This is a genomic window from Arcicella sp. BE140 (assembly GCF_031456255.1).
Lineage (GTDB): Bacteria > Bacteroidota > Bacteroidia > Cytophagales > Spirosomataceae > Arcicella > Arcicella aquatica.
In genome coordinates, this window is the sequence record NZ_JAVDUE010000021.1 from 1 (window position 1) to 115,343 (window position 115,343).

A 115,343-nucleotide genomic window follows, 5' to 3' on the forward strand; every position below is an offset into this window, starting at 1 on the left:
AATTCTATTAATCATTTCTACCAATATCTCAAAGAACTCTTTAACCTAAAAACCTACTTCCGATTTTTAAATCTCGCTAGTAATTATCTTCCTAATTACTCTAACTCTTTCCCTTTCCTTAGCCCGTTGGCGTCGTTTGGGAGTGCAAAGATGTAGGATTAATTCTAAACCACCAAACATCAATGCAAACTTTTTTTTAAACTTTTATGAAATAATCCATAACCACCACCATAATACCACTGAAAACCAAGATGTTATTAACAATAAAAAAATGGAAACTTTTTTGAAAAAAAATGCTCAAACTTCAATCTACGTTAAAATTTATATAAAAAGCGGTCAATCATTTTTAAAATGACTGACCGCTTTTAGTGATTTTAGCAAGATTTATATCCAATTTATCCCAAGAAAGGGTACTTATAGTCTGTTGGCGATACAAATGTTTCTTTAATCGTTCTAGGCGAAACCCATCTCAATAGGTTTAGCATCGAACCCGCTTTATCATTAGTACCTGATGCTCTAGCCCCACCGAATGGTTGTTGTCCAACCACTGCTCCTGTTGGCTTATCATTGATATAGAAATTACCTGCTGCATTTACTAGCTTTTTATTCGCAATCTCTAAAGCATAACGATCTTGAGCAAAGATGGCTCCCGTTAAAGCATAATCAGAAGTGGTGTTTACGATATCCAACGTCTCTTCATACTTTTCTGCGTCATATACATAGATAGTAAGTACCGGCCCGAAGATTTCTTCTGACATCGTAGTGTAGTGAGGGTCCTCTGTCAAGATAATCGTTGGCTCAATAAAATACCCTTTCGATTTATCATAATTTCCGCCTGCTATTATTTTGGCTTTGTCCGAAGCTTTTGCATTATCTATATATCCCGCGATTTTATCAAAAGCCTTTTCATCAATCACGGCGTTCACGAAATTTGAAAAGTCTTCTACACCTCCTACTTTTATTTCTGCTAAGTCTGTTTGAATATATTCCCACGTTTGTTCCCAAAGCGTATTGGGAATATAAGCACGGGAAGCCGCAGAACATTTCTGTCCTTGGTATTCAAATGCTCCACGCACCAAGCCTACTGCTAGGGCTTTGGCATCAGCTGATTTGTGTGCTACTACAAAATCTTTCCCTCCTGTTTCTCCTACGATTCTTGGGTACGACTTATACTTATGGATATTTTCTCCGATTGTTTTCCAAATATGTTGAAATACCTTAGTACTTCCTGTAAAATGTACTCCCGCAAATTGTGGATGCTTGAATACGATATCACCTGTTAGTGGTCCATCTGTATAAATAAGGTTTATTACGCCATCTGGTAATCCTGCTTCTTTCAATACTTTCATTAATACATTCGCAGAATAGATTTGCTGTGGTGATGGTTTCCATACTACAACATTTCCCATTAAGGCTGCCGACGCAGGAAGGTTACCTGCAATAGCTGTAAAGTTGAATGGTGTTACGGCAAATACAAATCCTTCTAAGGGACGGTATTCTAATTTGTTCCAAACGTTTTCAGAAGAGATAGGTTGTTCAGCATATATCTGTGTAGCGAAATGTACATTGAAACGTAGGAAGTCTATCCATTCGCAAGCTGCATCAATTTCTGCTTGATAGGCATTTTTTGATTGCCCTAACATCGTTGAAGCATTTAACTCATTACGATATTTAGTAGCCGAAAGGTCTGCTGCTTTCAAGAAAACAGCCATTCTATTTTCCCAAGGTAAACTTGCCCATGCTTCTCTGGCTGACAATGCTGAGTCTATGGCTTGATTTACGTGGCTAGCATCACCTTCGTGATAATATCCTAAAATATGCTGATGGTCGTGTGGGGAAGTCAAAGCCTGTTTATTGCCTGTTCTTATTTCTTCAGAACCTATATACATGGGTACGTCTACTACTGTACCACGCATTTCAGTAAGCTTGGCAATAAGTGTTTCTCGCTCCTTGGTGTTAGGAGCATATGAGTTGATTGGCTCATTTTTGGGCGTTGGTACGCTAAAAAATCCTGTTGACATTTGATGAAGTTTTTGGTTTGATGCAAAATTAAGGAATTTTTTTGGGACTGGAAGACTTTAGGACTGAAGGACTTGAGATTGTAGAGTGAAAGACTTGTGTATAAAAAATAATTGAAAAGTTAAAGTATTTCAGAAAAGAACATACTCTATTTTATTTTACATTCTTTACACAATTTCTTACCTTCTTTAATCCTTTTTTCTTCAGGTCTAAATATCCTCTAATCCTAAAGTCTTCTAGTATCTGAAAAAAAGCAACTTTCGGGTTGAGGATGTTCTTTTATCAATCGACATTTGTAGCGTTAATTTAAGAAGAACATGACAACAGATACATATCATTATGAACGTATTGCTAAAGCGATTGAGTTCATTACCGACAATATTACTGCACAACCTTCCTTAGAAGAAGTGGCCGAAAAAGTAAATCTTTCTCCTTTTCATTTTCAAAGAATTTTTACTGAATGGGCAGGCGTTAGTCCGAAGAAGTTTTTACAGTTTTTAACAGCCGACTATTTAAAAGCTAAAATCAAGGACACTGCCACTTTGATAGAAGCAGCAGAGATAGCAGGGCTGTCGAGCCAAAGCAGAGTGTATGATTTGTTTACAGGTATTGAAGCTGTTACTCCCCAAGAATTCAAAAGTGGTGGAAAAGGTTTGCACATTGATTATGCTTATCATGATACTCCTTTCGGAGAATGCTTTATGGCCGTTACCGAAAGAGGAATTTGTGGAATGGCTTTTACCAATGAGATTTCTAAAGATGAAGATTTAGCGACCTTCAAACAAAAATGGCATTTTGCTACTATCGAAGAGAACCCTTCTGTCACCGAACAATATGTACAACGCATTTTTACACCACATCTTAGCTCGCTAGACAAACTACATCTATTAGTACAAGGTACCAATTTTCAATTAAAAGTCTGGGAAGCTTTATTGACAATTCCACAAGGTTCATTAACGACTTATCAACAAATAGCAGATAGTATCGGACATAACAAGGCCGTTAGAGCAGTCGGTACGGCAGTAGGAAATAATCCTATCGCCTACTTAATACCTTGTCATAGAGTAATTAGAAAAGAAGGAAAGTTAGGAGAATATCATTGGGGGACTATTCGGAAGAAAGCTATCGTTGGATGGGAAGCCTCTAAAATTGAGTGAATGAGGAGCGGTCCGCCGCCGCGGTTGTGATTTAGTGAATTATTACTAAACACCAAAATATTTAATTACTCATTCACTAACTCACACATTCACAATTTTACATTGAACATGAATATCAACTCACTTAACTGGCAAAGTATTAAACAAGATTTGGATGAACAGGGATATGCTGTTATTCGGGCAGTGATTCCTCGGGATGTTTCTGACGAATTGATAGCTTCATATTCGCAATCCAATTTATATAGAAGTACTATTGTAATGAAACGTTATAATTTTGGAAAAGGCGAATACAAGTACTTTTCGTATCCTCTACCCGAAAGCATTGCTTATTTAAGGAATGACCTCTACACTCCTTTGTCTAAAATAGCAAACGAATGGAATTTAAAATTAGGTATCAATCTTACCTATCCCGAAAAGCATGAAGATTTTATTGAAGCTTGTCAGCAACAAAATCAATACAGACCAACACCTCTGATTTTGAAATATGAAACAGGTGACTTTAATACCCTCCACCAAGATTTATATGGAGAGTTGTATTTTCCTTTTCAGGCAGTATTGTTTTTATCTCAACCTCAGGAAGATTATACTGGCGGAGAATTTGTATTGATTGAACAAAAACCGAGGTTACAATCTCAGGCAATTGTATTACAACCGAACCGTGGCGACATGGTAATTTTTACTACCAACTTTCGAGCAGCCAAAGGAACAAGGGGCTACTATCGTTCACCCATGAAACATGGGGTTAGTAAACTCCATAGTGGAAATCGTTATACAGTCGGGATTATTTTTCATGATGCCAAATGATAAGACATCAAGATATACTAGACGAAAAAGGAACAAACCGTTTATTACTGTCTTTAATCAAAGACAAGCAAATTACAGTGGGTGCTAATAAGTCATTAAAGATTTATGGAAAGCTCAATTGTAAATCTGGCAAAAGAATGAAAACCCAAAACCGAGTCTTCTTTAAAGATATTCAAGAAGCTGTAGTTTTGGGTTTTCGTCCTTGTGGACATTGTATGAGGTTGGAGTATTTGGAATGGAAAAACCATTAGTCATAAAAAGTTAAAGCCTCCTTTAAGTCTATAAATTTTCAGGTTCGGGGTTTCCTAAACCTTTAGGATTTAATCCATACTTATTATTTCCATATTGACTAGTTTTAAACAACAACCAAAGATCACAAAAAGGCATAAATAGAAACCACCACGCTTTCCCTAAATCCTGACTTCTCTTCGCACTTTGCGCAAGTTTAAACCAAATCAAGAAAATCCATACTATCCTTAATATTAATCTAAAGATATTTTCTTCGCCTATAAAGACATCTATTATTCCAAAAGATATAAAAAGTGTAAAATATATAAAAAGAGAGATTGCATATTCTTTTCTTCTGATACGACCTTCAAATGAAAAAGGGTTTTGAAACATTATTGTGTGTAGTTTACGGATTTATTAAATGGGTTATTTATGAACTTATTACTTTTTTATTATTTCTATAGAAAAGGTTCTTCAAAAGTCAATGCTTATTTATTTCATAACTCATTGAACAATAGCTAGAATAAATATTCATTTGGCTTTATCAAAGGCTAATTTTAGGGCTAGACTACTCAAAATACCTGCCATAAGCCATTTTTGAATTTTAATCCAAGTGGGTCTACTACCAAACCAAAATGCTATTTTGGATGCAAACATGACAATCATGAAATTCACTGTGAAACTGACGGTCATTTGGGTAAATCCTAATTGAAAATTCTGTAATAATACATTGCCATATTCAGGTTTAATAAACTGTGGAAAGAACGACATATAGAAAACAGCAATTTTAGGGTTGAGTACATTGGTGAGAAATCCCATCTGAAAAAGTTTGAAATTGCTATCGTCTTCCAAAGCCGTTGTTTCAAAAAATGATTTACTTCCTGGCTTGATGGCATTCCAAGCTAAATACAATAAGTAGCCAACACCTAGCCATTTGAGAAAGGAATAAGCAAAAGGTACAGCCATCAAAATAGCCGTAAGTCCGAAAGAGACCATGATGACATGGAATAGAAAACCAACAATGACTCCTGCTAGTGAAATCATTCCTGCTTGTTTGCCTTGTGAGATAGAACGTGATATTAGGTATATCATGTTGGGGCCAGGCGTGATGACCAACCCAAAAGCGGCAATAATAAAAACGAGTAAGTCTGAAAGTGGTATCATATTATTCCGTAAAACGAGATTCCATCTCGTAATTTTTGTAACTTAATTTTAACGAGATGGAATCTCGTTTTACTGTTTTAGAATGCTAGATATGGTAAAAGCTTGTTGATTGTTTGTTCATCCAAAAGCTTTATATTCTCTAAATCTTTTCGGCTCGAAAAATTTCCGTGCTGTTGGCGATATGCAATAATGGCTTTAGCAATATAAGGACGTAAATAAGGATGTTTGAATTCTTCTAGGGTCACCTCATTAATTTTGATTTTCCTGAGTTGAGGATTTCTGACTGTCCCATATTTCAATAGTTCGTCAACTGAAATAGAATCTAATCCCCAAATATTGCGTACTTGCTCTATTGAATAAAAGCCCCCAAGCTTCTCCCGTTCTTGAATAATCCTGATAGCTCGCTTAGAAGCAATTCCTTTTAATTTCTTTAAGTCATTGGTATCAGCTCTGTTTAAATCAAAACTCACTGGCTTGAAATTATCCTTAGTAACATTTGCTGTTGGCAAATTCTTTTCTGTTACCAACTCAACTTTTATACTATTGACATTTGGTTGAAGTACTGACGAATTTGTTAAAACGATATAAGGTTCTAGCTTTTCATAAAGGGCTATCGGGAAGCTATAGATTTTCTTCAAATCCTCTTTTTTCCTAAATTTTCCACCCTTATTTCGATAATTGACTATTCGTTCGGCTAACCATGGAGCTATCCCTAGCTTTTGTAAGTCTTCGGTATTGGATAAGTTAGGGTCAAATTTGAATAATGTAATGGTTCTAGCCTCTTCTTTAAAGGCATTTTCTTTAGCATATTTATCGGAAAAATTATTTTCATGCTCTGTAGGATGCTCAGAACGTTCTTTGATTTCAATTTTTGCCATTAACGCTTCAATCTTCTTCGGATTCACTGAATCATTAATAACTTGTTTTTCAGGAAGATAATCAAAAATAAAAGTAAAAATGATGAGCAAAAAGATTAAAAAAATAAGCAAAACAAAGCCTTTTATTTCTGTTTGATTAAAAGCGAAAAAATCACGTAGATAAGCTTGTAGTTTTTTATACATGGGTGTTAGGTATTAAAATGAATATGATGTTAAACAACAGAAATTAAAATGTTTATTCTGTAATTCAGGCTTTTGAACTAATTTTGTATTGTTTTACCGCTATAAGCTTTAGGCTGTAAGCAGTAAGCCATTTTTAATAGTCAATCCTTAAAAGTGAATCAGACTTTTGATGATACTAATTTACAAGATTTCTTGCCACGAAGGTTTTGAAATTGAAGGTTTTATCTGTTCCAAATAATTATGATACTTTACAGCACAAATCATCAAAGTGATGATGTTTCTTTGGAAGAAGCAGTATTTAGAGGTCTCCCTCCAGACAATGGCTTATATATGCCCCATGTTATTCCGACTTTACCCTCTTCTTTTTTTGATAAAATAGAAACACTATCAATTTCAGAAATTGCCTTTGAAGTAACGAAGACATTATTGGGCGACGATATTCCTGAGGATGATATTAAAATGATTGTTGAAAGAGCTATCGATTTTGATGCACCTTTGGTTAATCTTGAAAAAGATACTTATGTATTAGAGTTGTTTCATGGACCATCTATGGCATTCAAAGATTTTGGGGCAAGGTTCATGGCATCGTTAATGTCTTACTTTTTACAAAAGTCTCATAAAGATATTCACATTCTTGTGGCAACATCTGGCGATACTGGCGGAGCTGTGGCACAGGGATTTTATAAAACGCCTGGTATTAAAGTAACCATTTTATATCCAACTGGCAAAGTCTCGGATATTCAAGAAAAGCAATTAACAACCCTTGGAGAGAACGTAACGGCTTTGGAAGTAGATGGCACTTTTGATGATTGTCAGGCTTTGGTGAAAGCTGCATTCTTAGACAAAGAACTGTCTTCAACCATCAATTTAGCTTCTGCCAATTCTATCAACATTAGTCGATTGATTCCTCAATCGTTTTATTATTTCAATGCTTACGCACAATTGAAAAAAGCAGGCAATACAAAACCTGTTGTTTTTTGTGTACCAAGTGGAAATTTTGGAAACTTATCAGCAGGATTAATTGCCCAGAAAATGGGCTTGCCTGTAAAAATGTTTGTGGCAGCAACCAATGTAAATAACATTGTTCCGAGCTATTTGGCTACTGGCAATTATGAGCCAAAGCCATCTCAAGAAACTATTTCAAATGCAATGGATGTGGGTAATCCATCAAATTTTGTAAGAATGCGTTTATTAGCGGGCGATGCTTACGAAGAGGTTGTTAAACATATTGTGGGAGATTCAAGCGATGATGAGCAAACCAAAGTTGCCATGAAGGAAGTTTTTGAAAGAACCAATTATGTAATGTGTCCGCATACTGCCGTGGCATATTTAGGGTTGAAATCCTATACAGATACGCTATCGGAAGAAGTTGCAGGAGTGTTGCTTTCTACTGCTCATTATGCTAAATTTTTAGATGTGGTAGAAGATGCTCTAGGCACTTCTGTAGAAATTCCTGAAAGATTATCAGCATTGTTATCTAAAGAAAAAGTAGCGATACCGATGACTAAAGATTTTGCAAGCTTTAAGCAATACTTACTTTCTTTATAGTCGAGAGAGTATATGTTAAAATTATCGATTGTTTATATCAAAAAATAATATTCCCTTACGAAAGACCTTACTTTTCTTGTCTTGAAACAAGAAAAGTAACAAAAGAAAATCAAGAATTCCTAATCGCAGCGGCGAACCGCCTCGCTTCGCTCAAACAGTAGGAATTCGGTATTCATCAATCATAAAAAAGCGGTCGAAAAAAAATAATTTCGACCGCTTTTTTTATGATTTTATAATTCGAGATGAGTAATATTTCTATTCAATACTAACTCATGTACAATATCAATTATATATTCCTTCAATCAACTCTTTATAATTATTATGAATAATTTTTCTTTTTAGCTTCAATGTTGGTGTTAATTCTCCCGACTCAATGGTAAATAATTTAGGTAATAATTCTACCTTTTTTACTTGTTCATATTGAGCAACACTCTTCATCAAATCTTTTACTACCTCATCTATTTTCTCTTTTACCTTATCATTCTTAATCATCTGAGTAGCATCTTTACATTCTACACCGTTTCTAATACACCATTCTTTCAAGGCATTGAATTCAGGTACAACCAAAGCTGACGGGAATTTTTGTCCCTCTCCTACCACGATTGCTTGTTCAATCAATACTGATTCTTTCAATTTATTTTCGATTACCTGTGGTGCTACATATTTACCGCCAGACGTTTTGAAGATTTCCTTTTTCCTATCTGTTATTTTCAAATAACGTCCTTCAAAAAGCTCTCCTATATCTCCTGTATGAAACCATCCATCCGCATCTATCGCTTCGGCAGTAGCATCAGGTCTTTTGTAGTAGCCTTTCATGATAGACGGTCCTTTTACACAAATCTCTCCGTCTTCAGCAATTTTCAACTCCACATTTGGTAATACTGTACCTACGCAACCCACCCTAAAATCAGATAAAATACTTGATGAAACTACAGGTGAAGTTTCAGTCAATCCATAGCCTTCAGCAATCGGAATTTCAGCAGCCCAAAATACCCTTGATAAACGAGGTTGCAAAGCTGCCGAGCCAGAAGCAATGATTTTAATATTGCCTCCTAAGGCCTCTTTCCACTTACTAAATATTAATTTTCTCGCAATTTTCAACTGTGTATTATACCAAAAACCCATATCCTTCATTGGGTCGTATTTTAATCCTAAGTTCAATGCCCAAAAGAAAAGCTGTTTCTTAATACCTGATAATTCGTAACCCTTCGCTACAATCTTATCATATACTTTTTCTAGCAATCTCGGAACAGTGGCGAAAACTTGAGGTTTAACATCTTTTAAATTATCAGCAATGGTATCCATACTTTCAGCATAATATACCGAAACGCCATAATACATATACACATATACATCGGTACGCTCATAGATGTGGCAAAGCGGAAGAAAGCTAAGGGCTTTGTCATTAGATGATAATTCTAAATGCTTTCCAATCACCAATCCATCAATGTTCGAAATGATGTTATCATGTGTCAGCATTACTCCTTTGGGCTTGCCAGTAGTTCCCGAAGTATAAATCAATGTCAATAAATCGTCTGGATGAACAGCTGATTTATAAGGTTCTATTTGAGCGAAATCCTCATTCTCTGATAACTTTAATAATTCTGACCAGTGTTTTGAATCCTTGTAATGATCAAATGTATAGATGCCTTCTATGCCTTCCAACACGCTGGTAGCTTCAAGTACTTTTGCTAGCAGGGTTCTGTCGGAAACAAAAATCAATTTCACTTCTGCATCCGTAAATATATAACGATAATCTTCAATGGTGATGGTTGGGTACATCGGCACCAATACAGCACCTAATTGCTGAACTCCTAACTCAATAAAATTCCATTCTGGTCTGTTATTAGAAATCAGCGCAATTTTATCGTCTTTTTTAACCCCTAATTTAATTAAGCCAATGCTTACTTGATTAACGATTTTTATTACTTCGGTAGCACTATATTTTTTCCATTCGCCTTTTACTTTGCTAGCGAAGGTGTCTTCTTTATTTACTGCTTGTACACAATTAGGTAGTAAATCAAATACTCTGGTAATGTTAGGATTGCTCTTCATGACTATCTTAGTTTATTCGATGCCTCTTCAAAATAAAATACAAATTAAACCCTATATTTTACAATAGCGTTAAACAAAGATAACAAGTTTACATAAATGAAAATAGTATGCAAGCATAATTATTTTGTATTTTTTGAGTATTTTAAACAAAGAATTTAACAGGGAATTATTAATAGCTATTTTTTCCTAAAATTTACTTTTATCCACATTCTATCCTATTCATTAACAATTTGGATAATTTCTTTTCTACCATCTGAATATAAATAGGTTAATTCTATTTCACTTATTTCATTATCCTTCAAGATATAGTATCCGTCATCTGTTGTACCATCATTTAAAAATTTGCCTTCAAATCGCTCTCCGTTTTGAAAATAATAAATCCCGTTCCCTTCACGTTTGCCTGCTCGATATTCTCCCTCATACATTTTATTTCCGTTTGGATAATACTGTATTCCATAACCATCTCTTTTACCATTTTTCCACATTCCTTTATAACTACCCTGTGTTTTGTGGACAAATAGCCCTTCTCCATCTTTGCAATTACCCGTCACACAACCTGTTTTCTTGAAGGAAGCTTCATTGGCACTAAGTAACTTATTTTCAACAACTTCTATATTTTCAATTTTTCTATCAATATCCGAATGAACATTTGTTTGGTCATTTTTTGATACTCTCGATACCTCCACCAACTTATCGCTATCAGCTTCTAGCCATCCTTTTTTGATGGCCTCTAATCTTTGCGACTTGGGCGGATGTGTAGAAGTTACTAACTCTTCTTGAAAATGCTGAATAGCTTGTTGTGACTGTTCTAAAGTAGCACCCATTTGGTGTAACCAAAAACCTGAAAAATAATCAGCCTCTAATTCTTTTTCAGGACGACTTCCTTCTCCGTCTATGGTATGGAAATTGGCATGATGCCCAATCTCATGTGCTAAGATAGAAATCGCCGCCCAGTCAGTTTGAGCTGTCCGTTCTACTCTCCCCAAAAAGTCACGGTCATAAATAATATAGGGTTGTCCTTCAATGATAGTCGCAAAACAATTATCAGTATTTGAACATTGCATTACTTTAAACTTGCTATGAATTTGTCCCATTTTTTTGGCAAATTTTCCGATTACTTCTGCGGCATGGCTTTCAGAAATGTATCCCATAGTCTGTGGACAAATGTCTTGAGGTAATACTTTCTTACCAAAATAATTACAAGCAAAAACGATTTTTGGTTGTTGAGCGGACAACTCACTGCAAAAAGCAAGACTAATAATGAAGACTAAAGAGAAGAGTTTTTTCATGGCTATTTTACTTGATTGTGAATAATTAGAGGATAGACACAAAAAATAAAAAAGCAGGCCACTTTGATTAAAATGGTCTTAGCAAATTTTATTTAAAGCAATCAAGTAGAGTTTCAAACCATACAATCATATTTAGCGGTTTATCCACAAAAAAAGCCTGTAAGTGGATAAGCTTACAGGCCTGATAGTAATACGTTTAGGTAATTAATTTATTGTATCTCCCCTCAAATTTCTAAATCTTTTTCTAGCATCTGCCCCATAAATACTGCCAGGATACTTTATCAACAATTCTTGGTATAATTTCATCGCCTTTGTGGATTGGTTCAATACATCCTGATATGTTTTCGCTAATAGATACAAGGCATCATCGCCTTTTATATCATGTGGAAAATTCTGGATGACGTATTCCAAATCTTTTATTCCTTTATCCACATTCCCTTGCTTTAAATAGATATTTGCTCTTAGAAAAACCAAATCATCCATAATAGGATTTCCACGATATACCCTTTCCATTTCCCCTAATTTAGCGATAGCCTCCTCATTACGATGTTGAAAAAGGAGGAGTTCAACAGTAGAATAATCTTTTAAGGCAGCTTCTGTACTATCAAAACCTGTGTTTTCTTGAATCAGTAAACTCAGCTCCATCGCATCATTAGCAATTTCGCGCGTAGTCGCTTGTTTTAAAATATCCAATACTTCTTTGGCTAACTCAAAGTCTCCTCTGAAATACGCCAATTTTGCATTTCTTAATTTAGCATCATACCCAATCGGACTATCTTTCTCTGATTTTTCCACTTGTGAATATAATAACGTGGCTTCCCAAGGTTCAGATTTCAACAAGTATATATCTCCTAAATCTAATTTACACTTATCCACAAAAAACTGATCATTGTTGGCAAGTTTGATGGCTTTTTCTAAAACAGCAATGGCAGTATCTTTTTCGTTTAAGTAAAAAGCATACAAAAGCCCTTTGCTTCTTAGGGCTTCCAATGTTCTTTGATTTGTTCCCAATTCATCCAGCATCTTAGTGTATTCGCCAATGAGCAATCTAATGTCCGATTGATTGATCGGATAAGTGGTTTTGAGTACTTCTTCTTTGGCATTAATCAACATTCTTCTCCACAATGGGTAGTTCTGATGTCTAGGATATTCTTTAATCAAGTATTCAAAGATTTTACCTGAGTTGACATAGTCTTTATTTTGATGCGCCATAAAGCCTAAGTCTGTCACTTGAATACCTTCTTTTTTATAGCGTTTATCCAATGCCCTAGCCTGAACAAAAGCTTTATAAAAGTCCTTTTTCTGAATCAAATGCCAAATCAAAATATCGGTATAATAAGACGTCTGTGGATATTGTTGAACTTTTGCGTAGAGTATTTTCTCTAATTCTTCTATTTCTTTGTCTTCCTTCAACTCATCCTGAAGGATTGACTGTACCATTTCTTGATTATCAGTCACTAAACCAAACTTTAGGTACTCTTCTATCATTTGCGTTACTTTCCCTTCCATACGGAACAAATTTGCTAGCTGAACAGCGTATTTATCTTCCGTCTTTGTAAAAGCCCTCGATACCTCAATTGTTTGTATAGCTAAGTCTGTTTGATGTTGCATGGCAAAGTAATTCACTAAATCTATCATTTCATCATCACTCGCCTTTACTTTATCAATCGCCAAATCATAGTTTTTTTTAGCCTCGTCTTTCTTGTCAGTTGACTGATAAAGTCTTCCTAAGTCAACTAAATATTTAGCTTGGTTGGCATCTGCATTTTTGATTTGTTTCTTAACAAACTTTTCAGCTTCGTCCCATTCTTTCAACTTCACCAAAGTTTCCAAGTATGGTTTATAAATATCTTTTACAGTCTCTTTGTTCTTAGCCAATTTTTGAAAAATCGTTTTCGCCTTTTCATATTCTCCCGATTTCAGGTATTCAATTCCCAACTGAGCATCTTGACTGAAAACATCAAAAGACCCCATGATAAAAATGGCGAAGCAAAGAGCCTTCAAAAAAGTTTTCAACAACATCTTATATTTAATCATAATAATTTTTATTTAATTTTTTATAAAAAAGAAAACTATTACTTCTATTATACTGTGGATATGTGGATGAGTATTGTGAAACATTATTTTCACAGATAATTGTTAATATCGTTTTTTTTATCAACATAAAAAACGTACTTATCAACACATAACTAATTGATTTACAATATCATTAATTTTAATCCACATATTTGTGTATAACTTTTAACTTTTTCTCAACATTATTCACAATGAGTTTTTATGTTGTTAACTTGTCATAAAAATATGGATTAAATAGATAGTTTTCCACGTTTCCAAATGTCCATTTTTTGTTTCCACAATACCTCTATTTCTATCCACAAAAATAAGGGGTATAAAACCCCTACTTTTCCACTTTTTTGAAAGGCTATTTGCCCTATTTCACAACTTATCCACAGAAGGTTGACCATTTTTTGATATTTAGTCAATTGTAAAGTCATTTCCAGATAGAACGAAATTTTGTTTCAATTTAATCTTATTCGGATTATAGATTATTTTTTCTGGTAGTGTATTGGTCTGCCAGTCGCCTTCATCCCAACGAGAATTCTGATTTTCATCCACAATCAATCTTACATAATAAATACCCGCTTTAAGAAAGGCAAATTCGTATTTCAATATGTTGTCCACTTTTTGAACTATCTCATTTCGTTCATTCAATAATTGAATAATAAAATGCTTTTTGTTGGGGTTCTTAACTTCGCCTTCGATGATACCATAATTCTCAGGATCTCTGATTGGATGAAAACTTTCAATGTTTGAAGTAGTATCATTTTCGAGGGAAATGAATGTTCCTTTTGGGATACGGACTCTTACAAATTCCTTTGGTTTTTTATCATTTTTCTGAATATGCAATTTTGTTTTTCCTTGGCTCCATGTAATGTCTTTTTCTGTAATAGGTATCCTAATAAGGGTATCATTCATGATTTCAATTTTACTAATATCATATTGAATAATAGGTTTTGAAAAGTTGATAGTATAACCCACTTCTTTTAAATCTATATCCTCATTATTAGTAGGCGCTATTTTCGTACTAAACTCCTCCTTCACACTTTCATCTTTTTTACCTTTTACCCTAAATTTGATTTTTTGGTCATGTGTAAATACCCTATCTAATGAATCCGTAACTGATACTTTTACTTTTACAGTATCGGTAGAATTGTTAATAGTATTATATATTCTAAGGTTTTTACTGTCAATTTGTTGATAAGCCAACGTATCTTTTCTTCCTAAAAAGTCAATTTTTACATTTTTTATCCCTTTACTATATTCTATATAATAGTAGTTTGCAGTATTTCTGGTTTTAGCTACTTTGTTTGGACTTTTATCCATCTTAGCCATATTGATTTCTAGGTTCGATAAATTACTTTTTAAGTCGATAGTATCTTTTACAAAACCCATCAATTCTTTGGCTTCTTCATATAGTAAATTATTATTGGCATCGGCAATGGCATAAATTCTGTATTTTCCCGAAGCCACATTTTCAATTTTGAAAACTCCCGAGCTATCTGTCTTTGTAAAGTAATAAGGTTTTTCTTTTTTAGGATTCAATGTATCCGAATAGGTATATAAACCAACAGTCATATCTAAAACAGGTTTATTGATTTGTGGATTAAATACTTTACCGCTTACAATCAATGAATCAATAATTTTTCCAGTACTGAAAACCAATCTTATATTTTTAGCAATGTTCCTTTCAGTAATATCCTTTATGGCATTTCTGAAATTTAAACTATAAGTAGTATTTTGTTTGAAGGGTTTATCGAAAGTGAGTCTTACACCTTTAGGCAAAGGTTTGGTTTGATAAGCCCCTTCAATATTTGGCGTAATCAATAATTGCTGTTGGATATTATCCACCGTTACATATTCATTAAATTCTAATTGAATCAATTTTCCTGAAAAATTGGTAGCTTGATTATTCGGAAATGTTTTAACAATAACGGGAGCTAATGTATCTTTTTTGCCACCAGTCGGTGCTACGATTTGTGCACAGCTAAAGAGGATTTCGATGAGTATAAAACTAAGAAAACTTATCAAGACTAAATTCTTCACTTTCATGTTAATATGTTGAAAACTTTGTGGATAAAATAAATGACATTGGCTTAAATTCTGGAAAACTCCTATTACTTAACCCAAAATTGCTTAAAAAAATTGGTTTATAGAAATGTTGACCATTTTACAAAAAGAAACCCTCAGTGTTTGTTAAACTCTGAGGGTTGTGGAAAAGTGTCTGAAAAATGTTAATTCTTCTTAAATATGTAAATTAAGCTTGAATAATTGTGTTGATTACTCTCTGCTTTGATATTAGACTTCAAACCATCTACAAAGGCTTTGAAATAGTTGATTCTCCCCGTTTGATACTTAGTACTCAACATCGAAACATAGAAGGAATCAAACTTCATAGGGAGGGTTTCTTCCAAACGGAAGTTATGTTGTTCAAAAAGTTGCTTTATTGTTTTCTGTGAGAAATGATACAAATGTCTTGGAACATCATAGGCTGCCCATTTATTGCCATAAATAGCGGCATCTTCTGATTCATGATTAGGAACAGCTATAATGAGCGAACCATCCACAGCGAGTCTTTCATAGAGCCAATCAATCGTTTCATTTAATTGATGCACATGTTCTAATACATGCCATAAAGAAATGATGTTAAATTGCTCATCTTGGAATGAACTCAACACATCCGTCTTAATAGTAGATTGATTAATTTGTTCTGCAATTGCCCTTGCGTCATCGTCTGGCTCAATACCAAATACTTTCCAACCATTTTCTTTGCATACATTCAAGAACATCCCTGTTCCACAGCCAACATCTAACAACTTGCCTTTTGCAGGATACAGTTTATTAACTAATTCTAATTTACCTTTTAGTGTATATTTCCTAACAGAATGATAAATTTTAGCGATAAGTCCTTTAGAAGTATTAGTATGCGAAATATAAGATTCAGCTTTATAATATGCTCCTATTTTATCTATCTCGGGACGTGGATTAGTAAATTTAAAACCACAAGTATTACAATTGACGATTTCGAATGTTTCTTGGCTTACCGTGTAATCTTTAACAGTAAGGTAATTACTAAATGAACTTTGTTTACAGATTGGGCAAGTGCTTATTTTTTCCATGGTTGTTAATTTTCACAAAGGTACAAAAAAGACTTGTAAGGTTTTGGTTTGCGATAACCATTGCTTACAAGTCTTTTGTATTTATTATTATCACTATTTATCTGTCCATATAAAGCATCAGTACAGAAACATCAGAAGGCGATACACCGCTAATTCTTGAAGCTTGACCAATAGTGGCAGGTCTTATCCTTGCTAGTTTTTGGCGACCTTCATTTGAAATAGCCTTTAAGTTAGCATAATCAAAAGTTGCTGGAATCTTAAGGTTTTCAAATTTCAATAGTTTATTAACCATTACTTGCTCTTTTTCAATGTAGCTTTCATATTTCACATTGATTTCTGCTTGTTCCAAAATTTCATCTTTAAAATTAGCCAAATAAGTTGCTACTTCTGGAGATAATGTTTTTAACTTTTGAACATCAATATCAGGACGTTTCAATAAATTAATGATTGGCGTTCCTTCTCTTAACAATGCCGTACCAATTGTTTCCAAAACAGGATTTACTTCTTCAGGTTTTACTTTCAATGATTTCAAACCATTAATTAATACTGCCGTTTGTTCTTTCTTGTTATTAACGTTATTCAATCTTTCTTCTGAAGCTAACCCAATTGAATGTCCCCTCTCTGTTAAGCGAATATCAGCATTGTCCTGTCTAAGCAATGTTCTGTATTCTGCTCTTGACGTAAACATTCTATATGGCTCTTCTGTACCCTTATTAATTAAATCGTCAATTAAAACCCCAATATAAGCCTCTGAACGAGATAAAGTAAACTCTGGTAAGTCTTGGGCTTTTTGGTGGGCATTTATCCCTGCCATTAATCCCTGACACGCTGCTTCTTCATATCCAGTTGTTCCATTAATCTGTCCTGCAAAGAATAAATGCTGAATCAACTTAGTTTCTAATGTTTGCTTCAATTGTGTAGGCGGAAAGAAATCATATTCTATCGCATAGCCCGGACGGAACATTCTTACGTTTTCAAACCCAGGAATCTTTTTCAATGCTTCGTACTGCACATCTTCGGGTAATGATGTTGAAAAACCATTCACATAAACTTCCACAGTATTCCAGCCTTCTGGTTCTACAAAGATTTGATGTCTGTCTTTATCAGCAAAACGATTGATTTTATCTTCCACCGAAGGACAGTATCTTGGCCCTAATCCTTTTATTCTACCCGCAAACATCGGAGATTTTTCAAAACCTGTTTTTAATACATCATGTACTTCTTGATTGGTATAAGTAATCCAACAGCTTCTCTGCTCAGTTAAAGAAGGAGTATCTAAATAAGAAAACTTACTTGGATTTTCATCTCCTTTTTGTTCTTCCATTTTAGTATAATCCAAACTTCTACCATCTACTCTTGGTGGCGTACCTGTTTTCATTCTACCTGCCTCGAAGCCTAATTGTACCAATTGTTCAGTAATACCCGTTGCTTTTCCTTCGGCTGTTCTACCGCCACCAAAGTTTTTTTCGCCTATATGAATCAATCCATTCAAGAATGTTCCATTGGTTAATACAACAGATTTAGCTTTAAACTCAATGCCTAATTGTGTTTTTACACCTACTACTTTATTATCTTCAACCAATAGTCCTGAAACCATTTCCTGCCAAAAATCCACATTAGTGTTTCTTTCCAAAGCCAAACGCCATTCTTCAGCAAACCTCATTCTATCCGATTGGCATCTAGGCGACCACATCGCTGGGCCTTTGGAACGATTTAGCATCCTAAATTGAATCATTGTTTTATCAGAAATAATTCCTGACATTCCACCTAAAGCATCCACTTCACGCACAATTTGTCCTTTAGCCACACCACCCATGGCTGGATTACAAGACATTTGAGCTATGGTATTCATATTCATCGTAATGAGTAATACCTTCGAGCCCATCGTTGCTGCTGCGTGAGCGGCTTCACAACCAGCATGACCAGCTCCTACTACGATAACATCATATTCTTTGTACATATTATTAATTGATATTTGAATCTACTATTACACTTATTTTTATCTTCTTGTTTTATTTTCTCTAAGAATGGCAAATAGTATGCTGTTTATGATAATTAATATAACCTCTTATTTTTGTTACTAAGGGCTTAGGAGACCAAATATTAAATCCTCTTTTTCATAAGCCTGTGAAACATATCTAATGCTTACTTATTTCCTCATCCTATACCATTTTATAGCTATAATCAATCTTATATTATCTCGAATATCCTTTTTGTTATTTGATAATGATTATTTAGAGCATACACCCTCAGACCCATTTCTCCTTAATATCCTAACGACACCTTGTTTAAGTAATACTATAGCTTTGTATATTTTTATCTATAAAGAAAAACTTTAGCCATCTTAATGATTATTTAAAACTAAATAAGTGTGATTCTGAAGGTTTTTAACAGGACGTAAAAAACACATATTTTTTACAAGTGTTCCACGTGGAGTGTTTGAATAAAATGTAAAATTTCAACTATTGAAAATTGAAATATATTTGCTTTCAATCTCTCTCATTTGTGCTTCGTCTTCGTCGGAATGATCATCATAACCACAAAGATGTAAAAGTCCGTGAACTAGCACACGCTTAAATTCATCAAGAAACTCGGTTTTTAATTCTTGAGAATTCTCTTTTACCCTTTCAATACTTACAAAAATATCACCCTCAATCATTTCTTCTTCTTCAGAATTATCAAAGGTAATGATGTCAGTATAGGTATCATGGTCTAAATACTCAACATTGATTTTATGAAGATACTCATCCGAACAAAATATATAGTTGAGGTCTCCTACCTTAAAGCCCTCTAATTCAGCCACTTTTTTTAACCAAGCTTTTAACTGATTTTTCTGGCTAAATTTAAAATCAATATCCTCGTTGAAAAAAACAATCATTGTCTAATAACATTATTAAGTTTGAAATAATTCGTTCACAAAGATACAATATAAAATTCAGCTTGTGAATATCAGCTACTTAGAGAGCAAGAAGGAAATCTAGAGAATGACAGAGATAAAGCACTAGAAGAAAAAAGAAACGGGTCTCAGATAAAATCCAAGACCCGTTTACACTAATTAATTTGTTTGAAGTAATTATCAACTTGTTGTTTATAATACTGATTCAAGTTGGGTGGTACAGTACGCAACAACTCTGTTTGCTTTTGTTTATCTTTAACGTATTGTTGAAACTGTGGAGGAACCTTTCTTGCTAAATCTTGTCGAGCAGACTCTGCTTTGCGTTTTTGCTCCTCTTCTTGTTCTTGCATGGCTTTCTCTGATTCAAGCAAACGAGTTAATAATTCTTGTTGACGTTTCATCAAATTTGGATTCAAGCGTTTATTTACCAAGTCTGTTTCGCTTTCTTCCATTTTCTTCATCATCTCTTTTATTTCATTTCCCAAGCCTTTGCCTTTATCAGTTCCTTTGTTATTATCCAAAAACTCTTGAAGCATCTTTCTGATTTGAGCTTGTTCTCTGGCCATTTTAGCTAATTGTTCCGAAACGCCCCCTTGCCCTTTCTCACCTTTTTGCATGGTCTGTTGCATTTGCTGGTTCAATTCCTTTTGGCTTTCACTTAGGCTTTTGCCTTTCCCTTTGCTTTTTGTTTTCCCTTTCCCCGCACTCTGCATCATCATTTGCTGATTTTGCTGCATTTGTTTCAATACATCAGAAAGCAATAAAGCAAGGTTATTCATGGATGTCATCGCAAATTGTTGTTTCGATGTGGTCATCGGTAACTTTCTATCTTTGATAAGTTTTGAAGCTTCAGCCATAAAACCTTTCATATTACTCATCTCACGTGTTACGAAAGATTCAATTTGTAAGACCCTTTTTGATAAAGCATATAAACTATCTTCAATCACTTTTGCATCATCCTGTATCTTTATTTGCTCTTGCGAAAGTTTTATGAATCTAGGATCTGAAGGATTCATACCTCTAAAGTCTTTCATCAACTTTTCTTGGTTCAATGAAATCTTCACAAGATTTTCAAGAATATCACGAAGGTCATCCATATTCTCTTCGTTTTGTTTCATCTCCTGTTCTTGTTTTTCCTTGGCTAATTGCTGAGCCAAATTCTTCATTTGTTTGGCCGCTTGCTTTTGTTTTTGAGAAGCACCCTTGTTATCACCCTTCTCAGATTTTTCTTCTGCTTCTTTTTGATCTTGAGAAATATCTTCTTGCTGTTCTTTACCCATGTCCATAGGTTCAGCATTTTTCATTTCTTTATTAATCTTTTCAGCTTCCTTCAAATCTTTCTTTACCTCTTCAAAAGCCTTGCTCAGTTTTTCTTGTTCTTTTTTATTGGCATCAGCTTCCTTTTGCTTATCAGCATCAGTTTTATTATTCTTATCTAAGGCTTCGTTTTTCTCAGCAAGTTTTTCTTGTTGATTAGCTTGGTCTTCTAAATCCTTGATACTCTTATCCAACTTTTGTTCTAATTGTAATTTCTTAAATAACTCCTGCATACGTTCCAATTCTTTTTCCATGTTACGCTCTTTGTTTTTGAGCTTATCCATTTGTTCAAGCATTTTATTATCATCAGGATTTTGTTCAAGCATTTTTTTCAATTCTTCATATAACTTCTGAGTTTCAGGGTCCATCAAATCATTCATCATTTTCTGGAGCGCTTCCATTTTCTGTTGATTTTCTGGCTTCTGTTCATTGAATCGCTGTTGCTTATCATTCAAATCTTTATTGGCGTCTTGCAGATTTTTGATTTCATTCATCAACTCGGCTTTCTTTTTAATCAATTCTTCCGCCAATTTCTTGTCTTGATAATCTAACTCCTTTTTGTTTTTCAAACGATTTTCCAAAGCAGCAATTTCTTTACGCAGTTTCTGTGCTTTCTCGAAAGTCTTTTCTAATTGGGCTTGCGTTTTATCAACAGAGTTTTCAATTTGATTATCGATAGCTTGCTTGTCAGGAATGGCATAATTCATGACTTGTGAACGAGTAGACTTAGCACCATTTACACCATCGTTATCCCAAACCTGCACATAATATTCTACCCTGTCCGAAGGATTCAGTTTTAAACTATCCAAATTCCATTGTTTATAAAAACTTTGAATCGCTTGATTAGGATTTACTGGCAAACCCAAACTAGCATAATTTTGTTGATTGTTCTGCCCATTCCTGAGTACTTTATAAAAAATAGCCAAGCGGCTGATTCCATAATCATCGGCAATATTTCCACCTAAAACGATTAAATTATAAAGCGTAGAATCTTTGTATTGCTCTAAACTTAATTGCGGATATTTATCAGGAATAACATTTAAATAAAAGCTGATGCCTTCAGCATTAGAAGCATATTTATTTTTCAAAAACACTTTATAAGTACCAGAAGCTTTTACTTTTTTATTAAAGTCAAAACCGCCACCTAATAGTTTTTTGTCAGCATGGTAAGTGTTTTTATCCCCTTCAAAAACCATCGAAATAGAATCGGTATTGGTAACATTAAAATCCCATTCGATAGCCGTACCTTCTGGAACAGTGAGGTTGCCAACATTTTTAAAAGATTCATCAGGTTTATTCAAATAAGCAGGATAGTTTACATTCACATCAAAAAATGCCAAACTTGGTTTGTTGACCATTTCTACTTCATATTGACCAGATTTGAAACCAGCAGCCTCAAACTGGAAATCGAAACTATTTTGAATTTTAGAAAAAGTGTAGGTATAATGACGCTTATCTGTCGTTTCCATTTTTAGCTTTCTGTCGTTATAAACTACATACACGGCGTCGGGAATCGTATTGCCTTGTAAGCTAAGATTCAGGGTAAAATCTTCATTTTTAAAAGCCTGTAGATTGCTGTTTTCAAGCAGGAAATTAAAAGGAGCTTCTTCTTGGTATTCGTTTTTGAAGTTGACAATCCTTTCAGTACTTTTTGAGAAAAATGAAGGATATAGCATCAAGATACCTACTATTAGAATAGCAGGAAAGGCCGCAAACTTCACGTATTTTTTATTATCGTTTATCTTGATAGCATCCGTAAATTTCACAATGCCCAATTGCTGTGACTTCTGTTTGATAGAAGCAATCAACAATTCATTTTGTTCTTTATCAATGTTTCGGGTAAGCTGTAGGGTATTAATTAGCTTGTCGCCAACCTCTGGGAAATACTTTCCAATTTGGTCGGCAGCTTGCTCATTCGAAAGCGGTTTCTGTTTTCCGTATAAAAACACCAAGGGTTTAATCACCCAAAAAATACACGAAATCAAGAAGGCCAATAAGAAAGAAAAGAATAAAATAGTGCGGAAAGTAGTGCCGAAATGACCGAAATATTCAAGGACGTTAAAAACCAAAAAAGCGGACAAGATAACTGCCGCTGAAAAAATACTGCCTTTGATAAGTCGATTGAGATAATACTTTTGCTTGTATTCTTCAATCCGCATAAGTAAGGTTGCGATGGGTGAAGTAGTCATATTGTTAAGGTTTAATCCTGAAGATTCTCATGAAATATTTAATACCTAACGAAAAAGAAGTAATGAAATGTAGAATTAGGGTAAATTAATTAATAATAAAAAAGCGAATCAAACATTGGGATACTCTCTTGCTTGATTCGCCTATCTATTAAATAGCGATTTCTAATAACACTGGACAATGGTCTGAATGCTTTGCTTCTGGTAAAATAGCCGAACGAATCAAGCGGTCTGTCATGCTTTCAGTGGCACAATGATAATCAATACGCCATCCCAAATTCTTGCCCCTTGCTCCTGCTCTATAGCTCCACCAAGTATAGTGATGTGGCTCTTTATTAAAATGTCTAAAAGTATCTATAAATCCATTATCCAAAAATTTAGTAACCCATGCCCTTTCTTCAGGCAAAAAACCTGAACTGTTTGCATTAGATTTAGGATTGTGAATATCAATCGGATGATGACAAATATTATAGTCGCCAGAAATAATAAGGTTGGGAATTGACTTTTTAAGGTCATCAGTATAACCATAAAAATCATCCAGCCATTTCATTTTAAAACCCTGACGTTCGTCGCCACTAGTACCCGAAGGCATATAAACAGACATCAATGAAAACGTGTCGAAATCAGTACGAAGTACTCTTCCTTCTCGGTCATAGTCTGGCAAACCACAACCAAAATCAATGTTGTTTGGTTTGAACTTAGTAAGGATAGCTACCCCACTATACCCTTTTTTTTCGGCTGGAAACCAATAGACATGATAGCCCAAGTCTTCAAAAACAAGTTTATCAATTTGGTGTTCTTCAGCTTTGATTTCTTGCAAGCAAATCATGTCTGGATTGCTTGCCTTCAACCAATCGATAAACCCTTTGTTCATGGCGGCACGAATGCCATTGACATTATAAGTGATGATTTTCATACAAAAACTTCCCTTTCAAAATATTCTATAACTTGAGCTTTCAACAATTTTTCTTGTTCGATTACATTTACAAAAGGCAAAGGCTGAATCAATTTCCAATGCGGCCAACCGTCTTGATCAGTACCTTCTAATTCATAAATACCGCTATAGCTAAGTACCTTACAAATAGCAATGTGCATTAAGTCTTGCTTTTGTTCTTTGGTAAAAAACTGATGTCCTTTCCCTAATTCTTGAACGCCAATCAGAAAAAGCACCGCATTTAAATCAGCAGGTTTTTTCCCAAGCGCTTGTTCTAATTTATCTAATAAGATATCCCATTGCTGGGCCAGATTCTCTATTTCCATATTTTTTATTTAGCTGTAAGCTTTTATTTAATTGTGAGTTAGTGAATTGTGAATGAGTGATTTTTGTAGAAACATACCTTCATCTTCATAAAATATTCAACATTCACAACTCTTCACTCAGCACTCAAAACTCTCTACTCCGCACTCCGAAGTTCTTCCCAATACTCAACTGCTCTACGCAAATGTGGAATAACAATTGTTCCACCGATTAAGGTAGCCACAGAAAAAATCTCTTGCATTTCCGCATCAGTCACGCCTAGCTCAAAACATTTTCCGAGGTGATATTTGATACAGTCATCACAACGCAAAACCATCGAACACGACAATCCCATCATCTCTTTTGTCTTTTCAGATAAAGCACCCTCAGCGTAAGTATTGGTATCCAGATTGAAAATTCTTTTGATTACTTTATTATCAGAAGACAAGATTTTATCGTTCATCTTGCTTCTATACTCATTAAATTCTGCGACTAAACTCATGATTATTGTTTGATTGATGTTAAATTGTATGCAAAATACAAAGAAAAAATTGTAATCAGTTTCTAACCTTAACAACATTGCTTAAATCATGTTCAACGCATTTATAGACTTAATTTTTCCTAGAATTTGTTCAGCTTGTTTAGAGCCCCTCCAACTGAACGAAGCTGTAATTTGTACACATTGTAGATTCGATATACCGAAGACGAATTTGCACCTTGAAAACCATAATGTATTGATGCAGAAATTTTTGGGCAAAGTTGAGCTAAAACACGTTATGAGCTATTTAAAATTTATAAAGGGTGGCAAAGTTCAACGCTTGATGCATGAGCTAAAATATAAGGGTAATCAAGAAGTAGGCGAAATGCTAGGAAGATGGTACGGAGCGGAACTGAGAGAAAATGGTTTTGAAGAAGCTTTTGATTTGATTATTCCAGTGCCATTGCATAAAAAAAGGTTAATTAGCAGGGGGTATAATCAGTCAGATTGTTTTGCGAAAGGATTATCCGAAAGCCTAAATATTGAATGGCGAGATGATATTTTAGTAAGAGCAACTAACACAACCTCGCAAGTAACCAAATCAAGATTAGAGCGATACCAAAATATGGACAACGTATTTGCTGTTAAACATCAGGAATATTTAAAAGGAAAAAAAGTAGTAGTAGTTGACGATACCTTAACAACAGGTGCAACCCTTGAATCATGCGTTTTAAGCCTGCAAGAATTCGATATAAAGGACATTTCCATACTCACCCTAGCAATGGCATAAAAAAAGGCGACAGAATCAAATTCTGCCGCCCTCCTAATGGGTAAAAATATTATTTGTTAGAGCCCGCTCTAATCATGGCACATCTAAAACCAATCGTTGACGTAGAAGAATCTTGATCAATAAATCTACGTGTTCCCGGTGCTAACCAATAAGCTACATCTGCCCATGAACCACCTTTGTAAACTCTTGATTTATTGTCTACTAACGAGTTGTTATTTTTTCTATCGTAATTTTTAGCCACATCTAGATAATCATTTCTACGGATTGGGTTCAAATCGTTGAAATCTTCATAAGATAACGGACGGTATAAGTCATATACCCACTCGTTTACGTTACCAGCCATTTGGTATAAACCAAAATCGTTTGGTGGATAAGTATAAACTTCAGTAGTAATGATAGCACCATCGTTTGATTTACCAGCGATACCTGCGTAGTCACCACGTCCACGTTTGAAGTTGGCTAACATAGAACCTTTTTTCTTACCTTGTGAAGCACGCATGTTTGGCCCATCCCAAGGATAAATTCTTTGGTTAGTTTGGTTCTCATCTTCATACTGCGTACCAATCATTGCCTTAGCAGCATATTCCCATTCTGCTTCAGTTGGAAGACGATAAGCAGGTAATACTTTTCCAGATTCAATCGCTAAACGCTGACCTGCTGTAAAAACAGGAGTAGTTCTGCTTTCTGCACCTTTTTTACCTTTTTTCTTCTTCTGACTTTTCATCGCGATGTCGTTGTTAACGGCAGCGGTTCTCCAAGTACAATAATCAGAAGCTTGTACCCATGATACACCCACTACTGGATACATACGGAAGCCAGGATAACGTAAATATTGTTCTACATAAGAGTCGTTAAAAGCTAATTCATCTTTCCAAACCAATGTATCAGGCAATGCTGATTCATAGAATTCTTGAGAAGAGTCTTTCATGACCGAATTCAAATATTCAAGATAGTGAACGTTTCCAATTTCTGTTTCATCCATGTAAAATGACTGTACAGAAACGGTTCTTTCTAAGTTATCTCTTGAATTGACAACATCCTCTTCTAAAGCCCCCATCGTAAAACGTCCGCCTTCTACAAATACTAAGTTCGGACCTGTTGGTTGACCTTTGAAGGATTTATCAATCTGAAAACCTCCTTTTTTGTTATAAGCAATACCAGTAGCAGTACTTTTCTTGCCTATTTTTACACTCGTTGACTTCTTTGATTTACAAGAACTTGCCAATGCAAGGCTTGCTACAAGAATTGTCATTAATTTGAGAGACAACTTCATCTGTTAATTAATTTGATTGTCGTGATAAGAATAATTTTAAAACTAGTAATGTCCTGAGTTAGGAAAGATGCAATTTACAGAAAAGACTACAAATTTAAGCTAAACAGTCTAAATTCTGCGGGTTTTATATTCAAAGAATATTAATTCTTATGATTACAAATGGAATATTACGAATAAAAAGCCACATATAATGAATATTAAACTTTATTATTTAGCAATTTCTTTTAAAATCCATTTAAATTCTTCGATAGACGTAACCTTATCGAAATACAACATCAGCTTACCTTTTACTTCTTTCAATGAACACTTTCTTGAATGTTGTTTAACATATTCAAGAACCTTGCCGAAAACTGCTGATTTATAATACTTTTCATTCTCAGAGGGAACGAAATAACATTTCAAATTATTACTTTTCAATAATATTTTTTCCATTCCTAATGATTCGGCAATCCATCGCACACGCACAATTTCAATTAAGTCAGACATTTGTGGAGGAATAGGCCCAAAACGGTCGGTAATCATGGCTTCAAATTTCAATAATTCCTCCTCATCTTTCATATCGTCCAGTTGCGTGTACAACGAAAGTCTTTCAGAAATACTTGATACATATTTTTCAGGAATCAATACTTGCATATCTGTTTCTATCTGACAATCAATCTTTAATTTTTCGGCCGTTTCAACTAAATCTTTTTCAAACAAAGCCCTAAATTCAGTCTCTTTTAACTCCTGAACGGCTTCATCTAAAATCTTGTGATAGAGTTCATACCCTAAATCATTGACAAAACCACTTTGTTCTGCTCCTAATAAATTGCCTGCCCCACGAATATCTAAATCACGCATGGCTACTTTAAAACCATCACCCAAATCAGAGAATTCTTCTAAAGCACTTAATCTTTTACGAGCCTCAGAGGTAAGTAATGAAAGAGCAGGAGTTAATAAATAACAGAAGGCTTTTTTATTAGAACGCCCCACACGCCCACGCATTTGGTGGAGGTCGGATAAGCCAAAATGGTTAGCGTGATTGATAAGAATCGTATTAGCATTTGGAATATCAAGACCAGCTTCGATAATGTTGGTCGAAACCAATACGTCATAATGCCCTTCGATAAAATTCATCATGGCTTTTTCCAATTTATCACCCTCCATTTGTCCGTGAGCAACGCCCACTTTGGCATCAGGAACCATGCGTAAAATCAGGTTGGCGATAGATTCCAACTCTCCTACTCGGTTATGCACGAAATATACTTGTCCTCCTCTTTTTAGCTCGTAACTTACGGCATCACGAATCAGGGTTTCACTAAATATTTGTAATTCAGTCGTAACTGGCTGACGGTTTGGCGGAGGTGTGGCAATGATAGATAAATCCCTCGCACCCATCAATGAAAAATGTAGTGTTCTCGGAATAGGGGTTGCCGTAAGCGTCAGGGCATCAATATTTACCCTCATTTCTTTCAAACGGTCTTTTACTTTTACACCAAACTTTTGCTCTTCATCGATAATCATCAAGCCCAAATTCTTGAAAACCACGTCTTTATTCACAATTCTGTGCGTACCAATCAGAATATCTGTTTCACCAGAAGCTACTCTTTTCAAAGTTTCTTTGATTTGTTTATCCGACTTAAAACGATTGATGTATTCTACTCTACACGGAAATTTTTCCAGACGGTCACGGAAAGTTCTAAAGTGTTGCATTGCCAAAACCGTAGTAGGTACTAAAATAGCGACTTGTTTTGAATCAGCGACCGCTTTAAAGGCTGCCCGAATAGCCACTTCCGTTTTACCAAAGCCCACATCGCCACATACTAGCCTGTCCATCGGGTGTGGTTTTTCCATATCGGCTTTTACATCAGCCGTCGATTTTGCTTGGTCTGGGGTATCTTCGTACAGGAAAGACGATTCCAGTTCTACCTGCATAAAAGTATCTTTAGAAAAAGCAAAACCAGGCGCCATTCTACGCTTGGCATAGAGCGAAATCAATTCCTTGGCAATGTCTTTTACTTGCTTCTTTACTTTCGACTTACGGTTTTCCCACTCTGGCGAGCCCAATTTCGACATAATCGGTGGTCCCCCTTCTTTGCCCGAATACTTCGCAATTTTATGGAGAGAATGTATCGAAACCATCAATACATCGTTGTCTTTATAGATTAATCGGATGGCTTCTTGTTCAGAATCGCCTACCATTACCCTATCTAAACCCGCAAAGCGACCAATACCATAGTCGACGTGCGTAACAAAATCGCCAACTTGTAAAGAGCGTAATTCTTTGAGGGTCAGTGCTTTTGATTTTGAATACTTGCTTTTTTCTCTGAAACGATGAAAACGGTCGAAAATCTGATGGTCGGTATAGCAAACAATTTTAGCTTGCTGGTCGATAAAACCTTCTCTCAAAGAAATATTCATTGCCTGAAAACGAACATTTCTATCAATTTCATCAAAAATAGTCGCTAGTCGTTCAAGCTGTTTAGGCGAGTCGGCAGTAATGATATTGGTATAATGAAAAGCTTGATTTTCACGAAGATTATCAGCTAATCTTTTGAAATCTTTGTTGAAGGTTGGCTGTACTTTTGCCTGATACTGAATTTTTTCATGAGCAGATTTAAAATAAAATCTTTTTCCAAATTCAATCGTACCAAATTCTTTAATCAGATTCAGGAAACTTCTGCGAGTTTCGAATAATTGACTGGGCTCTGAAATAACCTTGATACCACCACTTTTGGCAATAATTTCTTGGAAATTAACCTCAACTTTTTCAAAAGACTTTTCGATAATTTCAAGCGTCAACTCCACATCTTTGAACCAAAGACGCGTATTATCGGGTAAGAAATTAAAGAAAGGCTCACGGGTTTCTTGAATCAGTCGATTCTGTACATCAGGAATTATATTGATGCGAGAAATAGATTCGACAGAAAGCTGAGACTCAGGGTCGAAAGTTCTGATACTTTCTACTTCGTCGCCAAACAAATCAATTCTATAAGGCAAATCGTTGGCATAACTAAAAACATCTACGATACCTCCTCGAATAGAATATTGCCCCGCTTCGTAAACAAAATCGGTTTTCTCGAAATCATAACTAGCCAATACTTCTCCTAAAAAAGCAGTATCTAATTTCTCAGATACATTGATAGTAAAAGTATTTTTAGTAAGCGAACGTTTGTTGATAACTTTTTCAGAGAGGGCTTCTGGATAACTAACAATCAATACACCTTCGGTATTATTGTTGAGTTTGTTCAATACTTCAGCACGCATCAATACATTGGCGTTATCCACCTCCTCGTATTGATAAGCCTTTTTGTAAGACATCGGAAAAGCCAGTACTCGGTCTTCACCCACTAAATTTTGTAAATCGTTGATAAAGTAAGCCGCTTCTTCACGGTCGGAAAGCACAAACAGGTGAGATTGCTTTTCGTTGAGTAAATGCAAAGCAGATGCCACTACGGCATCCAAACTACCAATAAAGCCCTTTATTTGAATATGAGGGTAGTCTTTAGGTACTTTAATTTGTTCAGCAATCATCTGCACAAAGCCATCTTCACGATACAGGGTAAGGAAATCTTTTACGAGCATATTCTTATCTTCAATAACAACAATAGCCACGAACCGCCCGATTGGTGAAAATCTGAGCAATTCGTGGCGAAAAATTCGGTACAAATTTAACCTTAAAATCAGCGAATTAGTTTTAAAAAAGCTTTATTTTAAGATTAAGAAAATGAAATTATCGTTTTCGTTCTATTTCTTTATTCATTTCTTCGATGTCTACACTCCTATCACTGAAATCATCTAAAAGATATTTAGTGAAGTGGTCAGCCATTTTCCAGAAGAAATATTCCGTCATATCTCCAAAACCATGGCGTTGAGTAGGCAACGTAAGCATCTCAAAACGCTTGTTGGCTTTTATCAAAGCATTTACCACACGAATAGTATTAGCAGGGTGCACATTATTATCAATTTCTCCGTGAATTAATAACAATTTACCTTTCAAATTCTTAGCAATCTCAGGGTTTTTTTCGATGCTATAAACAAAACTCGTATCATTTTTTTCAGAAATAATTTCCTTTACACCATGGTGTTTTTCAGACCACCAACGGTTGTAAATACTATTGTCATGGTTCCCTGCATTACTAACAGCCGCTTTAAAAAAGTCTGGATAGACCAACATCGCAGCAGTACTCATAAAACCACCTCCACTATGTCCATGAATACCAACTTTGTTGATGTCGATAAACGAAAACCTGTCGGTTAACTGTTCAATCGCCGCTTTTTTATCTGCTAAACCATAGTCTCTTAGGTTGCCATAACCATAATTATGGTACCATTTGCTACGAGCAGGATTACCCCCACGGTTCCCCACCGTAATGACAATAAAACCTAATTGAGCCAAGCGGTCTATCCTATCCATGCCCTTACTGAAAGACTTATTAACGCTTTCTGTTTGTGGACCAGGATAAACATATTCTATGATTGGGTATTTCTTAGTGCTATCAAAATCATAAGGCTTGTACATTACGCCGTAAAGGTCAGTGATACCATCATCAGCTTTTACTTTAAATGTTTGTGGGAATTTATAACCTGCTGATAGTAAAGATGATAAGTCAGTAGTTTCTAAATCCAAGAGCTTTTTACCATCTGTGTTGTATAAAACCGCTTTAGGCGTAGTATTCACCCTTGAAAAATTATCAACAAAATATAGCTGATTATCATTGATGCTAGAAGCATGGTCAAAATTTCCTTCGTTCAGCAATTTCAAGCCTGTTCCATCAAAATTTACACGGTAAGTGTGTAAATAATAAGGGTCTTCGTTGCTTTCGCGGTTATTGGCAGTGAAATACAGCACTCGTTTTTTCTCGTCAATACCTATGATTTCTTCGGTATGAAAAGCCCCCGATGTTATTTGATTCTTCAATTTTCCTGTTTCATCATACAAGTAAAAATGTCCCCATCCGTCTCTTTCACTCCAATGAATCAATTCTTTTCCACCATTCACCAAACCAAGCTTGCGAGTTTCCAAATAAGTATTCATTCGCTCTTCTATAATGGGCTTTACAGTGTTCGTCGTTACGTCTGCTACCATTACATCAATGCTTTTTAAATCTCTGCTGGCACGAGTCAGATAGAATTTATCTTTCGTCCCCAACCATACATTAGCACGATAATCATCATCTCGAGTATTGGCAAGGGGGGGAGTATTCCAAATACTAATGCTTTGGTCTTTGAATAAATCGGCATTCAATTCTAATTGACTTTTACTGGCAACATCGAAGAGAATGATATTTTCTATCGGGCTATCTTTCTCACCAGGCAACCAATACTTATAAGTTTCTAGCGTCGGTCGTGGGTCTGCCACACTGTTGATTACCCATATATCTTTTACTTTTCTGTTATCAGTACGAGTCATCACAAATTTCTTGCTATCAGGACTCCAAAAGATAGAAGCGGGCTTGCGTTTGTTTTTATTTTTCTCTTTGTCAACATTGGTTTCATTGTCACCAAAAGATAGAGATTCACGATGGTACCCAAAGTTTTCTACACCATCTTTTGTCAATTGAATTTCAACGATGGTACTATCTTCTTCGTTTTTGAGGGCTTTCTCATAATTGAGTTTATCCATCAAATACAAGTTCTGTTTTTTACCGAAAATGATGGTATTGCCATCTGGAGAGATACTTGCCCATACTGGTTTTTTCTTAGGCTTTTTGAAATCACTTAACTCTACTAATTCGGTTGTGTTAAGGTTATATTCAAAGTAAAATACCTTTTTCACTTTTGGTTTTTCCTTGACAACTTTAGCATCTTTCTTAGCGGTTGAATCTTTCTTTTCAACTAAGTCTTGCGTACTTTTTACTTCAAACTGAATCCAGTTTTCATCACGGACAAAACGCATACTATCCAGTCCCAAGTGTTGTGCATCAAAAGGGTCTTTTACAATTTTAGTGATGGCAGCCGCCAGTTTTTCATTATCAAAAAGAAGTTTCTTTTCAGCCTTTAGCGGGTCGACGATATACCATTTTTTGCCTTCGGTAGTTTCATAAACATACCAAAAGCGGTCTGATTTTTTTAGCCAGTGTGGATCAACGCTGGTCGAGAAAATCATTTTGTTTAATTTTTTAGCAGAAAACTTAGCCGCTAATGCATAGTTTGCTTTTACTGTTGAGTGTTGAGCATAACTCGAAACAGACGCTACCAACAGTAGCATCAAAATAAAGGAGAGCTTTCGCATAATGATTTTTAAATTGTTTAATGAAGTATTTCCTCAAAGATAAAAATCTATCGTCAAAATCAGGAAGGTTTTAGCTATAATTGAGCTTATCAATAGGTTATTGATAAGTATTTGTAGATAATAAAGTTTTTGAAAGTGTATTTGTTGACCAATTTTATTTGATTTACTAAGTTTTAAGACTAATATGGTAAGGAAGAGAATAATGAGAATATAAAATGTTCTTAAAAATTATAGTTTCTAAGAACTGAAATGGTTGGAATATTACTACCTTGTCAAACATTTCTATAAGAAATATTGAGATAAATAAAGAGAAGAAATAAACTTAAATCTACGAACATGGAACTCATAACTCGCTTTTGGTACCTACAAAAGAAATCCCAAAATATCGTTCTAATAATTATATATGTTCCATTAAATATGATTAGTCTTTTTAATTACTATAAAACAGTAATGTCAGGGATTGAGGTTAGCTTTTCACTAGAATATATGTGGTTTGGACTGCTAATCTATTTACCTATTACGTTAATTGTGCTTTTTTTAGGACCATATGCTTACTTACAAAAACAAAATAGAGAAAAGAAAGACATGTCAAATACACTGTAAATGAAATATATAAGACTTATAACCCGGTTTTGGCTCTTACAGAGAAAATCTAATAATCTATTTAATTTGCTCTTTTTTTTCCCATTAATTACTGTAGGTGTTTATAATTACTATAAAATAGTAATGGCAGGAGTTAAGGCGAGTTTTTCACTAGAATATATATCGTTTGGATTATTTTTCTATTTGCCTATTACGTTCGTTATTCTTTTTTTTCCTCCATATGCATATTTACAAAAACAAAATAGAGAAAAGAAAGACATGTTAAATACACTTAAATGAAATATATAAGACTTATAACCCAGTTTTGGTATCTACAGAAGAAATCCAAAAACCTAACTCTCTTATTTGTTTTTTTTCCATTAAATAATGCAATGCTTTTTATTTATTATAAAGTTGCAATGGTTGGCAGTGAGCTAGTACCATTATTAGGTTTTTGGCTACTTATGTATATTCCTATGATTTTCATGATAGTTTTCCTTCGACCAATAGCTTACTTACAAAAACAAAATAGAGAAAAAAAGACGTGTAATTAACCATCAAACGTTGACCAAAATAATAGTTTTTTGAAAAATAAGAAACAAAAAATCCTCAGTAATTTATCTACTGAGGATTTTTGTATTTAATCTCTTTTACTATTCTTCTTCTCTTGCTTAGCCGCTCTTTTTTCTTTAAGTGTTTTAGCAGGCTCTTTTTTTACTTCCTTTATGGCTCCTTTATCCTTTGACATAGTTTTATGTGTTTTAGTTAAATAAAATTAGTTTAAAATCAATAATAATCTTGTGTGTAATACTTTTTGTTTTTATAAACAGATAAAAAGAATCAGCGAATAAAATCAGCGGCAATAAGGTGGATTTTTTTTACCCGCAGATTTTTGGAGATAAATATCGCAGATAGAAAAGAATCCTATCAATAAAATTTTATAGCCTAATGCTTACAGCCTATCGCCTAAACCATAAAATCAATTCTTCAAAATTTCAAATTCTACCCTTCTGTTAATAGCTTGGTTTTCAGGGGTATCATTCGCTACTTTTGGTCTGTTTTTACCATACCCTTTTGCCGAAATTCTTTCAGCAGGTACGCCTTGTGTCAATAAATAATTACGCACCACATCGGCACGTTCTTGTGAAAGTCTATTGTTTACTTCATCCGAACCTACATTATCCGTATGTCCACTTACCTCTGAAATCAGCTTAGTATTCGTTTTAAAGAAATTGGCTATTCTATTCAACTCTGGGTACGATTCTGGTTTTAAATTAGCCTTACCAAATTCAAAGAAAATATTATTCATTTCAACTTTAGTACCAGCTTCAATAGGCTTTACAGTCATATCTTTGCCTTCTACTTCAAGGTATTTTCCCGTAATTTTACTTAAATCAATGTTCTGGGAAGTGCCAATATAGCCATCAATTTTAGTACTGATACCATAATTCTTTCCATAAGGTAATACTACTTTGTAAATACCAGTTATAGGGTCAGGCGTAGCAATCCCTAATTCTTTACCTGTGCTTAAATCTTCATAAATGATTTGCGCATTTTGTGGAATTTTACCTGTTTTACCATCAATTACTTTTCCAGAAACCAAAACAACGGCATCTGATTTGGTAGGAGCTGGCTGAACAGGTCTTCTATCTTGCGATTTCCTCGTTGGATTTCCCCCGATTGGTGTACTTTCACTCGGCTTAGGTTCTATAGGTTTGTTAATTTCTAATTTTAACCTGAAAATATCCTTTTTCCCTAAAGAATTATTACCCGAAACAAAATATGCATAATCGCCAGCAGCCGAAATCGTGTAATAAGCATCGTATTGTTCCGTATTAATAGGCTCACCAATATTGATAGCTTCTGTCCAATGAATCCAACTATCATCCTTTCTTTGGGCTACCCAAATATCATTACTGCCCTTTCCTCCTGCTCTATTGCTCGAAAAATAAAGCGTTTTACCATCAGGAGCTAAAAAAGGCGTAGTCTCGGTGAAATTAGTATTGATTTCATCTCCTAAATTCATTACCTCTGACCACGAACCATCGTTTTCTAGAAAAGAAGCATAAATATCATCTTCATCAGAGTTTTTCTTTTCCGAAAAAGCCATCAATAGCACCTTTCCATCATTTGAAAGAAAGCCGTATTCATTTTTACCTTTACTGAGGCGTTCATATTTAGGAATAATTACCTTTTTAGGAATTTCCCAACCATTGGTAGATTTCTTAGCAATAGAAAAGCCCCGTGTTTCATATTGTCCATTCACATAAGCCCCCTTTAATAAAATAGTTTGTCCGTCGGGCGAGATACTCAGAATAGAATTATATTGATCACGGTTTAAGCTTTCAGGCATCCTTCTAGCAGTTGACCATGCCCCCATTACATTTTCAGAAAACCAGATGTCTTGTGAACCCGCAATTTGGTCTGTACCTGCTACACCATATTTATTTTGTGGATGATTTTTTCTGCCGAAATACAAAATCCTTCCATCTGGAGCAATCACAGGATTTAATTCAGAGTATTCAGAATTAACAGCACTCCCCAAACTTTCAGGCTTGTTTTGAGCCTTAGATTCGGGTATACATGGCAAAACAATAAGGGAAAAAATAAGAAATGTAATATTTTTCATAGCTTGTGTGGCGCAATCTTCATTTACTTTTGAACGAAAAATAGCCTAAAACATTGTTTTAGGCACGTTCTATCCGTTTGCCAATGATTTCGCCTTCGGTAGCATCATTACGCATTTTTTCTAATAAAGATTCAATATTATCGTCGATAATCAAGAAGTTAAGATTAACGGCTCTTACAAAACCTTCAGAAACCATCTTGTTTATCATCATAATCAAATCGTCATAAAAGCCATTAGTATTAAGCAACCCTACTGGCATACGATGAAGCCCAATTTGTCGCCAAGTAAGAATTTCAAATAATTCATCCAATGTGCCCCATCCTCCAGGTAAAGCGACAACGCCATCTGCTTTTTCAGCCATCAATTGTTTACGAACATGCATTGATTCTACCACGATACACTCGGTTAAACCTGTATGTTGTACTTCCCAAGCTTCCATAAAAGAAGGAATGATTCCGATAGCCTCTCCGCCATTGTCAAGTACAGCATCAGCCACAGTACCCATTAAGCCAGCTTTGCCTCCTCCATAAACTAATCGTAAATCTTGCTTAGCTAGTGTTTCTCCTACCTCTTGTGCAGTTTTATTATAAATTTCATTGTTGCCATACGAAGAACCACAATAAATTAAAATGTTTTTCATGTGAATTATGTAGCTAAAAAACTAAAAGCTCCTAGCAATTGAATAAGTTAAAATGTAAATCTCAGATTTGTTCAAAGATAAAAAAACTGTGAGAATAACCGCAATTATATAACCATTAAAAAACGCTGATGAAGATTCAGAATATGGAAATAAATAGATGTGCTAGATTATTATAAAATAAAATAGCTTTCAGAAAACTAAAACCATAGCAAAATTGTAGAATTTGATTACTTTTGATGCATAAAAATCTGTAGACTACTAGGAAAACAAAAGTATCAATTGAACCGCCCAAATTCATTGATAAAAGAGGAAATGACGTGTCAGTTCCTTTATTAAAATTTACTTTACAATATTAAGCAACCGCCTTTTTCATTAAAATCCCTTTATCGAAATATTGCTTTTATTAAAAAAAGAATAGACCGAAGGCTATGCCATTGTTGGCAATAGTTTGAGATTACTATGACAAATAATATTTGATGGGAAAGTACCTATCAATAATACACCCAAACTTTGATAAATAACGGCCCTTTTAATTATCTAAAGATGAAAAACAGAGAATCAAACATTGAGCTATTGCGGATAGTGTTAATGATTATGATTATTACTCACCATATTATTGTTCATGGTTTTGGCCTTGAAAATATGGTGAATGATTTCTTTCACCATGATAAAAACAAACTCTATTTTGGACTATTCATCAATAGTTTTGTCATTGTTGGCGTAAATACATTCGTATTTATATCCGGATATTATGGAGTGAAATTTAAATTAAAAGTACTTGTCTCTATTTTGTTTCAGGCACTTTTTTATTCATTGATCATTTCTCTATTATTTGCAGTTTTTAATCATTCGATGTTTGATTGGGAAGACTTAGTTAGGTCTATTTTTCCGATTTCTGGTAATGTTTGGTGGTATTTAGGCGTATATTTAGCCCTCTACTTTATTTCTCCATTTCTCAACAAAGGTGTTGATGGCATTGAAAATAAACAACTTATGTTTTTATTATTGGGGTTATTATACCTAGACTGTTTCGCGGGTTTTATATTCAAAACAGTGTCTGGCGATGGATTTACAATTTTTCATTTTATTACAATTTACATCCTTGCCAGATTTCTGAGAAAGATAAACATTATCATCAAAAAACCCATTCGCTTCTTTCTAGTCTCGGCACTTGTACTTTTTTGTGGTACACTATTTTTTGTCGATATTCATAAGTTTGCTTTTGTTTGGCGCCTATTCTCCTATAACAATCCATTATTGATATTTGCAGCGATAATGCTTTTCTTTACTTTTAAAAATATTAAAGTCCAAAGCAATTTTATCAACCTGATTTCAAGCGCAGTTTTTGGAATTTACCTGATACACGAACACCCCCTGATTAGGAAAGAGATAGCTCATTTCATTAGTCAGGTCAGAGGCAAAGAATCTCTTTCACTTTTGATGCTATATATCGTTTGTACTATCGCTACTATTTTTACGATAGGTTCACTCATAGAATTGTCAAGAAAAGCTATTTTTACCAAAATAGAAGATAAGTTCAGTTTAACGTGGCAAAAAAACAGCGTGATTGTGGATGTAAAAAAGCAATGTTATTCATTTATCAATCGCTTAAAAATAACTAAACCTACCACTTGACGATTAAGGACAAAACCCTGTTATACTATTACAACAAATCTTTTAAAGCCTTTTTTACATAGATAAACTTGTATTGAAAATTGGTTTCAGAGGATACTCTTTGATTGAGGACATAGTTTCCACCTAATACCACATCAGCTAATTCGCCAAAAACTATTTTCAAAGCCCATGCAGGAACATTTGGCATAAAAAATGGCTTTTTCAGTATCTCAGCAGAGGTTTTAGTTAATTCAAAATTAGTAACAGGATTAGGAGCAACGGCATTATAAGCACCATTCATGGTATCATCTAGAAGAGATTTTATATAAAGCTCGCATAAATCATCAATATGAATCCAAGATTGATATTGTTTGCCAGTTCCCAAAGCTGCCCCAATGCCAAAACGGATAGGCCCCAGAATTTTTGCTAAAACCCCGCCTTTAGTACTTAATACAATTCCCGTTCTAAGTTTTACCGTTTTGATACCTAATTTTGATACATTATCGGCCATCGCTTCCCATAAGATGCAACATTCAGCTACAAAATCGTCACCCACAGGAGATTCTTCTGTAATGTGTTTCGTACCAGTATCAGCACCATAAAAACCAATGCCCGAGGAGGAAGTAAAAGCTTTGATTTTATGTGGAATGTTTTTTAAATGGGTAATAATCAATCTTAAAGACTCCGTTCTGCTATCAATGATTTCCTTTTTTCGTGCATCAGTCCATCTACTATCTGCTATGCCCGCACCTGCTAAGTGAATTAGATAATCGGCTTCTAACAAAGCCTTTGTGTCTAATATGCCTTTATCAATATCCCAATGATATATTTTTATCTTGCCTGTTTCATCTGTAGGTTTTCGGCTAAGGTGAGAAACCGTGAAACCTTTAGACAATAATATTTGGCTAAGACGTGTGCCAACTAAACCCGAGCCACCAGTGATGAGTACATTCATAATTGTATCAAGATTTGAGAAAATAGGAAAAAAGCCTTTGTTAAACATAACATGAAAAGCTTCAATAGGTTATCAAGAAGAACAATTTTTTAAACAATATACCAAAAATTATCTATCTTCGATTTTACAAGTATTGATTATTTGAATGAATATATCGAATTTAACGCTTAGGAAAATACTTATTGATAAACCATAAACAATGAATGAACATATAAAAAAACTACTTCCGATGATTGATGTCTTCGGTTTTTTTGAACGAGATCCCTTTGGCAATTCGATGTTTTTAAAACGCATTATTATGATTGTGTTGGGGTGGGTAACTTACTCTCGTATCAGAGGCATCAATAAAACCAACATTAGCGGAACAGAATATTTGGAGGGACTTCCAACAGAAGGTGTGCTTTTTTTATCGAATCATCAAACCTATTTTATGGATGTAATTTGCCTCTATCATATTTTCTTTAGTGTAAAATGGGGGTTCAGAAATTCAGTCAATTTTCCTGTTTATTTATTAGCACCACGGTCGAAGGTATTTTATGTAGCAGCTTCTGAAACGATGAAAGATGGTGGCTTGATACCAAGGGTTTTTTCGCAGGCAGGTGCTATTTTGGTAAATCGCTCTTGGAGAGAAAAGGGCAAGGATGTTAAAAAAGAAGTAGATACTTCGGCAGAAGATAAAGTAGGTAAAGGTTTATCGTATGGTTGGGTGGTAAGTTTTCCACAAGGAACGACTACCCCCTATGCTCCGCTAAGAAAAGGAACGGCTCATTTGATTAAAACCCATAACCCGATTGTTGTACCCGTTGTAATTAATGGCTTTCGTAGAGCGTTTGATAAAAAAGGGTTACGGTTTAAAAAAAGCAATACTACGCTATCTGTTACCTTTAAAGAGCCTATACGTTTTGATGCAGAAATGCCTGTAGAAGAAATGATGGATATTTTAAGAGATAAAATAGAACAGAAAATCCCTGTGGATAAATTAGTTTGGCGTAGAGAAGAACCCCAAGCATAAAAGTATGTTGAATAAAACACGAGGCATCGTAATAAATTATATTCGTTACCGAGAAACTTCTGTAATCGTGAATATTTTTACAGAAGAATTTGGGATACAAACGTATATTGAAAATGGTGTTAGAAGTGCCAAATCCAAAAACAAAATAGCACTTTTTCAACCCCTCACTTTATTAGATTTGGTGATTTATCAGAAAGGAAAAAATACAGCAGCCAATAAACAAATTCATCGGATAGCAGAGATTAAGTGTAGCACGCCTTTTCATACCTTACCTTACGATATTTATAAATCATCAATAGCGCTTTTTATTACCGAAATTCTTGGAAAATCATTAAAAGAGGAAACAGGGAATCATTTTTTGTTTGAATTTCTCCATAATTCTATCCTATGGCTAGATGAAGTAGAAGAACATTTTGAGAACTTTCATTTGCAATTTTTATTGCAATTAGGTACGTATTTGGGTTTTTCACCTGAGAATGCGCATGAAATATCCAATGAATTAAGGATTCATAATTTGCCTGTCCTTAATCAAACACTCGAAAATCAATTAGATGTTTTATTGAATACACCCTATCACCAATCTCCTAAAATAGACCGCCATTCAAGGAATCAGTTATTAGAATCCATTATCTTATTTTACAGACTTCATGTGGATACTTTAGGAGAAATAAAGTCTTTAACGGTTTTGAAGGAAGTGATGAGGTAAGGGGAAAAATATTGAGTTTAATCTCTAAATGGCATTTTTCTATCTTGGCGACTTAATTCAAAACTTTCCATAAAGCTGTCAAAATTATCAATAGTTTTGCCTCCCTTTTCAAGAACACTCTGATGATGAGCAATTTCTGTTTCACTTAATTTAAGATACTGTTTAAGAATCTCTTTGTTCAATTCTGTTTTTGGCATGAATATAAATTATTTAAAAATAATTACATCTTTGTTTTTTGAAGCATAGCCTTCTTCTACTAAGATGGCGCCAACATAAGAAGCAATAGCAGTTTTAGTAATATTATTAATTAACCATTCTCCTAAACTACCTGAAGGAGTCGATGTCCTGCTTGTACCAATACAAACTGTTTTACCAAGGAATGTATTCAGAAGCATTTGATATTGCTCATTAGAAACGAAAGCAATGTTTTTTGAACCAAAATTAATCTTTGTTCCATTTTCTACAGAACCATCATATTCAAAGGTGCTTTTTCCACCCCAAGTTGGTAATCTTTTTGTAGCCTTATTAAACTTAAGGTGATTTGCTTGTGAAACATCATATCCAATCATAAATAAAGCTGATTCAAATGCTCTTAATTGTTCTCTTGAGTCAATTTTGCTAAATTTTGATTCTGTTTTGTCCAAAATTTCCTTTAATAACCAATTGGCTCTGATATTATTTTCAGTATGTTTTTTATTTTGAGTTAGTAGAGGAAAGGTATATAAGTTATTGCTTGGGTTCCTCTTGTTATCTATTCCATAAACATCTCCTTTTGCATTTCCAAAAGCGAATAATAATTCTGATGGAATAATACTTAAACCTTTTTCTTCGCAAAACATTCTTACCAAAAGTCCTAAAGCCGCACCTACACGTCCATCATATATTACAAAATCATTCACTAGCAAAGAATATATTTTTGTGAAACCAGCAGTCATTATTATATCTTCATAATAGCTACCTTTTGTATCAAATATATTAGGATTTAGCTTATCGGTACAGTTTTTCAAATATGAAGAAATATCTGCTCCTAATGCCTCTACTTTTTGTTTATTTCCATGCATTACTCCACCCCAGTCTAATATGGCAATACAGTATTTTTGACATAATTCGGAATCATTATTATCTACACTTTTTCTCAACCCATCACCTAACTCTTCCAACAAGACTTTACAATCTTCAAAGGTTTTTCCTGTAAATCTAATCTGTCTAATTGGGTGATAACAAGTGAAGCCCCATTTGTAGTTTTCAAAAGCAGAATAAATAGAATTACATTCCCAAACAGAACCTTTGGGGCGTTTCATCATGTAAGAATGTATAAAGCTATCATCTCCATCTAATTTAGGTGCAATCCATTTGATGAAAGCTTGAACAGGTTCTTTACTTAGGAATTCAATCTTATTCATTTTGTAGTATTTTGGTTATACTTTATTGCTAAATCTTCCGCTTCAATTCAAAATGTTTACCTAAATATAATCGTCTTACTTGTTCGTCATCTGCAAGTTCTTGAGGGGTGCCCGCTTTTAATATTTTTCCTTCAAAAAGTAAATATGCACGGTCGGTGATAGATAGCGTTTCATCAACGTTGTGGTCGGTAATCAAAATACCGATATTTCTATATTTTAACTTAGCTACAATCCCTTGAATTTCCTCTACCGCAATAGGGTCAACCCCAGCGAATGGTTCATCTAACAAAATGAATTTCGGGTCAACTGCCAAGGCACGAGCAATTTCTGTACGACGACGTTCGCCACCTGAAAGTACTTGCCCCAAATTTTTACGAACATGTGTCAACGAAAACTCTTCCAAAAGCTGTTCTGTTTTTTCACGTTGCTCATGTTTAGAAAGCTTAGTCATTTCTAGTACGGCCAAAATGTTTTCTTCCACCGAAAGCGTTCTGAAAACAGAAGCCTCTTGTGCCAAATAGCCAATACCTAGCCTAGCACGTTTGTACATGGGTAGATTGGTTACTTCTAAATCGTCCAGAAACACTTTACCTGAATTTGGCTTTACCAAGCCCGTAGCCATGTAAAAAGAGGTAGTTTTGCCTGCACCATTAGGGCCTAGCAGTCCCACGATTTCACCTTGTGCTACTTGGTAACTAACATTATCATTTACGACACGCTGTCCGTACTTTTTAACTAAATTTTCTGTTCTTAAAATCATGATTTGAATCAGAAGGATAATCCTCCTATTAATTTTAATATTTTAGGCTAGCACATCAGCAATCTAAACTTTAATATCCTTCAACATCAACTGAAAAGACTTTCTGCCTTGCCATTCATTAATTTCAATGGTATAACAAATAGAAAAAGGCTTGCCTTCGTGTAAATGATTAAAATAATCCTCCACCATTCCGAATCCTACGCAAGTATAAGCGGGGGAGCCTTCTTGAAAAACATTTATTTTCAAATGCTTCTCTTTCATTTTAATGGGCTGTCCATGTAAGTAAACATTTTCTGAAACAAAAACGGGTGTCATATTTTGTGGACCAAAGGGCGACATCTGACACATGATTCTGTGAAATTTATCTGAAATTTCTATCAAAGGCAATTTCAAATCAATATCAATCATAGGCGAAAGCTGTTCAGGTAATATTTTTCGATTGACAACTTCTTCAAATTTACGCCTAAAATTTTCTATCTCAGAGATTTCCAACGTTAAACCTGCCGCAAAAGTATGTCCTCCAAATTGAATTAAATGCTCTGCACATTCTTCGATAGCATCATACACATCAAAACCTGGTACAGAACGAGCCGAACCCGCAGCATGACCATGTGACTCTGTAAGAATGATAGTGGGACGATGATATTTTTCAATACATCTGCTCGCTACAATACCGATAACGCCTTTATGCCAATCATTTTTGAATAATACGGTACTTTTAGCACTCTTCAATCCAGCATTGTCTTCAATAATAGCCAACGCTTCGGCGGTAATATCTGTATCAAAACCTTTTCTATCTGTATTATGTTTGGCGATGATATTGGCAAAATTGGTGGCTTCTTCTTCGTCGTCAGTCAATAATAAATTAACGGCATCATAAGCGTGCTTTATTCTTCCTGCAGCATTAATTCTTGGCCCTAGTCCAAAAACCACTTTGGTAATATCCATTTTCCCTGCCAAACTTGCCGATTGCATCAATGCCTTTAATCCAGTTCTTGGATTTGAATTCAATTGTTGCAAACCATAATAAGCCATAATTCTATTTTCGCCTGTAATAGGTACAATATCACAAGCAATAGAAGTAACCACAAGGTCTAGATAAGGTAATAACAATGTTTCTGAAATACCGTGCGTTTTACAATAAGCCTGTAATAACTTAAAACCGACGCCACAGCCTGTTAATTCTTTGTAAGGATAAGGGCAATCTGCTCTTTTAGGGTCGAGAATCGCCACTGCTGGAGGCAAGTCATTATCATCGGGACGGTGATGGTCGCAAACGATAAAATCAACGCCATGCTCTTTGGCCCAAGTAATTTTCTCTTTTGATTTAATACCACAGTCTAAACTAATAATCAGCCCAAAGCCTTCGTTAGCAGCTTTTTCAACACCTGCCTGCGAAACCCCGTAGCCTTCAGCATAGCGGTCGGGGATATAAAATTCTAAAGGACAGTCAGACGCATTTTGATAAACGTGGTTTTTCAAGAAACCATAAAAAGTAGCTACCGAAGTAGTGCCGTCTACATCGTAGTCACCATAAATCATTATTTTTTCGCCAGATGCAATCGCTTTTGTCAACCGTTCAACGGCAACGTCCATATCCTTCATCAAAAATGGGTCGTGCAGATTAGAAAGGTCTGGTCGGAAAAATGCCTTAGCTTCATCAAAGGTATTAATTCCTCGCTGAGCCAAGAGCGTAGCAATTTCTGTTGAAACATTGATTGCCTCAGCTACTTGTTTGATTTTATCAGTGGGTGGAATGGGTTTATAAATCCAACGTTTTTCTGTCATGACGCAAAAATACAAAGACCTGCAAGGTTTCGGAAGCCTTGCAGGTCTAATCTATGTAATTTAAGAAAAATTAAGCCTAAAGAACGTTTTTATACGCCTTCTGCTACTACTTCTTTTACTTCTGGAACCATACGGGTTAATAAATTTTCAATACCTTGTTTCAAAGTCATCGTTGATGATGGACAGCCAGAGCATGAGCCTTGCAATAATACTTTAACAGTTCCTTCATTGAAAGAGTGAAAATTGATAGCACCGCCATCAGACTCTACCGCTGGACGAACATATTGGTCTAACACAGCTTTGATTTTAACTACCGTTTCAGAATCTTCCTCTCCTCCTATCACATCATTTGCAGCAATTGTCGACTTTGTGAAAACTTCTTTTTTCTCTTCAAAGAACCCTTTCAAAAATTGTTTCAAGCCGAATAATTCATCTTCCCATTTTGTCTCTTCATCTTTCGTAACTGTGATGAAATTAGATGAAATGAATACTCGTTTGACAAAATCAAAGCCAAATAAAGCTACAGCCAAGGGCGACTCTTTGCCTTCTGCTACTGCATCTGATGGCGTTGCGAAATCGAACGATAAGCCTTCAGGAGCTACAATAAAGTTTAAAACAAACTTCATTGAATTTGGGTTTGGGGTTGATTCTGTATAGATTAATATCTGTTGTTTTAACATGAGTTCTATTTAATTTGTATCTTGATTGGGGTCTAATATCAATACGATTCGTTAATCATAACACTAACAAGCTATTAGTGAACAGTTAAAATGTAAAATTAGTTTTAAGAAATGTATAAATGTTAGAACAGCCTAAAAAAAATAACATTTTATGAGGCTATTGCTTAAAAAATTGCTAAATACTTACTGAAATATACTTATTTTCTTCTACGCTGGTTATTGGCAAGTGTCTGTTAATGAGTTACTTTATCTGATTATACCCTAAAAAGCTCTCTTGCCGAACATGATACTTTATGCCCTGATAATAAGTCAATTAGCTACTTATCCACACCAAAAGTAGATTTTTTGTTGGCATTCCCTGCATTTATCACGAACTTAGAGGGACAATTAGGGTAATCACCGTTGTTAAAAGAATAACCTAAAATACGTTTACAGAAAATGTTAGATATCATCCAACTGCTTCCTGATTCGATAGCGAATCAGATTGCCGCCGGCGAAGTCGTACAACGACCAGCTTCTGTGGTGAAAGAGCTTTTGGAAAACTCCATAGATGCCCAATCCACCAGCATTCAATTAATCGTTAGAGAAGCAGGAAAAACCTTAGTGCAAGTGATTGATAATGGCTTAGGTATGTCAGAAACCGATGCCAGAATGTGTTTTGAGCGACATGCTACTTCCAAAATTCGTTCCTCAGAAGACCTTTTCAAAATCAGAACAATGGGATTTCGTGGCGAAGCCATGGCATCTATTGCCGCTGTAGCACAAGTTGAAATGCGTACCCGTAGAGCAACAGATGAACTAGGCGTTTTGATAAAAATAGATGCCTCAGATTTAAAAGCACAAGAGGCAGTTTCTACTTCAGAAGGGACGAGTATTCAAGTTAAAAACTTGTTTTTTAATGTACCTGCCCGCAGAAACTTCTTGAAGTCAAATCCTGTAGAGATGCGTCATATCATCGACGAATTTCAACGAATAGCTTTAGCCAATCCTGAAATTTCTTTTACATTACATCACAACGATACCGAAGTATATAATTTACCAGCAGGAAAACTAAGCCGAAGAATTGTAGATTTATTCGGGAAGGGCTATCGTGAACAATTGGCTTCTTGCGAAGAGGAAACCTCTTTCGTAAGTGTCAGAGGGTATGTTGGTAAGCCAGAGTATGCTAAAAAAACACGTGGAGAGCAGTTCTTTTTTGCTAATAACCGTTTTATTAAAAATAGCTATCTGAATCATGCTGTGATGAGTTCCTTTGAAGGCTTGATTCCCGAAGGTTCGCATCCATTTTATGTACTTTTCATTGAAATAGATCCGATTCATATTGATATAAACGTTCATCCGACTAAAACCGAAATTAAGTTTGATGATGAACGTACAGTATATGCTATCGTACAAGCTGCTGTTCGGAAATCGATGAGCCAGCATAATTTAATGCCCTCTTTAGACTTTGAAACAGACGTAAACTTTACCAATAATATTTTCCAGTTCACTGGCTCGCCTTTTGAAAAGACGAAGGAGGTTTCGACAGTAAATGGGTTTAGCAGACCCGAAGCGCCTTTTAGAGAGCGAACAAATCTGACAAATTGGAATAAATTATACGAAGGACTCAACCGTCAGCTAGATGATTTTGAGAAAAAAGAACCATCGATAGAACAAACCCAAGCAGACTTTGGCATTCCTAGCGAGGCTACTTCCTTTTTATTGAAAAGTAAAGCAAACGATATTGGAAGTGACCGCCCTCAACGAGCGTCGCAAGATTCAGAGGCTACTACCTTCCAAATCCATAATCGCTATATTATTTCTCAGGTAAAATCTGGGATGTTGTTAATAGACCAACGTGCTGCCTATGAAAGAATTTTGTATGAAAAATTCTCTCAACATTTACGCAAAAATGGCGGTGCATCACAGCAATTGTTGTTTCCGACAAAAGTAAAATTGACCACAGCAGATTTCCATTTGTTGTTGGAGATTCAAGATGAAATCAGAAACTTAGGTTTTGTCTTGAGCGTAGTAGAACACGATTCTTTTATGGTAAACGGCATTCCTGCCGACTCGCCCGAAGAAAACGAGCAGGAAATGATAGAAGGTATTTTAGAGCAATTCAAACAAAATGAATCTGAACTACACCTTGATAAAGCAGAAAACTTGGCTAGAGCAATGGCAAAACGCTCGGCTGGTCGCTTTGGGAATCATTCCTTGACGATTTTAGAGATGAATACCTTAGTAGAACAACTTTTTGCTTCTTCAAATCCAAGCTATACGCCAAGTGGCGAATTAACGATGAAGATTGTTTCTTTATCAGAAATGGCAAGTTTATTCTTGCGTTAATCATCAATTTTAAAAAGACTTATTACAGAAATTAATAATGAAAACGAATCGAATAGCATTACTCCTATTGGCAATTTTTGTTTTTTCAGGGGTTGCAGTTTATTTTAAATCTTGTCAAGAAAAAAGTACTTCAGAAAGCATTCCTGAGGAAGAAATAACCCTTAATCCTGCTCCCGATTTTAATGCAGACTCTGCTTACGCTTTTGTTGAAAAGCAAGTAGCATTTGGCCCAAGAGTAAACAACACCAAAGCCCACGACGAATGTGCCGCTTGGTTGGTTGCCAAATTAAAACAATTTGGTTGCGAAGTAACTACTCAAAATTTTGTAGCAACTACTTTCGATGGTAAAAAACTAAACTCTCAGAACATTATTGGATCGATTAATCCAACTGCCACAAAAAGAGTTTTACTGACTGCTCACTGGGATGCTCGTTCTATCGCTGATAAAGACTCTATCAATAAAAATAAAGCCATAGATGGTGCTAACGACGGAGGAAGTGGCGTAGGCATATTGTTAGAATTAGCCAGAAATATTCAGCAAGCCAAAACAAAACCAAATGTAGGAATTGATATTATCTTTTTTGATACTGAAGACGTAGGCGAGCCAGAGGATTATAAAGGCGAACACGGACAAAATTCTTGGTGCTTAGGTTCGCAATATTGGGCAAGTCATAAGCATAAAGATAATTATACGGCTTACTACGGAATCAATTTAGATATGGTAGGTGCCAAAGGCGCAGTTTTCCCACACGAGGGTACTTCTATGCAATATGCACCAATGGTAGTACGCAATGTTTGGGACATTGCTAGCAGATTAGGCTATTCTACCTTATTTATTGATGCAGATGGTGGAGGTTTGGTGGACGACCACGTCCCAGTAAACGACGTAGCCAAAATTCAAATGATTGATATTATAGAGTTGCGCCCGAACGACCCTAAAACATTTGGCGCTTATCACCATACTCACCAAGACAATATGTCGGTTATTGATAAAAATACTTTAAAGGCAGTGGGACAAACCGTTTTGACTGTTTTATATCAGGAGTAGCTGTAGGCTTTGAGCAATGAGCGGTGAGCTTTGAGCAATGAGATGTGTCGTGCTTGCTTAAAGCATAATGCTTATCGCTCACTGCTCATTGCTCAAAGCTTACAGCTTTTTCACACATTATTTAAACCTCTCAGGATACTTTGTTACTTTTGTGAAAAATATAACAAAAGATATTCTTACTATCCATATAATTTTGGATTCATTTAGCAATTTCAATCAACATCCAATGGAACAAACAGAAGTTTTAAAATATGTTCATCTTAATGATGTTCATGTAGCGCTTGGTGCAAAAATGGTACCTTTTGCGGGGTATTCGATGCCAGTTTTATATTCAAACCTTATTCAAGAACACATTGGAGTACGTACTTCGGTAGGTGTTTTTGATGTATCGCACATGGGCGAGTTTGTTGTAAAAGGTGAGCGAGCAACCGAGTTTTTACAATATGTTACTTCTAATGATGTTTCGGTATTGATTGATGGAAAAGTGCAGTATTCATGTTTGCCAAATGATAAAGGAGGAATTGTAGATGACCTTTTGGTATATCGTTGGAACGAAAACGAATATTATTTAGTAGTAAATGCTTCAAACATCGAAAAAGATTGGAATTGGCTACAACAGAACAATACATTCGGTGTAGAAATGGAAAATATTTCAGACCGATTGAGTCTCTTTGCTGTTCAAGGGCCTAAAGCCATTGATACATTGAAAAAATTGACAGATTTAGATTTGGAGTCGATGGAGTATTATTCTTTTAAAGCGGGAACAGTAGCTGGTATTGACGACGTATTGATTTCTTCAACAGGTTATACGGGTGCAGGTGGTTTTGAAGTATACGTTTGGAACAAAGATGCGGAGGCTATGTGGAAAGCTATTTTTGAAGCAGGAGCCGAATTTAATATCATGCCTGTGGGCTTAGGTGCAAGAGATACCTTGCGTACAGAAATGGGTTACTGTTTATACGGAAACGATATTGATGATAGTACTTCTCCGATTGAGGCAGGCCTAGGATGGATCACTAAATTCAATAAAGAGTTTATCAATTCTGAATTTCATAAAAAAATTAAAGAGAACGGCCCAACACGTAAATTAGTAGGCTTTGAAATGATAGATAGAGGGATTCCTCGCCAACATTATGAAATCATGGATGCCGCAGGCAATATTATTGGTGAAGTAACTTCAGGAACACAGTCGCCAACCTTAAGCAAAGGTATTGGCATGGGCTATATTACTAAGGAATATACCAAAGTAGGGTCTGAAATATATATCAATATCCGTAATAAATATTTAAAGGCAGTAGTGACCAAAATGCCTTTCTTAAAGTAATTAGTCTGTATTAGATTCTTTTGAAATTATGCAAAAAATTGACGTTTGTATCAGTCCCGAGTTATTACATTTATATAATATCGAAAATTCAATAGTTGTTGTAGTAGATATTTTTAGAGCGACTTCGTGCATGACAACTGCTTTTGCCAATGGTGTAGAAGCAATTATTCCAGTATCGAGTATTGATGAATGTATTAGTTATCAACAAAAAGGATACTTAGCCGCTGCTGAACGTGATGGAAAAACGCCTGAAGGGTTTGATTTTGATAACTCACCTTTCAGCTACATGACTGAAAAAGTAAATGGTGCAACCATCTGTGTTACTACTACTAACGGTACGTTGGCTATCACAAAATCTAAGTCGGCTGTAAAAGTAATGGTTGGGTCTTTCTTGAATTTAGGGGCATTAGCCAATTATTTAAAAGACCAACAATACGATATTTTGGTATTATGTGCAGGATGGAAAGGGAAACCAAACTTGGAAGATACACTTTTTGCAGGAGCTTTAGTAGAACGTTTACAAGAAGAATTTATGGTAGAAGATGATTCTGCGTTGATGGCGTTACGTCAATACGAATTATCAAAAAATGATTTATTATCATTCGTTGCGTCGTCTTCTCACGTAAAAAGATTACAGCGTTTGGGTATTCAAAAAGATATTGCTTATTGTTTACAACATGACTTATACGATGTTTTACCCGTAATGCGTGGCAATACATTAGTAAAAATGTAGCACGAGTTTTCAACTCGTGACCAACGAATATTAATTTGGTGGAGGTAATTTAAATACCTCTACCAAATTAATATCTTACCCTAACAATTCTCACCATCTATATCACAAACATCTCCCGAAATCGCCGCTACTTGTTTTTCTTCAGCTAGTTTTTCAAAGATTTCTTTAAAAACCGCTGAAGGCTGTGCACCCGAAACAGCATATTTTTTATCAAAAATAAAGAAAGGGACACCCGATATACCTTGTTGGCGGAAATAGTGCATTTCTTCTTTTACTTCATCAGATGCTTCATCTGAATTAAGAATACCCAACGTTTTTTCAGCAGACCAACCGAATGGAGCCATCACTGCTACTACAGCACTTTGCTCGGTTAAATCTACTCTATCCACAAAATATGCCTTCATCAAAGCTTCTTTTACTTCAGCTTGAATCCCTTCATGCAAAGAAACCGTAAGTATTCTATGAAAAGCAAAAGTATTGATAGCCTTTGGAAGATTTTCGAAGTCAAAATCTAAATCAACTGATGAGGCCGCCTGTTCAACCTGATGAAATTTTTGTGCATAATTAGGGCCAAAGCGGTTTTCCATATGTGTACTAAAAGGTATTCCTTCCGTAGGCACACTAGGATCTAGTTGAAAAGGATGGTAGATAACTTGCAGATTACAAGAACTTTGTGTATCTTCAATAGCTTTTTCTAACCTTCGCTTACCGATATAACACCAAGGACATACGATGTCCGAAACAACATCTACACGAATTATTGGTTTTGTATTCATTTTTTAAAAATTATAATTCCTTACTTATCAAACAAAGACCTATAAAATTTGATTTAATCTTTTAAATCAAAACTTTTATAACTGCTGATTAAATCACCACTAGAGAGACTATTCTTAAATTTTTACGTACTTATTATTAGAACGGCTTTTTGCCTTTGAAAATTCATTTTTGTTTTTAGATTCCAGAAAATCAACTAAAAATCAAATAGTTATAAGTTTCAAGTTTTAAATTAATGTTTACGTTATGAAAAAAATCTATCTTTTCGCAGTAGTCGCACTCCTTGCTTTAGTGTCTTGTAATCGTAACAGTTTTCAAATTGGTTCTGCTTGTCATAGAGAAATCGAAGATGAGGTATTCAAGCCAAACTATCAGTCATTCACAACGGTTGAAAAACAGTTTACCATGATTGATACAACCTATAAATTTCAAGCAGTGATTGATGAAATAGGCAATCAGATGAAGCTAAGGGGTTATGCTGACTCTAAAGAGCAACCCAATTTGATTGTATTCTATGCACTATTTCCAAGTGATGTAAACCTTTCGGTACTCCAACGTTCTTTTAGAGGACTAGGTAAGGAAAGCATGAATGAAGAACTAAGAAGAGTAAAACTCAGAAAGGGTACGCTCCTCTTACAGTTTGTCGAAAACGACAGTAATCGTCCAATCTGGATGGGCTATGCGGCAGGTATAGCAGCGCCAGAAACACATGCTATTGATGAAAAGGCATTGAGAATAGCTACTCGTCAGATTTTCGATAATTACAGAATATTTGCCAAAGATTATATTGCAGGTAAACCTGTCACAACACAGGTAATGGCTTTAAAATAATGATAAAAGAACATAAAGGTTTAATAAGTAAGCATTGTTATGATGTCCTCGTGTTGAGGAAATAATTGTAACAATGCTTTTCTATCTTTCATTTCAAAATCTGCAAAGTCAAAACCCGGAGCAACCGTACAGCCTACTAAGCAATAAGTATTTTCTTCAACGGGCTTTGAGCCAAACCATTTTCCAGCAGGAACCACTGCTTGGAATACCTCGCCCTTATCAGGATTATTCCCTAATCGAATTATTTCCAAAGTACCGTTATCATCCAACACATAAATATTCAACGCACAACCTGTATAAAAATGCCACATTTCGTCAGACGCAATTCGATGAAGCGCTGATATATGATGACTCTCTAACAAAAAATAAATACCCGTCGAAAAACTTCTATCTCCCTTAAATCGTGTTGGAAGAGCCGTTTGAGGAATATTTTCACTCGCCCGATACGTTTCTGCAAAGTATCCACCTTCTGGATGAGCATTCATTTGATAGTTTTCAATCCAATATTGGGCGTTTTTAGTCGATGACATCCTTGAAAAATCTTTCGTCAAAAGTGAATGGTTCTATGTGTTTAATCTTAATATCAAAAAAATTTGGGTGCAAAGGATTGATAAGGTAATTATATTCTTGTGCAACAATCGCAGAGGGTACCCCCAAAGCAATCGATTGCTCAGTATGAAACCATTCATCTGTATAAGAAGCTAATATGCCTGCTTCAAATATTCTAGCCCAATCGTTGGGTAAACTTGTTGCATCCAGCAACGTAATTTCGTTATCTGGCACTTCTAAGGTGATGATAGCGTACTCGTCTTGTGGGTAATATTCACCTAAATGTACTAATACCTCTAATAAAGCGAGAGACCTGTGTGAAGCGGTATAGAGCACCGATGTGCCTCTCCTATTCCAGCGCTGTCCTTTTAAACTTGCTCCGAAACCCGATAAATCGCGGGCTCTTATAAGTTTACTAATTCTAAAAACTTCCATGTTAAATGTGTTAGGGCGTAGTTAAGTAACAGTTTTTAGTTGTGAGTGATGAGTTGTGAGCTATCCACCGATGTGGATTAAAATATGTTGAATACACCACTTTATTTCACACATTAACGTCGTTTATTTTACATAGACTACTTAAACATGGTTTTTATGAAAACAAACCATGTTCAATATATATTAATTCTCTTTCAATGATTTCATAGCCTAATGAAGTATCTAATAATTCAGTAGGACGTTTTCCTCCTAAAGCAGGCACATGAGAGTGCATCCAGCCATTAAATCTTTCAAGACTTCCAAAAGTTTCTTGACCAAGCTCGTACAATTTTGCCAAACGTATCAATTTCGCAGAGGCATCTTTGTCCAAGCGTTGGTCTTCTCTGTAGCGTTGAATAGTTCTTTCTGAAATATTTAAGATGTCAGCCATCTCTTTATTTGAAAAAGAAATTTGTTTAGCCAAACTGTCTAACGCTTGTTTAGGTAAACCCTCTTTCGCAATTTCAATCAGGTCGAAATCATGTCTAATTTCACGATTGATGATTGTTTGCCCGCCTAGCAATACAATCAAAGTTGATATAGGTAAAATATTTTGTTTTTTCATGGATGCTATTATTGTAAATATGTCGTAAATATAACGACATTTGTCGTAAATAATACTATTGATGGCATATTATTTTTGAGTAAGAGCGTTAAACGATAAATTTTTTAAAATATTTTAAGAATTTTTAACAAAATGCAACATTCCTAAATTGTTCTGTGTCATTAGTTTGAATTTAAGTTATTGGTTGTCAATAGATGAAAACTGCTTAACTTGAAGGTTAGAAGTTTGAACACTATGAATCCTCAACCTTTAGCACTGGAACAAACACATTACATAGACAAACATTTGCCACTCGTGGAGGCTTGCCGTAGGGGTGATCGCAAGGCTCAGTACGAGATTTATAGGCTTTATGCAAAGGCTATGTTCAATGTTGCTGTCCGAATAGTAAATCATGTTGGCGAAGCAGAGGACGTCCTGCAAGATGCCTTTTTAGATGCTTTTCAGAAAATCCATGATTTTCGACAAACAAGTACTTTTGGCGCTTGGTTGAAACAGATTGTAATTAATCGGGCTTTAAACCATTTGCGTAATAGAAAAGTCCAATTGATTGATATTGAAGAAGCAGTAGAAATTCCTGATACGGAAACGTACGACGAAGAAGGAATAGAACTTAATATTCAAAGAGTACAGAATGCCATTCAACAGTTGCCTGATGGTTTCAGAACAGTACTTTGTTTGTATTTATTAGAAGGCTATGACCACGAAGAAATCGCAGAGATTTTGGGCGTGGCAGAGTCAACTTCGCGAACACAATACATCAGAGCCAAAAAACGATTGTTGGAAATTTTAAAACAATAAAGACCTTTTCTTTTGTATTAAGAGAGAGGAGGCTTACAGCGTTATGAAAAAGACAAAAATAGAAAGATTCATTCGTGATAACCGTGAAAACTTTGATCAGTTTGAAATCCCTGTAGGTTTATGGGATAAAATAGACAAAGGCTTGGGGAATTTAGATGCCTTTCCGGGAGAAACACCTTTTGTTGAAAAGAAAAAAATCATTGTTTTCAAACAAAAATATTGGGCATTGGCAGCAGGCCTTGCCATATTAATAGGTTGTTATTTTATACATGACCTTGGTTTCAAATCAGAAAATACAGATAAGATTATTGCTACAGTAAGCCCCGAATACGGCGATAAAATGGTTAAGTATGCAAGTTTGATTGAAACAAAGCGAGAGGAAATCAGGCAAATTGAGGCTCACGACCCAGTACTTTACAAAGAGTTTGCCACAGAAATTGAGAAGCTAAACAAAGACTATCAGAACCTGAAAGCAGAATTACCCCAGACGCCTAATCAGGAAGAGCTAGTTCAAGCGATGATTCAAAATTTACAAGTACAATTAGATATTTTAAACAGGCAATTATCCATTATTCAGAAAATTAAAGATTATCAGAATAATCCGATGAAAAGCATTTGAGGTAAACAGTTTAATCGAAGAATGTCATGAAAAAAGTATTAAATATAGTAGCATTGTGTGTTTTAATAATCAACAGCACCTTTGCACAACAAGTAAGCGTTTATGTACATGATTCTGTAGAAGTAAAAGAATATCAGAGCCATGTAAGGGCTAGTATTGCCACAACTAGAAGCAATACGGCAAGAACATTAAATAGCGTTGCGGTAATAGGTAGAGCTAGCGAAATGCCACCTATGCCTCCTACACCACCAACACCAGGGGCAATCACTTATAATTCAGAGTATGGTCAGGCAACTATTCAGGAAACGGCAGCTGTAGAAAAGAAAAAAGTAATTAGTAAATCTTATCCTGTGGATGCTAAAAACTTTTTGAATATTAGCAACCAACACGGAGAAGTAAAAGTAGAGCTTTGGAATAAAAATGAAATCAAAGTAGATATAACTATCACAGGTTACGGTAATACAGAAGCACAAGCCCAAACATTTATTGATAACGTAGAAATCATTGAAAGAAAAGAAGGAGACAAAATAGCCTTTAAAACAATGATTGATACCGATGAGAGAACCAATGGTAACGGCAACTGGAGTTGGGCAAATAGCTTAACAAATACTTTTAACTGGAGCAGTAGCAACGGTAAAAAAGTAAATGAAAAACGAGGCGTAGAGATTAACTATATGATTTACATGCCAAAGTCTAATTCATTGACGGTTTCAAATAAATATGGCAAAACGATTATTCCTCAGTTTTCAGCTCCCTTGAAGATTACGTCTAATTATGGAAGCTTTGTTTCTGATAGATTGACAGGCGGAGAGAAAGATATTTTTGTGCAATATGGCTCAGGAAATATCAAACAAATGGATGATGGCGATTTGCACATTGCTTATTCAAAACTAAATATCGAAAAGGCAGACAACCTAAAATTGACTAACAATTATGGTTCGATGATTTTAGATGACATTAATAATCTGGATGGAACAATTCAGTATTCAAGTGGAAAAATTGGTAAAATTAACCAAACTGGAAAGTTATCAATCAGTTATTCAGATGGCGTTCAGTTAGCAGAATTATCGAAGACCTTGAAGACGCTAGACATTCGTTCAAATTATACAGCGGTAAAATTACCAGTAACGGGCGATTGTAATGCTGATTTTGAAGTAACGACTACGTATGCCAACTTTAGATATCCAGAAGGCAAATGTACGCTAACAGTAAATCCTGATGATAATAAAGAAGTTGACGACCGTACGATGGGATGGAAATCTACCAAGGTTTATAAAGGAAAGATAGGTAAAGGCTCAGCCACCAAGATTACCATCAAGACCAATTATGCAGGAGTGAAATTCACAGAAAAATAAATAAAAAGCCTAACGTAAATATTCAATGCGTTAGGCTTTTTTTACTTCAAAATACTTAATATCTACAACTAGCTTTTCCAATAATTCTCTTGTTCTTTCAGGACGAGCATCGGTAATAAATACTTGGTTAAATGTTCCATCAGTCATCATATTAATCAACTGTTGGATTCTTTTGTCGTCAAGCTTATCAAAAATATCATCTAAGAGTAAAATTGGTGCGAAACCCTTCGCAATACTCAACATTTCAAATTGAGCCAGTTTAAGTGCAATCACAAAAGATTTTTGTTGTCCCTGCGAGCCAAATTTACGCAAGGTAAAGCCATTGATTTCAAAAATGAAATCATCCTTATGGCTTCCAAGTGTTGTTCTCTGTGCAGCCAAATCTCGGTGTCTATTTCTTCGAAATAAGGCAACAAAGTCATCATTGCCTACCTCCGACTCATAAATCATTTCTACGCTCTCTCTGGCATCAGATAATACCTCATAATGCTTTTTAAAAATAGGTAGGAAATTCTCCGTAAAAACGATACGAGCCTGATATATTTTGAGAGAGACTTCCACCAAAGGGTCTGTATAAATATCTAACAGTAAATCATCCACATAATGGCGTTCGGCAAACTGTTTGAGTAAAGAGTTCCGTTGTAATAACAGGCGATTGTATTGCAATAGATTTTCAAGGTACTCTGCATCCAATTGCGCCATCACTCCGTCGAAGAATTTTCTTCTTTCCTCACTCCCATCCCGAATTACATCCGTATCATTAGGAGACAGCAACACCACTGGGAATTTTCCGATATGTTCTGATAGCTTTTCGTATGCTTTTTTGTCATGCAAAACAGCCTTCTTTTGTCCCTTTTGTAAAGCAACAGTAATGAGTGTATTTTTTTCACTTTCGAAATTGCCCTCAATCATCATAAAATCAGCGTCATGATTGATACTAAGGGTATCTTGATTAGAGATAGAACTTTTAGTTAAAGCCAAAAAGTAAATAGCGTCTAATAAATTAGTTTTGCCAATACCATTTTCGCCAACAATACAATTTACCCGAGGCGAAAACTCGAAAGTATTGTAGTCGTAGCTTTTGAAATTGGTCAAACTAAGTTTTTGTAAATACATGAAAAGAAAATAAAAAGGGATTGAATTGGAAATTGTGGATAAAATTTGACAAAACATGTATTTAAGCATCAATGAATAATACAAAATACTTTGTGTGTTCTTTGTTTTGTACTAATTTCGTAGTGCAAATTAAAGACTGTTTGATGGGATTGCAAATCACAGGCAGTTTAGCATCGGATTTACCTCCGAATAAGCAGTGTCAAGGTGAAGCTTACACTTTCACTTATTCACAAATCACTCATTCATAATTGTAGAAAATGGCAAATAAAGCTGAAAACAAAGTAAAATACTCGAAGGAGACCTATATGTACTGGTACGAGTCAATGGTACTTCAACGCAAATTTGAAGAACGTGCTGGTCAGTTGTATGGACAACAAAAAATCAAAGGTTTTTGTCACCTTTACATCGGACAAGAAGCTTGTTCATCAGGAGCAAGATCTGCATTGAAAGACGGCGACAAGTATATCACAGCATATCGTGACCACGGTATTCCTTTAGCTTTAGGTTCAGACCCTAATACTATCATGGCTGAGTTGTTCGGAAAAGCTACTGGTATCTCTAAAGGAAAAGGTGGTTCGATGCACATTTTTGATAAATCAGTTGGCTTTGTGGGTGGACATGGTATTGTGGGTGCACAAATTCCATTAGGAGCAGGTTTGGCTTTTGCTGAAAAATATAACAAAACTGGAAACTTAGCAATTTGTTATTTCGGAGATGGTGCTGTTCGTCAAGGTGCTTTACACGAAGCATTCAACATGGCAATGACTTGGAAACTACCTGCCATTTTTGTGGTAGAAAACAACGGTTATGCCATGGGAACATCGGTTTCTCGTACTTCAAACGTTACAGACCTTTATACAATCGGCGAAGCGTATGATATGCCTTCTGAACCGGTAGATGCCATGAGCGTTGAGGCTGTTCATGAAGCGGTTTCTCGTGCGGCTGACCGTGCTAGAGCTGGAGAAGGACCAACTTTCTTAGAATTTAAAACATATCGTTATAGAGGTCACTCAATGTCTGACCCTCAGAAATACCGTACGAAAGAGGAGGTTGAGCAATACAAAATGCGTGACCCTATCGAGCAAGTAAAGAAAGCAATTTTAGATAATGGTCTTGCTACAGAAGAGGAACTAGCAGCGATTGATGCTGAAATCAAAGTAAGAGTAGAAGCTTCGGTTAAATTTGCAGAAGAATCTCCTTGGCCAGACCCAGCAGAGATTTTTACAGATGTTTACGTAGAAGAATATCCATTCCCTGTAGAATAAGGATAATAGAAGATACAAAAAAGCCGTTCCAATTTCGTTTGGGACGGCTTTTTTAGTTTATCCAGTCGAATGATACCTTATCGTGTTCTGGATGTGCAACCTCTGGTGCTTTTTTGTTGTTCGCATACTTTCTAGTGGCATTTTTCTTTGCCTGAAAGTCTCTCCAATCATACCGTTGGAAAATGGCTAAGCTGTGTCTCATATTATTGTTGTTTACATATTGAAAAAATTATAATACAAATGTAAAATATTGTAATAATAAATAATTAAACACTTGATTATATGATTATTAACAAAATATTTGATAAAATGAGTTCAGAGAATATTACAAAAAAATGCCATCTCCATTGAAGATGGCATTTAATGCTAAATTCCAAATGTTTTTAAAGGTTTGGATTCATATTGGTGAATGTCTTTCAAATCCTGATTGTACAAAACAAAAAAAGCCATCGATTATAAACATATAATTGTTTATAGTTCAATGGATTGATGATTGTTTAAGAACAAATTTAAAAGAGTTTAATAAGAAAGTAATATTAAATTTCACCTTTCTTATTAAGATAAAAAGAAAAAGAGATTAACAGTTGAATAAATTCAAGCGTTAATCTCTTTTCAAGAATTATAATGGTATAACCTTAGTTATTTGCCATTATTAAGCAGGAAGTACTTCTACAAAAGAACGTCCTTTAAATCCTTTTTTAAAGTGAACAGTACCATCAATTAAAGCAAATAAAGTATGGTCTTTTCCAAGACCTACATTTTGACCAGGATTGTGGGCTGTACCTCTTTGACGAACAATAATGTTCCCTGAAATTGCAGGCTGACCTCCAAAAATTTTGATTCCAAGACGCTTACTATGCGACTCACGACCGTTTTTCGAACTACCCGCACCTTTTTTGTGTGCCATTGTTTTGTTAGTTTATCGATTTAACGTTTTAATTTTCGCTTTGAGGAAACTCTTAACGAATAAAATTAATCATTAAATATTAAAATGAGATTCCTTCGATTAAGACTTTAGTTAAATTTTGACGGTGACCGTTCTGTTTTTGGTATCCTTTACGACGTTTCTTTTTGAAAACAATTACTTTTTCTCCACGAACGTGAGCTAAAATTTTACCAGTTACAGTAGCACCTGCTACAGTTGGAAGACCTACTTTGATGTCTCCGTCATTATCGACAAGAAGAACCTTATCGAAAACCAGTGCAGCGCCTTCCTCGCCCGCCAAACGGTGGGTGTAGAGGAAAAGGTCTTTCTCAACTTTAAATTGCTGACCAGCGATTTCTACGATTGCGTACATTTTATTATTAGTTATAATTTTATTGGGTCGCAAAGATACGCATTATGTTTTGAAAACAGAAAGGAAGTAAGTATATTTATTATAAAAAAATCGCAAATTTTTATTTGCTAGTATGTTTCATAATAATCTCATAGTAAGGTAGTTAAGTGTATAGGTAAAATATTATAATATTTCTTTTACCACAACAACGTATACCAAGTACATTATTATGCAGGTTTAACGTTAATAAATTAACATGGAAGTTCCATTTTTATAAGTTAATGATGATGAAGATTAGCCCCTTTTCAATACGATTTGGAATAATACTTATCTTCCTAATTTACGTAGTTAACTTTGAGGCTTTCAATCAAACCAAGAAAGTTGACATTGTGAAGTTTGAAGATTTACAAAAAGTATTAAATCAAGTATCAGATACCACCGTTGTCATGCATTTTTGGGCAACTTGGTGCCGACCGTGTTTAGAAGAATTACCCTTTTTTGAAAGATTGAATACTGAATATAGCACTAAGAAGGTAAAATTTTTGTTAATAAGTATGGATTTCCCTAAAGATGCGGAAACCAGTGTGAAGGGCTTTTTAGCACGCAACAAAGTACAATCGAAAGTAGTACTTTTGGATGAACCAGATTATAATCATTGGATAGATTTGATAGACAAAGAATGGTCGGGAAGTATTCCTGCCACGCTGATAATCAATACAAAAATGCAGAAACGGAAGTTTTTTGAAGGCAAAGTAAATGTTGAAATATTTACGGAGGAACTAAAAAAAATGTGGACTGTTACCATACAAAACTGAATACCGTAGCAACAAACAAGATTTATATTTAAATATTAAATCAAACAAGCGATATAACTTCTAAATTATATTAGATACAATAAACATATCAAGCAATGAAAACACATATAAAAAATATAAAGACGATTTTTTTACTAGGAATAGTCTTAACGGGATTATTGGCGTTTACTCCAGCCAATGAAGAGCATAAATTAAGTGCAGACAAAGGGTATGCCATTGGTGATGTGGTGGCTGATTTTAAATTAAAAAGTACCACAGGCAACATGGTATCAATGGCTGATAATCGTTCTGTAAAGGGATATATTATTGTCTTTACTTGTAACCACTGCCCTTTTTCAAAGGCTTACGAAAGTAGAATAATGGCATTGGATAAAAAGTTTGCTTCGCAGGGGTATCCTGTATTGGCAATCAACCCGAACGACCCGAGTGCTTATGAAGAAGATTCTTTTGAAAACATGCAGGCTGTAGCCAGAGCCAAAGGATATACTTTTGCTTATCTTCAAGACGAAACTCAAGCCACCTCAAAGGCTTTTGGTGTATCTAGAACTCCATCGGCTTATGTAGTGAAGAAAGAAGGCGACAAATATATTTTACAATATATCGGTGGCATTGATGATAATACGCAGGATGCTAATGCCGTAACAAAAAGATATGTAGATGATGCTGTAAGTAATCTTTTAGCAGGCAGACCAGTAGTTAATAACTTTACCAAGTCGGTGGGTTGTGCTGTTAAATGGAAGGGCGTTTAAAACTAGTCAAAAAATCAGCTTTATATTTACAAACAAGAAGAGGTTGCCAGTGTTGGCAACCTCTTCTTGTTTGTAAATAGTATTATAATTTGTTTATTTACCTGCTGTAATATCTACTAGGGCAAATAATGGTTTTCCTTTGGCATCAGCATTTTTGAATACTAAGAATAAGTTATGTGCGCCAACAACAGGTGTTTTCAATGAAATACTTACGGGAGTGTTAGCATTTTTAGTTACCTCAGCAGTACCCAATAATTGTCCCGTGGGCGAATCAATGTGCAATTCTACCGAACCACCCGCTGTACGGTCGTCAGTAGCAAAAGCACCTAACTTAAATTGAGCGATACCCGTTAAGTCTATGTTGTTGAATGAGATATATGAATTGTTAGACATTGCAATAACTGCTTCTCCTAGTCCTTCAAGTGTATATTTCATTGTTTCTTTTTGCGTATCAAACGAATTCGCTTTAAACTTCGCACTTCTCAACGTAAGCGCTGTTGTACCTGTCAATGATCCTAAGTTACTAGCACCTCTATCAGTATAGCTTGCCGAGAAAATATAAGTGCCAGCTTTGCCATTGTCTTTGGTGACATATTCACCTTTAACTGGTTGACTTGCTTTTTTGTCATCAGACAACGAGAGAATATATTTCACCATTTCCTTTGTGTCGTCTTTTGTTAATTGTGGGTGAGCCGCCATTACTTGTTCGCCCCAAACACCGCCGCCACCTTTGATTACTTTTTCTACCAACTCACTAAAAGCTCTACTTTTTCCTTTGTATTTTTTAGCAACTTCTTTGTAGCTTGGTCCAATAGACTTTTTATCAAGTGAATGACAAGATTTACAATCAGATAAGTCTATTAAACGTTTGCCTGATGAAGCACTTAGGTTTGCTTGGTGTCCCTGTGCAATTACAGTTTTGTCAAAACCTTCTAAGTAATCAATGTTTACCTGTACTTCGTCTTCTTTGATTTTTTTATTAGCCAACGAGCCATCTTCTTTATCCGATACCTTTACTTCATAAGCTATTTTTTCATCATTCCAATAGAATGTCTTATTGCCTTTTATCGCTAATTCTACTTTCGGAACATCATTCCCTACTTTTATTTCTAAAGTAGTCGTCGAAACGTTTCCAGCAGGGTCTGTTACTTTCAGAACGGGCTTATAAACGCCTGCTTTTGTAAAAGTAAAGCTTGGGTTAGGCAAAGTGCTTTTGGCTGCTCCTTTGGCAAAAGTCCATTCGTATTTCAACACATCATTTTCATAATCCAATGTACCAGCCGAAGAAAAATTTACTTTCAAAGGCAATGCACCCGCCTTTTTATCAGCATTTGCTACGACTACGGGGCTACGGTTGCCAGCATTGAAAGTAATGCGTGAAAGACGAGCATCATCGTTTTGAGCAAACCAGTTTTGTCCATATTCCAACAAATACAATGAACCATCTTTGGCAAACTGCATATCCATTGGGTGGCTAAACTTCGTGTTTGGCATAAAGCGTTCCATCGAAATAAAATCTCCGTTTGGTTTCATGCTTACCAAGTTAATCCAGTCACGCATCCAGTCATAGGCAAAGAATTTTCCATCTAAATACTTAGGGAATTTTACCTTTGAATCAGCCTTGAAGTCGTCATAATAATATACAGGCCCGCCCATTGCATTACGTCCACCTTTACCAACGATTGCCCCAAATTCAGGAGAATCAGCGTAAGGATAATAAATAAATGCTTTTTGAGCAGGAGGTAATTCGCGTAAACCTGTGTTGTGTGGAGAATCGTTAATAGGATGCTCAGCGTCAAATTTTGTCCAAGTACTATCCTTATAAAAGTCTCTTTGGTTATAAGCACGGTTGTCTGCCACAAAAAGAGGCCAGCCAAAATAACCAGCTTTACGAGCCTGATTCACTTCGTCGTGTCCACGAGGACCATATTTCGGTGAATTTTCGCCAGCATCAGGCCCTACTTCACCCCAATATAAAAAGCCTGTTCTTTGGTCAACCGATATTCTGTATGGGTTTCTGTTACCCATTACATATATTTCAGGACGAGTTTTTGCAGTACCCACTGGGAATAGATTCCCTTCTGGAATCGTATAAGAACCATCAGCACTAGGCTTAATTCTCAAAATTTTACCTCTTAAATCGTTGGTATTTGAAGAAGTATATCGAGCATCCCAACCAGAGCGACCCACTTTATTATCAATTGGTGCAAAACCTTGCGAAGCAAAAGGGTTGGTATCATCACCTGTTGACAGGAATAAATTTCCTTTGCTGTCCCAAGCTATAGAGCCACCCGTATGGCAACATTCTGTGCGTTTTACAGGCACACGCAAAACAACTTTTTCAGTACTTAAATAAAGCGAATCCTTTACATCATCATACACATAACGAGATAAACGATTGGCTGTATCAGCACCAACCATTCCTACCGACGGAGCGTAGTACAAGTAAATCCATTTGTTTTTGTTGAAGTCAGGGTCAATATTTACGCCCATCAAGCCATATTCAAATTTTGAATAAACGCTTAAATCTGCTACAACCTTAGTTGCGTTTTTCTTTGGGTCATATACTTTTAATATACCTTTTCTTTCACCGAACAATACTTTACCGTTGTCTAACACCACTAGTTCAGTTGGTTCGTCTAGTTTTTCATCCAATACAGTTTTTACGAAACGGTTTTCTTCAGGAGGTAAAGCACTTTTTACTTTAGTATAATCTAAAGCAGGGCCACTAGCCGCCCACTGTAAGCCACCAAGAATGTGTTTAAGCGGAATCTCTTCCGAGAAAGTCTCGTTGGTATGTCCCCAGTTAGTATAAAAAGAACGACCACCGTCAAACTCATGGTACCAGCCCATTGGGTGGAAATCGCCCATTTTACCTTCTTTAAAAGAATTTTCGTCAACAGTATATAAAACCTTTACATCTGTATTGAAATTTTTAAAGCTATAAAATTCATCTTTACGCTCTAAAGTCTCAGGCATAAAGTTTGTAGAAATATGCGTACGGTCTTTAATGATAAATTTACCATTCTGTACATTCGAAACATTTTTGCCTGGGTGACCATTAAAATATCCACCTACCAACTTGCCATACCAAGGCCAGTCGTATTCAGTATCCGAAGCCGCATGAATACCCATAAAAGCACCACCTGCTTGGATATAACGCTCAAAAGCAATTTGCTGAGGCTCTGTTAAAACATTCCCCGTAGTGCTGTTAAAAACAACAACCGAGTACTTTTTAAGATTAGCTTCATTGAAATTATCAGCGTTTTCGGTAGTATCTACTTCAAAACCATTGTCAATGCCCATTTTTTGAATGGCTTTTGTACAAAACGGAATAGAAGAGTGACGAAACCCTGCTGTTTTGGAGAAAACAAGAATCTTTTTCCCTTTGAGGGGATTAGAACCTTGGGCAAAAAGAATTGTTGTACAAAAGCACAACAACAGTAATAATGCCTGAAATTTAAGTTTCATAAGTTATAATAAAATTAGGACTGGTTGAATGATATAAATAAAGCCTCCCTTTGTTGAAGAAATAGTACTTTACTTAGAGATTAGTAAATATTTGATAAAGATAAGTTTTTATGGGTATATTATTATCTTACCTTGTACGGTAAATATAGACAAGTATAGAACAGTTCGGTAAAAAAAACGATATAAATTATCGAGGGTTTCCTAAATAACCTATATCGTTATGATTAATTGATTGAAAATGAAACGATTACTTTTTCTTCTTCATTAGTGCTTGGTATCTTAACAATGCTTCTAAATAATAATAGTCGGCATATACCAAAGGCACATCGATTTCTGATTTTAAGGGCTTTGCCCCAACACTATGTTTCAGAATGAAATGATTATTTTCGCCTAAATTAGCTTTATAGGCAGGGCTAGCCAAGCTTGTCAACATCGTTTCGGCAGCTTTAAAATAGTCTTTGCCTTTTTTGCCTGTATAAGTTGATAATTCTAACAAAGCCGACGCTGTAATAGCACCAGCCGAAGCATCTCTTTCTTCATTAGGAATATTGGGTGCGTTAAAATCCCAGTAAGGAATTTTATCGGCAGGTAAATTCGGGTTGTTCAAATAGAAATTAGCAATTTTTTCAGCCATCGCTAAGTATTTCTTTTGCTTCGTTTCGCGGTACATCACTGTATAGCCATACATTGCCCACGCTTGCCCCCTCGCCCATGCAGAACCATCGGCATAGCCTTGGTGAGTAAATTTTCCTAAAGGCTGTCCTTTTTCATCATAGCAAATTACATGATAGCTACTGCCATCTGGACGAAAATGATTTTTCAGTGTACTATCAGCATGTGAAAGACAAATATTATAAAATTCTTTGTTGCCAGATGCTTTGGCCGCCCAAAACAGAAACTCCAAGTTCATCATATTATCAATGATTACGGGATAAGTGTATTGACGAAATTTATTCCAAGACTTAATAACCCCTACTTTAGGGTCGAAACGAGTCGCTAGCGACTTCGCTCCTGTCAGCATAATATCTTTGTATTCAGCATTTTTTGTAAGGCGATAGCCATTGCCAAATGGGCAATACAACATAAAGCCCAAATCGTGTGTGCCTGTATTGAATTGCTCTTTTTTGACAGCCATAGACCACTGATGAGCAGCATCTTTCCAGAAAGGGCTCTTGGTTTCTTCAAAAATATACCAAAGCGAACCACCGAAAAAGCCACTACACCACCATTCAGTAGGCATATCGCGTGGACTGCCATCTGCATTGGTCGACTGTGGCGTTTTGGTATAATCTGGATGTGCCTTTAGCATCCCCTCATATTGTTTGGCCGCAAATTCAAATTCTTTTTTGACATCAATTTTGGACTGTGCCGAAATGCCTAACACGCAAATGTTTAATAACAAGCATAAAAAGATTTTTTTCATAGTTAAATGGATGGTTTGAGAATGTAAAAGAGGTAATTATTTTAAGTCTGAGATTTTAACAAAATCCATGTCTGTGAAATCGAGGTTTTCGCCTGCCATTGCCCAGATAAAAGAATAATTGGACGTACCCGCACCAGAGTGGATAGACCAAGGTGGTGATAAAATAGCTTGATGATTGGCTACAAGCATATGGCGAGTTTCCTGTGGTTGTCCCATAAAGTGAAATACTCTATGTTCTGGATTCAAATCAAAATATAAATAAGCTTCCATTCTTCTATCGTGTACGTGAGCAGGCATGGTGTTCCAAACACTCCCTGTTTTCAAAACAGTTAATCCCATTACTACTTGGCAACTTTGAATACCATCTCTATGAATATACTTATAGATGGTTCTTTCATTGGCTGTTTCTACTGTACCTAATGAAACGGGAGAAGCTTCTTCTTTTCCCATCTTTTGTGTAGGAAATTTTTGATGAGCAGGAGCAGATAATAAGAAAAATTGTGCAGGGCTACCAGCATCATCGCTTTTGAAAACTACCTCTTTCACGCCTTTGCCAATATAAAGCGCATCCAGTTTTGATAAATTAAAGCTTTCGCCATCTACTTCAATCGTACCATTACCTCCCACGTTGATGATACCAATTTCTCTTCTTTCTAAAAAATAATCAGACTTCAAATTATCATACGTCTGTAAACTAAGAGCAACCGTCGTAGGCGTCGCACCTCCTACCATTACTCTGTCATAATGAGTATATACAAAATGTACCTCATTGGTCTTAAAAATGCTTTCAATCAAGAAGTTTTCTCTTAATTGCTCTGTGGTAAAGGTCTTTGCCTCACGTTCACTAATTGCTTGGTAAATCTTCATAAAATAGACTTGATGTAAATTTGAAAAAATAACTTATAGCAAAGAGTCGAGACTTTTAAATTTATACTGCTAATTGGGCATTATATTTTGAAGAGAAAGTAAAATATTAAAGCCCAAAGGTTAAGTTGTGGAGGCTTATCCTTTGGGCTTTACGGAAAAAAATACGATGCTTACCAGTCTCTTCTACCATGATGACCATGACCACGACCAAAAATAGGTACTGTCACGACAATTACTGGGCGAGATGGCGCTCTTCTAGCATAACCACCGTTATAGCGATTTAGATAACGATTACGAATATCATAAGGATTACGTGGGTCTACTGGATAATATCTGTTAGCCCAAACTCTTCTATTGTCACAAAAATCAAAAGGGTCGGCATTACTACGAAAATCTATCTCATTCCAACGACTGTGACGATATGGATCGTAAACAGGACGAGGGTCGAAGGGGTTGCGAGGGTCGTAGTTAGGGTTACGGGTATCAAACGGATTTCTTCTGTCGTAGCTATAACTTCCATAACTGCCGTCATCACATCTGGCATATACATCATAGTTGTTATTATTGCCATTGTTGCCGTAATTATTATTACGGTTGTTATCGTATCTATCATCATTTCTATCATCACGGTTATCGCGATTTCGGTCAGGATAATTTTGTTGTTGCTGGTAGTCTCTATCTCTGTTCTGATAGTCTCTATTTGAATAATTACGATCTTGAGCTTTTCCTGAATTTGCTAATCCAACTGTTAAAACTAGCAAGCTAAATAATTTGATATTCATGTTTTTTGACGGTTTATTGTGATTACACCAGTTTTAGTATTAGCATCAATACTTTTACCATTTTGATGATATATTAGTAAAACGCATTAGGGTGAATCGCTATTTTAGGGGGGCGTGTTAATGATATGTTAATGTTTTTTCACCTTAAAAAACAAAAAAACCGTGATACGAGCAAATATCGTATCACGGCCTGATTTATATAATTAATATGCCAGATTTAGAAATTAAATAGCTTCTTAAATAGATTTGAGGTTAAATAAAGACTAATTCAAAGAAATAAAACGATCTTGTGAAGTAGGCTCAGGAGTTTTAGTACCGATGTTTACTGTTTTTACAATTTTGCTTTCGCCATCAGTGATTTCGAAGCTGTATTTTCCGTCTTGCAATTCGCTCAAATCAAATTTTCCGTGGTATTTTTCATTAGCTTTTCCTACTTTTTCTTTGTGCAACACATCCCCTTTTTCATTTTTCAATGAAATATATAAATTCTTATTAGTCGATTTCTCAATCAATACATTCATTTTCATAGTGTTGATTGTCTGGTACATTCCCACAGCAAATGATTTTTTAGTATTTGCTGGCTCATTAGTGTTAGTAGCGCTTGCTACAAATGACATTACTGATAATACTGCAATTGCGAAAGATTTAACGAAAGTTTTCATTTTTTTAAGTTGTTTAGATTTTAAATTAAATTTTATGATAAATAAAAGTTTAGAAATTACATTGTTGTTGTTTACTGTGTTACTTACTAAGATTTTTGTGCCATAATTTATAAGTGTTTGATTATTAATTGTTTGTAAAAGTTAACGAGATTTAGAGGTGTTCGTTTTTATTACAATAGTTGTTCGGTTTAGTATATTTATTAATGTTTAGAGTATTTTTTGTTTAATTCCTTTTTGATGCATCAAAGTTATGGGTAAAAGCCAGTACCTTGCAATACAAAATACCATAATCGGTTGTTTTACTAGTTAAATGGTAAATCTTCTTGATATACAACTGATTTTTGGTTTAAGCGAATGCTTTAAAATTGATGAGTGTTTGAGATGTAAAAAGCGCTCGTTTTTCTGAATCTCAGACATAAGATGCAAGCTGGAATTATAATGTTGCATCTATTTAAAAAAATTATCATAATTTTTTATGGTATCATCAAGTCCCGTAACCATTCTTACAACTGAATGGGGTTTCTCGATAAAAGCATATTAATATTGTATAGGTCAATAATGATTGAGGGTAAGATTAAATACTAAAACAGAAAAAATCAAAAAATGGCAGCAGAAGAAAAAAGTATCGGAAGAAAATTATTAAGTTTTTTTATTACTGAAGAAACTGCTACTCCAGCAAATACTAGCAGTCAGACGCCTCCTCCTATTCCGAAGGTTGAAAAAACAGTAGAACCTGCGATAATACCGCAAGGTATAGAGAAGGGCGTAGTCGATAAAAAATTTATAGACCACTTCGTTCAGTTGCTCGAAAATTCAAATTTAAAAGGACCTGATTATTTTGAATACATGCAGGCACTAAAAGGCTTGACAGGCCTTGGGCTTTCGGAAGAAAAACAATTTCAAGCTGCATGGGCTAGTTTCAAAGTAATGGGTGGTATTACTGATGTAGCAGTATTGACGGATACGGCCAAACAATATATCGGCATTTTGGATACTGACCGACAAGGATTCTTGAAGGATGTAGAAAACGCAGTTAGCCAAAAAGTAGGCGGTTTGAAGAATGATTTGAAAAAAACCGAAGATGAAAATGAAAATATAGCAAAGCAAATAATTGATTTACAGCGTAAGATTGATGAAAACAAGATAAAAATCAATAAATTGACAGATGATATTTCAGAACAGAGTGGAAAAATTACGATTAATAAAAGTAATTATGAAACTACCTATCATACATTTGTCGAACAAATAAAGGGTGATATCGCAAAGATTGTAGCCTACTTGAAATAAATTCATTCTAAATCAAAATATTAAATAATCTAAAATAATGGCAGATTTATCACAAATTGGAGGAACCCAACCTTCAAAATCGTTTTGGAGTAAACCCGAAGGTATTACTTCCTTATTCTTTTTGGCAGCACTTGGTGCTTTTGGGTTATACTATTTCAACATAGTAGTTGAATTCTTGATAAAAGTTACTTCCAATACCCTTTATCTAGGTGGATTATTAGCAGTTTTAGGTTTTTTTATCTTTCTAATTACTAGCAAAGACATTCGTACAGGGGTATTCTTTTTGTTTAAAACCTTCATGCGAAAAATAACAGGCTTAATCATTCAACTTGACCCGATTGCCATTATGAAAATCTATATTTCAGATTTACGTGAAAAACGCGAGCAGATGTCTAAGCAAATAGATATTTTGGCAGGACAGTTAGTAAAACTGAATAAGAAAATCGGTGAAAACAACGAGAACATCAAAGTTAAGTTTGCGGAAGCAAACAAGGCTAATAGCATGACTGATAAGCCCGGTATGAAAGAAGCTGCGTCATTAGCAAGTTTAGAAGCGGCAGGATTACAGGAAATGAATGAAAAATTGTTGCCACTTCAACGTAATATGAAAACTATTTTAGGATTCATGGAAAAAGTACAGTCGTCGGCAGATTATATCATCAAGGAAACAGAAATAAGAGTAAAACACAAAGAGGCCGAATACGAAATCGTAAAAGCTAGCTCTAATGCCTTGAAAACAGCGATTAGTATTTTCAAAGGAGATCCAGACAAGAAGTTTTACTTTGATGAGTCGATGGAATACATTCAGGACGACATGAGTAAGAAATTGGGTGAAATGAAGCGAGCAATGGATTACTCAATGGACTTTATTAATTCTGTGGATATTCAAAATGGCGTGTTAACCGATAAAGGGCAGTCGATGTTGGATGCCTATAATAAAGGCGAGTTCAATTTGATTACGTTAGATGGTCCGTCAGACTCAAGTAAAAAAGAAATCAATCCTCCGAAAGACTCTTCTTATAAGGGTTTATTGGATTAACATTTCGATGTGAAAGCGTAACTCAAAGACTTTCTTTGGGTTACACTTTTCGTTTCTACACCTTTGATACACTTTATTTTCGTACCTTTGTAAATGTTTTCAGCAAAAGCTATCGTCAGAAAGCTGACGACAGTTAACGTTTACAAATTATGACATTCGAAGATTTTCAACTCAATCGCCAATTATATAATGCCATCGAAGAAGCTGGCTATCAAGCACCTACGCCTATTCAAGAGCAAGCTATTCCATTAGTAATGGGTGGGCACGATGTACTAGGAATTGCCCAAACAGGTACAGGAAAAACAGCTGCTTATCTATTACCCATCCTGATGAAGGTAAAGTATGCCCAAGGCAAAATGATGCGTGTATTAATCCTTGCTCCTACCCGCGAACTGGTGATGCAAATAGATGAAGCCGTAAAACAATTGGCCAAATATACAGATATTCGTCATATCGCTTTATTTGGTGGATTAGGACCTAAAACGCAGATAGAAGCCTTACAAGCAGGTGTGGATATCGTGATTGCTACACCTGGTAGATTTATGGATTTATACCTAAAAGGCGAGATTGGCGTAAAAGAATTAAAAACATTGGTATTAGACGAAGCTGATAAAATGATGGATATGGGCTTTATGCCACAAATCCGTAAGATTTTAGAGGTAATCCCTTCGAAGAAGAGACAAAACCTATTGTTTTCGGCTACTTTTCCACCACGAGTAGAGAACCTTTCACACGAATTTCTTGAATTTCCGCATAAAGTTGAAGTGAGCCCGCAAGCTACTACAGCAGATATGGTAAAACAGCGTTTGTTTGAAGTGCCCAACTTCATGACCAAAATTAACCTGTTGGGTATGTTGATGCGTGACCACGAAACATTTAACAGAACAATTATTTTTTGCAGAAGTAAAGAGATTGCCGATAATATTTTTAAATACTTAGGTAGAAAAGTAGTTGGAGAAAACAAAATTAGGGTGATTCATGCCAACAAGGGGCAAAATACCAGAATAAACTCGATGGAAGACTTCAAGGAAGGAAACATTCAGGTATTGGTAGCAACCGATGTGGCAGCTCGAGGAATTGATATTCAGATGGTAAGCCATGTAGTGAATTTTGATGTGCCTTTAATTTATGAAGATTATGTACACCGTATTGGTCGTACAGGTCGTGCAAACAACAAAGGCGAAGCTATCACTTTCATGACAGAAGCGGAGGAATATCATATTGGTAAAATAGAGAAGATTATTAAAATGCCGATACCTCGTGAACCACTACCTGCCGAGCTAGAAGTATTGCAAACACCATTTGTTGAAAAACAGATTATGTTGCGTGAAATAGATGAGCAGAAAAAACGCGAAGACCCAGATTTCAAAGGGGCTTTCCATGAGAAGAAAGACCATAAAGTAAAAGCAAAACAAAAGGAAGTTAAAAATAAAAAACTACACATATCTTCAGGAAAGGATGCTCGTAAAAAGGCTTTTGGCAAAACCAAACGAGAAGACCCGAGAAGAGGAAGAAGATAATAAAAATGTTAGTTTCGGAATAAAATTTAACTAAATGATACCAACACCATCAAAAACTATTATAGCCCATACAGAGTTTGAAGAGAAAGTAAAAAACCTATTCAAGGTCTTTGAAAATGATAAAACACTGTTCTTTTCGGTAAGTTATTTGCTTTTGACGGCTATCGGAATGATTTTTAGTGGTGCTTATTTTCTGATATTTGATATTAATATTTTAGATTATTCACAAGTAAGTGATTTTATCCTAATTGCATTCAAAGACCCCTTTTATTTGCTATTTACTATAATGACGGTCATTTTAATCGTTTCTATTTACTACCTAAATAAATGGTTGATGATTAAGTTCCCCAAATTTTTTATTAGACAAGAAGAAAAATTTTGGACTAGATGGTTTAAACAAACAGGGAGTTATTATTTCTGGAGCTATATGATGGTATTGCTATTATATATTCCCGAGTCGGCTTATATTTATGCACGCTATAAAAGCAAAGAAATAAAAGCAGGAAAAGGTCAAACTGTACAAATATATTATAATTCAGGGCCACAGACGATAAAAGATTCATTTCCAACACTGGTGGGAACTACGAGTAATTTCATTTTTTTGTATTATCCCAAAACCAAATCTACCGAAATAGTCCCTTTTAATAATGTCAGTAAAATTGTAATAATAGATTCTAGCCATGTTAGTAAAGCTAAAACAAGCACTCTTGAACCTCGCTAAACCTGAAAGGGCTATACAAACGGCTCGTTTCTTCAAAACAGGAAAAGGACAATATGGCGAAGGCGATATTTTTATCGGTATTACTAATCCAGAAGTCCGTTCGTTGGTAAAAGAGTTCTGGAAAACAATTAGTCTGGCCGATATACAGCTTTTGCTAAATGATGACATCCACGAATTTAGGTTTACAGGATTGATGATACTGGTAGAACAATTCGAGAAGGCAAATGAAGAGAAAAGGACAGAAATAGTTGATTTCTATTTGAATAATCTCCCTAAAATCAATAATTGGGATTTGGTAGATTGTTCGTGCTATAAAATATTAGGCGTGTATCTATTGGATAAAGACCGACAGGTATTGTATGATTTAGCCAATAGTAAGCATTTGTGGACTGAAAGAATAGCTGTAGTTTCTACAATGGCTTTTATCAGAAAAGGGCAATTTTTAGACTGTTTCCGACTATCAGAGCTTTTTCTCACACATCCACACGACTTGATGCACAAGGCCTGTGGATGGATGTTACGTGAGATTGGTAAACGAGATGAGTTGGCTTTGGAAGAATTTTTGGAAGAACACCTCACAAAAATGCCAAGAACCATGTTGCGTTATGCCATTGAACGAATGGACGAAAACAAACGCTTGTCGTATTTAAAGCGATAACTAGCCAATAGCCATCTTCACTAAATCAGCTGTGTTTTTGGCTTTTGTTTTCTTCATCATATTAGCACGGTGGTTATCAACCGTACGAATACTTAAAAACAACTTATCGGCAATTTCTCGGCTATTATAGCCTTGTACAATATGTTCAAGAATTTGTTTTTCTTTCGGAGTAATTTTTTGGAATATTGGTCTGCTAGTATCTGGTTGGTTTCCAGAAGTTTTAGAAAGCAGTTCGTCGATAATGACCTCTGAAATTTCAGGTGGAAAATACTTTCTTCCTTCAGCTACCACATTAATGGCCCGCATAAGTTCGTCTTTGCCAGTATCTTTTAATAAATAACCACTTGCCCCATTTTCAACCGAATTAATAATATATTCACGGTTGTTGTGCATTGAGAATATAAGGATTTTTACTTCGGGATATTCTTCCGAAATAATTTTTGCTGCTTCTATACCAGTCATTTTGGGCATCGTCAAATCCAGAATCACTACATTTGGCGACAAAGCTTTTATTTTCTCGATAGCATCTAGCCCATCAGACGCTTCTCCGATTACTTTAACACTTTCTTCGTCTTCCAACAGCATTTTCATGCCTTTCCTGACAACGTCGTGGTCATCTGCTAATAATACGGTAATTGGGTTCATAATTTTTAATTGATTATATACAGACAGTGATTTTTAAAGATAAAGTTTTTAAAAATACTTAGTACCAAAATTTAAGTAATGCTTGAGAATATGAATTTATTAATTTTTTTTAAGATATTCAACCTCTCTCTTACGCTACCCTTTCGGTATTTTTTTTCCGTTTGCTAGTTAGTTTGTTGTTTACTCCAATAGGAATACTCACAATGATGTTTGTTCCTCTTCCTACTTTTGATTGTATTTTGCACGAGCCATTCAACAATTCGGCCCTTGTTTGCATATTTTTTAAACCACTACCACCCAACGTTTTTCGGATAGCTGGTAAGTCGAAACCAATGCCATTGTCAGAAATAGTCAATCGAATAGAACCCTCATTCTCCGCTATTTCTACTTGTATTTTTTCCGACTTTGAATATTTTACTGCATTATGAATCGCCTCTTGGGTAATTCTATAAAGACACACTTCCAAATTTTCTGGTAAGCGTTGTATTTTTTTCTCTTGAAATTCAATACTAATTCCCGACATTTTGGCTACCTGTTCCGTTAAAATTCGGATAGCAGGCGTAACGCCAAAATCACTTAACACAGAGGGTGCTAAGTTGAAAGCTACTGTTCGGGTGGCTTCAATGGTTTCTTGAATTAGTTTTTGTAATTCTTCAAACGATTTATCCTGCTTAGGATTAATGAATGAAAAGCTTTTTACTTTTTCACCATGCAATCTTAAACCCGTTAACATTTGCCCGATGCCATCGTGCAATTCGCGGGCTAATCTTTTACGCTCCATTTCCTGCCCTTCCATCAATGATGCCGAACGAACCTTCTCTTCTGCTAGTTGTAGTTTGAATTTCTCTTCAGTTGCTTGCACTAAAGCCTGTTGGGTTTGTAGAAGCCTTTCATTGGTTAGGCGTAATTCACTTTCAGAGTCCGTCAGTTTTTTAATGACAATTCGAATATAATTAGCAATCGGACGGAAGATGATGATTCCTTCCAAAATAAGAATACTAAATAAAACAAGGAATAAAAACAGCTCTATGTTTTTGGTCAAATCAACCCTTGATCTTGATTCTAAATCGTACTGAAAAACGATTTTGTTCATCATTTTCAAGAAAAGTCTTTCGTTCACCAATACTTGATTCAAAGCAGCTTTCATCGCTTCGTCCTGATTCGCCACAGGTTTATCGATATGCTCGCTGATTAATTGCGCATTCGTGAGTATGGTCTGAAAGATAGGGTCTATCTCTCTGAACATACTATCAATCACTGGGCTATTCCTTACTGTATATGCTTTGCCGTCTGTTGTTAGGTTTTTATTCTTTAGACCCTCGTGGCTTTGCTTCCATAAGGTAATAATTTCCTTAATATCTTGTGAATAATGCTCAGCATCAGCCTGAAAAATATCTGGTCGACACAACAAAATAGCCGTTTTAGAAAGCCGCTGGCTCAACATCCGTTGTCTCCCTGCAATATTCACCACATGTGAATCATCAATCAACGAATTCAGAAATACTTGAATAATAATTTGTCCAGACATAGACAGCAACGCCACCATCGTGAGGGCAATCACATAGAGGCGAGTGAGTCTGTTGAAAATTTGACTATCAAGTGGCTTCATAACTTGAAATATACCAAACTTTCGGAAAAAATCATTTATAGTTTTCAAGTAATTTGTTGATTATGAGATTGTTGAAAAATTTTCTTTGAAAAATCATGTATTGAAATTTTACAAATTGATATTTTGCAAGTTTTTGCGAATATCAATTTGTAAAATCTTCGATACTATACCCCAACATACACTTGCCCGTCTGCTATTTTCACAGGGTAAGTTTTAATCGTGTATTCATCTCCACTCAAGCATTCTCCTGTTTGTAACGAGAACGTTTTTTTATGAAAAGGACAAGCTACTTTCGGTTCATTATTTGCCCCTGTTGAGCCTATCATTCCCCTCGAAAGAGCCATTTGTTGGCGGTGTGGGCATTGGTTTTGGGTAGCATACCACTCACCACGACGCGAAAAATTATAAATAGCTATTTGCTCGCCTTCAATAAGGGCACAAGCTCCTCCGTTTTCTGGTATATCTTCAATATTGCACGCTACGTGCCAAGTTATTGTTTCTTCTGCTATCATTGTTATATGTATGATTGAGGTTTGAATGAGCTTAATAAGTTTGTTTGAACTTATCAGCCCATAAAACGTTAAACTTCATTTACTTCCACTCCGCTGCTTTGATTTGCTCACGCATTGGCTCAAATCTAGCATAAGGGTCTTTCATTTTAGGAGCATTCACAAAGTGTGTAAAACGCTTACGTAGCTCTGGGCTGTTTACTACTTCTTTCCATTCGCATTTATAAGCATCTACCAAAAATTGCATTTCTTGTTCAAACTGGCTGTTCATACCAAGGGCATCATCAATCACCACGGATTTTAAATAATTAATGCCCCCTTCCATTTTGTCCAGCCACGGAGCAGTTCGGGTAAGTGGTTCAGCTGTTTTGATATAGAACATCAAGAAACGGTCGATGTATTTTAAACAAGTTTCCGAATCAATATCAGTAGCCAATAGTTCAGCATGACGAGGTTTTACACCACCATTCCCACATACATATAAATTCCATCCCTTCTCAGTAGCGATAATCCCAAAGTCTTTTGATTGCGCTTCGGCACATTCACGTGTACAGCCAGAAACAGCCGATTTTAGCTTGTGTGGCGAACGCAAACCACGATAACGTTCTTCTACCTCAATTGAAAATGAAACGGCATCCTGTACGCCAAAACGACACCAAGTAGAACCCACGCAAGATTTGACAGTTCTCAACGATTTCCCATAAGCATGACCCGACTCGAAACCAGCATTCACTAGCTCTTCCCAGATGTCTGGTAAATCACTTACGTGCGCACCGAATAAATCTATTCTTTGTCCACCCGTAATTTTTGTATAGAGGTTGTATTTCTGAGCTACCTGTCCGATTACAATTAATTTCTCAGGCGTAATTTCTCCCCCTGGAATTCTAGGTACTACCGAGTACGTACCATTTTTCTGGATATTGGCTAAGTAACGGTCGTTTGAATCTTGAACAGTGGCATTGCCTCTTTCCAAAATCATCTCATTCCATAAACTGGCAATGATAGATGCCACCGCGGGTTTACAAACTTCGCAACCATCTCCCCTGCCCAAATGATCTAATACATCATTATAGGTTTTATAGCCTTTTATTTTAACGAGGTCGAATAATTCTTGGCGAGTATAATCAAAATGTTCGCAAAGAATATTTCTTACAAAAACACCTTGCGACTTCATCGTTTCATTAATCAAGTCTTTCACCATTGGCACACAACCACCACAACCCGTACCCGCCTTTGTACATTTTTTGATGCCATCAAGCGTAGTTACTTTATTCTCGATGATTTCGTGACAAATGTTTCCTTTCGTTACGGCTTCACATGAACAAATCAACGCTTCGTCTGGTAAAGCCATCACTCCCGAACTAGCACTTTCTGCACCGCCTCTTGAACCCAACATCAAATCTTCAGGGTCGGCAGGTAAAAGCACCTTGTTTTTAGTGTTTTGCAACAACATATTGTATTGCTCGGCATCACCTACCAAAATTCCTCCTAACAAATACTTGCCATCGTTTGAAATATTGATTCTCTTATAAACACCTTTGGCAGTATTTTCAAATACGATAGTTTGGGCATTAGGCTCTTGAATAAAAGCATCACCAAAACTTGCTACGTCGATACCAATTAATTTTAGTTTAGTCGACATATCAAATGGCTTGAACTCTTTTTCGCCACCAATGATAGACGTTGCTACAACTTCGGCCATTTCGTAACCAGGCGCTACCAATCCATAAATCATGTGGTGTGCCAGAGCACATTCGCCAATCGCAAAAATATTTGGATCGGAAGTTTGTAGTTTATCATTGACAATAATACCTCCACGTGAACCTACTTCTAGTCCTGCTATTTTGGCAACTTCATCACGAGGCTTAATTCCTGCTGAAATCACCAACATATCTACCTCCAACTTAGAACCATCAGCAAATGCCATCCCTTCAATGATTCCATTTCCGACAATTTCCTGAGTATTTTTATTTAGATGAATCTGTAATCCTAATGCTTCTAGTTTTGTTTGAAGAGTTTTAGAACCAGCTTCATCTATTTGCCTTGGCATCAGCCTTGGGGCAAATTCTATTACATGTGTTTCCTCTAAACCTAAATCTAATAAAGCCTTGGCGGCTTCTAGCCCCAATAAGCCACCACCAATTACTGCTCCTTTTTTAGCAGTTTTGGCATGTGCTTGCATCAAATCCAAATCCTCAATGGTTCTATAAACAAATACGCCATCTTTTTCTACCCCCGGTATGGGTGGCACAAATGCCGCAGAACCAGTGGCTAATACCAAGTAATCGTAGTTTACTACAATACCATGGTGCGACCGTACCGTTTGCTCATCTTTATCAATATCTACAACTGGGTCGGAAAGGTATAGTGTTATACCATTTTCTGTGTACCAACTGCTTGGTGCCATTGTTAAATCATCAGCCGTTTTACCAGCGAAGTATTCAGACAAATGTACACGGTCGTAAGCGGGGCGAGACTCTTCGCCAAAAACGACCAAATCAAAACTTTTAGACACATCTTTTGAAATAAGTTTTTCGCAAAACTTATAACCGACCATGCCGTTCCCCACTACGACAATTTTCTTTTTCATAAATGATACAAGATTATGATTTATACTTTTAATGATTAATACTTATACAAAAAGCTTTGATGTTTTCAGTTATGTAGATGCTGACTAAGTATTTATTTTATATCATATCAAGGATGTTGGTGTGTTTTACAAAATTGAGTATTTATAACTATTTTTAGAAAAAATATGATTATGAATAATTGCACTTTAAATATAAACCTATTTTTAATTAAAATACGTAAAAATGCTTATTTCGTGTTCAAATTTAAACCTATTTTTTATGATTTTGCAAATTTTTTGAGAAAATTAATAATTTTTAAAACTTTTATTTTGATTATTAACAATTATATGCAATGTTTGTATCGAAATCACAACTAAGTATTTATAATCATTATTGTTCAGGTATAAAATACTAAAATATGAATATTCCAAGATTAACTTTAATTGGTGCCGGCCCCGGAGACATAGAGCTTATTACAGTAAAGGGTATTCGTGCAATTAAATCGGCGGATGTAGTATTATATGATGCACTTGCCAATGAAGAATTATTGGAGTTTGCTCATCCTAAAGCACTTCGTATTTATGTAGGAAAACGCTTAGGGAAATATGTTTATACACAAGAAGAGATTAATCAAAAAATAGTAAGCTTGGCCTTAGAGTACGGTCATGTAGTGAGGTTGAAAGGTGGAGACCCGTATGTATTTGGAAGAGGTTTTGAAGAAGTAGAATATGCTCGGAATTTTAATATTGAATGTGAAGTAGTATCAGGCGTGACATCGGCCATTGCCGCACCAGCCTCCATCGGCATTCCAGTAACAACAAGAGGTTTTTCAGAAAGTTTTTGGGTAATAACAGGAACAACAAAATCAGGAGAATTATCAAAAGATATAGCATTAGCAACAAAGTCAAGTGCGACGGTAGTGATTTTAATGGGAATGAGTAAGCTGAATCAAATCTGTGACTTGTTCCAACAAAATGGTAAAGGCGAAACGCCCATAGCGATTATCCAGAATGGTACGCGTGAAAATGTAAATTTTGCTATTGGAACAGTATCTACTATTATGCCAATTGTGAAAGAACAGCAAATATCAAACCCTGCTGTGATTGTAATCGGTGAAGTGGTGAGTTTACACCCTTCATTTATCGAAAAGTTTAGTGATCAATGTGTTGTAAAGTAATTACTAAAAAAATTACCAGATAGTATTTTAGATTAAGAGTATTGTACGTTTTTTCTGAAATTCCGCTGTTTGAGCGAAGCGAGTCGGTTCGCCGATGCGATTCGGAATTTCTTGAATTTCTTTTGTTACTTTTCTTGTTTCAAGACAAGAAAAGTAAGTAGTGGCGAAAGGGTATTATCTTTTTTCGATACAAACCCAAAAATATTCTATTTACGTTAAAATTTTACATAATACAATTTTTTCTTCCCTTCAGCATCCGTTGAAAAAAGTCTATCGTGGGGGCGATAGATTTTACAAATCGGAGAAATTTTTAAGAAGATAATTTCTCTGTTTTAAAAAAAGGTTATGAAAAATATCAGTACAAACAAGCCGCTTGATGCTTTGAATGTATTTTCTTTCAAAGGCATTCAAATGCAAACATTTCACATTACTTGGCTTACTTTCTTTTTCTGTTTCTTTGGTTGGTTTGGAATCGCACCCTTAATGAAAATCGTGAAAGACGATTTAGGGTTAACAAAAGGTCAAATCGGGAACATCATTATTGCTTCAGTATCTGCCACTATTTTTGCACGTTTAATCATCGGTCGCCTATGCGATACACTAGGGCCAAGACTTACTTATACATGGTTATTAGCCATAGGCTCTATACCAGTAATGACCATCGGTTTGGCAAATAGTTATGAGTCATTTTTGCTTTTTAGGTTAGCCATTAGTGTCATTGGAGCATCGTTCGTCATTACGCAATATCACACCTCAGCAATGTTTGCACCAAGTATCAAAGGGACAGCTAACGCTGTAGCTGGAGGTTGGGGCAATCTTGGTGGAGGTGTAACCAATATGGTAATGCCATTGGTATTTGCGGCCTTTGTCGGAGCAGGATATGCCAATCATAATGCTTGGAGATTTGCCATGATAATTCCGGGAGTGATTTTGCTGATTATGTCTTTTGTTTACTATAAATTCACTCAGGATACACCTACAGGCAACTACGCTAATATTGAAAGAGAAGCAGTTCAAAAAGGCTCTTTCGCATCGGCAGCATCAGATTATCGTACTTGGATTTTGTTTTTAGCATACGGTGCTTGTTTTGGTATCGAAATTACATTTGATAACGTAGCAGCACTTTATTTTACTGAAAACTTCTCATGCGATTTAAAAACAGCAGGTTTATTAGCTGGCGCATTCGGATTTATGAATCTTTTTGCCAGAGCCATCGGTGGAATTGTGGCAGATAAAGTAGGGAAAGTGTACGGAATGAAAGGCAAGGGCTGGTTATTAGCAGGCTTGCTAGTGATGGAAGGCTTAGGAATTATGCTTTTTGCTCAGACAGGCTCAATAGGTTTTGCCGTAATAGCGATGTTGGGTTTTGCCATGTTTTTGAAAATGGCTAACGGAGCAACTTATGCCATTGTACCTTTTATCGATTCAAAAAATGTAGGTTCGGTAGCAGGTATAGTAGGTGCAGGAGGAAATTTAGGCGGTGTATTAGCAGGGTTTTTGTTCAAGTCAGAAACCATTACTTATGCAGAAGCATTCATTTATATTGGAATAAGTGTAGCGGTGATTGGGGGATTAACAGCACTTATTAAATTCGAGAAAAAGACTTTACCAGTAACAGAACAAACCCTAGAAATTGCTTAATCCTCTTTAAACCAATGTTGCAAGCAGTACGTGCTTGCAAACAATCGCTCAAAATTTTTGAGGAAACGTTTTTTGAAATATTGTATTAATTAACCATTCTAAAATAAGTAGAATTTTGAGTTGATGGTGGGGGCTATCGACTCAACATTAAAGAAAAACCCGAATGAGATGGGGGTCTCGATTCGGGCGAAATTGCGTAAACTCTGTTAAAATTTTTCACAATCAATCACAAAAGTATGAAAAAATCTTACATTTCTAAGCTTGCATTAGTCTTAATTTTGGGTGTTTATACCCAATTTGTCGCAAAAGCGCAATTCACTTTGCAAGGGCAAATGAGAACGCGTACAGAAGTACGTAATGGATTGGGAAATTTAGTCGCTAACGATGCTAAATCGGCAGCTTTTACTTCTCAAAGAACAAGATTAAACTTTGGTTATAAATGGGATAGAGTAACCTTTGGTGCTGCTATTCAAGATGTGCGTGTTTGGGGGCAAGATGCTTCTTCTATCTCTAATGGAGATGGTTTGAAACTAATGCTTCATGAAGGTTGGGCAGAAGTAACATTAGCTAACAAAGCCGATACAACCATTAAATTTAAATTAGTTGATTTATTGAGTATCAAAATTGGTCGCCAAGAATTGATTTATGATGATGTTCGTTTAATTGGTAACCTCGATTGGTTACAACAAGGTCGTAGACACGACATGGTATTGTTGAAAGGTGTACACCACGGCTGGCAGTTTGATATTGGGCTTGCTTATAATCAAAACTCAGATGCTTTTGGTGTTACTGGCACAGGCTATGTACCAGCGAACTTAAGTGCTACTACCAGAACATCAACAGGTGTTTTAGTGCCAACACCAGCAGGAATTATTCCTTTGACAGTAGGTGGCGGAATCGGAGCAAATTCAGTAAAAACAGGTGGTGCTTTGGCATGGGTAAACCCTCCATCAACCAATGGAGCCTCGCAAGACTATCAGTCTTTCAAAAGTGTTTACATTAGTCGTAAGTTTAACCAAACAAAGTTTTCTGGTTTATTCTTTCAAGACGATTTCAGTGCTTATCGCTTAGATTCTGTAGGGAGTGCCTCAACAGGATATGTGTATGGAAGAAGATTTGTTTCGTCGGGTGCTAGCGATGTATTCGATTATAGCCAGTCACGTAGCCGTACAACTTATGGTTTGATGATTAATCATACCATTGGTAATGCTTCTGGTTTCGGAAAAATCGCTTTACAAGGAGCCTACTACGGACAAACAGGCAAAGACCGCGAAGGAAATGACATGGATGCTTATCACTATACGTTGGCAGCCACTTATCAAAAAAGTAGATGGGCCTTTACATTAGGATATGATGTGCTTTCGGGCAACGATGGATCAAGTGCGACAAACAATTATAAAGGCTCGTCAGGAAAGAATAATCGTTTTGACCCATTATACGGAACACCACACAAACATTGGGGATATATGGATTACTTTTATGTAGGTACTAATTCGCCTGCTGGAGGTTTGAATAATGGATATTTTAAAGCAAAATACACGACGAATGTGCTAACAGTGGGAGCTGACTTTCACACATTTGCTTTAAACAAAGCAACGACAAAGGCCGATGGGACATTGGTAGGGACAGATTTAGGTAACGAGATAGATTTCACATTGAATTACAATATGAATAAGTTTACCAATCTTGAATTAGGCTATTCTGTAATGATGGCAACCGCCAATATGCCATTTGCTAAAGGACAAGCTACTACCGATGTTGCAGCGGCCAGTTTTAACAAAACTGGAACATGGTTTTATGCCATGATAAATATTCGTCCAGATTTCTTTTACGCTAAACCAGTAGCGATAAAATAATTAGTGGTTTAGTTAGTGAGTTAGTGAGTTAGTGAATTAGTGATTATTAAAAATAGATAATTATGTTGCTATTAAGCATTTTATATCTAGATGATGTCATTTTTGATTAAAAGACTACATGACAATATTTTAATCACAACTCACAACTCATCACTCACAATTCATCACTTATAATCACTCAATAACATCCCTTCTTGCTTCGATGGGGGTCGAAACAGGGAGTATTTACAATACTAAAACAAAAAAACATGAAAACTCTGTTAAAAAAATCAATCACTGTACTGTGTTTAATGGTACTTTCTGTGGCTGTTTCAGCCTCAGGAGTGAATCCACCAGCAAGAAAAATTAAGTTAGGATTTATTCCACTTACCGACTGTGCGCCACTTGTAGCAGCCAAAGAATTAGGGCTTTTTGCTAAATATGGCGTAGATGTAGAACTTTCAAAAGAAGCCTCTTGGGCTAATATTCGTGATAAAGTATTGAATGGTGAATTGGACGGTGCACACTGTTTGTTCTCAATGCCACTTTCTGTCTATACAGGCGTCGGTGGAAAAGCAGGGTCAGAGATGAAAATCGCCATGGTGTTGAATAATAACGGTCAGGCCATTACGCTTTCTAAAGATTTTTGTGGCTTAGTAGGCTACAAAGAAATGAACAAAGTAGCGGCAGCCATCAAAGACGTTAAGACTAGAAAAGAAGTAACCTTTGCCATGACTTTCCCAGGAGGAACACATGACATTTGGTTGAGAAACTGGTTAGCAGCCGCTGGTGTAAATCAAAAATCGGTAGGTATCATCACGATTCCACCGCCACAGATGGTTGCTAATATGCGGGTAGATAACATGGAAGGCTTTAGTGTTGGCGAACCTTGGAATGGTGTTGCGGCGGCTCAGAACGTTGGTTTTACACACATTGCTTCACAAGATATTTGGCAACATCACCCAGAAAAGGCGTTGGTAGTTAATTCAAAGTTTGCTGCTGAAGAGAAAGAAGATTTGAAAAAAGTAATGAAAGCTATTCTGGAAGCATGCAAATGGTTGGATAATATGGGCAATCGTAAAAAAGCGGCTAGCTGGTTAACGAAACCTTATTATGTAAATGCTCCGTTACAAGTAATTGAGGCACGTTTGTTAGGTTCAAGCGATTTAGGCTGTGAGTTGGGCGTGCAGAAATACAAAGGAGATTACATGACGTTTTATAACAATGGTGTTGTAAATACGCCTCATAAATCTCACGCCATGTGGTTTTTAGCACAATATGTTCGTTTTGGATATTTAAAAACAGAACCTAATTATAAAGCCATTGCTGAAAAATTGATTCTTGATGATTTGTTTGCAGAAGTAGCCAAAGAAATGAGCGTGCCTGTTCAGGTAGATATGAAGCCTTTCAAAACTACTTATGATGTTGTTTTCGACCCAGCTAATATCGACGATTACTTAAAAGCAACTAAAAAATAAAGTTTGTCAGCACTTATCGGTTGACTAAACTTTACAGATAGTTGACCGATAAGTGACAACAGACACCAAAATCATGAAATCAATTTCTATCAAAGATATAGCTATCAATACGCTTTATTTTTTGGCAAGTATGACCATCCTATTAGGAATATGGCATCTTATTTCAGTGATTACCAAGGCTGAAATTCCTAGTCCAGCCTCTACTTGGGTAGTTTTTAAAGAACTTATTGCAGACCCTTTTTATGATTACGGTCCTAATGATAAGGGCATAGGCATTCAATTATTAAGCTCTTTAGGAAGAGTATCAACAGGTTTTGCTTTAGGAAGCTTAATTGCCATTCCAATGGGTTTATTGATGGGTTCAACAAAAATTGGGATGAAATTATTGAACCCAATCGTTCAAATCCTTCGTCCAGTGTCACCTTTGGCTTGGTTTCCATTAGGTTTATTAGCCTTCAAGGCTTCAGATGGAGCTACTATTTTTATCATTGCTATTACCTCTTTATGGCCAACAGTTATTAATACCGCTTTTGGCGTATCAAGTATTCCAGACGACCATAAAAATGTAGGCAAAGCCTTTGGTTTTTCTAAATGGAAATACTTAACCAAGATAATGTTGCCTTTTGCCATTCCTCATATCATTACAGGCTTGCGTTTATCCATTGGTATTGCTTGGGTAGTGATTGTAGCGGGCGAAATGCTTTCGGGAGGCGTAGGAATTGGTTTTTTTGTATGGGATAGTTGGAATGGTCTTTCTTTAGAAAAAATTCTGGTAGCAATTTTGATTATCGGAACGGTCGGATTATTATTTGACAAAGCTTTCAATGGTTTGCAAAATGCATTCTCTTGGGACAAAAAGTAATCCGAAACTGTATTTTGAATATTCATTCTAACGTCAAAATCATTATTCCATCATGACTAACATATTAAATACAAGTCAGTTAGCTGATTCAGCCAACGATTTTCATAAAATAAGTAACCGTGAGACTGCTATCGACATCAAAAACGTAACAGTAGCATTCAAAGGAGCAAAAGGTACTTTTACAGCGGTAAAAGACATTAGCTTAACCGTAAAAAGAGGAGAAATAGTAGCCTTGATTGGTCACTCAGGATGTGGTAAATCAACCTTGATGAATACTATTTCGGGTATGGTAACACCATCATCTGGCGAAGTAATTGCCAATGGCAATATTGTAAAAGGTCCTGGTCCAGATAGAGGAATCGTTTTTCAAAACTATTCATTGCTTCCGTGGATGTCGGTTTACAAAAACATTTATGAAGCGGTAGATTCAGTTTTTAAAGATAAAAACTCGAAAGAGAAACACGAGATTGTTGATCATTTCATTCAAATGGTGAATTTAACACCTCATAAAGATAAATTACCAGGTCAGCTATCAGGAGGAATGAAACAGCGTGTAGCCATCGCTCGTGCTTTTGCTATCAATCCAAGTATCCTTTTGTTGGATGAACCTTTCGGTGCGTTAGATGCCCTGACCAAAGGTTCGATGCACATTGAATTATTGAAGCTTTGGAATTTGGATAATCGTAATAAAACCATTGTAATGGTTACGCATGATATTGAAGAGGCTATTTTCTTAGCTGATAAAGTGGTAGTAATGAACAATGGTCCAGCGGCAACAATTAAAAAAATTGTAGACATCAATTTGCAAAGACCTAGAAACAAAAAAGACATCACTCATGACCCTGAATATATCAGAGTCCACGATGAGTTACTGAGCTTATTGTTTGATAAGTTTTCTATAGAGGATTAAATAAAAAATCCCGAAGTTATTAGCTTCGGGATTTGTCCCTAATCCTTGGCGGAGGAGTGAAGGAGATAAGATTTTGGAATGGTTAAGTATTAATACAATCAAATTATATGATTAATTAAAAATTCCAAAATTGCCTTTTCACAGGCAAATTTGTGTAGCCTTTTTTCATTAGCGTTAGACAAATCTAAGTAACATAAGCCATTTTCGCAAATAAAAAAGAATAAAAATCATTTTACTTTTCAATGAGTGCTTTTTATTCATGATTGGTTCGGAAAAAATGTTTGAGATGCCGAAACAAAGTTTTTTAGATTAGCCTAAAAAGGTAAAAATATCACTATGTAAATTAAAACTTTAACTATATTAATAATATTGACACTAAAATACTTAGTTATAGGATCTTAAGTCCCTTATAAGTAGGATTATTCAAGGGACAGAAAAATTGAAATTAATGTGAATATTGTAAATCATCAGAAGCAATGAGCAGTAAATCGAATCTTAAAAAGTATAAATCTACCTGTTCTTACTGCGGGGTTGGATGCGGCGTTGAAGTAACTGATTTGGGCAACGGTAGGCTGAACCTTGAAGGAGACAAAGACCATCCTTCAAGCAAAGGAATGCTGTGTTCAAAAGGGATGAATTTACATTATACCGTAATGGATAAATCGGATAGATTGCTTTATCCTGAAATGAGGTTTAATAGAAATATGCCGCTACAAAGGGTTTCGTGGGACACAGCCTTAGACCGTACTGCTGCTATTTTTAAAACTTTTATCCAAAAATATGGTCCCGACTCTGTCGGTTTTTATGTTTCTGGACAATGCCTTACTGAAGAATACTACGTAATCAATAAGCTTATCAAAGGGTTTATTGGTTCTAATAATATTGATACTAATTCTCGTTTGTGTATGTCGTCGGCAGTAGTAGGGTATAAACTTACTTTGGGTGAAGACTCCGTACCTGTTTGTTATGATGATATAGAATTGGCAGATTGTTTTTTTGTGACGGGTGCTAATCCTGCATGGTGTCATCCTATTATTTGGCGTAGAGTAGAAGCGCACAAACAAGCAAACCCTGCGGTGAAAATAATTGTGGTTGACCCACGACGCACGCAAACAGCCTCTCAAGCAGATTTACACTTGCAACTCCAACCCGGAACAGATATTACATTGACCAATGCCATTGGAAGAGTATTAATTGAAAAAAATTGGATTGACCTAGATTTTATTACCAACAATACGGATGGCTTTGAGGCATATCAAACACAGGTAATGCAAAGGACGTTGGAAGAAGCGGCTGAGATTTGTGGTGTAGCTGTGGAAGACATTGAATTAGCAGCACAATATATTCACGAAGCCAAAGGCTTTTTGTCGATGTGGACAATGGGCTTGAACCAGTCTGTCGTGGGGGTGAATAAAAACCTGTCCTTGATAGATTTACATTTAATTACAGGTAAAATTGGCAAAGAAGGCAATGGCCCTTTCTCATTAACAGGACAGCCCAATGCGATGGGTGGTCGTGAAGTTGGCGGTTTGGCGAATATGTTACCTGCACACCGTGATTTATTAAATCCTACTCATCGTGATGAAGTACAGGCATTTTGGGGTGGAACAAAAATATCTGATAAACCGGGCTTTACCGCTACAGAAATGTTTGACGCTTTGGCAGAGGGGCGAATGAAAGCAATATGGGTCGTATGTACGAATCCGTTAGTAAGTATGCCAGATGTTACCTTGGTAGAAAAGGCTTTAGAAAAAGCCAAATTTGTGGTTGTTCAAGATATTTCAAGTCGTTCGGATACGTTAAAATATGCCGATGTAGTATTGCCTGCGGCAGCTTGGCTAGAAAAGGAAGGCACCATGACCAACTCGGAAAGACGCATTACTTATTTGCCTAAGATGGTGGATGCACCGGGCGAGGCAATGGCTGATACAGAAATTATTAATCTTTTCGCTAAAAAAATGGGCTTTGGCGACGCCTTTAATTACACTTCCCTTTCCGATGTTTATGACGAGCATTGTCGTTCAACCAAAGGAACAAACATTGATATTTCGGGGCTTAATTATGAGATTTTAAAAGAAAATCGAAGCGTTCAGTGGCCTTATCCATCGAATCAATTAGTAGGAAAAAATAGCTTTGAGAGAAACGAAGAAACAGCAGATTTTTCAAAAGATGTTGTGGCTTTACCAAAAACCCTAAGCTCAAATCTTGATAATCCTAATGTTGATGTTCGAGGAACAAAACGCTTGTTTACAGACGGCAAGTTCTACACCTTAAATCAAAAAGCAAAAATTCATGCGGTGCCAGATGAAAACAATTCTGAAAGCTTGAATGAAGATTTCCCCTTGATTATGACCACTGGTCGTATTCGTGACCAATGGCATACGATGACTAAAACGGGGAAAGTAAATAAACTAAATCAGCACATTTCACAGCCTTATCTGGAAATTCACCCAGAGGATGCACTAGCGAGACAGATTGTTGATAATCAAATTGTTGAAATAATAGGACGTAGAGGGAAAGCACAGGTAAAAGCAAAAATAACAACAGATATAAAGCAAGGAGTGTGTTTTATGCCGATGCACTTTGGTAAAATTTTAGGAAATGATTTTGGTCGAACCAACAATTTAACCAATAGTCTTTATGACCCACGTTCTAAAGAACCTGATTTTAAATTCACAGCCGTTGAGGTGCGTGCTTATGTAAAACCGCATGAAAAAATTATCATTATTGGTGCAGGTTCAGCAGGGTTAGGTTTTATCAAGTCGTATCGTGAATTGAATCAGACCGATGAAATCCATGTTTTTTCCAAAGAAATATATCCTTTTTATAACAGAGTAATGTTGCCTGATTACATTTCGGGCGCTCAAGACTGGTCTCAATTGGTAAAATTGCGTGAAGACCAGTTTGTGGAATCAAACATTCATGTTCATAAAGGCATAGAGGTAGTCAATATCGACCGCAAAAATAAGGTAATCGTAGATTCAGAAGGAAATGAGCATAATTACGACCGCCTGATTCTAGGCATGGGCTCAAGAGCATTTATGCCACCGTCGATTCCGAGGATTCCCGGCATATTCAATATGCGTTCTAGAATAGATGCAGATAGTTTAATGCCATTTTTAAAACAAGAAAATCCTCATGCTTTGATTGTTGGCGGAGGTTTATTGGGGCTTGAACTGGCCGCATCTTTGCGTGAAATGAACATCAAAGTGACCATTGTACAGCGTACAAGTCGTTTTATGGATAGACAGCTAGATCAATTAGGCTCGGAACTACTCACATCAGAAATCTTAAATTTGGGAATAGACATCTATTTCAACGACGAGGTCTCTGCATTGTATGGTACCGATAAATTTGAGGGTGTAAGATTAAAATCGGGTAGAAAAATCGATGCTCAGGTAGCAGTATTTGCGATTGGAACCTCACCTAATGTTGAGATTGCCCGTGCCGCAGGCATAGAAGTAAATCGTGGCGTTGTTGTAAACGACTATCTACAGACATCTGACGAAAGTATTTTTGCGGCTGGTGAAATTGCACAGTGGCGTGGACAAATGTGGGGTATTACAGCCGCCGCCGAACAACAAGCAGACGTAATTGCGAAATACATTGCAGGCGACTATGCTAGTTATTACAAAGGTTCGCTTTCGATGAATATCATGAAGATTCAAGGAGTTCAGCTTTGTTCATTAGGAATGATTGATACACCTAAATCACCCGAATATGAGGAAGTTATTTTTATAGATAAAGCCAAACGATATTACAAAAAATGTATTATCCACAAAGATAAATTGGTAGGAGCCATTCTGATTGGAGATAAATCTGAGTTTTTAGAATTCAAAGGGTTGATTGCTAACGAAATAGAGCTTTCGGATAAGCGTTTGGAATTATTGAGAAGTGGCAAAAAAGCTGACCCTGTAATGGGCAAATTAGTTTGTTCTTGTAATAATGTAGGCGAAGGCAATCTGAAAAATACCATTGCTGGTGGCTGTAAAGATTTTACAGCATTGTGTTCACAAACGGGGGCAGGCATGGGTTGTGGAAGTTGCAGACCCGAAGTAAGAGCAATTTTGGAAAATGCATTAAAGGAAGTATTGGCAGAAGCATAATATTGGGCATAAAAATAGGGAAGATATCGCTAGACATACTTCCCTAAATTCATTGTACAGAGGTTAAAATGCTGTTTTGCCATAGTCGTTAATGTTTTGAGATTAACGGATAGCTACAACTACGTCACGGTTTGTGATAAGGTTTGTTTTGATCTCAAAAGTTTTTGATTCAACAACGTTAACATTTTGGCTAATTACTTCGATAGTATATTTTCCATCAGCTAAGCTAGAGAAATCAAAAGTTTTAGCGAATTTACCACCTTTAGTATCAACATATTCACGGTGAATTTCGTTTTTGTCAGCATCAGTAACTACTACTACTACTTTTTTGCTAGCTACGTTATCTACCCAAACGTTGAAGCTTAATGAGTTATTTACTTGAGCAATTTTGCTTTTTACTAGGCTAGCAGATTCATCAAGATTTGAAGCGAATGTATTTACGTTTGATAAGCAAACCATAGTAACTGCTACGATAAATGCTTTAACTGTGTTCTTGTTCATGACTTTATTATTTAATTGTTATTAATGATGAAAGTTATTAAAAGGATAATTTGTATTTTTTTAAGATTTATTTTCAGTATCGAAAAGTATTTTCTATCTGGACGTCACTTAATAAAAGATGCTTTTGGTATGAAAATGAAATTGAATTTAATTTTCAACTCAGCTCTTAGAATTTTATTTGTGTCATTCATTTGACGATGTAAACTTATAAAAGGAATTTGATAACTCAATCATACAATGACAAGTTTTTTCACTTTTTCAAGAAAGTTCCTCTAAAAAAAATCATATTTATAGGAATAATACAATTTTAAAAAATGTATTTATATAAAATATCAAAATAGTTATACGAAGTTTTTACTTATAATATAGCTTTGATTTTCAGTATATTAAGTATAAATGACTATGAAGTTGTGCTAAATATTTATATATTTGATTTATTTTTTAAAAAATATCAATCATGAAAGATTACTCATTACTTAAAATAAATCTAACTGGCGGAATAGTATCGCCAGGCACTTTACAAAGTATTCTTTTAGCAGCTAAAACTGCTGGGGTTAGGGAAGTGAGCTTCGGAGCAAGACAACAATTACTGATGTATGTCAAGTCTGAAATCGTTCGTGGAAGTGGTATAGTAGAATTAAAGAAAAAATTGGACGAAACTAATATTGCGTTTGAGGAGGATTCAGATAAAAAACCTAATATTATTTCTTCGTATTGTGCAGAAGAAGTATTCCCAACGGGTCAGTGGATATCAGAAGGAATTTATAAAGATATTTTTGACAGATTTGATTACGAACCACAGCTAAAAATCAATATTTCTGATTCTCAGCAGTCGTTCACGCCCTTCTTTACAGGCAATTTAAACTTCATCGCCTCTCCTATTCAAAATTTCTGGTATTTATATGTGCGTTTTAAGCAATCGAACAAAGTTTTTTGTTTTCCGATATTGATTTATACCTTAGAAATCCCCAAAGTTTGTCAGCGAATAGAAGAGGTAATCTTAGAAGCAGGCGAAATGGAAGAAAACGAAGTGTATGAAAAAGTAATTGCCAAAGGAGAAATCATTTCGCAAGTAATTCGGGAAGAATTAGTTTTGCCTAAGTTCTCCCTACCCTATTATGAGGGCTTCAATCGCTATGGCGAAAAAACATGGTTGGGCATTTATCGTAGAAATGAAACCTTCCCGCTTGATTTTCTCATAGAAATTTGTGATTTATGCCTTGAAACAAAAGTTGGGCAGATTTGTACAACGCCTTGGAAATCATTAATCATCAAAGCCATTGAGAACAAACACCGTAACCTTTGGGATAAATTACTGGGCAAATATGGTATCAACGTTCGGCATGCAGCGAATGAGCTAAACTGGCAAGTAGAAGATTTATCGCCTGAAGGATTAGCCTTGAAAAAAGCCATCATTCGTGAATTTGATGATGAAGACGTACGTACTTTTGGATTGAGTTTCGCCATTCAAACACGCTCTAAATCAGAAGTGTTTGGGTCGGTAGTCATCAAAAAGAGAAAGATTTTTGCAGGGCTTTCAAGTGTATTTGATATTTATCATACTGTAGATTTTAATCCTAATACACGTACGTTAACATTGTTTGAAAAGGGAGTAAACAAAGCACACGTTCCTGAAATGTTACAACGCTTATCGAAGCGTTTTTATGCAGTCCATAAAATAGATACTCCTGTTGTAAAAAAGGCAACAATCAATAAAGAAGCAGAAGTCGAGATATTTCAATGTAAAACCTGTTTTACAATATATGATAGTCGTTTTGGCGATTCCGTAAATGGTATTGTAGCAGGAATAAAATTTGCAGACTTACCAAATAATTATTGTTGTCCAATGTGCGAAAGCGAAAAAAGTGAATTTGAGGCGGTGAAAGCGGATAAGTTATTGGTATAAGCTATATTAAAACGCCCTTATTATCACTAGGGAGGGACTTAAGTCCCTCTCTAGTGATAATAAGATTTTTAATTTCTATTAGCAGGTGACTTAAGTCACCTGCTAATAGAAATTAAAAGCGCCTTTGAATATCTCTATCTACAAGCTAACATGATATTTCTTCTCAAAATAAGGCTTCAAGAATTTCTTATCAAGAAACTTTAAAATTAATATTGAGTTGATAGTCAATAAGCTATTGATAAACACTTTATTTCTGATAATTGACAACGTAGGATTCAAATCCACTTGCACTGTTGATAAGTTACTCACAGAGAACACAACAAGCAATGATGCTATCAAGATAACACCTGCACCAATTAAAAAGTAAAAAGGTAGTCTACTTGGCTTTCTTTCCAATACTTGTACTTGCGATAATTCCCATTGGTCAATCAACTTATCCGTAAAATTAACGGCAGTTTTTTCCATAGGCATTGCTTCTAGCAAAGCATGGGTATCTGCATATTCCTGAAAAAGCGAGCGATATGTCTCGTCGTTTATCAGCAAAGCTTGATGGCGAATAATTGTTTCCTCAGAAGCCAAGCCATCGAGAATGTCAAAAATCTCTTCCTCTTTCATATTATTGTTCGTTTGAAAATCTTTCAAACTTAGATTAATGTTCTTACTTCATTTCCTAAAATCCTTTTCATTTCTTCTCCTAATCGTTTTCGGGCCCTACAAAGTTTTACTTTCACTGTTTCTGCTGAAATTCCGACGATTTGGGCTATTTCTTCCAAAGATTGTTCCTTCAGATAAAAGAGCGTTATCATCGTAACATCGTCGGGTGAAAGCTTGTTCAAGGCCTGCTGAATGTACTTTTTCTGCTCATTAGTTTTTAATTCATTGCTAGTGTCAGCGGTAGCCTCTTGAGCAGCCTCAGATAGTGTAATGTCGTCAGCTACGATATTCTTCTTCCTTTTCAACATCAATGCTGCATTAAATACAATTCTGTAAAACCAAGTAGTAAACTTCGCTTCTTGATTAAAACTAGGTAATGCATGAAAAGCCTGAATGAAAGCATCTTGGGCAACTTCTTCCGCATCCTCACGTGTACCTACAATTTTGTAGGCAACCGTAAAGGCATAGTCTTTATGACGATTGGCGAGCTCTCTATAGCCCGACTTGTCACCTGACAAAATGCGCTGAATGATTGAATTATCTGTTTCTTTGATTTTCACATGAATAGGATGCTACATTCGCTAAAAAGGTTACACTAAGATAACTTTTTTTTATTTTTTAAAATACCTGTAACCTAAATCTATTTTATCACATCATATCGGCAAAATTTAAAAATTCACGAAAAACAAAAAACTTTTTTATACAATGGAAAATTTAGATAGCCTAGTACCCATCGTTGGCATTATGGTGCCAATTGTAGCAATCATCGGTACCTTTACAATGATTGTGTTCTTGCGTAAGTATGATAACGACGAAAAAATGGCCATGATAGCCAAAGGAATTGCTCCACCTGAAAGAAGCTCTAAAAGCTTTAACGTAAATCCAAGCCATTCTTTGCGTTGGGGATTTGTGTTAATTGGTTTTGGGGTTGGTCTATTAATGGGAAGCCTTTTAGAAAGCCTTATAAACATTGATGGCGACACAGCTCATTTTTCAATGATTTTCGTTTTTGGAGGGTTGGGCTTGTTAGCATCATACTTCTATCAAATGAGTCTTGATAAGAAAAATATCAATAATAAAGACTAAAATATCCTAGTCGTGCGCTAATAAAGCCTCAGTAAATCGTATTGCTGAGGCTTTGTTCTTTTACAGCAATAATTTTAACATTTCATTAACAAGTATTAACATTTCATTGAGACAAAGCCTTAGAATTTTGTTGTTATTTTGAATCAACAAATCAGTAACAATCCTTTTAAAATTACTGATAGCCTGAAATACTAACAGAATTTTTAACCTCTAGCGATACGAAGCCTCCAACCTACGGGAACGGAGGCTTTTTTTATTGTTCGTTCAAAAACCGTAAATTGTGACATTCATTTTCAACTCAATTATTCACAATGGTAATTTTTAAAGACCTTCTCGCATTAAAAGATAGTATTGGTACAACAATCGGTACAACCTCTTTCACAACTGTTACACAGGCAATGATTAATGATTTTGCCAAAGCTACCTACGATTTTCAGTGGATTCATGTGGACGAAGCGATGGCTAAGAAATATTCTCCTTTTCAACAAACAGTAGCTCATGGGTTCTTAACATTATCATTAGCGCCCAAATTTATGGCCGAGCTTTTCAAGGTTGAATCGGTGAAAATGGGATTGAATTATGGGGCCAACAAAATAAGGTTCACTACGGCTGTGCCAGCGGGAAGCAAAGTGAGCATGAAAGCGAGTGTATTGGAAGCAGAAGAAGTACAACCAAAGGGATTGAAAGTAACGATGAACTGTATTTTTGAGATAGAAGGACAAGAAAAGCCTGCTTGTGTAGCAGAATTGATTTCAGTTTTTTATGAATAACGTTAGTTTTGGATTCCAATAATGAGCGTCTTATGAGGTAATAAATTAGGAAAAAGTTTTTTTTGAAGAAAGCTTAAACCTTCAAGATACACATAAGGTTAATATTATAATTCCAATTTTATGAGAAAAACAAGGCAATTCCTTGTGATTCTCTATATTATTGAGTAATAAAAATCGCTGATTTTCACTAACTTTGTTAAGTAATTAAGCAAAATGAATAAAATGTATTTGACCACTTGATAAGATGAGACTAAAAGTTTGTGGAATGCGTAACGCTGAAAATATCAAAGAGTTACTTGAACTTGGTCCCGACTATATGGGATTTATTTTTTTCGAAAAATCAAGCCGCTTTGTCGGAGAGGAACTAGATGAAGAGTTATTGAAATCATTTCCACATACTGTAAAGAAAGTAGGTGTTTTTGTTAATGCAACCCAAGCGTATATTTTAGATAAAGTAAAGAGGTATGCCTTAGACTATGTTCAATTGCATGGAGAGGAAATGCCAGATTTTTGTAGAAACCTCAAATTCAAAGGTGTTAATATCATTAAAGCCTTTTCAATCGATAGTCAATTCAACTTTGGGAAACTCCTGAATTATAAACCTTATTGTGATTATTTTTTGTTTGATACCAAAGGGGATTTAAAAGGAGGAAACGGCACCACGTTTGATTGGGCGGTGCTCCGCCGATATGATAACGACAAACCATTTTTTTTAGCCGGAGGGATAGACCTAGACAACGCCTCTAAAGCCATGGAATTAACAGGCTTAAAAATTCATTCTTTAGATGTAAATAGTAAATTTGAACTAGCGCCTGGCTTGAAAGACATCCCCAAAATCAATGAATTAATAAAGATATTAAAACCAACAGAAGCAATCTTAACATCAATATGATAGCACCAGAAACATTTAATGTAAATGATAAAGGATATTACGGACAATTTGGCGGAGCATTTATTCCTGAAATGCTATATCCTAATGTTGAAGAATTAAGAGTATCCTACCTCAGCATTATGGCTGAGCCTTCGTTTAAACAAGAATTTGAAGCACTTTTGAAAGACTATGTGGGGCGTCCTACTCCTTTGTTTTTAGCAAAACGTCTTTCTGAAAAATATAATACTACTGTTTATTTAAAAAGAGAAGACCTTTGTCATACAGGTGCACACAAAGTAAACAATACGATTGGTCAGATATTAATGGCAAAACGTTTGGGCAAACACAAAATTGTAGCAGAAACAGGTGCTGGTCAGCATGGTGTGGCCACCGCTACAGTGTGTGCTTTAATGGGCTTAGAATGTATTGTTTACATGGGTGAAATAGACATTCAACGCCAAGCACCGAATGTAGCACGTATGAAAATGTTAGGAGCCAAAGTGGTATCAGCAACTAGTGGTTCAAAAACGCTTAAAGATGCAACAAACGAAGCGATGCGTCACTGGATTAACAATCCTGTTGATACCCATTATATCATTGGGTCGGTAGTGGGGCCACATCCTTACCCTGATATGGTAGCACGCTTTCAGTCGGTTATTTCACAAGAAATAAAAGTACAGTTGAAAGAGAAAACAGGTAAGACCAATCCAGACTATGTAATTGCTTGTGTAGGCGGAGGTTCTAATGCGGCGGGTGCTTTTTATCATTTCTTGCACGACGAAGAAACAAAATTGATTGCAGCAGAAGCAGCAGGACATGGCGTTAATTCTGGATTGTCGGCAGCTACTACCTTTTTAGGTAAACCAGGGGTATTACATGGTAGTAGAAGTATTCTGATGCAAACAGAAGATGGACAAGTAGTTGAGCCTCATTCTATTTCAGCAGGACTAGATTATCCAGGAATTGGACCAATGCACGCTCATTTATTTGAAAGTAAGAGAGCTACTTTTTTTGATGTAACAGACCAAGAAGCGATTGATGCTGCGATGGAGCTTTCATTATTAGAAGGAATTATTCCAGCGTTGGAATCTGCTCATGCTTTAGCGGTATTATCAAAATTAGGTGCAAAGCCAGACGAAGTAGTAGTAATTAACCTTTCTGGTCGTGGAGATAAAGATTTAGAGACTTATCAAAAGCATATAAAGTAATTTTGAGGTTATTTCCTTGGAAGACTAAAGGACTTTGGACTGTATGACTTTAGGAAATTCATTTGACTTTTACATTAGAATATTTGAGCGGTAACCCTTGCGGTTACCGCTTTTTGTTTGGAGGACTAAAGGATTTTGGACTATATGACTTTTGCTCCAAACCACGGTTTATACCCAAAGGTTAACCATTATTGTTCTTTATTGCTCAAACTTCAACCATTCCCCTTTCGCACGCATTACTTGCTCTATCACATCTCTAACAGCACCTTTGCCACCTTTTTGTGAAGAAATATATTTTGCAATTGCTAGAATTTCATCACATGCATCGGCAGGACAAGTTGAAAGCACTGCTGGGCGAATCATTACTTCATAATCGGGCAAATCGTCGCCCATATACAAGATATTTTCTTCCGAAATACCAGACGTTGCCAACCAATCTTTGTAAATCTGGATTTTGCTTTTTCCCCCAGAACCCATAAATACATCATGAATTTTTAAGTTCTGTAATCTTTTACGTACGCCTTCATGTTTACCACCTGTGATGACACAAAGGCGATAGCCAGCTTGCACGGCACGTTCTATCGCATAGCCATCTCTGATATGAAAAGTACGATAATGTTCTCCTGTATCTAAAACGTGTACCGAGCCGTCTGTCATTACACCATCAATGTCAAATACGAAAGTATTGATTTGCTTAAAAGCGTCTAAAGTCATTTGTTTTTTTGATGAGAAATCCCTTCTGATAAAGCACGATAAATATGTTGATAATCGGGCAATTGTTTCAAGAAAAGTAAATGTTGATTAATTATTTTTTGATCATCCCTAACGGCAGGGCCTGTCTGAACATTGAATATATTTTTAGAATCTAGTGCCTTTCTAACGGTTTCATGAATAAGCGGTTTCAATAAATCAAATTCAAGGTCATTCTCTTCCATCAATTCCTGCGCTATGCCTAATAAGTGATTGGTGAAATTACAAGCAAATACGGCCGCCACATGAAGTACTTTTCTTTCTTCTGAATTAACGGCATAAGTGATGTCCGAAAGCTCTTGCCCAAGAGTTATCAACAAGTTTTCCACACTCTCATTGTCTGACTCAATACAGATGGGAATTGTACTAAAATTCACGTGGAACACTTTAGAAAAGGTCTGAACGGGGTAAAATACGCCTGTTTTGATAGGAATATCGCTATATACCCGAAGCATTTCATCCATCTCATGAAGCGACTTACTCCCAGAAGTGTGGATAAGTATGGCATCAAGTGGAAGGGTTAAATGCTTGATTACTTCAGAGATGGCATCGTCAGAAACACAAAGAAAAAATATTTGTGCCGCTGAATCCCTGAAATCAAGAGAATGATGGGCAGACGCATTGTAAAGCAATTTAGTAAGTGCTTCAGCATGTTTGGGGTTGCGACTATATACTTCCTCTACACTATGACCAATGTTTTCTAGTGCTTGAGATAGATGCCAAGCTACGTTTCCAGAACCGATAAATGAGATTTTCAAAATATTCAGAAATAAGATTAAAGTTATTTTGGCGGTTTTACTACTGTTACTAAATAATTATTCACAATATTAATCAAGGAAATCCTAAAAAAACTCAATCTTATAAGTTTATCTTTTCAATTTTATCAAAAATAGCAATCACTATTCCTATTTTAATGAAGAAAATAATGTGTCGTTGTAATTTTTAAAGCTTTTATACAACTGATTAAGAGCATTATATCATTTACATTGGTAGTATATTAACAGCTATAACTTAATAATTCTTTACTTCTAGTATTTATTAAGAGATTAGAATAGATAAAATTTTAGCTATAAAGGTTTTATTTTAGCGATAGAATGGTAAAATAACAATAAAATATTAAGATATCATCTGTTTGAATGCCCGCTATGGATTTACTGTTTATATGGCATTGGAATGATAGCAATTAAAAACATTGTCCATTTTAATGCATTTTTGAAGATGTGAGTCAGGCTATCGGGGTAATGTTAATATCAATAAAATGACCTCCACCTTTTGGAAGTATTCCTAAGGTGGAGGTCTATTTTACTTAAAGTATTTATTATTCAGTTGTATTAAAAAGCGTATCTAAGTGTTACACCGTATGTGCGTGGGTCACCTAACACAGCTGCATATTGACCAGCATTACCAGCCGCAGGTAATAATTGTTCGAAATAGTCTGTATTTGTTAAATTACGAGACCAAATGATTACAGAGATACCGTTTGATGCACGGAAACCAACGCGAGCATTCAATAAGGTATAACCATCGATATTCAAATATTTTGATGGCGAGGCACTTGAAGAGAATGAAGAACGATAATAAGCATCAAGCGCAAGGAAATATTTACCTTTTAAGTCTAAGAATTTACCATTTCCAGTAACTTCACCACCTAATGAGCCAGCCCATTTTGAAATACCCGGTAAATCACCACCAGAAATATCTTTGAAAGCAGATGCTGCTCCTGTTTCTTCCAATGGTATTGGAGCATTTTTGAATGAAACATACTTTCCGTCAGTATAAGAAACCGCACCTGTGAAAGATAAATGTTCGCTTACTCTAATACTTCCGTCTACTTCCACACCTTTTACTCTTACTTTCTCAGCATTCGCTAAATAACCTCTGTTTACACCAACTTCAGCCGTTTGAACTTGTGTTTGGTAATCTTTAATCTCAGTATCATAAATAGTAATGTTTAATGAAGTCTGAGGAGTTGGTCTTGTTTTTACCCCTACTTCATAGTGTGTTACATATTCTGGATTTACTCTTGCTAATTCAATTAATGTTACACCATTAGCTGTTGGTAAGCCTCCTAAGTTAACGCCAACTGGCTTATAACTATTGGCATAAGTAGCAAATGCATTTAATGACTTACTTGGTTTATAAGCTAACGTTATTTGTCCTGAAACGTTATTTTCATTTACACTAAAGTTGAAAGCCTGATTGGTATAAAGCCCATTTTTTAAGGCTAATAATGCAGGGTCAGTCGTTTGTAAGCCTCCGTAAACCTCACGCTTGTAATCAACATCTTTTTTGTCGTAGTTGAAACGAAGACCTGGTAATAAGTGTAATTTATCTGTAATAGACCAGTCAGCTTGAGCAAATACAGCAGCACCTAACGTGTGAAGACGTGATGTTGTTTTTGTACCAAAACCATCAAATAATCCTGGGGTTTTCCATAAAGCAGAAGTAGAACTTTGTGCAAATCTCCATTGTGCCGAACCTGATTCTTCTGTTTGAACTGGGTCAGATGTTAATACTTGGTCTATCAAGAATACACCCAAAACCCCACTTAATTTTTCAGAAAACTGTCCTGCATAACGTACCTCTTGTGTCCATTGGTCATGTCTTGAGTTACCTTGAGATTTTGTTAGCACTGGTAAACCGATAAAGTCTCTATCGTTTGTTGGATCCCAAATCCAGTAACGCCATGCTGTGGTTGAAGTAAGTGTTCCTTTTCCAATTTTAGCATCAACGTTAATCGAAGCACCACCGAAATCGTTATTAACTCTTAAAGGGGCATCAGCATCAGTGATTCTATCGAATGGATTGGTAGTAGGCAATTTATAATTCAAATCAGCAATAATAGCATTGAATTGACGATAAGCAGCACGCTGCGTAGTAACTACACCAGCCACAACTGTTGCATTTCCATCTGGTCTTTGACGAGCGTTATCCCCAGCAAAAGTAATATTTACATTTTCAGATGGTGTATAAAGTAACTGAGCTCTAAAACCTAAGTTATTTAGGGAATTTGTAGGTTTTAAAGTTGTAGTATTGAAGATTGTTCCATCTCTTTGCGTACCAGAGAATGAAACTCTAGCGGCTAATTTCTTACTAATAGGGCCTGTAATAGAGGCTTTTGTCTGAATGAAATTATAATTTCCATAACTAGTTTCAAAAGTTGCTCCTGTGGTAAAGCTCGGGGCTCTTGTTGTGATGTTAAATGCACCCGCAGTAGTGTTTTTACCAAACAGCGTTCCTTGTGGTCCACGTAATACCTCAATACGGTCAACATCAACAAAGTCAATTGCAGTAGCAGCAGGTCTTGCATAATACACACCGTCAACATAGAAACCAACACCTGGGTCAATCCCATCATTTGTAAGACCGAATGACGAACCTAATCCGCGGATATTAAGCGTTGTATTTCTACCATTTGATGAATAAAGTTGTACCGAAGGAATCAATTCTTTCAAACGGTTAGGGTTAAATGCTCCTGCATCTTCAGCTTTTGCACCATTAATTACTGAAATAGGAATGGGAATATCTTGGATAGACTCTTGACGACGTCTTGAAGTCACGACAACGTCAGTAAGTTCATTCGTGTTTTCGTCAAGTCTGATTTCTATTTTATCTCCACTTACGATTACTTCTTTTTTCTGATATCCCACAAATGATACAACCACAGTAAAAGGAAGTTTTTGACCAGTAACAAGTGCAAACTCTCCATTTGTATCAGTCGCTGCACCATTGGTAGTTCCTTTAATTGATACTGTAGCACCTATTAAAATTTCATTAGTGCGTGAATCAACAACTCTACCTGATATAGTAGCATTGATAGTAGGTGCGTTTTGGGCGGATAAAAATTTGGGAATAAGAATTACTCCAATTAATAAAGCTAGCTTGAAAAAATGTTTCATTGTAATTGTTTTTTATATAATATTTTTTGTAAAATCTTTAAGAATTTTCATCTAAAACAGATGGTATGTGGTATAATTATTAATAGATTTAACAACAACAACAGCTTTCTAAAAGCATATTTTGTGTTGTTTTAAAGAGCATATTCGAGCTTACATTTGTCGAAAATTGCTTTGTTAAGAGGCATTTTGTTTTCATAAATGGGAGGTTTTATATGATTTGGCTTCAAATTTAATATATAGAAATAATATATCCTATCGATTTAGTAGATAATTGAAAAATTATATATAATTCCACGTCTCAATGATGCTCAATGTGCTTAAAATGTTGATTATTTAGCACTTTAGAGCATACAAAAGCCCTTATAGGAATATCCCATTCCTATAAGGGCTTTTGTATATTATAAGAAAAATGTAATTTCCTAAAAAGCGTGATAGCCTCCTATAAAAAGAATTTTGTCTTTTTAGCCTTAGCTATGCCTCTATGCTATCACCTATTTTAATATTGCCTTCTTCAATCACTTTGCAAGTAATACCACCATGACCAAGCATGGCATTATAGCCACCTTCGCCAAGGATACTTTCCATCCTACTGCAAGGATGACATAGTCCAGTCATTTCCAAAATAGCCTCTCCAATTTTGAACCTCTTTTCTTTTAAAGCCAATAAATTAATGCCTTTTACCACAATATTTCTGCGGACTAAAGCAGGATCAATCTCGGATTTTCCTAAAAAAGAGGCTATCGCCTGCAAATGTTCAGCTTGAATCAACGTTACTTGTCTTTTGCTATCCGCATTACCTTTATAGCGGTCGCCATCAAGCCCCGTTCCGATACGAGCCATCGTTTGTTCAACCCCTATCACAGGCTGACGAGAGGCTGGACGCACGCCGATATAAACAACTTCGCCCGCTTGGGCAAAGTTGTTCATCAAAGCTTTTAAGGGAGATTCATCTGATAAAAGAGCCATTTTATTGGAAGATTTCTTGGTAAATTTCTGGTTTAAAGCCTATCGCAACGATATTATCTGCTTCAATAATAGGTCGTTTAATGATAGAAGTATGCTTTAACATTAATTCGGTAGCTGTTTGGGTATCGGTTGCCTTTTCTTCGTCACTTAATTTTTTCCAAGTAGTGCCTGCGCGATTAATTAATACATCCCAAGGTTTTTGTGTAAGCCATTCCTCCACTTTCTCTTTAGTAAGCCCGTCTTTTTTATAATTATGAAACTCGAAAGGAATATCATTTTCTTTTAGCCAAGTCATGGCTTTTTTCATTGTATCACAGTTGGCGATACCGTAAATTTTGTACATGGATTTTAATGGTGATTTAGTGAATTGTGAGTGAGTGATTTTCTTAAAGATAGTATCATTCAATACTCAAATAACTTTAATAGAACTCCCAAAAATATTAATTGTTTCTCTAAGAAATATCAAAGTTAATTTAGGAACGTTATTTCTTATAATCCAAAGGCGGTTTTCTCTTTCCTGCTAATAAGTTCGAACCATAAGTAGCCGCAAAAACAGTTTCATTTCTCCAACACCTCTTTTTACTTGGAAGCCCGCATTCGTCAATTCGGTTATTAACAATTCAGATGTTTTATCCTCCAAATATCAAGTTCAGCTAGTTGCCAGATTCAATCAGAAATAACAGTATACTGTTGATATTTCTGATTGAATTCATCAATGATTTCTTGCTTAGCAAAGCGTAAATGACAAAGGGAAAAAAATGACTAAAAGAGGTAAAGATTCTTTCTTGATTTAGTTTTGATTGATAATGAAAGGGAAAGATGTCTTAAACTTATTTTGGACAAATATTTTCTACTTGCTTGAAAGTTTTACATTTTCTTAGTATTCTAAAGTAATTATTTAATTCAAATAATACTTTTTCTTCCTGTAACTCAATTAAATAGTATAAGTCTATTTTTTCTAAATTTGATTCTTGTAGTAAATTATCTCCCGTTCTTGTATTCGTTTCTTTCGTTTTCTCTATCAAATCAAATCCATTCTTTTTCATAGAACTCTGTATAATAACATAATTTTTGACTATTAACAATTCCCCTTCCTTTTTTGTATTTTCTGTTGAGTGTAAGACTTTATTTCTAATTGTTCTTATTTGTTTAAATTCGGGAAAAATTTCAAGAGCATCTCGTATTTTTTTATTAAAGATTAGTTGATAAAAGTTCTTCAAAGAATCTTGCTGGTTTTGAAATGCTTGAAGAAGTCCAAAATAAGCCAAGTAACTATGTCTTTCATAATTACTTCTTTTGTATTCATCAATCGCAGATTGCGCATCCTCAATGGAATATTTGCAAGATGCTAAATTATGAAACTTTACATCGTGTAAGCTTGGGTCTATTCCTTCATTTTTAGCTATTCTTGACAGTTCATTTAGAATTTTGTGTAAAATAAGTTCTACAGTGGAAAGTTTTGATTTTATGGGGCAATAATTTTTTTCGTCAAATAAAAGTTTATCTGTTTTCTTAATTTGATTCAAAAGTTTTTTAATATCCTTCTTATTAAAAGGTTTTATTTCTGAGTGTTCAAATTGTTCGCTTATAAAAACAATTTCAGGTAATGGTGGCAAATTTTCCATTAAGTATTTTTATTAAACAGTCAATTTAATAGTTCATTATTTTTACCCCTTCTCCGCAATCATCTTCTTCAAACCCAACATTTCATCACGCAATTTGGCTGCGATAACGAAATCTAGTTCCTTGGCGGCTTTTTCCATATCTGCTGTTACTTTCTTCAACTGCTTTTGTAATTCATCTTTGCTCATGTACGCCATTACTGGGTCGGCGGCCATCGCTACTTCTTTAGATTCTTCATAATAATTGGTTTTCTTAGTAGATTTACCCATTACATCAGCAATAGAAGTTTGCTCCATGATTTTTTCTTTCGACTTCAAGATGGTTTTTGGTGTAATGCCATTTACAGCATTGTATTCCATCTGAATGGTTCTTCTACGATTGGTTTCATCAATCGCTTTTTCCATGGACCCCGTAATACGGTCGGCATACATTAATACTTTGCCTTGGTCATTTCTAGCCGCACGACCTATTGTTTGGATTAATGAGCGAATATCGCGTAAGAAACCCTCTTTATCAGCATCCATAATGGCTACTAAAGATACTTCTGGTAAGTCTAACCCTTCACGCAATAAGTTTACTCCTACTAACACATCAAACACACCCATTCTCAATTCTCTAAGAATCTCAACTCGTTCTAACGTCTTGATTTCCGAGTGAATGTAGCGACATTTTACCCCTACTTTATCCAAATATTTAGATAACTCCTCTGCCATTCTTTTGGTCAGTGTCGTTACTAAAACCCTTTGTTCACGCTCTATCCTGATATAAATTTCCTCTAGTAAATCATCAATCTGGTTTAAGCTTGGGCGTACTTCAATTTCTGGGTCAAGTAATCCTGTCGGACGAATAATTTGCTCTACTACTACCCCTTCCGAACGCCTTAATTCATAGTCGGCAGGTGTTGCCGATACAAATATGGTTTGTCCCGTGATATTCTCAAATTCTTGGAAAGTAAGCGGACGGTTATCCATCGCCGAAGGCAAACGGAAACCATAATCTACTAAAGCCTCTTTTCTAGAACGGTCACCACCCCACATAGCCCTGATTTGTGGCATGGTAGCATGGCTTTCATCAACGACCAATAAGAAATCATCTGCAAAGAAATCTAAGAGACAGAATGGTCTTTGCCCAGGTTTGCGTTGGTCGAAATAACGAGAATAATTTTCGATACCAGAGCAATACCCTAATTCTCGCATCATTTCTAAATCAAACTCTGTTCTTTGTTTAATGCGTTCAGCTTCTTGCATTCGACTTTCACTTTCAAAAAACTTGATTTGTGATACCAAGTCATCTTGGATATAATTGATGGCATTCATCAAGACATCCCTCCCAGTCACAAAAAGATTGGCAGGGAAAATAGCAATCATTTTTTCGTCCGAAATCTTCTTGCCCGTTTGTGGATTGATGCGTTGAATAGCCTCTATTTCATCACCAAAGAAAATAATTCGATAGCCAAAATCAGCATAAGGCAAACAAATATCAACGGTATCGCCTTTTACCCTGAAAGTACCCCGTGTAAATTCTACCTCAGTGCGGGCGTACAGGATTTCTACCAAGCGATACAGAAACTGATTACGAGAGATGATTTCACCCACACCAAAACGAAGAATACTTTTGCGATACTCTTCTGGATTCCCCATACCATAAATACAAGAAACCGAAGCGATAACAATAACATCTCTGCGACCTGACATTAAAGCAGAAGTAGTTGCCAAACGAAGTTTATCAATTTCCTCATTGATGGCAAGGTCTTTTTCGATATAAGTATTGGTAGAAGCAATAAAGGCTTCTGGTTGGTAATAGTCGTAGTAAGAAACGAAATATTCAACCGCATTTTCTGGGAAAAACTGTTTGAATTCTCCATAAAGCTGTGCGGCTAACGTTTTATTATGACTCAAAATCAAGGTAGGACGATTCAACTGTGTAATCATATTAGCCACAGTAAATGTCTTACCTGAGCCCGTCACACCGAGCAATGTTTGAGATTGTTCGCCATTTTGAACCCCTTCTACCAATTTCGCAATAGCTTGGGGTTGGTCACCAGTAGGTTTATATTCTGAAACAAGTTTGAAGTCCATATATTATTTAGGATAATACGATTTTAGATGAAGTTTTTAAGAGTAATGCCCTTTAAAAAGTATTTATAAAATTACAAAAAAGCACCTACAAAAGATAGCCATACAAAACAAACACATATAGTAATGTGATAGTTTATCAGTAAATTAACTTCATAAAATCAAAAACACTCAATTCATGAATAAATTAACGTTATGCTCTGTTATCAGTATTTTGATAATAGTGTCTGCTTGTTCCAAAGAAAGCACGGTAGCACAAGTACCCACCCCTGTCATCCCCGCACCAACAGCCCCAATTGTTTACGAGTTCGAAAGTACGCCAATTTGGGCAGATGAATTTGATAAAGATGGATTGCCCGACAGCAAAAAGTGGAATTATGACGTAGGTGGAAGCGGTTGGGGTAACAATGAACTAGAATATTATACCAAAGAAAACCTTAAAAATGCTAGGGTTGAAAATGGAAAGCTAGTCATTGAAGCTATCAAAGAAAACTTTAATGGCAATAGTTATACCTCTGCTCGATTAGTAACGAAAGACAAGGGCGATTTTTTATACGGTCGTTTTGAAATCAAAGCCAAGCTACCAGCAGGAAGGGGTACTTGGCCTGCTATTTGGATGTTGGCAACCGAGCAAAGTTATAGTAATAAGTATTGGCCTGATAATGGTGAAATAGACATTATGGAACACGTTGGGTATGACCCAGGTAGAGTACACGCCTCGATACATACAAAATCTTTTAACCATGTAATTGGTACACAAGTAACAACCAATATGATGGTGGATGATTTCGATAAAGCTTTTCATGAGTATAGGCTAGATTGGACGCCCAATAAAATAGAAATGTACATAGACGCTAAGCTATATTTTACTTTTGAGAATACTGGGAAGGGTTTTGCAGAATATCCATTCGATAAAAAATTCCATCTACTACTCAACCTAGCCGTTGGTGGAAATTGGGGAGGAGTAAAAGGGGTTGATGAAAGCGTTTTCCCACAACGCATGGAAGTAGATTATGTGCGTATTTATGCATTAAAGAAATAGAGTATTTTTAATAACATCTTGCTTTAGCAATTGTAAAAACTAAAACTTACTCAACCTTGATTATGAAAAAAATATTAATCGTTTGCTTATTTGCCCTGATTTCCAATAACATACTTGCCCAAAAAAAGTATGAAGCCAATTGGGAATCCATCGATTCCAGACCAGTTCCTGCTTGGTTTGAGGATGCTAAATTTGGTATTTTTATTCACTGGGGGCTTTTCTCTGTACCCGCTTGGGGACCTACTGCTAAAGATGGCGTAGGCATTTATGACCGTTATTCAGAATGGTATTGGGAAGGAATATCTGACCCCAATCGTAAAAGTTATGCAGCCTTCACAAAGTTTCATAACAATACCTATGGCAAAGATTTTCAGTACCAAGACTTTACCAAGGATTTTAAATGCGAACTTTTTGACCCTAACGAATGGGCAAAAGTATTTGAAGATGCAGGAGCAAAATATGTAGTGTTGACGTCGAAGCATCATGAAGGATATACCCTTTGGCCAAGTAAAGAATCGTGGAATTGGAATTCAGTTGATTTAAATCCTCATAGAGATTTAGCGGGAGATTTAATGAAATCTGTGCGTAATAAAGGCTTACGCATGGGCTATTATTACTCATTGTACGAATGGTTCAATCCGCTTTATAAAGCGAACGTGAATAAATATGTTGACGACCACATGATACCGCAGATGAAAGATTTGGTAACTCGCTACAAGCCAGATGTACTGTGGACAGATGGCGAATGGGACCATCCATCTGAAACGTGGAAAAGCACAGAATTTCTATCATGGCTATACAATGAATCGCCAGCCAAAAATGATATTGTAGTAAACGACCGTTGGGGCAAAGAAACAAGGGCCAAACATGGAGGAATTTATACAACAGAGTATGATTTAGTACATGACCAAAACGCTACAGGTATGGAAATAAATCATCCTTGGGAGGAATGCAGAGGAATAGGTTCATCTTTCGGCTTTAGTAGAAATGAAATGTTAGATGATTATTCTACGTCAGAACAGTTAATTCATATTTTGGTAGATAAAGTAGCACGCGGAGGTAATTTGTTATTAAACATTGGCCCTGCTGCCGACGGTACCATTCCCGTAATTATGCAACAACGTTTGCGAGATATTGGTAAATGGCTAAAAGTAAATGGAGATGCTATTTATGGTACTAGAAAATGGACGAATAGCCCGAAGGTAGATAAAGACACAAAAGTGTATTTTACTGCCAAAGGAAAAGATTTGTATGTAATCACTACTAAGTGGCAAGATAGCCCCATCGTTGTAGCAGGTATTAAAACAGGCAAAGTGCAAATGTTAGGTTTTAAAGGAACTATAAAAACAAGTATTAAAGGAGATAAATTAACCATCACTCCTCCAGCACTTTCGCCCGCAACAAACCCTTCAGACTATGCGTGGGTGTATAAAATTGAAGGAGTATTATAAAAGTACATATATACGTTGATGACCAAAAATGAAAAAAATATAGCAATAGCATATTGTTTTACAAAGGTCTATATACGTTAACAATCAAAAACCCGTCGGTCAAAGACTGACGGGTTTGTTTGTTTCACTCTCAAAATTAAATTTTGACTCTTCGTCCTTCGCTGATTATAGGTGTTTGGCTTCTTCCCAATACACATCCATTTCAGCTAAGGTCATATCTTGTAAGGCTTTGCCTTGTTCTTTCGCTCTTAATTCTAAGTGTTGAAAACGCTTGATAAACTTTTTGTTAGTTCGCTCCAAAGCAGTTTCTACATTAATGTTAATAAACCTTGCGTAATTTACCAAAGAAAAAAGTAAATCTCCAAATTCACCTTCAGCTTTGTCGATGTTAATTGCTTGATTGTCAATAACATTAAATTCGTTCTTGAATTCATCCATTTCCTCCTCTACCTTTTCCCACACTTGATGTTTTTCTTCCCAATCAAAACCAGCACCTCTTGCTTTTTCCTGAATCCTCATGGCTTTTACCAAAGATGGCAATGATTTTGGAACACCTTCTAGCACCGATTTATTCCCTTCTTTCAGCTTTAAAGCCTCCCAATTTTGCTTAACCTGTTCTTCGTTTTCAACCTTTACATCCCCATAAATATGCGGGTGACGATGGATTAATTTTTCACATAAACCATTCAATACGTCGGCAATATCAAAAGTATTAGTTTCTGAAGCAATTTTTGAATAAAATACCAAATGCAACATCACATCTCCGATTTCCTTCTTAATTTCCTTCATATCGCCTTCAATAATGGCATCTGAAAGTTCATAAGTTTCCTCAATCGTTAGATGTCTGAGAGATTCAATCGTCTGTTTTTTATCCCAAGGACATTGCTCTCTGAGTTCGTCCATGATAGTAAGGATACGGTCGAAAGCTATTAATTGATTTTGTCGTGTTGCTGATAAAGTGTCAAAATTCATGTGCTATATTTTTGAATACAAAAGTAAGGGATTGTGAGGATTAAACTTCATATTAACCCTAAGAGGTTTTAAGGTTAATGATATAACAACTTTCAAAAAGTTGTTGAAGCTGTTCAACGCTTCTCAATTTATAATTTACAAGCATTTGATTATAATAAGAAATAACATATGAAAAGATTGAATCGTAAAGAATCGAGATATTAAAAAAACGTTTAGATTTGTATAGATAAGATTTAAATAATCATTCTTATGGAAGGAAATCAAATAAAGCTTTTAGCTTCATTAGCTAAACAAATTAAATCTGAGAAGAAAGATAGAGTTAAAGTGATTGCTTCGTTACAGTCAGCAAAAATTTTAACACGAAAAGAAAACTTCACAAGTCATTATAGTAACCTGAGTAAGGTTGTTGAGACTGTAAAATAATGTATAGTAAAAGACCAAATTTAATGCTTGGTTTTCATGGATGTGATGAATCTGTGAGAAACGAGTTAGTTACTAGACCTGATATTGTAAAAAAGAGCCAAGAGAGTTTCGATTGGCTTGGCAATGGATTTTATATTTGGGAAAATAACTACGAACGTGCTCTTAGATGGGCATTAGATAAAAAGGATAGAGGAAAACTTATAACGCCATCTGTCGTAGGAGTTGTATATCAACTTGATTACTGTTTAGATTTTACCGATTCAGAGTACATAAATATCCTTTCATCGTATTATGAGTTAATGAAAGAAGATTTATATTTTACCGGAAAAGAACTTCCCAGAAATAAAGACGTACCCAAAGATAAATATCATGATTTAGTATTAAGAGAATTGGATTGTGCTGTAATTGAATATTTGCACCAAAAAATCGATGAGAAGATTAATGCTGATATTTCAAGAAATGGATTTAGTGAATTAAAACATTTTGATACAGTAAGAGGTGTTTTTACAGAAGGAGGGCCAGCTTTTGAAGGTGCAGGAATTCAAATTAAAAACCATATACAGATTTGTATTAGGAATCTTAATTGTATTAAAGGTTTTTTCATTCCCAGAAAAGAAATTAAATTTCCATAATAGAAAGGGAGAACAAAATTATTTTGTTCTCCCTTATTATTTCTACAACTTCCATCCCTCACGATATTCTCTTTTCACAAACTGATTAGCTTCGTCAAAATTGGTGATTCTCATTTCTTTACCATCCCAAAGAAGTTTCTTTCTGCCGTTATAATCAAATTCTTGTAGCCATTGCTTGTCTTTTTTAGGAGAACGGAAGAAGTAGCTTCTAATCGCCAAATTACCCATTAGTACAGCTTCTGACATTGGTCCTGAGTAATCAAAAGAAGAACTCAAAGGTTTATGCTTGCCATAACCATCTCTACAAGCCTGTAACCATTGTTGATAATGGCCGGCACCGTCTGCTCCCACTACTCTTTCTATCGTTATTGGTAGCTTTTCGCCTTTTGCTTTTAAGCTATCATTGCCCCACAGCGTAGGGTTTGAACCATAAACACCACACATCATTACGCCCTTAGTTCCCATTAATAATACACCGCCACTCCAATCGCCTAGCTTCACATCAGCTGGAATTTCATCAGGACGCTCAGGCATTAATCCGCCATCATACCAAGTCATTTTTACATCAGATTTGCCTTTTCTTGGAAATTTCAAGTGAATCATCGAAGCCGCAGGATAGCTCTCAGGGAAATAGCCTTCTTTGAAGGGTTCTGTCCAAGCAGTATTTGCAATACTACATTCTACTTCTGAAGGATACCCCAAGCCTAATACTCTATAAGGTGGGTCCATCATGTGGCAAGCCATATCGCCCAAAGAACCAGTCCCGTAATTTACCCAACCACGCCAGTTGAATGGATGATACCCTGGCTGATAGTCTTCCCAAGGTGCTGGGCCTAGCCATAAATCCCAATCTACCTCTTTAGGTACTTCTACTTTAGCAGTTGGTTTCGCAATTCCTTGTGGCCACACAGGACGGTTTGTCCAAACGTGTACGCGTGATACTTCACCTATTAACCCTGCTTTATACCATTCCATCATTCTTCGCACACCATCTCCCGAAGACCCTTGGTTTCCCATCTGCGTTACTACTCTTTGCTGTACAGCAGCTTCAGTCATTTTACGAACTTCGTAAATATTATGTGCCAATGGCTTTTGTACATAAACGTGTTTGCCCAAACTCATTGCTGCCATTGCCGACACATAGTGCGTATGGTCTGGTGTAGAAACCGTTACAGCATCAATGTTATCTTTTTCTTTCTCGAGCATGATGCGGAAATCCTTGTACTTTTTGGCAGCAGGAAACTTCTCGACCGATTGCTTCATTTGCCTGTCGTCGATATCACAAAGAGCCGCAATATTGTTCCTACCACTATCGTAAGCCCCTAGGATATCCGACCAACCCTTGCCTCCGCAACCGATAGCAGCAATGTTGAGTTTATCTGAGGGAGCAATGAACCCTTTTCCTCCTAATACATGGCGAGGTACGATATAGAAACCTGCAGCAGCTAATGAGCTTTTCTTGAGAAAATCCCGTCTAGAATTATTTTCCATAGTTTAGACTCCTCCCCAAGGAGTATTATTAATATTGACTGATTCAAAGGGGGAAAAATGAATCAGTTTGATTTTAGTTTTTGCTGAATTATTGATAAACAATATAGGATATTATTTATCAATAATGAAAGATAACATACCTTAAATTAGCCTTTGTACTGTGATATGATGAACAGATTTTGTTATTTTGAAGAAAGGATTACAAATACTTCATTATACGCATGAAAATCGAAACATTAGCGATACAGTCTACCCAAATGCATGATGACAATGCAGGAGCTGTTATTTCGCCTATTTATTTATCAACTACTTTTGAGCGTGAAACTGACGGCTCTTATGCACATGGATACGTTTATTCAAGAGCGGATAATCCCAATCGTCAACTATTAGAAAAAAGTATGGCATTGCTTGAAAACGGAGCCGTAGGCTTGGCTTTTGCTTCGGGTATGGCTGCCACTACGGCATTGTTTCAAAGCCTAAAATCAGGTGACCACATCATCACGCCAGACGATGCTTATTATGCTACGAATGTATTGATTACAGAGGTATTTGGACAATGGGGCTTATCATTGACTACCGTCGATATGACCGATTTATCAGCCGTAAAAGCGGCTATCCAGCCCAATACAAAACTATTTTGGATAGAAACGCCCTCTAATCCACAATTAAAAATTACTGACATCGAAGCCATCAGTAAAATAGCGAAAGAAATTGGTGCATTGGTAGCAGTAGATAATACGTGGGCAACACCAGTTTTACAGCAACCTATCAATTTAGGTGCAGATATCGTGATGCATTCTACTACTAAGTATTTTGGTGGGCATAGCGATGTACTAAGTGGTGCATTAATCATTAAAGAAGAAGGAGAATTATCAAATAAACTACGAAATATTCAAAGATTAACAGGTGGTGTACCCTCTCCTTTTGAGTCTTGGTTGGTAGCCAGAGGTATCAAAACGTTGGTTTTAA

Annotated in this window: 97 protein-coding genes (1 of these 97 running past the window's edge); 41 read left to right on the forward strand and 56 right to left on the reverse strand. The window is 35.8% G+C overall.

Annotation, left to right across the window (positions count from 1 at the left end; translation table 11 throughout):
• Positions 1 to 395 precede the first annotated feature (395 nt).
• The gene (pruA, locus tag J2Y60_RS21975) at positions 396 to 2,021 is read right to left on the reverse strand and encodes an L-glutamate gamma-semialdehyde dehydrogenase (RefSeq protein WP_309923556.1); all 1,626 of its coding nucleotides are present in this window, start codon (positions 2,019 to 2,021) and stop codon (positions 396 to 398) included.
• Positions 2,022 to 2,336: 315 nt separating this feature from the next.
• Here pruA and J2Y60_RS21980 point away from each other — a divergent pair, with 315 nt between their 5' ends.
• The 3 genes from J2Y60_RS21980 to J2Y60_RS21990 all read left to right on the forward strand — a co-directional run bounded on the left by J2Y60_RS21980 (position 2,337) and on the right by J2Y60_RS21990 (position 4,231).
• The gene (locus J2Y60_RS21980; RefSeq protein WP_309923558.1) at positions 2,337 to 3,176 is read left to right on the forward strand and encodes a methylated-DNA--[protein]-cysteine S-methyltransferase; all 840 of its coding nucleotides are present in this window, start codon (positions 2,337 to 2,339) and stop codon (positions 3,174 to 3,176) included.
• A 108-nt stretch (positions 3,177 to 3,284) separates the two neighbouring features.
• On the forward strand, positions 3,285 to 3,980 hold the full coding sequence (locus tag J2Y60_RS21985; protein WP_309923560.1) for a 2OG-Fe(II) oxygenase: 696 nt from the start codon (positions 3,285 to 3,287) through the stop codon (positions 3,978 to 3,980).
• A complete protein-coding gene (locus J2Y60_RS21990) occupies positions 3,977 to 4,231 on the forward strand; it encodes an Ada metal-binding domain-containing protein (RefSeq protein ID WP_309923562.1) in 255 nt (84 codons plus the stop codon). The genes J2Y60_RS21985 and J2Y60_RS21990 overlap by 4 nt, the downstream gene beginning before the upstream one ends.
• A gap of 28 nt (positions 4,232 to 4,259) precedes the next feature.
• On the opposite strand, the gene J2Y60_RS21995 is transcribed toward J2Y60_RS21990, so the two are convergent.
• The 3 genes from J2Y60_RS21995 to J2Y60_RS22005 form a co-directional block, all read right to left on the reverse strand.
• A complete protein-coding gene (locus tag J2Y60_RS21995; protein ID WP_309923564.1) occupies positions 4,260 to 4,601 on the reverse strand; it encodes a DUF805 domain-containing protein in 342 nt (113 codons plus the stop codon).
• 138 nt (positions 4,602 to 4,739) lie between these two features.
• Complete coding sequence (locus J2Y60_RS22000; protein ID WP_309923566.1) at positions 4,740 to 5,372, reverse strand: LysE family translocator; 633 nt, start codon at positions 5,370 to 5,372, stop codon at positions 4,740 to 4,742.
• A 77-nt stretch (positions 5,373 to 5,449) separates the two neighbouring features.
• Complete coding sequence (locus J2Y60_RS22005) at positions 5,450 to 6,433, reverse strand: helix-hairpin-helix domain-containing protein (protein ID WP_309923568.1); 984 nt, start codon at positions 6,431 to 6,433, stop codon at positions 5,450 to 5,452.
• 240 nt (positions 6,434 to 6,673) lie between these two features.
• Here J2Y60_RS22005 and thrC point away from each other — a divergent pair, with 240 nt between their 5' ends.
• Positions 6,674 to 7,981 carry a threonine synthase gene (gene thrC / locus J2Y60_RS22010; RefSeq protein ID WP_309923570.1) on the forward strand — a complete coding sequence of 436 codons (1,308 nt, stop codon included), beginning with the start codon at positions 6,674 to 6,676 and terminating at the stop codon, positions 7,979 to 7,981.
• Positions 7,982 to 8,263: 282 nt separating this feature from the next.
• Here thrC and J2Y60_RS22015 read toward each other — a convergent pair whose 3' ends face one another.
• From J2Y60_RS22015 to J2Y60_RS22070, 12 genes are all read right to left on the reverse strand, one after another.
• Positions 8,264 to 10,036: a long-chain fatty acid--CoA ligase gene (locus J2Y60_RS22015; RefSeq protein ID WP_309923572.1), complete on the reverse strand. Its 1,773-nt coding sequence runs from the start codon at positions 10,034 to 10,036 to the stop codon at positions 8,264 to 8,266.
• A 215-nt stretch (positions 10,037 to 10,251) separates the two neighbouring features.
• Positions 10,252 to 11,325 carry a hypothetical protein gene (locus tag J2Y60_RS22020; RefSeq protein ID WP_309923575.1) on the reverse strand — a complete coding sequence of 358 codons (1,074 nt, stop codon included), beginning with the start codon at positions 11,323 to 11,325 and terminating at the stop codon, positions 10,252 to 10,254.
• Between the two features lie 204 nt (positions 11,326 to 11,529).
• On the reverse strand, positions 11,530 to 13,362 hold the full coding sequence (locus J2Y60_RS22025; protein ID WP_309923576.1) for a tetratricopeptide repeat protein: 1,833 nt from the start codon (positions 13,360 to 13,362) through the stop codon (positions 11,530 to 11,532).
• A gap of 269 nt (positions 13,363 to 13,631) precedes the next feature.
• Positions 13,632 to 13,790, reverse strand: a complete 159-nt coding sequence (locus tag J2Y60_RS22030) for a hypothetical protein (protein ID WP_309923578.1) — start codon at positions 13,788 to 13,790, stop codon at positions 13,632 to 13,634.
• 10 nt (positions 13,791 to 13,800) lie between these two features.
• Positions 13,801 to 15,435 carry an Ig-like domain-containing domain gene (locus J2Y60_RS22035; protein WP_309923580.1) on the reverse strand — a complete coding sequence of 545 codons (1,635 nt, stop codon included), beginning with the start codon at positions 15,433 to 15,435 and terminating at the stop codon, positions 13,801 to 13,803.
• A 182-nt stretch (positions 15,436 to 15,617) separates the two neighbouring features.
• Positions 15,618 to 16,502: a class I SAM-dependent methyltransferase gene (locus J2Y60_RS22040; RefSeq protein ID WP_309923582.1), complete on the reverse strand. Its 885-nt coding sequence runs from the start codon at positions 16,500 to 16,502 to the stop codon at positions 15,618 to 15,620.
• 97 nt (positions 16,503 to 16,599) lie between these two features.
• On the reverse strand, positions 16,600 to 18,462 hold the full coding sequence (gene mnmG / locus J2Y60_RS22045; protein WP_309923583.1) for a tRNA uridine-5-carboxymethylaminomethyl(34) synthesis enzyme MnmG: 1,863 nt from the start codon (positions 18,460 to 18,462) through the stop codon (positions 16,600 to 16,602).
• A 498-nt stretch (positions 18,463 to 18,960) separates the two neighbouring features.
• Positions 18,961 to 19,380, reverse strand: a complete 420-nt coding sequence (gene ybeY, locus J2Y60_RS22050) for an rRNA maturation RNase YbeY (protein ID WP_309923586.1) — start codon at positions 19,378 to 19,380, stop codon at positions 18,961 to 18,963.
• A 173-nt stretch (positions 19,381 to 19,553) separates the two neighbouring features.
• Positions 19,554 to 22,904, reverse strand: coding sequence for a DUF4175 family protein (locus J2Y60_RS22055; protein ID WP_309923587.1), 3,351 nt, complete (start codon positions 22,902 to 22,904; stop codon positions 19,554 to 19,556).
• A gap of 148 nt (positions 22,905 to 23,052) precedes the next feature.
• A complete protein-coding gene (locus J2Y60_RS22060) occupies positions 23,053 to 23,817 on the reverse strand; it encodes an exodeoxyribonuclease III (protein ID WP_309923589.1) in 765 nt (254 codons plus the stop codon).
• Positions 23,814 to 24,161: a hypothetical protein gene (locus tag J2Y60_RS22065; protein ID WP_309923590.1), complete on the reverse strand. Its 348-nt coding sequence runs from the start codon at positions 24,159 to 24,161 to the stop codon at positions 23,814 to 23,816. Before J2Y60_RS22065 ends, J2Y60_RS22060 begins: the two co-directional genes overlap by 4 nt.
• A 134-nt stretch (positions 24,162 to 24,295) precedes the next feature.
• Entirely contained in the window at positions 24,296 to 24,640 is a 345-nt protein-coding gene (locus tag J2Y60_RS22070) for a carboxymuconolactone decarboxylase family protein (RefSeq protein ID WP_309923592.1), read from the reverse strand.
• A gap of 88 nt (positions 24,641 to 24,728) precedes the next feature.
• On the opposite strand from J2Y60_RS22070, the gene J2Y60_RS22075 reads away from it, so the two are divergent.
• Positions 24,729 to 25,406, forward strand: coding sequence for a ComF family protein (locus J2Y60_RS22075; RefSeq protein ID WP_309923594.1), 678 nt, complete (start codon positions 24,729 to 24,731; stop codon positions 25,404 to 25,406).
• 49 nt (positions 25,407 to 25,455) lie between these two features.
• Here the strand turns inward: J2Y60_RS22075 and gldJ are convergent, their stop codons facing one another.
• The 5 genes from gldJ to J2Y60_RS22100 all read right to left on the reverse strand — a co-directional run bounded on the left by gldJ (position 25,456) and on the right by J2Y60_RS22100 (position 36,744).
• Positions 25,456 to 26,679, reverse strand: a complete 1,224-nt coding sequence (gene gldJ, locus J2Y60_RS22080; RefSeq protein ID WP_309994753.1) for a gliding motility lipoprotein GldJ — start codon at positions 26,677 to 26,679, stop codon at positions 25,456 to 25,458.
• A 207-nt stretch (positions 26,680 to 26,886) separates the two neighbouring features.
• Positions 26,887 to 30,243, reverse strand: a complete 3,357-nt coding sequence (gene mfd / locus J2Y60_RS22085) for a transcription-repair coupling factor (RefSeq protein ID WP_309923762.1) — start codon at positions 30,241 to 30,243, stop codon at positions 26,887 to 26,889.
• Between the two features lie 148 nt (positions 30,244 to 30,391).
• Positions 30,392 to 32,893 (reverse strand): DPP IV N-terminal domain-containing protein, encoded by a 2,502-nt coding sequence (locus tag J2Y60_RS22090; RefSeq protein ID WP_309923598.1) that lies wholly within the window; start codon positions 32,891 to 32,893, stop codon positions 30,392 to 30,394.
• Between the two features lie 1,561 nt (positions 32,894 to 34,454).
• Positions 34,455 to 36,104 (reverse strand): OmpA family protein, encoded by a 1,650-nt coding sequence (locus J2Y60_RS22095; RefSeq protein WP_309923600.1) that lies wholly within the window; start codon positions 36,102 to 36,104, stop codon positions 34,455 to 34,457.
• Between the two features lie 58 nt (positions 36,105 to 36,162).
• Positions 36,163 to 36,744, reverse strand: coding sequence for a TIGR00730 family Rossman fold protein (locus tag J2Y60_RS22100; protein WP_309923602.1), 582 nt, complete (start codon positions 36,742 to 36,744; stop codon positions 36,163 to 36,165).
• A 543-nt stretch (positions 36,745 to 37,287) separates the two neighbouring features.
• Between J2Y60_RS22100 and J2Y60_RS22105 the strand changes: the two genes are divergently transcribed.
• Positions 37,288 to 38,379 (forward strand): acyltransferase family protein, encoded by a 1,092-nt coding sequence (locus tag J2Y60_RS22105; RefSeq protein ID WP_309923604.1) that lies wholly within the window; start codon positions 37,288 to 37,290, stop codon positions 38,377 to 38,379.
• A gap of 28 nt (positions 38,380 to 38,407) precedes the next feature.
• On the opposite strand, the gene J2Y60_RS22110 is transcribed toward J2Y60_RS22105, so the two are convergent.
• Positions 38,408 to 39,313 carry a TIGR01777 family oxidoreductase gene (locus J2Y60_RS22110; RefSeq protein ID WP_309923606.1) on the reverse strand — a complete coding sequence of 302 codons (906 nt, stop codon included), beginning with the start codon at positions 39,311 to 39,313 and terminating at the stop codon, positions 38,408 to 38,410.
• Between the two features lie 199 nt (positions 39,314 to 39,512).
• Between J2Y60_RS22110 and J2Y60_RS22115 the strand changes: the two genes are divergently transcribed.
• Complete coding sequence (locus J2Y60_RS22115; protein ID WP_309923608.1) at positions 39,513 to 40,325, forward strand: lysophospholipid acyltransferase family protein; 813 nt, start codon at positions 39,513 to 39,515, stop codon at positions 40,323 to 40,325.
• Between the two features lie 4 nt (positions 40,326 to 40,329).
• Positions 40,330 to 41,031, forward strand: a complete 702-nt coding sequence (gene recO / locus J2Y60_RS22120; protein ID WP_309923610.1) for a DNA repair protein RecO — start codon at positions 40,330 to 40,332, stop codon at positions 41,029 to 41,031.
• A gap of 17 nt (positions 41,032 to 41,048) precedes the next feature.
• On the opposite strand, the gene J2Y60_RS22125 is transcribed toward recO, so the two are convergent.
• The 5 genes from J2Y60_RS22125 to J2Y60_RS22145 all read right to left on the reverse strand — a co-directional run bounded on the left by J2Y60_RS22125 (position 41,049) and on the right by J2Y60_RS22145 (position 45,662).
• Entirely contained in the window at positions 41,049 to 41,228 is a 180-nt protein-coding gene (locus tag J2Y60_RS22125) for a hypothetical protein (RefSeq protein WP_309923612.1), read from the reverse strand.
• 9 nt (positions 41,229 to 41,237) lie between these two features.
• Positions 41,238 to 42,434 carry a hypothetical protein gene (locus J2Y60_RS22130; RefSeq protein ID WP_309923614.1) on the reverse strand — a complete coding sequence of 399 codons (1,197 nt, stop codon included), beginning with the start codon at positions 42,432 to 42,434 and terminating at the stop codon, positions 41,238 to 41,240.
• Positions 42,435 to 42,462: 28 nt separating this feature from the next.
• The gene (gene lptB / locus J2Y60_RS22135; RefSeq protein WP_309923616.1) at positions 42,463 to 43,194 is read right to left on the reverse strand and encodes an LPS export ABC transporter ATP-binding protein; all 732 of its coding nucleotides are present in this window, start codon (positions 43,192 to 43,194) and stop codon (positions 42,463 to 42,465) included.
• 63 nt (positions 43,195 to 43,257) lie between these two features.
• Positions 43,258 to 44,982: a single-stranded-DNA-specific exonuclease RecJ gene (gene recJ / locus J2Y60_RS22140; protein WP_309923617.1), complete on the reverse strand. Its 1,725-nt coding sequence runs from the start codon at positions 44,980 to 44,982 to the stop codon at positions 43,258 to 43,260.
• An 89-nt stretch (positions 44,983 to 45,071) separates the two neighbouring features.
• The gene (locus J2Y60_RS22145; protein WP_409014244.1) at positions 45,072 to 45,662 is read right to left on the reverse strand and encodes a NifU family protein; all 591 of its coding nucleotides are present in this window, start codon (positions 45,660 to 45,662) and stop codon (positions 45,072 to 45,074) included.
• 438 nt (positions 45,663 to 46,100) lie between these two features.
• Between J2Y60_RS22145 and mutL the strand changes: the two genes are divergently transcribed.
• The 4 genes from mutL (at position 46,101) to J2Y60_RS22165 (ending at position 51,095) form a co-directional block, all read left to right on the forward strand.
• Positions 46,101 to 47,990 carry a DNA mismatch repair endonuclease MutL gene (gene mutL, locus J2Y60_RS22150; protein WP_309923619.1) on the forward strand — a complete coding sequence of 630 codons (1,890 nt, stop codon included), beginning with the start codon at positions 46,101 to 46,103 and terminating at the stop codon, positions 47,988 to 47,990.
• Positions 47,991 to 48,027: 37 nt separating this feature from the next.
• Entirely contained in the window at positions 48,028 to 49,038 is a 1,011-nt protein-coding gene (locus J2Y60_RS22155; RefSeq protein ID WP_309923621.1) for a M28 family peptidase, read from the forward strand.
• A 226-nt stretch (positions 49,039 to 49,264) separates the two neighbouring features.
• Positions 49,265 to 50,362 carry a glycine cleavage system aminomethyltransferase GcvT gene (gcvT, locus tag J2Y60_RS22160; RefSeq protein ID WP_309923623.1) on the forward strand — a complete coding sequence of 366 codons (1,098 nt, stop codon included), beginning with the start codon at positions 49,265 to 49,267 and terminating at the stop codon, positions 50,360 to 50,362.
• Between the two features lie 28 nt (positions 50,363 to 50,390).
• Positions 50,391 to 51,095 carry a 2-phosphosulfolactate phosphatase gene (locus tag J2Y60_RS22165; protein ID WP_309923625.1) on the forward strand — a complete coding sequence of 235 codons (705 nt, stop codon included), beginning with the start codon at positions 50,391 to 50,393 and terminating at the stop codon, positions 51,093 to 51,095.
• 80 nt (positions 51,096 to 51,175) lie between these two features.
• Here the strand turns inward: J2Y60_RS22165 and J2Y60_RS22170 are convergent, their stop codons facing one another.
• The gene (locus J2Y60_RS22170) at positions 51,176 to 51,871 is read right to left on the reverse strand and encodes a DsbA family oxidoreductase (protein WP_309923627.1); all 696 of its coding nucleotides are present in this window, start codon (positions 51,869 to 51,871) and stop codon (positions 51,176 to 51,178) included.
• Positions 51,872 to 52,115: 244 nt separating this feature from the next.
• Between J2Y60_RS22170 and J2Y60_RS22175 the strand changes: the two genes are divergently transcribed.
• A complete protein-coding gene (locus tag J2Y60_RS22175; protein ID WP_309923628.1) occupies positions 52,116 to 52,700 on the forward strand; it encodes a DUF4136 domain-containing protein in 585 nt (194 codons plus the stop codon).
• 20 nt (positions 52,701 to 52,720) lie between these two features.
• Here J2Y60_RS22175 and J2Y60_RS22180 read toward each other — a convergent pair whose 3' ends face one another.
• The 3 genes from J2Y60_RS22180 to J2Y60_RS22190 form a co-directional block, all read right to left on the reverse strand.
• Complete coding sequence (locus J2Y60_RS22180; protein ID WP_309923630.1) at positions 52,721 to 53,230, reverse strand: cupin domain-containing protein; 510 nt, start codon at positions 53,228 to 53,230, stop codon at positions 52,721 to 52,723.
• Positions 53,217 to 53,684: an RES family NAD+ phosphorylase gene (locus tag J2Y60_RS22185; protein WP_309923633.1), complete on the reverse strand. Its 468-nt coding sequence runs from the start codon at positions 53,682 to 53,684 to the stop codon at positions 53,217 to 53,219. The genes J2Y60_RS22180 and J2Y60_RS22185 overlap by 14 nt, the downstream gene beginning before the upstream one ends.
• Before the next feature lie 154 nt (positions 53,685 to 53,838).
• Positions 53,839 to 54,288 (reverse strand): antitoxin Xre-like helix-turn-helix domain-containing protein, encoded by a 450-nt coding sequence (locus J2Y60_RS22190; protein ID WP_309923634.1) that lies wholly within the window; start codon positions 54,286 to 54,288, stop codon positions 53,839 to 53,841.
• Positions 54,289 to 54,522: 234 nt separating this feature from the next.
• Between J2Y60_RS22190 and J2Y60_RS22195 the strand changes: the two genes are divergently transcribed.
• From J2Y60_RS22195 to J2Y60_RS22205, 3 genes are read left to right on the forward strand one after another with little or no spacing between them, the layout of a single operon-like run.
• Positions 54,523 to 55,086 carry an RNA polymerase sigma factor gene (locus J2Y60_RS22195; RefSeq protein ID WP_309923636.1) on the forward strand — a complete coding sequence of 188 codons (564 nt, stop codon included), beginning with the start codon at positions 54,523 to 54,525 and terminating at the stop codon, positions 55,084 to 55,086.
• Between the two features lie 43 nt (positions 55,087 to 55,129).
• Positions 55,130 to 55,705 carry a hypothetical protein gene (locus J2Y60_RS22200; RefSeq protein WP_309923639.1) on the forward strand — a complete coding sequence of 192 codons (576 nt, stop codon included), beginning with the start codon at positions 55,130 to 55,132 and terminating at the stop codon, positions 55,703 to 55,705.
• Between the two features lie 26 nt (positions 55,706 to 55,731).
• A complete protein-coding gene (locus J2Y60_RS22205; protein ID WP_309923641.1) occupies positions 55,732 to 57,060 on the forward strand; it encodes a hypothetical protein in 1,329 nt (442 codons plus the stop codon).
• 30 nt (positions 57,061 to 57,090) lie between these two features.
• Here the strand turns inward: J2Y60_RS22205 and recF are convergent, their stop codons facing one another.
• A complete protein-coding gene (recF, locus tag J2Y60_RS22210) occupies positions 57,091 to 58,176 on the reverse strand; it encodes a DNA replication/repair protein RecF (protein ID WP_309923643.1) in 1,086 nt (361 codons plus the stop codon).
• A 257-nt stretch (positions 58,177 to 58,433) separates the two neighbouring features.
• Between recF and pdhA the strand changes: the two genes are divergently transcribed.
• Positions 58,434 to 59,441: a pyruvate dehydrogenase (acetyl-transferring) E1 component subunit alpha gene (pdhA, locus tag J2Y60_RS22215; RefSeq protein ID WP_309923645.1), complete on the forward strand. Its 1,008-nt coding sequence runs from the start codon at positions 58,434 to 58,436 to the stop codon at positions 59,439 to 59,441.
• A gap of 52 nt (positions 59,442 to 59,493) precedes the next feature.
• On the opposite strand, the gene J2Y60_RS22220 is transcribed toward pdhA, so the two are convergent.
• From J2Y60_RS22220 to rplU, 3 genes are all read right to left on the reverse strand, one after another.
• A complete protein-coding gene (locus J2Y60_RS22220) occupies positions 59,494 to 59,643 on the reverse strand; it encodes a hypothetical protein (protein WP_309923646.1) in 150 nt (49 codons plus the stop codon).
• A gap of 450 nt (positions 59,644 to 60,093) precedes the next feature.
• Positions 60,094 to 60,348 carry a 50S ribosomal protein L27 gene (gene rpmA / locus J2Y60_RS22225; RefSeq protein ID WP_184136168.1) on the reverse strand — a complete coding sequence of 85 codons (255 nt, stop codon included), beginning with the start codon at positions 60,346 to 60,348 and terminating at the stop codon, positions 60,094 to 60,096.
• A 79-nt stretch (positions 60,349 to 60,427) separates the two neighbouring features.
• On the reverse strand, positions 60,428 to 60,739 hold the full coding sequence (gene rplU, locus J2Y60_RS22230; RefSeq protein WP_309923648.1) for a 50S ribosomal protein L21: 312 nt from the start codon (positions 60,737 to 60,739) through the stop codon (positions 60,428 to 60,430).
• A gap of 368 nt (positions 60,740 to 61,107) precedes the next feature.
• Between rplU and J2Y60_RS22235 the strand changes: the two genes are divergently transcribed.
• A complete protein-coding gene (locus J2Y60_RS22235; RefSeq protein WP_309923650.1) occupies positions 61,108 to 61,533 on the forward strand; it encodes a TlpA disulfide reductase family protein in 426 nt (141 codons plus the stop codon).
• Positions 61,534 to 61,628: 95 nt separating this feature from the next.
• Positions 61,629 to 62,282 carry a thioredoxin family protein gene (locus J2Y60_RS22240; RefSeq protein ID WP_309923654.1) on the forward strand — a complete coding sequence of 218 codons (654 nt, stop codon included), beginning with the start codon at positions 61,629 to 61,631 and terminating at the stop codon, positions 62,280 to 62,282.
• Between the two features lie 93 nt (positions 62,283 to 62,375).
• Here the strand turns inward: J2Y60_RS22240 and J2Y60_RS22245 are convergent, their stop codons facing one another.
• The 5 genes from J2Y60_RS22245 to J2Y60_RS22265 form a co-directional block, all read right to left on the reverse strand.
• A complete protein-coding gene (locus tag J2Y60_RS22245) occupies positions 62,376 to 65,753 on the reverse strand; it encodes a ThuA domain-containing protein (RefSeq protein WP_309923656.1) in 3,378 nt (1,125 codons plus the stop codon).
• Between the two features lie 247 nt (positions 65,754 to 66,000).
• Positions 66,001 to 67,176 carry a glycoside hydrolase family 88 protein gene (locus J2Y60_RS22250; protein ID WP_309923658.1) on the reverse strand — a complete coding sequence of 392 codons (1,176 nt, stop codon included), beginning with the start codon at positions 67,174 to 67,176 and terminating at the stop codon, positions 66,001 to 66,003.
• Positions 67,177 to 67,212: 36 nt separating this feature from the next.
• Complete coding sequence (gene kduI / locus J2Y60_RS22255) at positions 67,213 to 68,043, reverse strand: 5-dehydro-4-deoxy-D-glucuronate isomerase (RefSeq protein ID WP_309923661.1); 831 nt, start codon at positions 68,041 to 68,043, stop codon at positions 67,213 to 67,215.
• A 170-nt stretch (positions 68,044 to 68,213) separates the two neighbouring features.
• On the reverse strand, positions 68,214 to 68,825 hold the full coding sequence (locus tag J2Y60_RS22260) for a hypothetical protein (protein ID WP_309923664.1): 612 nt from the start codon (positions 68,823 to 68,825) through the stop codon (positions 68,214 to 68,216).
• A gap of 263 nt (positions 68,826 to 69,088) precedes the next feature.
• Positions 69,089 to 69,487: a hypothetical protein gene (locus J2Y60_RS22265; protein WP_309923666.1), complete on the reverse strand. Its 399-nt coding sequence runs from the start codon at positions 69,485 to 69,487 to the stop codon at positions 69,089 to 69,091.
• A gap of 603 nt (positions 69,488 to 70,090) precedes the next feature.
• On the opposite strand from J2Y60_RS22265, the gene J2Y60_RS22270 reads away from it, so the two are divergent.
• The 5 genes from J2Y60_RS22270 (at position 70,091) to J2Y60_RS22290 (ending at position 74,712) form a co-directional block, all read left to right on the forward strand.
• Positions 70,091 to 70,774: a hypothetical protein gene (locus tag J2Y60_RS22270; RefSeq protein WP_309923668.1), complete on the forward strand. Its 684-nt coding sequence runs from the start codon at positions 70,091 to 70,093 to the stop codon at positions 70,772 to 70,774.
• A gap of 37 nt (positions 70,775 to 70,811) precedes the next feature.
• The gene (locus J2Y60_RS22275) at positions 70,812 to 71,813 is read left to right on the forward strand and encodes a hypothetical protein (RefSeq protein WP_309923670.1); all 1,002 of its coding nucleotides are present in this window, start codon (positions 70,812 to 70,814) and stop codon (positions 71,811 to 71,813) included.
• Between the two features lie 149 nt (positions 71,814 to 71,962).
• Positions 71,963 to 73,333, forward strand: coding sequence for a DEAD/DEAH box helicase (locus J2Y60_RS22280; RefSeq protein WP_309923672.1), 1,371 nt, complete (start codon positions 71,963 to 71,965; stop codon positions 73,331 to 73,333).
• Between the two features lie 34 nt (positions 73,334 to 73,367).
• Positions 73,368 to 74,054: a hypothetical protein gene (locus J2Y60_RS22285; protein ID WP_309923674.1), complete on the forward strand. Its 687-nt coding sequence runs from the start codon at positions 73,368 to 73,370 to the stop codon at positions 74,052 to 74,054.
• Positions 74,014 to 74,712: a DNA alkylation repair protein gene (locus tag J2Y60_RS22290; protein ID WP_309923676.1), complete on the forward strand. Its 699-nt coding sequence runs from the start codon at positions 74,014 to 74,016 to the stop codon at positions 74,710 to 74,712. Before J2Y60_RS22285 ends, J2Y60_RS22290 begins: the two co-directional genes overlap by 41 nt.
• Here J2Y60_RS22290 and J2Y60_RS22295 read toward each other — a convergent pair whose 3' ends face one another.
• The 4 genes from J2Y60_RS22295 to nirB all read right to left on the reverse strand — a co-directional run bounded on the left by J2Y60_RS22295 (position 74,713) and on the right by nirB (position 80,065).
• Complete coding sequence (locus J2Y60_RS22295; RefSeq protein WP_309923678.1) at positions 74,713 to 75,357, reverse strand: response regulator transcription factor; 645 nt, start codon at positions 75,355 to 75,357, stop codon at positions 74,713 to 74,715. It lies immediately after the preceding gene.
• A gap of 130 nt (positions 75,358 to 75,487) precedes the next feature.
• Positions 75,488 to 76,966: an ATP-binding protein gene (locus J2Y60_RS22300; protein WP_309923680.1), complete on the reverse strand. Its 1,479-nt coding sequence runs from the start codon at positions 76,964 to 76,966 to the stop codon at positions 75,488 to 75,490.
• A 164-nt stretch (positions 76,967 to 77,130) separates the two neighbouring features.
• The gene (gene nirD, locus J2Y60_RS22305) at positions 77,131 to 77,478 is read right to left on the reverse strand and encodes a nitrite reductase small subunit NirD (protein ID WP_309923682.1); all 348 of its coding nucleotides are present in this window, start codon (positions 77,476 to 77,478) and stop codon (positions 77,131 to 77,133) included.
• Between the two features lie 79 nt (positions 77,479 to 77,557).
• A complete protein-coding gene (gene nirB, locus J2Y60_RS22310; protein WP_309923684.1) occupies positions 77,558 to 80,065 on the reverse strand; it encodes a nitrite reductase large subunit NirB in 2,508 nt (835 codons plus the stop codon).
• 398 nt (positions 80,066 to 80,463) lie between these two features.
• On the opposite strand from nirB, the gene cobA reads away from it, so the two are divergent.
• The 7 genes from cobA to J2Y60_RS22345 all read left to right on the forward strand — a co-directional run bounded on the left by cobA (position 80,464) and on the right by J2Y60_RS22345 (position 92,054).
• Complete coding sequence (cobA, locus tag J2Y60_RS22315) at positions 80,464 to 81,222, forward strand: uroporphyrinogen-III C-methyltransferase (RefSeq protein WP_309923686.1); 759 nt, start codon at positions 80,464 to 80,466, stop codon at positions 81,220 to 81,222.
• 345 nt (positions 81,223 to 81,567) lie between these two features.
• On the forward strand, positions 81,568 to 82,863 hold the full coding sequence (locus J2Y60_RS22320; RefSeq protein ID WP_309923688.1) for an MFS transporter: 1,296 nt from the start codon (positions 81,568 to 81,570) through the stop codon (positions 82,861 to 82,863).
• A gap of 236 nt (positions 82,864 to 83,099) precedes the next feature.
• Entirely contained in the window at positions 83,100 to 84,719 is a 1,620-nt protein-coding gene (locus J2Y60_RS22325; RefSeq protein ID WP_309923691.1) for a hypothetical protein, read from the forward strand.
• Positions 84,720 to 84,967: 248 nt separating this feature from the next.
• Positions 84,968 to 86,176 (forward strand): CmpA/NrtA family ABC transporter substrate-binding protein, encoded by a 1,209-nt coding sequence (locus J2Y60_RS22330; RefSeq protein ID WP_309923693.1) that lies wholly within the window; start codon positions 84,968 to 84,970, stop codon positions 86,174 to 86,176.
• 73 nt (positions 86,177 to 86,249) lie between these two features.
• Positions 86,250 to 87,038: a nitrate ABC transporter permease gene (gene ntrB, locus J2Y60_RS22335; RefSeq protein ID WP_309923695.1), complete on the forward strand. Its 789-nt coding sequence runs from the start codon at positions 86,250 to 86,252 to the stop codon at positions 87,036 to 87,038.
• Positions 87,039 to 87,090: 52 nt separating this feature from the next.
• Positions 87,091 to 87,948 (forward strand): ABC transporter ATP-binding protein, encoded by an 858-nt coding sequence (locus J2Y60_RS22340; protein WP_309923698.1) that lies wholly within the window; start codon positions 87,091 to 87,093, stop codon positions 87,946 to 87,948.
• A 476-nt stretch (positions 87,949 to 88,424) separates the two neighbouring features.
• Positions 88,425 to 92,054: a molybdopterin-dependent oxidoreductase gene (locus J2Y60_RS22345; protein WP_309923700.1), complete on the forward strand. Its 3,630-nt coding sequence runs from the start codon at positions 88,425 to 88,427 to the stop codon at positions 92,052 to 92,054.
• Between the two features lie 102 nt (positions 92,055 to 92,156).
• Here the strand turns inward: J2Y60_RS22345 and J2Y60_RS22350 are convergent, their stop codons facing one another.
• Positions 92,157 to 92,555, reverse strand: a complete 399-nt coding sequence (locus J2Y60_RS22350; protein WP_309923703.1) for a hypothetical protein — start codon at positions 92,553 to 92,555, stop codon at positions 92,157 to 92,159.
• 457 nt (positions 92,556 to 93,012) lie between these two features.
• Here J2Y60_RS22350 and J2Y60_RS22355 point away from each other — a divergent pair, with 457 nt between their 5' ends.
• A complete protein-coding gene (locus J2Y60_RS22355) occupies positions 93,013 to 94,461 on the forward strand; it encodes a rubredoxin (protein WP_309923705.1) in 1,449 nt (482 codons plus the stop codon).
• Between the two features lie 138 nt (positions 94,462 to 94,599).
• Here the strand turns inward: J2Y60_RS22355 and J2Y60_RS22360 are convergent, their stop codons facing one another.
• Both J2Y60_RS22360 and J2Y60_RS22365 read right to left on the reverse strand, forming a co-directional pair.
• A complete protein-coding gene (locus J2Y60_RS22360; protein WP_309923710.1) occupies positions 94,600 to 95,076 on the reverse strand; it encodes a hypothetical protein in 477 nt (158 codons plus the stop codon).
• A gap of 29 nt (positions 95,077 to 95,105) precedes the next feature.
• Positions 95,106 to 95,675, reverse strand: coding sequence for an RNA polymerase sigma factor (locus J2Y60_RS22365; protein WP_309923713.1), 570 nt, complete (start codon positions 95,673 to 95,675; stop codon positions 95,106 to 95,108).
• A gap of 145 nt (positions 95,676 to 95,820) precedes the next feature.
• On the opposite strand from J2Y60_RS22365, the gene J2Y60_RS22370 reads away from it, so the two are divergent.
• The 4 genes from J2Y60_RS22370 (at position 95,821) to trpB (ending at position 99,050) form a co-directional block, all read left to right on the forward strand.
• Positions 95,821 to 96,201: a DUF6249 domain-containing protein gene (locus J2Y60_RS22370; RefSeq protein WP_309923716.1), complete on the forward strand. Its 381-nt coding sequence runs from the start codon at positions 95,821 to 95,823 to the stop codon at positions 96,199 to 96,201.
• Between the two features lie 311 nt (positions 96,202 to 96,512).
• A complete protein-coding gene (locus J2Y60_RS22375; protein WP_309923718.1) occupies positions 96,513 to 96,971 on the forward strand; it encodes a MaoC family dehydratase in 459 nt (152 codons plus the stop codon).
• A gap of 244 nt (positions 96,972 to 97,215) precedes the next feature.
• Positions 97,216 to 97,863, forward strand: coding sequence for a phosphoribosylanthranilate isomerase (locus J2Y60_RS22380; RefSeq protein WP_309959291.1), 648 nt, complete (start codon positions 97,216 to 97,218; stop codon positions 97,861 to 97,863).
• Entirely contained in the window at positions 97,860 to 99,050 is a 1,191-nt protein-coding gene (gene trpB / locus J2Y60_RS22385; protein ID WP_309923722.1) for a tryptophan synthase subunit beta, read from the forward strand. The genes J2Y60_RS22380 and trpB overlap by 4 nt, the downstream gene beginning before the upstream one ends.
• Positions 99,051 to 99,248: 198 nt before the next feature.
• Here the strand turns inward: trpB and J2Y60_RS22390 are convergent, their stop codons facing one another.
• From J2Y60_RS22390 to uvrB, 7 genes are all read right to left on the reverse strand, one after another.
• Complete coding sequence (locus tag J2Y60_RS22390) at positions 99,249 to 99,764, reverse strand: HAD-IA family hydrolase (protein ID WP_309923724.1); 516 nt, start codon at positions 99,762 to 99,764, stop codon at positions 99,249 to 99,251.
• Positions 99,761 to 100,558: a DUF2520 domain-containing protein gene (locus J2Y60_RS22395; RefSeq protein ID WP_309923726.1), complete on the reverse strand. Its 798-nt coding sequence runs from the start codon at positions 100,556 to 100,558 to the stop codon at positions 99,761 to 99,763. Before J2Y60_RS22395 ends, J2Y60_RS22390 begins: the two co-directional genes overlap by 4 nt.
• A 573-nt stretch (positions 100,559 to 101,131) precedes the next feature.
• Entirely contained in the window at positions 101,132 to 103,699 is a 2,568-nt protein-coding gene (locus J2Y60_RS22400; RefSeq protein ID WP_309923727.1) for a TonB-dependent receptor, read from the reverse strand.
• Positions 103,700 to 104,170: 471 nt separating this feature from the next.
• Positions 104,171 to 104,665: an MOSC domain-containing protein gene (locus tag J2Y60_RS22405; RefSeq protein WP_309923730.1), complete on the reverse strand. Its 495-nt coding sequence runs from the start codon at positions 104,663 to 104,665 to the stop codon at positions 104,171 to 104,173.
• Between the two features lies 1 nt (position 104,666).
• Positions 104,667 to 105,008, reverse strand: a complete 342-nt coding sequence (locus J2Y60_RS22410; protein ID WP_309923732.1) for a Spx/MgsR family RNA polymerase-binding regulatory protein — start codon at positions 105,006 to 105,008, stop codon at positions 104,667 to 104,669.
• Positions 105,009 to 105,495: 487 nt separating this feature from the next.
• Positions 105,496 to 106,290 (reverse strand): hypothetical protein, encoded by a 795-nt coding sequence (locus J2Y60_RS22415; RefSeq protein ID WP_309923735.1) that lies wholly within the window; start codon positions 106,288 to 106,290, stop codon positions 105,496 to 105,498.
• Positions 106,291 to 106,332: 42 nt separating this feature from the next.
• A complete protein-coding gene (gene uvrB / locus J2Y60_RS22420) occupies positions 106,333 to 108,366 on the reverse strand; it encodes an excinuclease ABC subunit UvrB (protein WP_309923738.1) in 2,034 nt (677 codons plus the stop codon).
• 175 nt (positions 108,367 to 108,541) lie between these two features.
• Here uvrB and J2Y60_RS22425 point away from each other — a divergent pair, with 175 nt between their 5' ends.
• Complete coding sequence (locus tag J2Y60_RS22425) at positions 108,542 to 109,405, forward strand: glycoside hydrolase family 16 protein (protein WP_309923740.1); 864 nt, start codon at positions 108,542 to 108,544, stop codon at positions 109,403 to 109,405.
• Between the two features lie 62 nt (positions 109,406 to 109,467).
• Positions 109,468 to 110,856 (forward strand): alpha-L-fucosidase, encoded by a 1,389-nt coding sequence (locus J2Y60_RS22430; RefSeq protein ID WP_309923742.1) that lies wholly within the window; start codon positions 109,468 to 109,470, stop codon positions 110,854 to 110,856.
• 165 nt (positions 110,857 to 111,021) lie between these two features.
• On the opposite strand, the gene mazG is transcribed toward J2Y60_RS22430, so the two are convergent.
• Positions 111,022 to 111,828 carry a nucleoside triphosphate pyrophosphohydrolase gene (gene mazG / locus J2Y60_RS22435; RefSeq protein ID WP_309923744.1) on the reverse strand — a complete coding sequence of 269 codons (807 nt, stop codon included), beginning with the start codon at positions 111,826 to 111,828 and terminating at the stop codon, positions 111,022 to 111,024.
• A 249-nt stretch (positions 111,829 to 112,077) separates the two neighbouring features.
• Here mazG and J2Y60_RS22440 point away from each other — a divergent pair, with 249 nt between their 5' ends.
• On the forward strand, positions 112,078 to 112,251 hold the full coding sequence (locus tag J2Y60_RS22440; protein WP_309923746.1) for a hypothetical protein: 174 nt from the start codon (positions 112,078 to 112,080) through the stop codon (positions 112,249 to 112,251).
• Entirely contained in the window at positions 112,251 to 112,883 is a 633-nt protein-coding gene (locus tag J2Y60_RS22445) for a hypothetical protein (RefSeq protein WP_309923749.1), read from the forward strand. Before J2Y60_RS22440 ends, J2Y60_RS22445 begins: the two co-directional genes overlap by 1 nt.
• A gap of 42 nt (positions 112,884 to 112,925) precedes the next feature.
• Here J2Y60_RS22445 and J2Y60_RS22450 read toward each other — a convergent pair whose 3' ends face one another.
• Complete coding sequence (locus tag J2Y60_RS22450) at positions 112,926 to 114,374, reverse strand: Gfo/Idh/MocA family oxidoreductase (protein ID WP_309923751.1); 1,449 nt, start codon at positions 114,372 to 114,374, stop codon at positions 112,926 to 112,928.
• 221 nt (positions 114,375 to 114,595) lie between these two features.
• Between J2Y60_RS22450 and J2Y60_RS22455 the strand changes: the two genes are divergently transcribed.
• Positions 114,596 to 115,343, forward strand: the 5' portion of a protein-coding gene (locus J2Y60_RS22455) for an aminotransferase class V-fold PLP-dependent enzyme (protein WP_309923753.1). The gene runs 374 nt beyond the window's last position; only the first 748 of its 1,122 coding nucleotides appear in the window; its start codon is at positions 114,596 to 114,598; its stop codon lies beyond the right edge, outside the window.

What these genes read in the sequence shown, in the direction of transcription:
- pruA (WP_309923556.1), bottom strand. Translation starts at nt 2,021, where the DNA reads ATGTCAACAGGATTTTTTAGCGTACCAACGCCCAAAAATGAGCCAATC.
- J2Y60_RS21980 (WP_309923558.1), top strand. Translation starts at nt 2,337, where the DNA reads ATGACAACAGATACATATCATTATGAACGTATTGCTAAAGCGATTGAG.
- J2Y60_RS21985 (WP_309923560.1), top strand. Translation starts at nt 3,285, where the DNA reads ATGAATATCAACTCACTTAACTGGCAAAGTATTAAACAAGATTTGGAT.
- J2Y60_RS21990 (WP_309923562.1), top strand. Translation starts at nt 3,977, where the DNA reads ATGATAAGACATCAAGATATACTAGACGAAAAAGGAACAAACCGTTTA.
- J2Y60_RS21995 (WP_309923564.1), bottom strand. Translation starts at nt 4,601, where the DNA reads ATGTTTCAAAACCCTTTTTCATTTGAAGGTCGTATCAGAAGAAAAGAA.
- J2Y60_RS22000 (WP_309923566.1), bottom strand. Translation starts at nt 5,372, where the DNA reads ATGATACCACTTTCAGACTTACTCGTTTTTATTATTGCCGCTTTTGGG.
- J2Y60_RS22005 (WP_309923568.1), bottom strand. Translation starts at nt 6,433, where the DNA reads ATGTATAAAAAACTACAAGCTTATCTACGTGATTTTTTCGCTTTTAAT.
- thrC (WP_309923570.1), top strand. Translation starts at nt 6,674, where the DNA reads ATGATACTTTACAGCACAAATCATCAAAGTGATGATGTTTCTTTGGAA.
- J2Y60_RS22015 (WP_309923572.1), bottom strand. Translation starts at nt 10,036, where the DNA reads ATGAAGAGCAATCCTAACATTACCAGAGTATTTGATTTACTACCTAAT.
- J2Y60_RS22020 (WP_309923575.1), bottom strand. Translation starts at nt 11,325, where the DNA reads ATGAAAAAACTCTTCTCTTTAGTCTTCATTATTAGTCTTGCTTTTTGC.
- J2Y60_RS22025 (WP_309923576.1), bottom strand. Translation starts at nt 13,362, where the DNA reads ATGATTAAATATAAGATGTTGTTGAAAACTTTTTTGAAGGCTCTTTGC.
- J2Y60_RS22030 (WP_309923578.1), bottom strand. Translation starts at nt 13,790, where the DNA reads ATGGTCAACCTTCTGTGGATAAGTTGTGAAATAGGGCAAATAGCCTTT.
- J2Y60_RS22035 (WP_309923580.1), bottom strand. Translation starts at nt 15,435, where the DNA reads ATGAAAGTGAAGAATTTAGTCTTGATAAGTTTTCTTAGTTTTATACTC.
- J2Y60_RS22040 (WP_309923582.1), bottom strand. Translation starts at nt 16,502, where the DNA reads ATGGAAAAAATAAGCACTTGCCCAATCTGTAAACAAAGTTCATTTAGT.
- mnmG (WP_309923583.1), bottom strand. Translation starts at nt 18,462, where the DNA reads ATGTACAAAGAATATGATGTTATCGTAGTAGGAGCTGGTCATGCTGGT.
- ybeY (WP_309923586.1), bottom strand. Translation starts at nt 19,380, where the DNA reads ATGATTGTTTTTTTCAACGAGGATATTGATTTTAAATTTAGCCAGAAA.
- J2Y60_RS22055 (WP_309923587.1), bottom strand. Translation starts at nt 22,904, where the DNA reads ATGACTACTTCACCCATCGCAACCTTACTTATGCGGATTGAAGAATAC.
- J2Y60_RS22060 (WP_309923589.1), bottom strand. Translation starts at nt 23,817, where the DNA reads ATGAAAATCATCACTTATAATGTCAATGGCATTCGTGCCGCCATGAAC.
- J2Y60_RS22065 (WP_309923590.1), bottom strand. Translation starts at nt 24,161, where the DNA reads ATGGAAATAGAGAATCTGGCCCAGCAATGGGATATCTTATTAGATAAA.
- J2Y60_RS22070 (WP_309923592.1), bottom strand. Translation starts at nt 24,640, where the DNA reads ATGAGTTTAGTCGCAGAATTTAATGAGTATAGAAGCAAGATGAACGAT.
- J2Y60_RS22075 (WP_309923594.1), top strand. Translation starts at nt 24,729, where the DNA reads ATGTTCAACGCATTTATAGACTTAATTTTTCCTAGAATTTGTTCAGCT.
- gldJ (WP_309994753.1), bottom strand. Translation starts at nt 26,679, where the DNA reads ATGAAGTTGTCTCTCAAATTAATGACAATTCTTGTAGCAAGCCTTGCA.
- mfd (WP_309923762.1), bottom strand. Translation starts at nt 30,243, where the DNA reads ATGCTCGTAAAAGATTTCCTTACCCTGTATCGTGAAGATGGCTTTGTG.
- J2Y60_RS22090 (WP_309923598.1), bottom strand. Translation starts at nt 32,893, where the DNA reads ATGCGAAAGCTCTCCTTTATTTTGATGCTACTGTTGGTAGCGTCTGTT.
- J2Y60_RS22095 (WP_309923600.1), bottom strand. Translation starts at nt 36,104, where the DNA reads ATGAAAAATATTACATTTCTTATTTTTTCCCTTATTGTTTTGCCATGT.
- J2Y60_RS22100 (WP_309923602.1), bottom strand. Translation starts at nt 36,744, where the DNA reads ATGAAAAACATTTTAATTTATTGTGGTTCTTCGTATGGCAACAATGAA.
- J2Y60_RS22105 (WP_309923604.1), top strand. Translation starts at nt 37,288, where the DNA reads ATGAAAAACAGAGAATCAAACATTGAGCTATTGCGGATAGTGTTAATG.
- J2Y60_RS22110 (WP_309923606.1), bottom strand. Translation starts at nt 39,313, where the DNA reads ATGAATGTACTCATCACTGGTGGCTCGGGTTTAGTTGGCACACGTCTT.
- J2Y60_RS22115 (WP_309923608.1), top strand. Translation starts at nt 39,513, where the DNA reads ATGAATGAACATATAAAAAAACTACTTCCGATGATTGATGTCTTCGGT.
- recO (WP_309923610.1), top strand. Translation starts at nt 40,330, where the DNA reads ATGTTGAATAAAACACGAGGCATCGTAATAAATTATATTCGTTACCGA.
- J2Y60_RS22125 (WP_309923612.1), bottom strand. Translation starts at nt 41,228, where the DNA reads ATGCCAAAAACAGAATTGAACAAAGAGATTCTTAAACAGTATCTTAAA.
- J2Y60_RS22130 (WP_309923614.1), bottom strand. Translation starts at nt 42,434, where the DNA reads ATGAATAAGATTGAATTCCTAAGTAAAGAACCTGTTCAAGCTTTCATC.
- lptB (WP_309923616.1), bottom strand. Translation starts at nt 43,194, where the DNA reads ATGATTTTAAGAACAGAAAATTTAGTTAAAAAGTACGGACAGCGTGTC.
- recJ (WP_309923617.1), bottom strand. Translation starts at nt 44,982, where the DNA reads ATGACAGAAAAACGTTGGATTTATAAACCCATTCCACCCACTGATAAA.
- J2Y60_RS22145 (WP_409014244.1), bottom strand. Translation starts at nt 45,662, where the DNA reads ATGTTAAAACAACAGATATTAATCTATACAGAATCAACCCCAAACCCA.
- mutL (WP_309923619.1), top strand. Translation starts at nt 46,101, where the DNA reads ATGTTAGATATCATCCAACTGCTTCCTGATTCGATAGCGAATCAGATT.
- J2Y60_RS22155 (WP_309923621.1), top strand. Translation starts at nt 48,028, where the DNA reads ATGAAAACGAATCGAATAGCATTACTCCTATTGGCAATTTTTGTTTTT.
- gcvT (WP_309923623.1), top strand. Translation starts at nt 49,265, where the DNA reads ATGGAACAAACAGAAGTTTTAAAATATGTTCATCTTAATGATGTTCAT.
- J2Y60_RS22165 (WP_309923625.1), top strand. Translation starts at nt 50,391, where the DNA reads ATGCAAAAAATTGACGTTTGTATCAGTCCCGAGTTATTACATTTATAT.
- J2Y60_RS22170 (WP_309923627.1), bottom strand. Translation starts at nt 51,871, where the DNA reads ATGAATACAAAACCAATAATTCGTGTAGATGTTGTTTCGGACATCGTA.
- J2Y60_RS22175 (WP_309923628.1), top strand. Translation starts at nt 52,116, where the DNA reads ATGAAAAAAATCTATCTTTTCGCAGTAGTCGCACTCCTTGCTTTAGTG.
- J2Y60_RS22180 (WP_309923630.1), bottom strand. Translation starts at nt 53,230, where the DNA reads ATGTCATCGACTAAAAACGCCCAATATTGGATTGAAAACTATCAAATG.
- J2Y60_RS22185 (WP_309923633.1), bottom strand. Translation starts at nt 53,684, where the DNA reads ATGGAAGTTTTTAGAATTAGTAAACTTATAAGAGCCCGCGATTTATCG.
- J2Y60_RS22190 (WP_309923634.1), bottom strand. Translation starts at nt 54,288, where the DNA reads ATGAAAAAACAAAATATTTTACCTATATCAACTTTGATTGTATTGCTA.
- J2Y60_RS22195 (WP_309923636.1), top strand. Translation starts at nt 54,523, where the DNA reads ATGAATCCTCAACCTTTAGCACTGGAACAAACACATTACATAGACAAA.
- J2Y60_RS22200 (WP_309923639.1), top strand. Translation starts at nt 55,130, where the DNA reads ATGAAAAAGACAAAAATAGAAAGATTCATTCGTGATAACCGTGAAAAC.
- J2Y60_RS22205 (WP_309923641.1), top strand. Translation starts at nt 55,732, where the DNA reads ATGAAAAAAGTATTAAATATAGTAGCATTGTGTGTTTTAATAATCAAC.
- recF (WP_309923643.1), bottom strand. Translation starts at nt 58,176, where the DNA reads ATGTATTTACAAAAACTTAGTTTGACCAATTTCAAAAGCTACGACTAC.
- pdhA (WP_309923645.1), top strand. Translation starts at nt 58,434, where the DNA reads ATGGCAAATAAAGCTGAAAACAAAGTAAAATACTCGAAGGAGACCTAT.
- J2Y60_RS22220 (WP_309923646.1), bottom strand. Translation starts at nt 59,643, where the DNA reads ATGAGACACAGCTTAGCCATTTTCCAACGGTATGATTGGAGAGACTTT.
- rpmA (WP_184136168.1), bottom strand. Translation starts at nt 60,348, where the DNA reads ATGGCACACAAAAAAGGTGCGGGTAGTTCGAAAAACGGTCGTGAGTCG.
- rplU (WP_309923648.1), bottom strand. Translation starts at nt 60,739, where the DNA reads ATGTACGCAATCGTAGAAATCGCTGGTCAGCAATTTAAAGTTGAGAAA.
- J2Y60_RS22240 (WP_309923654.1), top strand. Translation starts at nt 61,629, where the DNA reads ATGAAAACACATATAAAAAATATAAAGACGATTTTTTTACTAGGAATA.
- J2Y60_RS22245 (WP_309923656.1), bottom strand. Translation starts at nt 65,753, where the DNA reads ATGAAACTTAAATTTCAGGCATTATTACTGTTGTTGTGCTTTTGTACA.
- J2Y60_RS22250 (WP_309923658.1), bottom strand. Translation starts at nt 67,176, where the DNA reads ATGAAAAAAATCTTTTTATGCTTGTTATTAAACATTTGCGTGTTAGGC.
- kduI (WP_309923661.1), bottom strand. Translation starts at nt 68,043, where the DNA reads ATGAAGATTTACCAAGCAATTAGTGAACGTGAGGCAAAGACCTTTACC.
- J2Y60_RS22260 (WP_309923664.1), bottom strand. Translation starts at nt 68,825, where the DNA reads ATGAATATCAAATTATTTAGCTTGCTAGTTTTAACAGTTGGATTAGCA.
- J2Y60_RS22265 (WP_309923666.1), bottom strand. Translation starts at nt 69,487, where the DNA reads ATGAAAACTTTCGTTAAATCTTTCGCAATTGCAGTATTATCAGTAATG.
- J2Y60_RS22270 (WP_309923668.1), top strand. Translation starts at nt 70,091, where the DNA reads ATGGCAGCAGAAGAAAAAAGTATCGGAAGAAAATTATTAAGTTTTTTT.
- J2Y60_RS22275 (WP_309923670.1), top strand. Translation starts at nt 70,812, where the DNA reads ATGGCAGATTTATCACAAATTGGAGGAACCCAACCTTCAAAATCGTTT.
- J2Y60_RS22280 (WP_309923672.1), top strand. Translation starts at nt 71,963, where the DNA reads ATGACATTCGAAGATTTTCAACTCAATCGCCAATTATATAATGCCATC.
- J2Y60_RS22285 (WP_309923674.1), top strand. Translation starts at nt 73,368, where the DNA reads ATGATACCAACACCATCAAAAACTATTATAGCCCATACAGAGTTTGAA.
- J2Y60_RS22290 (WP_309923676.1), top strand. Translation starts at nt 74,014, where the DNA reads ATGTTAGTAAAGCTAAAACAAGCACTCTTGAACCTCGCTAAACCTGAA.
- J2Y60_RS22295 (WP_309923678.1), bottom strand. Translation starts at nt 75,357, where the DNA reads ATGAACCCAATTACCGTATTATTAGCAGATGACCACGACGTTGTCAGG.
- J2Y60_RS22300 (WP_309923680.1), bottom strand. Translation starts at nt 76,966, where the DNA reads ATGAAGCCACTTGATAGTCAAATTTTCAACAGACTCACTCGCCTCTAT.
- nirD (WP_309923682.1), bottom strand. Translation starts at nt 77,478, where the DNA reads ATGATAGCAGAAGAAACAATAACTTGGCACGTAGCGTGCAATATTGAA.
- nirB (WP_309923684.1), bottom strand. Translation starts at nt 80,065, where the DNA reads ATGAAAAAGAAAATTGTCGTAGTGGGGAACGGCATGGTCGGTTATAAG.
- cobA (WP_309923686.1), top strand. Translation starts at nt 80,464, where the DNA reads ATGAATATTCCAAGATTAACTTTAATTGGTGCCGGCCCCGGAGACATA.
- J2Y60_RS22320 (WP_309923688.1), top strand. Translation starts at nt 81,568, where the DNA reads ATGAAAAATATCAGTACAAACAAGCCGCTTGATGCTTTGAATGTATTT.
- J2Y60_RS22325 (WP_309923691.1), top strand. Translation starts at nt 83,100, where the DNA reads ATGAAAAAATCTTACATTTCTAAGCTTGCATTAGTCTTAATTTTGGGT.
- J2Y60_RS22330 (WP_309923693.1), top strand. Translation starts at nt 84,968, where the DNA reads ATGAAAACTCTGTTAAAAAAATCAATCACTGTACTGTGTTTAATGGTA.
- ntrB (WP_309923695.1), top strand. Translation starts at nt 86,250, where the DNA reads ATGAAATCAATTTCTATCAAAGATATAGCTATCAATACGCTTTATTTT.
- J2Y60_RS22340 (WP_309923698.1), top strand. Translation starts at nt 87,091, where the DNA reads ATGACTAACATATTAAATACAAGTCAGTTAGCTGATTCAGCCAACGAT.
- J2Y60_RS22345 (WP_309923700.1), top strand. Translation starts at nt 88,425, where the DNA reads ATGAGCAGTAAATCGAATCTTAAAAAGTATAAATCTACCTGTTCTTAC.
- J2Y60_RS22350 (WP_309923703.1), bottom strand. Translation starts at nt 92,555, where the DNA reads ATGAACAAGAACACAGTTAAAGCATTTATCGTAGCAGTTACTATGGTT.
- J2Y60_RS22355 (WP_309923705.1), top strand. Translation starts at nt 93,013, where the DNA reads ATGAAAGATTACTCATTACTTAAAATAAATCTAACTGGCGGAATAGTA.
- J2Y60_RS22360 (WP_309923710.1), bottom strand. Translation starts at nt 95,076, where the DNA reads ATGAAAGAGGAAGAGATTTTTGACATTCTCGATGGCTTGGCTTCTGAG.
- J2Y60_RS22370 (WP_309923716.1), top strand. Translation starts at nt 95,821, where the DNA reads ATGGAAAATTTAGATAGCCTAGTACCCATCGTTGGCATTATGGTGCCA.
- J2Y60_RS22375 (WP_309923718.1), top strand. Translation starts at nt 96,513, where the DNA reads ATGGTAATTTTTAAAGACCTTCTCGCATTAAAAGATAGTATTGGTACA.
- J2Y60_RS22380 (WP_309959291.1), top strand. Translation starts at nt 97,216, where the DNA reads ATGAGACTAAAAGTTTGTGGAATGCGTAACGCTGAAAATATCAAAGAG.
- trpB (WP_309923722.1), top strand. Translation starts at nt 97,860, where the DNA reads ATGATAGCACCAGAAACATTTAATGTAAATGATAAAGGATATTACGGA.
- J2Y60_RS22390 (WP_309923724.1), bottom strand. Translation starts at nt 99,764, where the DNA reads ATGACTTTAGACGCTTTTAAGCAAATCAATACTTTCGTATTTGACATT.
- J2Y60_RS22400 (WP_309923727.1), bottom strand. Translation starts at nt 103,699, where the DNA reads ATGAAACATTTTTTCAAGCTAGCTTTATTAATTGGAGTAATTCTTATT.
- J2Y60_RS22405 (WP_309923730.1), bottom strand. Translation starts at nt 104,665, where the DNA reads ATGGCTCTTTTATCAGATGAATCTCCCTTAAAAGCTTTGATGAACAAC.
- J2Y60_RS22410 (WP_309923732.1), bottom strand. Translation starts at nt 105,008, where the DNA reads ATGTACAAAATTTACGGTATCGCCAACTGTGATACAATGAAAAAAGCC.
- J2Y60_RS22415 (WP_309923735.1), bottom strand. Translation starts at nt 106,290, where the DNA reads ATGGAAAATTTGCCACCATTACCTGAAATTGTTTTTATAAGCGAACAA.
- uvrB (WP_309923738.1), bottom strand. Translation starts at nt 108,366, where the DNA reads ATGGACTTCAAACTTGTTTCAGAATATAAACCTACTGGTGACCAACCC.
- J2Y60_RS22425 (WP_309923740.1), top strand. Translation starts at nt 108,542, where the DNA reads ATGAATAAATTAACGTTATGCTCTGTTATCAGTATTTTGATAATAGTG.
- J2Y60_RS22430 (WP_309923742.1), top strand. Translation starts at nt 109,468, where the DNA reads ATGAAAAAAATATTAATCGTTTGCTTATTTGCCCTGATTTCCAATAAC.
- mazG (WP_309923744.1), bottom strand. Translation starts at nt 111,828, where the DNA reads ATGAATTTTGACACTTTATCAGCAACACGACAAAATCAATTAATAGCT.
- J2Y60_RS22440 (WP_309923746.1), top strand. Translation starts at nt 112,078, where the DNA reads ATGGAAGGAAATCAAATAAAGCTTTTAGCTTCATTAGCTAAACAAATT.
- J2Y60_RS22445 (WP_309923749.1), top strand. Translation starts at nt 112,251, where the DNA reads ATGTATAGTAAAAGACCAAATTTAATGCTTGGTTTTCATGGATGTGAT.
- J2Y60_RS22450 (WP_309923751.1), bottom strand. Translation starts at nt 114,374, where the DNA reads ATGGAAAATAATTCTAGACGGGATTTTCTCAAGAAAAGCTCATTAGCT.